This window comes from Alistipes intestinihominis (assembly GCF_040095975.1).
In the GTDB taxonomy this organism is placed as follows: domain Bacteria; phylum Bacteroidota; class Bacteroidia; order Bacteroidales; family Rikenellaceae; genus Alistipes; species Alistipes senegalensis.
Genome location: NZ_JBBMFL010000001.1, coordinates 346,030 through 427,446, shown reverse-complemented (window position 1 = coordinate 427,446; position 81,417 = coordinate 346,030). Strand labels below are relative to the sequence as shown.

The following is an 81,417-nucleotide window of genomic DNA, read 5'->3' as shown; positions in this document are numbered from 1 at the left end:
CCCGCTGCCCCTCGACTTGCATGTGTTAGGCCTGCCGCTAGCGTTCATCCTGAGCCAGGATCAAACTCTCCATTGTATGAAAATTAATGTATTGTTAGAGTCCTGACTATTCGTTTATCCTTAAAAGGAAATCGACAGATAAATACTACAATTTTTCTCTCAAAATAAAATCAGTAATTCAAAGAACCTTTTGGAAAAAGTCTCGCATTTTGTAGTGCGAAAGGACTGCAAAGATAAGTCATCTTTTTTAATCCTGCAAATCTTTTTTCAAGAACTTTTGCATCTTTTGAAATTTCCTGATTCTACGCGGCTTTCAGCTCCTTTATTGTAAACTTTCAACCTTTGTAAGAACCGTTATTTCTCAAACGCGGATGCAAAGGTAGCGACTTTTTTCGAACCTGCAAATAAATCCGCATATTTTTTTGAAAAATCGTTCATTTTATCCGAAAATGCCCTCTATACCTATATATTAATAAACAAAAACGGCAGGCCCCGAAAGACCCGCCGCAAGTATGCCGCACGTGCGCCCCTTCTCAGAGCCAACCGCCGTTCCCAGCCAAGTTGGGCCGCGAAACGATGGCGAACTCCCGCTCGATCGTCGTATCGCCGGCTTTGGCGGTGATCGTAAGCAGCGAAGTTCCCGTCTTGGAGCACTCGAACGTGATCTTCGTTCCGTTGAAAACGGCCGACGAGGAGTCGATCCCCAGGTTGGAGGGCGATGCGAATTTCGCCGACTCCAGCGCCACGACACTCTTGCCGCCGCCGAAATAGCGGGCAAAATCGACCGTAGCAGCCTCGCCCGTCTTCACATAAATGGCCGGCGTGCCTTTGATCGCAAGCAGCAGCTTCAGAGCGTCGATACAGCCGCCGCCCATCTTGTTTTTATAAACGGAAAGATCGGAAACAATCACACCGTCCCCCCTTTTTGAACCCGTAAAATAGTCGTCGATACCGTAAACGGAACTCAGCAGCAGCGCTTTGAACTCGGAAGGCGTATATTTCTTACCGTTCTGGGCCGCATAGGCAAGCCCCAGCGCCGCCACGCCCGAGACATGCGGGCAAGCCATCGAGGTGCCCTGCATAAAGCCGTATCCATACCAATAATCGTCGTCTTTGCGGCCATCCTGATAATCCATCGTATCGTCGCAAAGAATGGTGCTCATCACCATCCCGTTCGTATAATATTTCTTGTCGATAACGCTTTGGGCTGTATAGGCATCCCCTCCGGGAGCCGTGATATCGACCCACGAACCGTAATCGGTATAGTAAGCGGGCCGGAAGCCCCAATCCATCGAACCGACGGCAATGACCGGACCGTAAGCCGCCGGATAGACCGCAGCGTCCCCGTAAACATCGCCGTCGTTGCCGGCCGCAAAGATCACCAGTCCGCCCTGCAACGGGGAATCCGGATTCTTGGCCGCCGCGCCCCGGATAAACGTGTCGATCGCATCGCGCATCGACCCGAAGCCCTGATTCCACTCCTTTTCGAATTGCTCCGGAGGTATCGGATTGCCGTCGCTGTCTTCCAGCAGATACCCCCAGCTGTTCTGGGCGATAACCGCACCGTTGGTCCAGGCATATTCGAACGCCTTGACGTTCTTGTTGGAGGTTTTGGCCCCCTCGCTGTTCCCCATAATCTGACAGGACATGATCTTCACGCCGCCCTGATTGCTCCGGCCGCCGGCAATGCCGCAGACGCCGCGTCCGTTGTTGTTCACGGCGGCGATCACACCGGCCACATGCGTCCCGTGATCGGCATAGCTCTCCGTGCCGTCCTCCTCCTTGGCGGGCGTCTTCCAGTCGAGCACCGAGGAGTTGTCCCAGAAATTGAAGCCGTGTTCCTGCGAATTTTTCGGATTGCTCCAGATGTTGGCCTTCAAGTCGGGGTGGTCGGTCTGCACGGGCTCGTCGATCACCGCCACGATAATATCCTCACTGCCGGTGCAGAGCTGCCAGGCATCGAGCAGATTGATGTCGGCACCCGCCTTCGGCTGATCGAAATGCCGATTCGGGCCCGGATTGTCGTAATGCCACTGATACTCCAGCAAAGGATCGTTCATCGCCGCTGCGGCACGTGTTCCGCCCATTTTGCAGAGATTGTCCCCGGAAGCCGGAATGGCCGGGCCGACGCTCATCGGGCGAATGTATCTCGGATTGATCTGGTACTCCACGACAGCGACGCCGGACAGCGCGGCAAAACGGCTGCCGATTTGTCCGAGATCGACGCTTTCGTCGAACGAAACGCTGTACCAACGGTTCATGCCGGTTTCGTCGTAAATCTCCTCCCAATCGGGATTGTAGGCGACGATGCGCTCGAAACGCCCGGCGCCGATCTCATTCAGCAACTCGTCGATCGTGCCGACGCCCGATCGCGTCACGGCTCCGCTGCGGGTGGCGGGCAGCTGCGCCTGCGCAACCGCGACAGCCTGCGCCATTTCGGGCGTGAGCTTTATGGAGATCTCCCCTTTCAGGGCCAGTTCGGAGGTAGGGGTCCCGACGATCCGGGGAGGGTTCGGGCCGGAGCCGCCGGAGAGTTCCGCCGGTTCTTTCGTACATGCAAACGCCGCAAACAGACATCCGATGAGTAGCAATCTCTTCATGATCCATCAAAATATTTAGATTTCAAAGGTATAATTTTTCTGCCAAAAACGAGTCCCACGGATGATAAAATCGAGCCGGAGCCGTTAAAAATAAGATTTTTTACTACTTTTGTCCACGACAAACCCCGGCTCCGGAAGGCGGTTCCCGGCAAAACCCGGTCAGCGTTCGGTCACGGAGGCGGCATAAACGATCCATACGGCGCGGAATACCACGTAATTATGAATTTCAAGAAAATATCGCTGTTCATCCTGTTGCTGCTCGTCGCAGACCAGGCTCTCAAAATCTGGGTCAAGACCCACATGCACCTCGACGAATCGATCATGGTCGTGCCCGACTGGTTCCAGCTGCGGTTCATCGAAAACAACGGCGCGGCCTTCGGCATGCACATCGCCTCGCGCGGCGGCTTCGACTGGGGCAAGCTGCTGCTGGGCATCTTCCGGATCGTGATGGTCGGATTCATCGGCTGGCTGATGTACCACCTCGCCTGCAAGCGCAAGGATACGCCCAAGGGGGTGATCGCGGGTCTCGCGCTGATCTTCGCCGGAGCCATGGGCAACATCCTCGACAGCGCCTTCTACGGAGTGATCTTCTCCGAATCGACGCCCTACACCGTGGCGCAGTTCGGGGGCCATTACGCCGGATTCATGATGGGCAAGGTGGTTGACATGTTCTATTTTCCGCTGTTCCAGTGGAATGGCGTGCCGCGCCTGCTGCGCTTCCTGGTAGACAGCAACAACTACTTTTTCGGCGCCATCTTCAATCTGGCCGACGCCTACATCTCCGTAGCCGTAATCTATCTGCTTCTGTTTCAGTACAAATTTTTCAGCAAGTAGATTTTTTTCGAAAAAAGAGTTGTCGATTCAGAAAAAAGTATTACTTTTGCACACCGCAATTCCAGAAATGCCCAGGTGGCGGAATAGGTAGACGCGCACGTTTCAGGTGCGTGTGCCGCAAGGCGTGCAGGTTCGATTCCTGTCCTGGGCACTGGTTAATCCTCGTGATCGGTTGATTACGGGGATTTTTTTCTTTTTCAGACATGGAACGCATGTGGGCATTGATTACCGGAGCCAGTTCCGGCATCGGATACTGCTACGCCGAAGAACTGGCTTCGCGCGGCTATCCGCTGGTCATCGTCAGCAACGAAGAAGCGGCGCTGTGCAAAGCCGCCGACAGACTGGCCCGGCAATACGACGTGGAAATATGTCCGATTCCGATGGATCTGGCAACGGCAGATGCCGCCGACAGGCTTTATGAGGCATGCCGTGAACGGAACATCCGGATCGACGTGCTGGTCAACAACGCCGGCATGTATCGTTTCGGCGAAACGCTCGACATCGACAACGGCTTCACGACGAAGATGCTCGCCCTGCACGTCCTCACTCCGACGCGTCTTTGCCTCCTTTTCGGGCAGGATATGCGCCGGCAGCGGCACGGATATATCCTGAACATGTCCTCCGTAACGGCATGGCTGGCCTATCCGGGAATCAATGTCTACGGGGCGACGAAACGCTATCTGAAAAATTTCTCGCGGGGCCTGCACACGGAACTGCGCGACTACGGTGTGTACGTGACGGCGGTCTGTCCGGGTGCGGTGGATACCGACCTCTACAATCTGAACGAAAAACTGCGGCGGCGCCTGGTGCGGTCGGGCATTATGCTGCCGCCCGGGAAACTCGCCCGCAAGGCGGTGCGTGCGTTGTTCCGCGGCAAAGCCGTGCTGGTTCCCGGTCTGCTGAACCGCCTGGCATTGCCGCTCATCGGGCTGATCCCGCACGGCCTGATCCGCCGTGCGGCACGCCGGTCGGGCATCCTGCCGCTGCAATCGTAACATCCGGATTCATCGTTCGGTAAAGGTTCCGTAACAGAGGGTTTTTATCTTCGCACTTTGCAAAATGATTTTTTTCATGCGGATAAAAATTATATCTTTGGATAATCATACCTCTCCATGAACCGCCCGAACGGACATATCTCCCGCGAATCTTTCGACGCCTTGTACGCCGATTACAAGCCGCGTTTCGTCCGGATCGCACAGTCGTACGTCCGCAACGGCATGGTCGCCGAGGACATCGTGACCGACAGTTTCCTCTACCTCTGGGAGCACCGCGCGGAGCTGACGATCACCGCGAGCCTCCCCGCCTACGTGCTGGGCGCCGTGAAACACGGCTGTCTGGAATGGCTGCGCAACGAGAAGAACCGGCTGAATATCCGGCAGCAAATCCACACCACGGCCTATCACAGCATTCAGGCCCGCATCACGGCGTTGGAAGCCTGCGACCCCGGCCAGCTCTTCGCCTCGGAGGTCGCCGCGATCGTGCAGGAGGAGATCGCCCGCATGCCCGAGCCGATGCGGAGCATATTCGTCGCCAGCCGCTTCGACGGCAAGACCTATCAGGAGATCGCCGACACGACGGGCATCAGCGTCCGCAACGTGAAAGCCGCCATCCAGCGGGCGCTGGGCATCATGCGCGAAGCGCTGAAAGACTATCTTCCGGCCTGGCTGATTTCGCTGCTGCTCAGCGAGATGCGTTTTTAATAAAATTTATTTAGCCCGATCCGCCCTTTTTCCGTGTCCATCCGCCGCGCCCACGCACCTTATGGATGTATGGAAAAAGAATTGTTGTACAAATACATCGACGGCCGGACCTCGGAAGCGGAGGAACAGGCCGTCGTGGATTGGCTGCGGGCCGATCCCGAACACCAGCAGGAGCTGAACGCCCTGTGGTTCGTCCACAATACCACCCTCGTCAACGCACCCCGTCCCGCCGGCCGGCCGATGCCCGCCGCACGTCCGCAATGGCTCCGCCTGCCAGCCGTGCGCCGCTGCATGCAGGCCGCTGCCGCCCTGCTGCTGCTCGCGGGAACGTGGTACGCCTCCCGGAGCGTCGTCATCGAGAAGACGGCCAATCAGTATCTCTCGATTGCCGCCCCCGCGGGACAGCGCGTGGACATCACGTTGCAGGACGGCACGACCGTCTGCCTGAACGCCGGGGCACGGCTGGAATACCCGCTGCGGTTCGGCAAGACCCGGCGGGTGAAGCTCTCCGGCGAAGCGATGTTCGACGTGGACCACGACGCGGCGCGCCCGTTCGTCGTGGAGACCTTCGCCTGCAACGTCGAGGTGCTGGGAACGAAATTCAACGTCGCGGCCGACGAAGCTGCCCGCGAATTCTCCACGGCCCTGCTGCGGGGCCGGCTCCGCGTAACGAACAAGCTCACCCGGGACGACGAAATCGTGATGAACACGAACGATTTCGTCAGCCTCAGCGGCGACCGCCTCGCCCTGCGGAGCATCGAAAACACCGACGACTACCTCTGGCCGGAGGGCATATTCAACCTGGCGGGGCATAACTTCGGAGAGATCATCGCGCGGCTCGAAAGCCTCTACGGCGTGACGATCGCCATCGAAAAGACGGCGAGTCCCGAGCTGAACATCATCCGCGGCAAGATTCCCGTCGCCATGGGGCTGGACTACGCCCTGCGGGCGCTCCAAAAGATCACTCCGTTCGAATACGAATCGGCGGACAACGGCACGATCACCATCCGGTGAACCGAAACGATCCCGAACAAAACCTTAAAACAAGATAGCCCATGAACGACAGCTGACCCACGGTATGCCGCATAAAAAAGCCCGCAGGCGTTGCAACCACCCGCAGGCACCGCGGCCAATAGAATTCGAACCAATCCTAACAACCACTAACTGACAAATTTATGAATAAAAATTTTATTCAGCAAATTAAATGCCTGTTTATAATTTTATTCATAAGCTGCTTCTGTCTTTCCACCTGGGGGGGGGAACTGCACGCCCAGAACCCCAAGCTGACGCTGAAGTTCCGCGATGCCGGCATGGAGCAGATTATGAATGAGATCGAGAAACAGATCAATTACTATTTCATCGTAGACAAAGGGGTCGATATCAAACGCACCCTCACGATCGATGTCACCGACAAACCGCTGACCGCGGTGCTGGACCAGCTGGTCGCCGGGACGGACACCCGTTACAGGGTCTATCAGCAGAACATCTACCTTTCGGTCGTCAAGCGCGACGCCTCCAAACCGGTGCGGATCAGCGGCAAGGTGATCGACGCGCGGGGCGAACCCGTCGTCGGGGCCTCGGTGGTCGTCCGGGGCACGACGCTCGGCACCAGCACGGGCATCGACGGCGCCTTCTCGCTGCAAATCCCCGCGCCCGCCGAGACGGACGAACTGCTCGTCAACTTCATCGGCTACGAACCGGCCTCCGTCAAGATCGGTTCGCGGACGACCTTCGACATCACGCTCCGCGAATCCGCCGAGCAGATCGACGAGGTTGTCGTCACGGCCCTCGGCCTCACCCGCAAGGAAAAGTCGCTGGGCTACGCCGTCACCAAGCTCGGCAGCGACGCCCTGAACAACACCGTTTCGAGCAACTGGCTCAACGGCATGGCGGGCAAGGTCGCCGGACTGAATTTCGACCAGGCGGGACAGGGTCCCGGCGGTTCGATCCGCGTGACGCTGCGCGGCGAGTCGTCGCTCACGCACGACAACAACACGGCGCTGTTCGTCATCGACGGCGTGCCCATTTCGAGCGACATGGAGTCGTCGAACTCGGGTTCGCAAGCCTTCAACACCACGGCCCCGATCGACTACGGCAACGGCGCCAGCGACCTCAACCCCGAGGACATCGAGTCGGTCTCGGTGCTCAAAGGCCCCGCGGCGACGGCCCTCTACGGCTCGCGCGCGGCCAACGGCGCCATCGTCATCACCACCAAGTCGGGACGCCAGACCCCGGGACTGGGCATCTCGTTCAACTCGTCGGTGACCTTCGAAAAGGCCGGCTTCTGGCCCGACTTCCAGAGCGAATACGGCGCCGGCAACGGCAACAGCTCGAACCTCGACCAGCAGCGCAACTACAACTACTGGAGCGTTCCGGCGGCCAATGCCGAGGACGGCATTGCCAGCACCGGGCGCATCTATTCGCGCGTGGCCTTCGGCGCCAAATTCGACGGACAGCAGTTCTACCAGTACGAGTCGCGCAACTGGGACACCGACATGTACCGGCGCCTGCCGTGGGTCTACCGCGACTGGTACAAAGGCTTCTTCGACACGGGCGTGACCTGGAACAACAGCATCGCCTTCTCCTACAACAACGGCAAAGGCACCTCGGCGCGCTTCTCGGTGAAGGATTCGCGCAACGACTGGATCGTCCCCAACACGGGCTACGACAGCCAGAATTTCAACATGTCGATCACCAGCCAGCTCAACAAGTGGCTGCGCATGACGGGCAAGGTGACCTACTACCGCAAGAATTCGGACAACATGCCCATGTCGGGTTACAGCGCCGCATCGCCGCTCTACACCCTGATCTGGAACCCCAACGTGGTGGATGTCTCGTCCTACTACCGCGAATACGCCTACGGCCGCATCGACCGGATGTACGAGGAGGGCACGCCCCAGCTGCTCATCAACTCGACCTATGCGGACAACGTCTACATGCAGGTCTACGAGCAGCTCAACACCCTCGACCGCGACCGCGTGTTCGGCAACATGGCCCTGAACATCAACCTTGCGAAGGGGCTGACGCTCGACCTGCGGACCGGCATGGACTTCAACAACGAGTTCCGCACGCAGCGCAAGCCGTGGTATTCGAACGGCTACCCCTACGGCTACTACAAGGAGCAGACGGTCACGTCGCTCGAAGTCAACAGCGATTTCCTGCTCTCCTACACGCGCAAAATGGGCGACTTCGACATGCGGGCCTCGTTCGGCGGCAACAACATGCTCTGGAAACGCCGCAACATCTACTCCCAGACGGCCGACGGACTGCTGGAAAAGAACGTCTACAAGATGGCCAACTCGATCAGCTCGCCCGTCTACCGCTCCTACCGCTACACCAAGTCGATCAACTCGTTCTACGGCTTCCTGTCGCTGGGGTGGCGCGACATGGTCTACCTCGACATCACGGGCCGCAACGACTGGTCATCGACGCTCGCCCCGGGCAACAACTCCTATTTCTACCCCTCGGTCTCGGCCAGCGTGCTGCTCGACCAGGTGTTCAATTTCAAAGAACACGCTCCGTGGGTCGATCTGCTGAAAGTCCGCGGCTCGTGGGCCAACGTGGGTAACGACACCTCGCCCAACAAACTGGTGTCGGTCTACTCCAACGGCGGTTTCCCCAGCTCGTACTACCTGAGCAGCGAGATCCAGAACTACTACCTCAAACCCGAGAACGTCGAGAGCTGGGAGGTGGGCCTCGAAGGCAAGCTCTTCAAGAGCCGCCTCAATTTCGACGTGGCCTATTACCACAGCGAAACCACCGACCAGATCATCACCGTGCCGATCGACCAGGCCGTCGGCGCCACGTCGGTCGTCGTCAACGCCGGCTGCGTGCGCAACCGCGGCGTCGAGATCTCGGCGCGCTTCCAGCCCGTCAAGACCAAGGAGTTCGAATGGACGATCAGCGCCAACTGGTCCAAAAACTGGAACAAGCTGGTCGAGCTGGCCGACGGCGTGGCGATGTGGAACCTCAACCCCAACATCACCGTCGGCGGCAACATCTACATCCGCGCCTACCCCGGCACCGAGCTGGGACGCCTCTACGGCCGCGGCTACGAACGGGCTCCCGAAGGGGCGTTCTACGTCGATGCCGACGGCTCCTACGTCGATTGCTCGAACCAGATCGTCGTGGACGCCGAGACCGGCAGCGCCCGGCTCACCTCGACCGAAGACGAACTGCTCGACCTGGGGAGCATCTACCCCGACTGGACGGCCGGCATGAGCCACTCGCTGTCGTACAAGGGGTTCCGGCTGGGGCTGTCGTTCAGCGCCCAGTGGGGCGGCAAGACCTATTCGATGACCCACTTCGCGCTGGCCTATCAGGGCAAGCTGAAGAACTCGCTCAAAGGGCGTTACGCCGGCATGATCGTCCCGGGCGTGAACCTCAACGAGAACGGCACCTACTCGAAGAACACCACCATCACGACCGACATCGTCGATCACTACACCAACTACGTCTACGCCCGCGAGAACGCCGAAGAGAACGTCTTCGACACCTCGTTCCTCAAGCTCAAGGAGCTGCGTCTGGAATATTCGCTGCCGCGGCACCTCTGCTCCAAAACGCGGGTTTTCCAGGGCATCACCGTCGGCGTCTACGCCACCAACCTCTTCTGCTGGACGAACTTCCCGCTCTACGACCCCGAGGCGGGCTACGCCGTGGGATCGTCCATTTCGCGCGGTATCGAAGCCGGTGCCTACCCGATGACCCGGACCTACGGCATAAACCTGAAACTGGACTTCTAAAAACCGACTCCGCACTATGAAAAACATACTACGATACACGCTGGCGATCTGCACGGCGGGCCTTCTCCCGGTCGCCTGCACCTCGAATTTCGACGAGTACAACACCAACCAGAACCAGATGGAGATGGGCGACGTACACCCGCTGAACCTGCTGGAGCACATTCTCTTCACGGGAGCCGACGGCATGGTCTACCGCACGTGGCTGCTCAACAACGAGCTGATCCAGTACACCGTGCAGATGTACACCGAGAACGTCCACCGCTACATGATCCGCGACAGCTACAACAGCGGCACGTGGAACCACCTCGCCCGCTGGGCGGCCAACTCCGACCACATGATCGAACAGGCCGTGAAGAACGGGGATGCCAACTCGGAGGCCATCGCCCTGACGATGCGGGCGCTGTTCGTCTCGAACTGGACGGACATCTACGGCGACATCCCCTTCAGCGAGGCTTTCCAGGGGCGCAACAACGTCCTCAAACCCAAGTTCGACACCCAGAAGGAGGTCTACACGCAGCTTTTCGCCGACCTCGAACGCGCCAACTCGCTCTACGATCCGTCGCGGGCGCTGCGCTACCCGAACAAGGACCTGATGTACAAGGGCGACATCGCCAAATGGCGCAAGTTCACCAACTCGCTCCACATGCGGCTGCTGATGCGGTTGCAGAACCGCGACGCGGAGATGGGCGTGAGCGAGAAGCTCCGCGAGATCGTCTCGAACCCCTCGCGCTACCCGGTCATGGCGTCGAACGCCGACAACGCGGCGCTCTTCTACACCAACGTCGATCCCTTCATCGGGCATTTCGGCACCACGACGCTGCAAAGTTTCACCTCGAACTCGCACCGCATGGCCGAACACCTGGTCAACCTGATGAACAACACCAACGACCCGCGGCTGGGCATCTACGCCGTGCAGCAGAACAACGAATGGACGGGGCTGGTCAGCGGCTACCCCACCACGGAGACCAACGCCACCAACTGCGCCTACTTGAACAAGGACGTGCTGGGCGACTACACCTCGCCCTATACGTTCATGCGCTACGACGAGGTGCTGTTCATCCTCTCCGAGGCGGCGTTCCGCGGCATGATCCCGGGAGGCAGCGCCGCGGCGCAGCAGTATTACGAGCAGGCGGTGCTGGCGTCGATCGACTACTGGGACGAGATCAACCCCTCGCCCACCTACGAGATCACGCAGGCGCAGAAGAACGCCTTCATGCAGATCGTCGCCTTCGACAACACGCTGGAACAGATTCTCAACCAAAAGTACATCGCCCTTTTCTGGGAGGGCTACGAGGCGTGGCACGAGTACCGCCGGACGGGTTATCCCAACTTCAAGATCGGCAAGGGCACGGCCAACGACGGCGTGCTTCCCACGCGCTTCATCTACCCGGTGACCACGGTGGACACCAACCACGAAAACTACCTCAAGGCGATTGCCAACCAGGGTCCCGACAACATGAAGACCCGACTCTGGTGGGCACGCAAGCAGTAATCCCGAAAAACACCGAACAATGAATACCGAACGAATCATATCGCATACGAAATACCGTCTCGCCGGGCTTCTGGCGTCCGTTGCGCTGCTGGCCGCGGGATGCACCGCGGACGAGGACACCGACGCCCCGTACCTCTACTTCGGCGAGGAGATCGAATCGCTCTCCTACACGGTCAATGGAGGTTCGCTGACCGTCGAGATGTATTCGAACATGGGCCCGTGGGTCATCGAACCCGCCTACACGGGCGACGAGGAGTGGATCGACATCTGGCCCGACGAAGGCGACGACAGCGGCCGCTTCACGGTCACCGTCGCGGCCAACGACGGAGCCTACACACGTTACAGCACGGTCAACGTCGTCATCGGCGGCCGGGTCGTCAAGTCCTTCGAGGTCATGCAGTCGGGCGTCGATCCGTCGATCGCCCTCGACATGGGCTCCGACCATATCATGACCGCCTCGAAAGGCGGCACGATCACCGTTCCGCTGAAAACCAACGTCGGCTGGAAACCCGTGGCGCTGGAGAGCGCCGCCGGATGGATCTCCTTCGGCGAATCGGCCGATGCCGCCCAGGAGCTGATCGTCGCTCCGAACACGGGCGGCGAACGCACGGGCGTCGTGCGCTTCCAGGCCATCGGCACCAACATGGAGAAGCTCTACGCCGACCTGACGATCGTGCAGTTCGACACGGCGCAGGACCCCAACAACGGCGAGAAGCTGACCGTCGCCGAGGCCGTGGCCCGCTACGCCGACGCAGGCAAGATCACCGACAACGTATGGGTCGAGGGCTATGTGACGAGCGACCGCGAGAAACGCAACTTCGACCTCAACGTCATGACGCTTCAGGACGACAGCCGCCGCGGCCTGCTCTTCGAGTTCGCCTCGACGAACGACAACACGTTCCGCATGAACGAGCGTCTGAAAGTTCATCTGCTGGGCCAGCAGCTGGTCACCGACGCAACGACCCGTTCATTGAAGGTGGCGGCCTTCACCTCGAATTCGGTCTTCGAACGCGACGAGGCGGGAACGGGCATCGCCCCCGTCGAACTGGAGAGCATCGCCGAGCTTCCGAACTACGAGAACACGCTCGTGACGCTCAAAAAGGTCGAGTTCGTCCAGCCCGCCGGCACCTACTGCAACATCGACGAACGCTACACGCAATCGACGCCCTCCTACGCGACGATCGCCTACAACGCCACGGCGATGCCCTTCTGCGACGGCAACGACTTCTACGGCCACCTGCTGCGCGACGAGGAGGGCAACACCTGCAAGCTCTACACGACGACGTGGTTCCTCGACCGTTTCGCCGCGCTCGTTCCCGAGGGCTCGGGACCGCTGACGGGCATCGTCACCAAGTATTACAAGCAATCGACGGGCGAGGTCTACATCATCCGCCTGCGCCGGCACGAAGACAACCGGGTGTCGTCCGACGCTTCGACGCGCATGTCGAAGACGCTGATCCAGTTCGGGCCCTTCGACGACACGAACACCTACGACAAACTGACGCCGCGCGTGGGCAGCGGCCAGCTCACGACGACCATGTGGTCGGCCGTGCAGGCCGGCGCCGGCGGCATCTCGATGGACTGGGGCTGGAGCTACGCCCGCATGGCCCCGGCCACGGTGACGGTCAAGAGCGACGGTTCGCAGAGCATCTCCCCGGCGCTGTCGAACAGCTACACGAACTTCAACGTCCTCGCCTGCGTCTCGTGCCAGTATTTCTGGGACTGCACCGCCTCGACGATGAACCGCACCGACGCCCCCGAGGGCTACAAGGGCGAGTGCTGGGTCTTCCACGTGAACGACTTCACGCCCAACGCGTCGAAAGACCTCTACCTCACCTTCGCCCTGGCCAGCTCGCAGACCGGCCCGATGTATTTCGACATCGAGTGGGGCGAGGAGGAGAACGGCCCGCTGTCGGCGTACACCAAGATCGGCGAAATCATCTCACCCGACTGGTACTCGTGCCACCAGTTGCAGCAGTTCATCCTCAAACTCCCCGACGAGATGAAGAGCAAGCAGAAGTTCACGATCCGCTTCCGCGTCACCCGCAACTGGAACGCCGGCAACGGCATGGTGAACGGCAGTTCGACGGAGAGCACGACCGTCGCCAAGGGCGGCGCCCCGCGCATCAGCTTCTGGCAGATCGCCGAGATATAAGAACCTCAAAAAACGCAATGAACCATGAACAACCGTAAATTCAGATACCGGATCGCAACGCTCCTCTCCGTGCTGGCGCTCCTGACCGCCGGATGCAGCGACGACACGACGGAGAACACCGCCCAAAGGGACCGGCTCGTCACCGATCTGCTGGTCCCCGGATCGACCTTCTACACCTCGACCACCAAGGAGCTGACCATTCAGGGCAAGGGCTTCGCCGAAGGGGATGCGCTCGCGCTGGCCGACGTTGCCACGGGAACGGAGATTCCGCTCACGCTCAAAGCGATCGACCACGCCTACGTCACCTTCGCCGTACCGCAGGAGATCCCGACGGGCTCCTACCGCCTCGTCGTGCACCGCGGGCGGGAGAGCCAGGTGCTGGGCATCCTCAAATTCCGCCGCAGCCTCGACATCGAAATCCCCGACAAGGAGGGCATGAACGTCAAGGGCGTGGTCTTCTGCGGCTCGCTGCCCGTCGCGGGCGTGGTCGTCTCCGACGGCGAGGTCGTCACCACGACCGACGACGCGGGCTGCTACTACCTCGCCTCGAAGAAGCACCACGGCTACGTCTTCATGAGCGTGCCTTCGGGCTACGAACCCCAGTCGGAAAACTCCGTGCCCCTGATCTGGGGTCCGGTGACCCCCGGCGAGGAGGCGTGCGAACAGGTCGATTTCGAGCTGGTCGAGGCCCCGGGACAAGATGATTTCGACCTGCTGGTGCTGGCCGACATCCACCTGGCCAACCGTTTGGGCGACATCGCCCAGTACAAGGAGCTGATGCTTCCCGAGGTGAAGAACTACATCGCCGCTTCGCCGAGAAAGGTCTACATCATGAACGTCGGCGACATGACCTTCGACCTCTACTGGAATTCGAACAAGTACAACCTGGGCGACTACACCAACACGCTCAAGGACTCGGCCATCCCGGCCCTGATCTACCACGTCCCGGGCAACCACGACAACGACGAATACGCCAACGACGACTACACGGCCGAACAGCCCTACAAGGACAATCTCGGGCCGACCTACTATTCGTTCAACATCGGCAAGGCGCACTTCATCATGCTCGACAACACGGTCTACCTCAACGCCGGGGCCGACGCCTCGACCCGGACTCCGGGCGACCACTCCTACAACTCCGCCTTCACGGAGATGGAGCTCGCGTGGCTGAAAGCCGACCTGGCGACCGTCAAGGACAAGAACGCCCCGCTGGTGATCGGCACCCACTGCCAGGTGTTCTACTACAACTCGTCGCTCGACATCACCCCGTCGATGGCCTACGGACACTCGACGGTGCTCGACCAGCTGCTCGCCGACTTCACGGACGTGCACATCATCTCGGGACACACCCACAACAACACGACGATGAAGATCCGCAACGGCCTGATGGAGCACAACACGGGCGGTTCGTGCGCGACGTGGTGGTGGACGGGCTATTACAGCAACGGCCACATCTGCAAGGACGGCGCGCCGGGCGGCATGGGGGTCTACGAGTTCCGGGACACCGACCTCGAATGGTACTACAAGGGCTACGGCGAACCGCGCGATTTCCAGCTGCGGACCTACGACATGAACAACGTCAAGACCTTCTTCGCCAACAACTCGGTCATCCGCAACATGATCCGCTACTACCCCGACCGCAACGACTACGCCAACGTGGGCAACAACGTGGTCTACATCAACGTCTGGGGCTGGGACCCCGAATGGAAGGTCTCGGTGAAGGAGAACGGCGTGGAACTCAACCCCACGCGCGTCTACATGAAAGACCCGCTGCACACCTACGCCTACGACGCCACGCGCGTCTACAAAAACTCGAACAACACCTACACCGAGGTGCTGACTTCGAGCAACAATTATCACCTCTTCGCAGCGAACGCTTCGAGCGCCACCTCGACGCTCACGATCGAGGTGACCGACCGTTTCGGCAACAAGTACACCGAGACGATGTCGCGTCCCAAGGAGTTCGCCGCACAGATCGAGAACCTGTAAAAGCGAGTAAACGATGAAAAAACTGCAAACATACCTGTCGGGCATCGCCGCCGTGCTGCTGGCGGCACTCGGCGCCTGCACCGACGACGACAAGACGCTCAACGATGTCTATCTGGAAACCGACGCCTCCTATTACAGCGCCAACGCGCGCGGTCTGACCTACAACGGCGAGGAGGTGGTCATCCGCATCAAGTCGAACACCTACTGGATGGTCACCTACGACAAGGGAACCGGGCTCGAAGAGCCCTGGTTCACCCTTGCTCGGGAAGGCGGCAACGGCAGCGCGGACCTCACGGTGACGGTGCAGCGCAACGACGGCAACGCCCGCTCGGCCGAACTGAAACTCGTCACCAACCGCAACGTCACGACGACCGTGACGCTCTCGCAGGCCGGCATCGGCGAACGGGTCTACTTCTACGGCGACGACTTCGGCGACGGGGGCGCAGGCTCTTCCGTCACGGAGTTCGGGGGCTGGAACCTGCGCGGCATGGGCATCGACGAGACCTACTACGACGGTCAGAACGCCACCCTCGACGCCGGATCGCCCTCGGCGACCTACGACGGGGCGTCGGGCGGCAACAACGTCCTCTTCGGCGAAGGCGGCTGGCTCACGCTGGGCGGCATCGCCACCAAGGGCGACTACAACTTCATCTTCTCGTTCGGCGTAAGCAACGACACGAAAGCGCCTTCCGCCGGCGATCTCAAACTCTGCATCAGCCAGGACCGCGTACAATGGACCCCCGTGGAATACACGCTGCCCGCCTCGGCGGAGGCCGGCAAATGGAGCACGGTGCGCATCCCGTTCTTCATCAAGGAGGGGTGCCTGGCGGTCTTCTTCCGCTTCGAAAGCGCCTCGGCAGGCTACCGCATCGACGATCCCGCGCTCGAAGAGGGCGACGGAACGGGCGAGACGATCACGTTCCTCGAAGATGTCGTCAACTACATCAAGACGGTGCTCTGGGAGGACGACTTCTCGTGGGCCAATAACGCCGCCTATGTGAAGAGCGACGCCTGGACGGGCTCCGACGGCACGCGCATCGACAAATGGAGCAACTATCCCTCCTCGACCAACGGCTGGACGATCGAATCGGGCCGTGCGACCTCCTATCCGCGTTCGGCGGGTTCGGCCAGCGGCACCGGATGCCTCAAGAGCGGCTGGGCCAACGGCGGCGCGGGGCTCTTCTCGCCCAAACTCGAAGCCATCGGCAGCGAAGCCAAGGACATCACCGTCGAACTGACGCTGGCCGGCTGGACGCTGAACAACAAACCCGACAACGACCAACTGTGCATCCGCGTCGTCGGAGGCGGCACCATCGGCAACGCATCGAACACCGAACAGGTCTTCAGCATCGGCAGCTGGAACGAATGGACCGTCCACGAATTCGAGATTTTCGGGGCCACCGCCGCAACGCAGATCTACATCGGTTCGACGATCGAGGCCAACAACCGCTGGTTCATCGACCGCTTCCGGCTGATCCACGTCACCGAGAAGCCCGGCGACTTCGAACCCGAGCTCACGACCGACCCCGAATCGCTCGAATTCATCACCGCAGGCGAAGACAAGCCGGTGAAAGTGACGGCCAACGCCGCATGGAGCGTCCGCAGCGAAGCCGGCTGGCTATCGTTCGCGCCCGAAGGCGGCGATGCGGGGACCTCGACGGTGACGATCACCGCCGAACGCAACCAGACCGGAGCCGAACGCCCCGCGACGGTCGAATTCCTCATCGACGGCGAGGTGATCGCAACGCTCGGCGTGACGCAGAGCGGCGAGGAGATCCAATACGCCCCGTCGCCCGTCGGCCTCACGCTGATCGACGCATCGGCCACGGTGCTGACCTTCGGGTGGGACGAACCCGCCGAAGCGACGCACAAATACCGGACGGCGCTGTTTACCGACAAGGAGGGCGAACCCGTCCAGCAGTCGCCGGAATTCACGCTGGATGCGAAATTCCCGACCCCGATCTTCACTTTCGGCGGCCTCGAACCCTCGACGACCTACCAGCTGGCCGTGCAGACGATCAGCACGACCGACGGTGTGGAGGATTCGCCCTACGTCTTCCTCGAAAGCCGCACGACCGCCACGCAGACCGCCACGCCGGGCGCACTGGTTTCGATGCGTTTCGACCGGCTGAAATGGTGCGGCGACCATATGTTCAAGGCTTACGGCCTGCGCCCGGCGAGCGTCGGCGGCACGGTCGCTCCCGATGCCGCAGCGAACACCCTGACCAATGCCAACACGGGCGGTTCGTCCGATGTCTTCAACACCCACAGCGATGCCTTCCGGGCCGACCGCGGGGTGAGCGGCTGGTACGGACTTCGCGCCTACGAATATCCGGGCTACATCAAACTGGGGAGTGCTAAACAAGCAGGGTTCCTCGTGACGCCGAAGCTGAGCGGACTGAGCGAAGCCGCTGCCGTGCGCATCTCGTTCCGCCTCGGCAACTGGAACGAACCCAATGCCGACGGCTCCGTCTTCACGATCGACAAGGCGGTCGTCCGGGTCGGCATCGTCCCGGAGGAAGTCACCGACGCCGACCTGAAAAGCTATGCGAACGCCTATACGCTGACGCAGAATCTCGTTTTCACGGCCGACGAAGTTCCCGTATCGGCGACTCCGCAGACATGGACCGAAGTATCGCTCGAAGTGCCTGACGTGAAACCGACCGACCGCCTGATCATCTACGCCACGGTTGACGGCACGGAAAAAGAGGGCAAGGCCCGCTACGAGGTGGACGACATCGAGGTCGTCCCGAGCAGCGTGAAACCCGTCACGGTCGTCTTCGAGGATACGTTCTCGTGGGTCAACACTTCGGTAGACTGGGCCAACAAACTGGAAGCCTACAAGGACAACTGGGCCGTATTCGATGGCCGCGTCTATGCCAAGTACTTCTGCCTCCAATTCGGCACGGGCTCCTACGAGGCAGGCATCACGACGCATGCTTTGACGGAGCTGGGCGCAACGCCGACCGACATCACCATCGAGGCTCAACTCACGGGCAACGCCGCCAACAAGCAAAGCGCCTATTTCAAAATCACGGGTGCCGGTTCCTTCTCAGCGACAGAAAGCGTAACGGAAGCCACCGTCCAGCTCGACGGGTTCATACCCAACGCCAGTTCGGGAGCGACCGGCGAAGGATTCGACGGCTGGGAGACCAAGACATTGACGGTCTACGGCGCCGATCAGACCACACAGATCCGCCTGGCCTGCGTGAAGGTCGGCAGCGTGACTCAGCAGTTCTGGCTCAACAGCTTCCGCATAACCAAATAGCGGACGCATATTTACAAAAGGGGAGGGTAGGTTTTCAACCTACCCTCCCCTTTTTGAAGTTACATTTTAAGGTCAATCCTCCAGAGAGGTCGTTTCAAGAGGCGTATCGCGGATGCAACGGATGCTGTACGCATTGGTACGCTGGTAAGGATTCACGATCACCTGTCCGCTCATGAAAAGCAAACGGTTCGCATTATTGTAGTTATCGCCCTTTTTCGCAGCGGAGGAATTCGTCCAATAAACACCTCGTGAATTTCCATTTTCCGTATTTGCCGACGATGACGAGTAAAGCATATCGCCGGATGAAGGCAAGTGCAAATCGGATTCTGCGAATACGGTGTTCGGATCGCTGATCGAATATTTCTTATTATAACTCAACGTCGTATTCAGAATCGCTCCGGCCATGGACAAGAATTCGTTGACAGTCGGCACCCGATAACCCTCCGGACAGGGATTGTTAATGTTCGTTTCATCGGTCAAAGGCGCATGCCATTCATAGTCGGTGTATTTTCCGCCCCAAAGACCCGTTTCCTGCGTCGAAGACTGCGAAGCCCAGTCATTGGGTTCTGCATTCGTCGGAATAAATTTATCGTGCCCGGCATTCGCCCGATCGGGGACACGTTCATTAATCGAAGCAATGCCATTCACCAATGCCCCCGCAGCAGCATCAGACCATGAGGTTTTTTCATGTCCGTCAGCCTTGCGCGACCATTGAAACAGCGAACCGTAAGCCTCGTAATCACCTTTCGATTCGGCGACCTTTCTGGCTCCCAGATTGCGGTCAAGCCAGGTCTGCGTCGCTTTCGTACCGTCGGAAAGCGTCACTTCGATATTCACAGGGTAATAGATCAGCTTATAATACTCGTCCGCACCGTCATAATTACGGTCCTTGACTCCGGATACCGTCACCTTGCATTCGGCCTTCTGCTTGCTGCCGTCATTGGCCTTGGCCGTAATGGTGGCGCGGCCGTGTCCGACAGGCGTAATGACACCCTCCTGCGATACGCGGGCCACTCCTTCATCGGACGAAAGCCACTCCAACGTAGGGATCGACGGATTCTCGGGTGTGACGGCCGCAGTCAAAGCAATCGGATCGTCGGTCACGAAGAAATCGTGAAAGGTCGAACTGAGCGTGATCGAAGTGATCGGCACATCGGCGATGAACGGCGTAACCGTCACCTCCACCTCCGCCGTGCGGCGCATGTCGCTGGTCTGAATGCCGATGGTGGTCACACCTTCGGCCTTGGCCGTGATGAGACCTTCGGAGCTGACCGTCGCAACTTCAGGATTGGTGTTGTACCAAGTGATTTTCTTGTTGCCGCAGTCTTCGGGAGTGAAGATAATCTGCAAACTGTACGTTTTGGTTTCGGGGAGACTGAGCGTCGGAACGTCGAAACTTACGCTCTCCACATGCACGAAATGCGGGGGCGTATCCTCTTTCTCCATGCAGGATGAGAGCGACAAGACCGCCGTCAATGCCGTGAATAGACAGAAAAATCTTTTCATATCGGTTGGTTTAGGTTAATATTCCGAATCGGAAGGCCCTGAAAGAGCCTTGCAGAAACAAATATATTCGGAATAAACCTTTTTCGGGGACCGACGGCGGCAATAAATCAGCGGGAACGGTTTCGGGAACGGTTTAATCTTTCGGAATCGTTCCCGAAAAAGGAGCGTCCGAAGGAGGAAGGAAAGGACGGAACTACTCGGCATCGAGCATTTTGGGGTCGCTCGAACCACGAACGTTGAGCAGTCCTTCGAGCACGACGGTTCGGTTTTCCGAAGCAGGGTTCTGAATCTTCTCCAGCAAAAGCCGTGCTGCGGTCTCCCCCATCCGGTCCAGCGGCTGCGCCACGGAACTCAGCATAGGTTCGGTGACCAGCGCCGACTGCGATTCGGTGAAACCCATCACCGAAACCTGCTGCGGGACATGGAATCCTTTGCGTTTGAGCGCTTTCATAGCACCGATGGCCAGTTGGTCGTTGAACCCGAACAGGGCGTCGGGGACCGTTCCCTGCACGATGCAGCGGTTCATCATCCGGAAGCCCTCTTCACGGGTAATGGATTCGCAGCGAATGACCAGCGACGAATCGACCGGGAGGCCGTGTTTGCGTAAGGCGTCGGCATAGCCCCGGTAACGCAACCCCGAGAGGTCGATCTCCGAAGGGCCCTGGAAATGCATGATGCGCGGCATCGGCTGGCCCATCTCGCGACGGACGTTTATCAGATGCTCCACAGCGAAAAACGCCCATTTATAGTCGTCGATGACAACGCGGCTGGCCGCAACGTCCGTGGCGGCACGGTTGAAAAAGACCAGCGGAATGCCGCTGCCGATCAATTCCTTATAATAATCGGTATTGCGTCCTTTCTCTGTAACCGAGATCAGGATGCCTTCGACCATGCTCTCTTCCAGCAGTTGCAGGTTGCGCCGTTCGGCCTCGGCGGATTCGTTGCACTGGGTGATGAGCACATGAAAGCCTTCGCGTTCGAAAACCGTCTGGATCTGGATGATGATCCGGGCAAAAAACGAATTGATGAACTCCGGAACTACGACACCGATAATCTTCGTGCGCCGCTTGATCAGGTTCTGGGCGAACGGATTGGGGCGGTAGTGCATTTTCTCCGCCATCTCCATCACCGCCTTCTTGGTCTCGGGTTTGACATCGAAACGGTCGGCAAGCGCACGCGACACGGTCGATTTGGAGATTCCGAGCGCCCGTGCGATGTCTTTTATCGTGGTGTTTTGTGCCATGAATACGAAAAAATTTGAAGCAAGATACGCAGTTTATGTCAAAAATCAAATTCCATGCCTGGGAATTTCCGCATTTCCCCGGAGCGCAAAAACGAACCGGAACGCCTATGGGAGCGGTTGCATAAAATGGGAGCGTTCCCGAAAACGTTCCCGACGATTTTATGAACTCCGCCTGGGGCGGAAACGGTCCGAATGGAATATATTTGTTCTGGGCTAATCCGAAAACGACCTAAATGAGAACCGATTCATGGGCACTTTAGATTACGTAACCATTCTGCTGTTTGCCGCGGGCGTGATGCTCGCCGGCGTCTCCTTTTCCTCTACGGGTAAGAATATGAAGAGTTTCTTCGCGGGGGGGGGTAACGTTCCCTGGTGGATCAGCGGCCTTTCGCTGTTCATGGGCTTCTTCTCGGCCGGCACGTTCGTCGTCTGGGGCTCGATCGCCTATTCCCACGGATGGGTGTCGGTGACCATCCAGCTCACGATGGCCGCCGCGGGCCTCGCCGTCGGATTCTTCATCGCCCCGCGCTGGAACCGCACCGGCTGTCTCACGGCCGCCGAATATATCACCCGCCGCTTCGGCGTATCGACGCAGAAGATGTACACCTATCTGTTCCTCTTCATCTCGCTCTTTACGACCGGTGCATTCCTCTACCCCATCGCCAAGATCATCGAAGTCACGGCCGACATTCCGCTCAACACGAGCATCCTGCTGCTGGGGGCTTTCAGCATCCTTTACGTCACGATCGGCGGCCTGCGCGCCGTCGTGGTGACCGACGTGTTGCAGTTTCTCATTCTGTTCGCCGCCGTCATCATCGTCATTCCGCTCTCGCTGATAAAAGTCGGCGGAGCCGAGGCTTTCCTCGCAAAGGTTCCGGAGGGATTTTTCCAGACCGTATCGGGCGACTACACCTGGGTGTTCATCATCGCCTTCATGTTCTACAACCTCTTTTTCCTGGGCGGCAACTGGGCCTACGTACAGCGCTACACCAGCGTCAGCACACCCCGCAACGCCCGCAAGGTGGGATGGCTGTTCGGCATTCTTTATCTCGTCAGCCCCATCCTCTGGATGCTGCCGCCGATGATCTACCGCGTCTACAACCCCGGTCTCGAAGGGCTGGAAGCCGAAAATGCCTACCTGCTGATGTGCAAGGAGGCGATGCCCTCGGGGCTGCTGGGCCTGATGCTCGGCGGCATGATCTTCGCCACGGCCAGCTCGCTCAACGCCACGCTCAATATCTCGGCGGGCGTCTTCACCAATGATATTTTCAAACGCCTCTCCCCCTCCACTTCGGAGAAAGGGCTGATGCGGATCGCACGCTGGTCCACCATCGGTTTCGGCGTGCTGGCCATCGTCGTGGCGCTGCTGATTCCCCTGATGGGCGGTATTGTGAACGTCGTCATCAGCGTAGCGGCCCTCACGGGCGTACCGCTCTACCTGCCGCTTATCTGGTCGCTTTTCTCGCGCAATCTCAACGGGCGGGTCATCCTCACGACGACCGTAGTGAGCCTTGCGATCAACGCGCTGTTCAAGTTCGTCACGCCGCTCATGGGCTTCTCGCTCGACCGCGCCGAAGAGATGCTCGTAGGCGTACTGGTCCCGGCTCTGCTGCTGACAGGCTACGAAATCTACCACCGCATATGCCGTCCCGGCGAACAGATCCCGATGATCGAAAAGGCCCCCGCCGCCGCAACCGCCGAAGAAGAGGGTGCCGACAACAACCGCTTCAGCGTGATGGTCATCGGCATCGGCGCCATCCTCGCCGGAGTGTTCATCGCCGCATTGGGAGCATTGGCCGACGAACACAAGATGATCCCGCTGGGCATGGGACTGCTGCTGCTGGCGATCGGCGTCTCGGCTTATTCATACAGCAAAAAGAAATCCTGATCCAACTATGTTTACCTGCAATTTCGAAAAACAAAGAGCATTCCGACGCATCTCGCTACGAGCCGACTACGTAATCGCCGGAGGGGGCATGACGGGCGTATGCAGCGCCATCACCGCGGCGAGGGCCGGCGTCAAGGTCATCCTGGTCCAGGACCGGCCCGTGCTCGGAGGCAATGCTTCGAGCGAGGTGCGCCTGTGGGTGCTGGGCGCCACCTCCCATATGGGCAACAACAACCGCTGGTCGCGCGAAGGCGGCGTACTGGACGAGATCCTCGTCGAAAACACCTTCCGCAACAAGGAGGGCAACCCCGTGCTGTTCGATATGGTGCTGATGGACAAAGTGCTCGCCGAGCCCAATATCACGCTGCTACTCAACACAGTGGTCTACAAAGTCGAAAAGGACGACGACCGCACGATCGGCCGTCTCACGGCCATCAATCCGCAGAACGGCACGGAATACACGCTCGAAGGGCGTCTGTTCGCCGACTGCACAGGCGACGGCACGCTGGGCTACCTCGCCGGTGCTTCGTTCCGCATGGGCGCCGAGGAGAAAGAGGAATACGGCGAAGGGTTCGCCCCCGACAAGCGGGAATACGGCGAGCTGCTGGGCCACAGCATCCTCTTCTACATGAAGGACACGGGCCGCCCGGTGAAATACACGGCGCCGGACTTAGCCATCAAAGATGCGGAGCGCCACATCCCCAAATTGCAGAATCCCAACTATTTCAACCCCGCCCAGCACGGCTGCAAATACTGGTGGCTGGAATACGGCGGCCGTCTGGACACGGTGACCGACACCGAACGGATCAAATTCGAACTCTGGCGCGTGGTCTACGGCGTCTGGGACTATATCAAAAACTCGGGCAAATTCCCGCAGGCCGAGAACCTCACGCTGGAGTGGGCGGGACTCTTCCCCGGCAAGCGCGAAAGCCGCCGCTTCACGGGGCTCTACACCATCACCCAACAGGACATCATCGAACAGCATACCCACTACGACGCCGTGGCTTACGGCGGCTGGTCCATCGACCTGCACCCGTCGGACGGAGTATTCAGCCCCAGGAACGGCTGCAACCAATGGCACAGCAAAGGCGTCTATCAGATACCCTACCGCTGTTATGTGACCCCCGATCTGGACAACCTCTTCATCGGCGGCCGCATCATGTCGTCGAGCCACGTGGCCAACGGCTCGACCCGCGTCATGTGCACGGCGGCACTCGGCGGACAGGCTATCGGCATGGCCGCAGCGCTCTGTCTCGAAGAGAAATGCAAACCCGCCGATTATGCAGCCCCCGACAAGATCGTACGCCTGCAATCCGAGCTCGTCAAACTGGGACAGTTCATCCCCGGGCTCGACATCTCCGACAGCAAAAATCTGTTGGACAAGGCTTCGCTGCGCGTATCGAGCGAACTCCATCTGAATGAACTGCCGCACGACGGCACCTGGTTCCGGCTCGAATACCCGGCCGCTCAGCTGCTGCCCGTCAGCGGTCGCATGCCCCGTATCGAGATCGTCGCCGAAGCTGACGATGCCACCGAACTCCGCGTCGAACTGCGTAGCTCCCTGCGTCGGGAGAACTACACACCCGACCGCACCGACGCCGTCGAGGTCGTGCGGCTCGTCCAAGGAGAAAACCGCATCGCGCTGGACTTCGGCATCGAATACGACATGCCCCGCTATGTCTTCGTCTGCTTCATGGCCAACGACAAAGTGCGTCTGCCGCAGAGCGGACGTCTCGTGACGGGTCTCACGTCGGTCTTCAATCACATCAATCCCGCCGTCTCGAACTTCGGACGCCAGACGCCGCCCGAAAGCATCGGCGTCGAGGCATTCGAGTTCTGGTGTCCGAAACGCCGTCCCGAAGGGAAGAACTTCGCACTGCGTTTCACCCCGGCCATCGCCGCCTTCGGCGCGGAGCAGTTGCGGAACAGTTATTTCCGTCCCTACCTCGCTCCCAACGGCTGGGCCGCCGACATCGGCGACACCGCCCCCGAACTGGAAATCGCCTGGGAAGAGCCCCGGACTTTCTCGCAGATCCGGCTCTTCTTCGACACCGACGCCGATCACGCGATGGAAAACGTGCAGATGGGACACTACGACTCCGTGATGCCCTGCTGTATCCGCGGCTACATCCTTTCGGACGACACGGGGCGCGAGCTGGCACGCACCGAAAGCAACCACCAGACCGTCAACACGCTGACTTTCCCGGAGCCGGTAACGGCCCGGGGACTCCGACTCCGCCTCATGCGCCCGGAAGGCGATGTCTGCCCGGCGCTGATGGGCATTATCATCGAATCGAAAACAATGAAATAAACCAACCAACTTCAGAACCTATGAAAAAAGTCTACATGACCCTGGTAATGCTTTTCGCGATCGCGGCATCCATGGCACAGCCCAGGGAGATCAAGGGTGTAGTGCACGACGAGAACGACAAACCCATGTCGGGCGTCACCGTGTACGTGCAGGAAACGGGTGCTGGAACGATCACCGGCAGCAAAGGCACTTATTCGATCAAGATTCCGGGGCCCAAGAGCGAGATCACGTTCTCGTTCATGGGCTACAAAACGCTCAAACTGAAAGCCGACGATCCGAAGGCCAAATTCGACATCATCAAACTGATGCCCGACCAGCAGATGCTCGACGCCGTCGAGGTCGTACAGGTGGGTTACGGCACGCAAAAGAAAGTCAACCTGCTGGGATCGGCCGAGAACGTATCGGTCAAGGACCTCGAAAACCGCCCCATCACCCAAGCCTCGATGGCCCTGCAAGGCATGATCTCAGGTATCGACGTGGTCCAGAACTCGGGACAGCCGGGACAGGACCAGGGTTCGATCCGCATCCGCGGCGTGTCGTCCATCGCCAACAACAACGAGCCGCTGGTGCTGATCGACGGTGTCGAGGGCGACATCAACCAGATCAACCCCAAGGACATCGAGTCGATGTCGGTATTGAAAGACGCCTCGTCGGCAGCCATTTACGGCAACCGTGCGGCGGCCGGCGTCGTGCTCATCACGACCAAGTCGGGCGAAGGCTCGGGCGAGCTCAAAGTAAGTTACAACGGCAGCTTCTCGTTGCAGGAGACCACGGCGCTGCCCGAACCGGTGAAAGTGCTCGAATGGCTCGACCTGAAAGAGGAGATGTTCCTTTACAACGGTGAGATCAAGAATTACGACAGCGACCGTGAAAAATACATCTCGGGGGAGAAGGTGTCCGTGAACTACTACCTCCGCCATTTCCGTATCGCCCCAATGCACGACCACTACCTGAGCATGTCGATGGGCGGCAAAAACTACAACGGCAGCGTCTCGTTGGGCTACGGCAATCAGGAAGGCGTGCTGAAAGGCACCGACAACGAAAAGATCTCGTTCCGCTCGAACGTCAGCATGTACTCCACCAACCGCAAGTTCTTCACGACGCTCAACCTCTCGGGCTACCGCAAGGACATGACCTCGACGGCTATGGGAACCAACCAGACCATTCAGGACATCCACCGCGCAGGCCCCACCAGCATCTTCAAAGCCTATAACGGACTCTACGGCTTCTACGGACGCCACATGGGACAGCTCGAAGCCGGCGGCCGCACGAAGAACATTTCCAACCAACTGACCGCAAAGATCAGCGCCGGGGTCGAACCCGTCAAAGGACTGAAAATACAAGGTTCGTTCGCCACGGTCTACTTCAATTCGCGCAACGACCAGTTCGTCGCCCCGATCTACACCGTGGGCGACCTTTACGGCGACGTACAGAACAAGGTGGCCAGCTTCATCGAGATCAAGAACTCGACGACGCTTTCGACGACCACCGAACTTACGGCCAGCTACAAAAAACGTTTCGACCGGCATGACCTCTCGGTGCTCGTCGGCGCTTCGCAATACTGGTGGCGCAACGAATGGGAAATGGCGCGCCGCGACAACATGTCTTCGTTCACCCCGTCGCTGAACATGGGCGATCCCGCCACGCAGGTCAACGACAACGCCATCAACGAACGTGCAACCCGTTCGCTCTTCGGCCGCGTGAACTACTCCTACGACGACCGCTATCTTTTCGAGGTCAACGTCCGCTACGACGGTTCGTCGCGTTTCTACAACAAAAAGTGGGGCCTTTTCCCGTCGGTGGCCGCCGGCTGGCGCATCTCCCAGGAGAGTTTCTTCAAGAACTCCGGCGTGACCGAGTATATCAACAACCTCAAGCTGCGCGTGTCGTGGGGACGCCTCGGCAACGAGTACATCACCTCGAACTACACCGGATACCCGACCCTCTCGACCGACAGCTACTATGACTTCAACGGCACGCAGGTAGCCGGCGCGGCCATCACCGAACTCTCGAACAAGGACACCTCGTGGGAGACTTCCGAACAGACCAATATCGGTCTCGACATCGGCATCTGGAACCGCTTCTCGCTGACGGCCGACATCTTCTACAAGAAGACCACCGACATTCTGATGAAGCTGCCCATCCCGCCGTCGCTGATCGGCAACGTGAACGGCGGCCCCTACCAGAACGCCGGCAGCATGGAGAACAAAGGTCTCGAACTGACGCTCAACTACCGTCAGACCTACCGCAACAAAATGTACGTGGATGCCACGTTCACGACCACTTTCCTGCGCAACAAGATCCTCGACCTGAAAGGCGTCAGCCCCGTGATCCACGCCTCGCTGCCCATCGTCCAGATGGAGGGGCACCCCGTGGGAGCCTACTACGGCTACCGAATGGCCGGTGTCTATCAGTTCGACGACTTCACGTGGCAGAACGACAGCGACCCCTCGGTGCCCTTGCAGGACCGCGTCTACACGCTCAAAGAAGGACGCCCCGTGCCGAGCGAAGGCAGTCCGCGTCCCGGCGACCTGAAATTCGCCGACCTCTCGGGCCCCGACGGCAAACCCGACGGCAAGATCGACCTCGACTACGACCGGACCATCATCGGCGACCCGTTCCCCGACGTTTCGATGTCGCTGAACCTCAACTGGGGCTGGAAAGGTATCGACTTCAACATGTTCTGGCAGACGGTGCTGGGCCGCGACATGTACAATCAGGGACCGATGGTCGTGCCGTTCTTCAACGACAACGGCAACGTCTGGAAAGACATGGTTGACAAACGTTGGACCGCCGACAACCCGACCAACCGCCATCCGCGCATGAACTACGACTCGAAGACGGCCAACACCCGTTCGAGCTACTACATCTACGACGCCTCGTTCCTGCGTCTGAAAAACATCGAACTGGGCTATACGCTGCCCGTGCGCTGGACTGCCAAACTGCACATGTCGAAAGTGCGCATCTATGCCGGCATCCAGAATGCCTGGACGCTCACGAATTTCCCGGGATGGGACCCCGAACGCCCCTCGACCAACATCGCGTCGGAGGTCTATCCCCAGATACGCATCTACAATTTCGGCCTCAACATCGGTTTCTAACACATAATACGGACAAAGATGAAAACTTATCATAAAATAGTCGCACTCGTCGGTTCGGCGCTCATGCTGGGTTCCTGCGCGGATTACCTGGTACGCGAGCCGCAGGACGCACTCGATCCCGCCACCTTCTTCTCTTCGCAGGAGAATGCCGTCATCGCCGTCAACGGCATCTACAACGCCGCCCTCGAGCCGGTCAAGGGCCGCACCTACGCCATCGACTTCGACTGCATGTCGGACAACATGTACAACTACTCGCGCAACCAGAACACGCAGGAATTCGGACAGGGCACCCACGGCTCGTCGAGCGTCTATGCACTGAATTTCTGGAGCCGCGGCTACCGCGGGATCTCGCGCGCCAACACCCTGCTGGCCTGGCTCGACCACTGTTACGAAATAACCGTTCCGGCCACCAACATCAAGGACCGGCTGCGCAGCGAAGCGCTCTTCCTGCGCGCGTATTTCTACTCGGAGCTCATCGACTTTTTCGGAGACGTGCCGATGTACCTCGAACAGGTAGACCTGGCCGACAGCAAACCCCGCACACCCAAGGCGCAAGTCGTGGAGCAGATTCTCGGCGATCTGGAAGAAGCGGCCAAATATCTGCCCGTAACTTATGCCGCAGAGGATACCGGCCGCGCCACACGCGGCGCCGCACTGGCCCTCAAAGGCAAAATCGAACTCTACAACGGGATGTACGCCCAGGCGGCCGAGACCCTCAAAGAGGTGATCGACCTCAAAGATGAGAACGGCGCACTCCGTTACGATCTCTATCCCCTCTACCGGGAGCTGTTCCTGCCTCAGAACGAGAATAACTGCGAGGTGATCTTCGACATCCAGTATATGAAGAACGCCTATTCGCAGGGACTTACGCACCAGCTCTACACCTTCACCTACGAGTGGAACTCCTACTGTCCGACATCCGCACTCGCCGAGAGTTACTACACCAAGAACGGCTACCCCGTAAGCTGGAACGCCGAGACGCAACTCTACGAGAGTGCCGACCCGGCTTTCGACCCGACCTATCCCTACAAGGACCGCGACCCGCGTCTCGACCAGTCGATCATCATGCCGGGCACGGACAACGGCCGCGGAGCGATCTTCCTCCCGAGTTCTTCGAACCATACAGGCATGAAGATCCGCAAGTGGAACGACTATACCGAAACCGAGAAGAACAACTCGGAACACAACATCATCCTGATCCGTTTCGCCGACGTTCTGCTGATGCGCGCCGAAGCGCTCGTGGAATCGGGGACGTTCGACGAGGCCGAAGTCCGCGGGCTGATCGACCGCGTACGCCAGCGCCCCTCGGTGATGATGCCGAAGGTCGAGGACATCGAAGGCACGGAACTCGACGCCAATGCACTGCGGGCCATCATCCGCCATGAACGCCGCGTCGAATTCGCCTTCGAAGGCACCCGCATCTCGGACATCCGCCGTTGGCGGATCGGTCCCGAAGTGATGACCGACGCCTACGGCTACAAATATCAGGACGTGCGTCTCAACCCGCCGAAATACATTCCCTACAAGGTTGACACGCGATCGTTCAACCCCAACCGGGATTACCTGTGGCCTATTCCGCAGAACGAGATCAACACCAATCCCTTCATCAACGCCCCGGACCAGAACCCCGGCTACTAAACGCAGGTTCACCGAACGCGCAGACAAGCAGTCCCGACCCGGCTGCTTGTCTGCCATAAACCCGAACAGCCGCAACGATGAAAAAAGCACTCTGCATATTCGCTCTCCTCGGCCCGCTGACCGTTTTCGGAAGCGGTCCGCGAATCGGCGATTCCCGGATCAACATTTCGTGGCAGAAAAGCCGCGAAGGCTGGCAGCCCCGGAGAATAGAGCTCCGCGACGAAGGGCAGACGTTCGTCTGGGGCACTCCCGACGGCGGATACACCGTGCTCTACACACCGGAAACGCCGCCAACGGAGGGAGAAACCGTCGTCAACCGGGGCGGCGACACGCTGCGCTTCGACATCGACCGTTTCCACTGCATCGCCCCGAGCTACCGCAAAGCCACCTCCTCCGTGCCGCTGAACCGCGCGGGCGAAGCCTTCCGGCTCGTACCGCAGGAAATGCACCGAAGCGGCGACACCCTCCGTTTCGAAGCCTCGGGCGAACCCGGACAGCTCACCGCCGAATGGTGGGCCGACACGATCCATCCGGGCGATCTGTGCGTGCGGATGACCTTCACCGCAGCGCGTGCAGGCTACTATTCGCTTTCGACGCCGGCAACGGCCACGCTTCCCGAAAAGCAGCTGGCCTGGGGCTGCGTCCCGGGATTCTTTCAGGGCGCCGCCATCGAGCCCGATTTTCATCTGGCCTACATGTACGGTCAGGGACTGCCGCATCTGCCGGTGATCTGCAACGAAAACACCGTAACCACGATGGCTTCGCTCCTGACCGACACGCAGGGACTCACGCTGGCCGTCATTCCCGAACCGGGCTATGACCGAAAACCTTACGTGGGCGACCGGCGCACGCACGGCGAATGCTGGCGCACAGGACTTTCGCACATGACACGCGACGGACGGCTCTGCCCTACGGCCTGGCACCCGGTACTCGGCGAAGAGGGTTCATGGCTCGAAGCAGGCGGCCAAACCCGTTTTGCATTTCGTTACACGCTGCGCCGCACCAACTGGTACGAGGTTTTCAAACACGCCGTTTACGACATCTACGGGCTGAAAGAGGAACTCGCCCTGCGACGTTCCAGAATCTCGCTCACCGACCGGCTCGAAGCAATCTGCCGCTATGTCTGCGACGACTCGCTCTCGCTCTGGCGCACGGAATGCTGCGAAGGGATCGAAATCGGAGCACAGGCCTATCTGGGCAGTGTCGTCGGCTCGGAGAAAGACGCCATGAAGAACGCCGACGCCGGTGCGGTGTGGATGCTCGCGGCGATGACCGGCGACAGCCTGCTCCGGCACGGCCGCCTGCCCTATATCCGCAACTTCAAACTCATGCAGCAGGGCGGACACGGCGACCGCAACCGCGGCGCAGCGCTCGGACAATACTACCTTTCGAAAAAGGGAGCGTTCGTCGAGGAGTGGGGCAACCACATCGAACCGATCGGCATCACCTATTACACGCTGATCGACATCGGCAACATCCTGCTCTTCGAGCCTCAGGACACGCTGCTGCGCGAGAAACTGCGCGAAGGTGCCGATCTGCTGCTCTCGCTCCAGCATCCGGACGGCGGTTTCGACGTGGCCTATGACAAACTCACAGGCGAGGCGCTCTTCACCGACCTCGAGGACCTGCGCCCCACGTTTTACGGGCTGCTGGTCGCCCACCGTATCCTGGGCGAACGGAAATATCTCGACGCAGCACTCCGCGGCGCCGACTGGTATGTCGAACACGCCGTAGATCGGGGACGGTTCCTGGGCGTCTGCGGCGACGCCCGTTTCATCAACGACTTCGCCACCGTGCAAAGTGCCCAGGCACTGCTCGAAACATACGAAGCGAGCGGAAACGAACGTTATCTCGACGCAGCCGTCCGCGCGGCGCGGCTCTATGCCTGCTCCGTATACACCCACCCGCGGTCGGAAAATGCACCCGTCCGGCGGAAGGGCCGGGAAGTGCGCGACTGGCAGTTGAGCCAGACGGGGCTTTGCTTCGAACACGGCGGAAGCACGGGATCGGCGACCAAGAGCGGTCCCATCCTGCTGACGAGCCATTGCGGGCTCTACACCCGGCTGGCGGCAATGACCGGCGACAGCCTCTTCGTCGATCTGGCTCGCACGGCGGCCATCGCCCGGGAGGAGTTCCTTCATCCCGACACGAAGATCGCCACCTACTACTGGTCGCAGTTCGACCGCGGCCCGGGACCTTTCCCGCATCATGCCTGGTGGCAGCTGGGATGGATCGTCGATTACCTGCTTTGCGAAGCCGAATGCCGCAGCGACGGGCTGATCGCCTTCCCACGGGGCTTCGTGACGCCCAAGGTCGGACCGCAGCGCATCACGGGATTCGCGCCCGGACGTATCGGAGATGACGAAGCGAACCTGATCCTACGTCCGGGGCTCGTCCGGACGGGGTGTCCCGATCTCGACTGCCTGACGGCGCTCTCGACCGATGGCAGACGGCTTTACGTCGTTCTGCTGGGCAGTTCGGCGCACGAAAACCGGGGCCGGATCACGCTCAACGTCTCGAAACTCGGCTGGCAGGGCATCGGCCGGACCCGAGCCCTGACAGCGAAAACCGGACGGCTCCCGGGCACGGAAGCAACCGACTGCACGATCGACGGATTCGGACTTAAAATATGGGAAATAACACGTAAATAAGATGAAATACGGATTGATGGCAGCGGCACTCGCCGCAATCTTATCGCTCGCCGGCTGCGGCTCTTCGATACACCTTCCGTCGCCGGACGGCGATGTCAGCGTCGCACAGAACAGCACGATCACGTTCCGGACGGAGGGCGCGAAAAACAGCTATGCTCCGGTCTTCACGATCATCCGCACGCCCCGCGACCCGGAGCTGAAAATGCGCCCGGCAGGAATCGGGAACGTGCTTTACAACGCCGCCACCTGGCGTTCGGAGAACGGCGACGCCCGGCGCGTCGAGCGCACCGACGATCAGGTCGGCGACGGATTCGACGCGAGCATCCTCGAAGGAGCCGTCGAATCCCGGACCTTTTCGCTCTTCAATGTCGGCGAGAATATCGAAATGCGCCCTTCCGGAGCCGTCGCCGACGGAACGAAAATCCGCTTCACCTACCCCGAGCACGCACTTTTCGCTCTCGAAGCCGAATTGAGCATCGACTCCGATTCGGGCTGTCCGATGCTCTCCTGCACATTGCGGCCCAAGGCCGACGGCTGGTACTCGGTAGGCTTCACCGGCTACGAAGCGGCCGACACGGCGCATGTCACGGAGCTGTGGCAGCCGATGATCTGGCAGGAACGCCGCTTTCCCGACCGCAGCTATGCCACGCTGGCTTTCCGCTGCCCGGTACCCTCGACCTTCGTCACTACCGACGGCGTAAGCCGCGGCATCGTGGCCCATCCCGCAGAATTTCCCTTCGATCCGCTGCCCACGGCAGAGAACAGCCGCTTCTGCGTTGCACTCCGCACCGCCGACGGCAAAGCCGCACCGATGCTCTTCGCCCCCGTTCCGGGCGGTGCGGAGTCAAAGATGGCGGCAGGGGACACCTATCGTTTCAGCGCTCTGTTATTCGCCTGCAAGGGAAACACGACCGACGCCGTACAGCGTACCGCCGAGCGCATCTACGCCTTCCGCGACCTGCGCCGCAACGACATCTCGACGCTCAACAGCACCATCGCCAACATCATCGGCTACACGATGAGCCGTTACAGCTGGTTCATCGACGAACAAAAGGGATGCGCCTATTCGACCGACGTGCCGGGCGCCGTGAAAAACGTTTCGGCACTCAACCCACTGGAGATCGCCCTGCTGAACGACAACGAAGCCGTTTACGAAAAACGCGCCTACCCCATTCTGGAATACATGCTTTCACGCGAAAAATTCCTCTTTTCGGCCGACTCGACGCAGCGCATCCAGTACCCGTCGCGCAAGCTCGACGGCCCCTGCGCACCCATTTCGGAGCTGACGACACTTTACAACGTCTTCCAGCGCAAAGACCCGTTCCTCGTGCGCCTCGCCGGACTGGAATACAGCAGGAGCCGCGTCCGCAACCTCGATGTCCGGGAAGAGGGCCGCACCTGGAAAAACGCCCTGCATCTCTACCGGGCCACGCTCGACACAGTCTATCTGAATGAAGCCATGCGTGGCGCCGACGCCTATATCGCAGCGCGCATCGACACCCCGGCCTCCGACTTCTCGGACCCTGCGGCCGGAGGCTTCTTCTTCTGGACAGGTTTCGCCCCCAAGTGGATCGACCTGCTGGAACTCTACGAAACGACGGGCGAAAAGCGCTATCTCGAAGCGGCGCACCGCGGTGCACGGCTCTATACCCAATATATTTGGTATTGTCCGGAAGTTCCCGATGCGAACATCACCGTGAACCCCGACGGCAAAGCCCCGCATTACGCCTATTTGAAACAGAAAGGGCACGCCCGGATGGATGCCCCGCGGGAAGATGCTCCCGCCTGGCGGCTCTCCGAAATCGGGCTCACCCCCGAATCGTCGGGAACCTGCACCGGACACCGCGCCATCTTCATGGCCAATTACGCCGCATGGTTCGTAAGGCTGGCGCACTACACCGGAGACGATTTTCTGGCCGTGATCGCCAAGAACGCCATCGTCGGACGTTACCGCAATTTCCCGGGCTACCACATCAACACAGCCCGCACGACGGTCTACGAAAAGGAGAATTATCCGCTGCGCGGCCACAAGGAATTAGGGGTCAACTCGTTCCATTACAACCACATCATGCCGCATGTATCGCTGCTCTACGACTATCTCGTCACCGACGCACTGTACCGCAGCCGGGGCGCAATCCGGTTTCCCGGCGAATTCATCGAAGCCTACGCCTATCTGCAAAGCAAATTCTACGGGCACCGCCCGGGCGAGTTCTACGGCGAGCAAGCGTGGCTATGGATGCCCGACGGACTGGCCGAAAGTTCCGACATCGAACTCAATTACGTCGCCGCGCGCGGCGAAGATGCCCTCTACCTCGCCTTCTCGAACCAATGCGGCCGCGAGGTCGTCTCCACGGTCCGGCTCGACACCGAACGGCTGGGCATCGACCGGAACACGACCTGCAAAGTCCGCCTGCTGAGTCCCGAGGGGTCATGCCAGGACGTGCACGGAGGTGCATTCGAAGTCACCGTCAAACCCAACTCCCTGACTGCTGTGAAGATCGAAGGCGTCCGGCCGAAAGTCGCCGTCCAGCAGCGTCTGCTGGCAGTCCCCGAGGCATGGAGCAAGGATTATGCGGCCAGCAGCGACGACCGAGTGCGCTGCATGGTGCTCAACACGGGCAAAGGCGACTGCCACGCCTATGTCTATTTCAACATCAGCGACACGGAATACGCTTCGGCAACAGCAGAGGTCAACGGCAAACGCCTCGGTTCGGCGACTTATCCTTACGAATTCACTTTCCCGGCCGACGCCGGACATCTCGAAATCCGGACCTCGGCCCGGAAAAAGGACGGCACCGTGACCGAATGGGAAACCCTCACGCTCGAAAAATAGACGACCATGAAACCGATCCGCCTTCTCATTCTGGGCGTCCTGCTCTCCGCCGCCGCCAGCGTACAGGCTCAGAAACTCGCTCCGGCACCCTACCTCTGCGACAGCATGGTGCTCCAACGGGACATGCCGCTTCCGTTGGAAGGCACGGCAGCCCCCGGAAGCTCCGTCGAAATATCGTTCGCCGGCCATACCGTCACGGCGGAAACCGACGCACAGGGAGTATGGCAGGCCACGCTTCCGGCTCTGGAAGCCAGCAACCGGAACCGCACGATGGAAATCCGGTCCGGCGGCGAGGCCGTGACGATCCGCGATATTCTGGTGGGCGAGGTCTGGCTGGCCGGGGGACAGTCGAACATGGCCTTCAAAGTCCGCGGCATGGAGTTCGACGACCGCCTCGCCCTGATCCGCGATGCCGACTACTCCGACATCCGCTGCTACTACCGGGCCAACATCGTCAGCGGCGGCAAACTGCTCGACACCTCCGACCGTCCCTGGTCGGGAGCCTACGGACGAAGCATTTACGACTGGAGCGCCGTGGCCTACCTTTTCGCCCGGGAGCTGCACCGTGAACTGGGCATTCCGGTAGGCATCGTCAACTGTTCGCACGGCGGCTCGACGGCCGAAGCATGGATCAGTCCCGAAGCGTTCGCATCCGATCCGGCGCTGAAAGCCGCCGTCGGCAAGATCTACGACGGAATCGGAAGCCATTACAAGAATCCTTCGGTGCTCTTCGAAAAGATGCTCGCCCGTTTTCGCGGCCTGACCGTTCGCGGCGTCATCTGGTATCAGGGCGAGAGCAACGGCTATTTTCCGGAACAGTACGCCACCCTGTTTCCGGGGCTGATCGCCGACTGGCGCCGCTTTTTCGGCAACGACAACCTGCCCTTCATCTTCGCCCAGCTCCCTTCCTACCGGGTTCCGGACGACAAGAGCGGCGAACGCTGGGCCCGCCTCCGCCAGTCGCAGCTCAACACGGCCCGCACGGTCCCCCATACGGCCATGGTCGTAACGGCCGACTGCGGCGATGCGGAGAATATCCATCCCAAAAACAAATACCCTGTGGGCATACGGTTCGCCGCCGCAGCCAAAGAACTCGTCTACGGCGGCAAAGACCCCGGAACGCTGACGTTACCCGGCCCCGCCTCGGTCGAGGGCCGCAGGGTCGAAATTTCCGTCGGCGGCATCCGCAGCGGTCTTGCCCTGCGCGGCGGGGAGTCCGGATTCGAACTGCGCGATACGGAAGGAAACTGGCATAAAGCCGACCTGCACATCCGGGGCAACCTGCTGGAACTGTCCTCCGCGGAAGTACCGGTCCCGACCGGAGCGCGTTATGCCTGGGGCAACGTCAACACCCTCACGATCTACCACAAGAGCGGCCTTCCGCTGCCGCCCTTCACCTTCGATACGGAACTTAAAACCAAGAAACGATGAAAACCTTCACGATCACGGCTTTGCTGGCGTTGTTCTGCTCGCTCCCGCCGGTCCAGGCCCAGCAAACCGGGGAGATAGGCGGCGAAGCGCTGCAACTGCTCTCCCGGACCGACAACGGAAAATACGACCGTTATATCACCGAATACAAACGCATGTATGCGATGTACACCGGCGACGGCACGTTCGCCGACTATCTGACCGACGGCAAAAAATATACGGTGATCGTTCCCGACAACACCGGTATCGAGGTCTACTACCGTACCGAAGGCTCTGCCAACGGCAATCCTCCGCGTCTGCGCAACACGCTCAAATACAATATTATCAAAGGAAAATTAGTCCCCGGATCGTTCAAGGACGGGCAGACGCTCTACACCCTTTTCCCAAGCCACCCGCTGACCGTTACGGTCAAGAAAGGCAAAGTATACCTTATCGACAAACAGGGAAACCGGGTTCGTCTGGACAAATCTTTCAAATCGGGCGACATCATCTTCTATCCCGTAAAAACCCTGCTCAGATACTAAACGGCCATGAAACGACTGCTCATACCGCTTGCGCTCTGCTGCTGTGCCGCAGCCGCAGCCGCGGAAACGCCGCTCGGCGGAAAATGGAGTTTTCGCACCGACCCGCTGAACGCAGGTATTCGGGAGGCATGGTACGCACCCACGCACGACCGCAGCGGATGGGATGAAACGGAGGTCCCGGGATGCTGGAACACCCGCCTCGAATACGCCGACTATACGGGTGCGGCGTGGTACGCCACCTCTTTCGTCCTGCCGCAGAAACCCGCGGGATGCGACATTCTGCTCGACTTCGAGGCAGTTTACGCCGACGCAGACATTTGGCTGAACGGCGAACACCTGGGCAGTCACGATTTCGGATTCACCTCCTTCGGATTCGACATCACCGACCGCATCGCGCCGGGCGCCGTGAACCGGCTCGTCGTCCGCGCTGAAAACAGCTTCAAGCTGGGCGCTACCTGGAACTGGGGCGGCATCCGTCGTCCGGTCACCTTGCGCACGGTGCCCCGCGAACGCATCGAAAGCGTATTCATCAGCGCCGAACCCGACCTCGAAAAGGGCAGCGCCGAAATCGGCGTGAAGCTCCTCCTCAACGGCGCAAAACAAGGTACCGTCCGGGTTTCGATCTCAGACCCCGAGGGCCGCATCGTGGCCCGGAGCGAAGCCCGTGCCGCCGGACGCGGTGAGGTACTCATCCCGTTTCGCATCCGCAAGGCCCGGCTTTGGGACTTCGACCACCCGCATCTCTACACAGCCACGGCTGCCTACGGCAACGGAGAGCCTGTTACCGAACGCTTCGGCATCCGCAAAATCGAGATCGACGGCTACCGCTTGTTGCTCAACGGCGAGAGCGTGCGGCTGAACGGCGCGAACTGGGTTCCCTACGATCCGTTCCACGGCAATACGCTGCCTCCCGAAATCTACCGCCGCGACATCGACCGGATGAAGAGCTGCGGCGTCAACATGGCGCGCCTGAGCCACCTGGCCCTGCCCGAAGAGGTATTGGACTACCTCGACGAAAAGGGAATGCTCATCTTCGAGGAGATTCCGCTCTGGAACAAGAACCACTATGTCGAAGCCGACCACCCTGTGCCGATGCGCTGGCTCACAGAACTTATCACCCAGCGCTACAACCATCCCTGCATCATCGGCTGGAGCGCAGGCAACGAGATCGGCCGCCTGAGCGACAATCCCGGCATCGAAGGCTATCTCGCCTCGGCCTTCCGCCGCATCCGCGAGCTCGATTCCACGCGCCTGGCGGTTTATGTCACGCACACCGCGGCCAAGCAATACGACGAACCGGTGCTGTTGTCGGACATGATCCTTTTCAACCAATACGGCGCTCACGGCGAACGGGCCGACGAGGTGCACCGCCGCTACCCGGGTAAACCGATCTTTTACAGCGAATACGGCACCAAAGCCAACAGCGAAGACCCCAATAACACGCTCTCGGACTATGCCGCCATGCTCTCCTCGATGCGGGGACGCGAGCACCTGATCGGCGCTTCGGTCTGGACCTTCAACGACTACCGCACCAACTACCGCGACAGCGGTACGGCGGCCACAGGCAACCGCCCCTGGGGTGTCGTGGACGTATACGGCACGCCGAAACGGGGTTTCCGCGAACTTCAGCGCCAGAACTCCCCGCTCGCCGGATTCGGTCTGACGCTCACCGAAGACGGTGTCGAAATCGCCCTGACCCCGCGCGGGCGGCTCGACCTGCCGGCTTTCCGGATGGAGGGGTACACCGTGCGGCTCAGCGCACTCGGCGCAGACGGCGACACGCTGCGACGCACCGTGCTGACGCTACCCGTCATCCGACCCGGCGACAAGCCGTTCAGCCTGCAACTGTCCCTTCCGACCGTCGGGGCGGCAAAGGTCTGTGCCGAACTCATCACCCCGACGGGCTATGCCGTACATGACGCCGTGATGAGCCTCGCTGCGCCCGCCGTACCGATCATCACCCAAACCGAAAGCGGGCAGGAGATCATCCGCATCCGGTTCGACCGCGGATTCACGGCCGACGAATGGTATGTCCGCTACGGCACCGACCGGCTCGAAAACCGAAGCGCCCCGACCATCGACGGATTCATCGAACTGCCGAAACTGGAATACGGCCGGGAATATCAGATCCAGCTGGTCGCCGTGAACGACACCGGAGAGACTCCCTCCGCCGAGATCGTCCGGGTCCGGACCCGCGCCGCCGAACTGCCGCCCGTCATCCGTCATTTGGCTCAGGAGGGCGGGAATATCCAGGTCGGCTACACCTGCGATTTCGGGGACTTCTGCTATGAATTCGAATACGGGACAGCCCCCGACAAACTCGACCGGCACATCCTGACGACCGTGACGGGTGCCTGCAACCTGCCCGTCGTCGAACCGGGCGCACGACACTACCTGCGCATCCGCAAACGGCTTCGTTACGGCTACGCCAGCGACTGGAGCCCCGTATATCCCGTTAACACCCTGCAACGATGAAACGAATCACCCTTTTGACCGGCCTGATCGCCGGAGCGATGACCCTGCAAGCCGCACCCCGCGAGCCGCAGCAGATGACGGCCACCTTGCAAAAAGGCGCCGTCGTAGTCACGAACGGCAAAGCCCGGTTCACATTCCGCGCCGACTTCCGCCTGTTCCGGACTGACAAAGACCCGAAGATGGAACTCCGCACCCTGCCCGACTGCCGCTTTTTCGCCCCTTCGTGGATAGCCGACAACCTCGCACCGGAGAAAGCTATCGCGCAGATCAAACAGAGCAAAAGCATGGGCGGCGACGGCATCGACGACTCGGTGAACGGATCGGTCAAAGGCCGCACGTTCGACCTTTTCGCCGCGGCCCCGTTCACCGACCTCACCCCCTCGAAAGCGGAAATGGCGGGCGATACCATCCGTTTCAGCTACCCCGCCACGGCGTGGGGAACGCTCGAATGCCGCGTCTGGGCCATCGACGGCTCAGCGCCGGGCATGGAGTTCCGATTCACCCCGGCACGCGAAGGCTACTACTCGGTGGGATACCTCGGAGCCCCGTCCTTCGACCTGAGCCGGGTCGATGCGCTGTGGCAACCGATGGTCTGGCAGCGGCGGATCTTCCCTTCGCAGCCCTACATGTCGCTGGCCTTCACCTGCCCGATCCCGGCCACGCTCGTCCATGTCGGCGGCGCAACGGCGGGCGTTGCGGCCGACAGCCGTGAAATGCCCTTCCAACCCCTGCCTACACGCGATAACAACCGCTTCGGCGTGGCCCTGCACAACCCCGAAGGCAAGGTCCAACCGATGCTCTTCGCCCCGGTGCTGGGACACGCCGGTTCGAAGATGGAGCCCGGCAAAGCCTTCGCTTTCCGCATGCGGCTGTGGGTCGAGGAAAAACCGCTGAACATCGCCTTCCAGACCATGGCCCGCAACCTCTACGATTTCCACGACTACCGCAGCAACGCCATTTCGACGCTCAACAACACCATCGACAACATCATCGACTACACGCTGAGCCCTTACAGCAACTTCATCGACAGTCTGAAAGGCTGCTCCTACTCGACCGACGTGCCGGGTTCGACGAAGAACGTCAGCTCGCTCAACCCGCTTTCGGTAGCCCTCGTCGCCGACGACGGGGAGCTCTACCGCCGCCGTGCCTACCCGATCGTCGAGTATATGCTCTCGCGCAAGAACACGCTCTTCTGCCTCGACACGACGCAGAAGGTGCAGTCGCCCTCGCGCGAACTGGCAGGCCCCTGCGCGCCCGTCAGCGAACTGGCCGGGCTCTACCGCCTCTCGGGCGGCAAAAGTCCCGTGCTGCGTTATTTCGCCGAGGAGAAATACTACAAGCACAAACCCGTCGAAAAACGCATCCCAGGCGCTGGCGGCAGCTGGTACGATGCGCTGGAAATGTACCGCGCAACGGGAGAGACGGCCTACCTCGACCATGCGAAAAGACAGGCCGACATCTATATCGAAAAGTTCATCCGCACGCAGCCCGAAAAATTCCAGAACGCCTTTTTCTGGAACCGCTACGCCCCGTTCTACATCAACCTGCTGGAACTCTACGAAGAGACCGGCGAACGGCGTTACCTCGAAGCCGCCCACGAAGGGGCCCGCGAATATGCCATGTTCGTCTGGATGGTCCCCTCCATCCCGCAGGAGGATGTCACGGTCAACAAGGGAGGTCTGGCTCCGTGGTACTGGTATCTCAAAAGCCGCGGTATTCCCCGACAGCACTGCCCCGAGGAGAGCGTTCCCGCATGGCGGCTCTCGGAGATCGGTCTCGTGCCGGAGAGTTCCACCACCTGCATCGGCCACCGCGCGGTATTCATGGCGCACCACGCCCCCTACATGCTGCGCATCGCCGGCCTCACGGGCGACGAGTTTCTCCGTGACATCGCCCGCAGCGCCATCGTGGGACGCTACGCCAATTTCCCGGGTTACCACATCAACACCGAACGCACGACAGCTTACGAGAAACCCGACTTTCCGCTGCGTCCGCACGACAGCATCAGCGTCAACTCGTTCCACTACAACCACCAGTTCCCGCTGCTGTCCGTCCTGTACGACTATCTGGTGACCGACGCGACGAACAAGTCCCGAGGCGCCATCGCTTTCCGCGGCGACTACATCGAAGGCTACGGCTATTTGCAGGCCAAGTTCTACGGCAGCCGCCCGGGGCGCTTCTACGGCCGGGAGAATGTCTGGCTCTGGATGCCCCGCCGCCTGCTCGCCACCTCCGACGTGGAGCTGAACTACCTCGCGGCCCGCGGCGACGGGGAACTGCTGGTGGCTTTCACGAACCAGAGCGCCCGCACGGTCTCCTCCGTGGTCACGTTCAATCCGGAGCTGCTGCCGATGCTCACCGGAAAAAGTCTTACGGCCGAGGTATGGCGCGACAACCGCCGGACGGGCGAAGTGACCGTCACCGACGGCAAAACCGGCATCGAGGTATCGCCCGAAGGCATCACGGCCCTCATCATCCGCGGAGTCGATATTCGCCCCCGCTTCCAGCAACAACTGACCGACCGCGACACCGAAGGATGGCGCCACGACTACGGCGAACTGGAATTCGGACGCGCCCGGGCCATGCTCCTCAATCTGGGGCGGGAACTGAAAACCTGCTACATCTACCTGCAGGACGACGACAGCCGCTTCCGCAACGTGTCGATGACTTACAGCATCGACGGCGGACGGCCTCAGGCCCTGACCGACGCCTCCTATCCCTTCGAATTCACTGCTCCCGTTCCGGCCGGAGCCCGGCAGATCGTCATCGAGCTTTCGGGCATCACCACCGACGGACAGCTCGTGCGCAGCGGAACATTCAAACTATCGAAAGACTAAAACGACCGCCCTATGAAACTGAAAGCATTCCTGCTGATCGCAATGCTGCATTTCGCGGCGCTGGCCTCCTGTGCCGGAGAGACGCCGGAAACGCCCGTCCCGCCCCAATCGGGGGAAGAGGGTTACAAGACCATCGACCTGAGCGGCTACCGCCTGATCTTCTCGGACGAGTTCGACGGCAAAAAGATGAACTGGAACATCTGGGCCGCCGAAAATCCCGACAACATCAAACACGAGACCAGCCGCGGCCCCGAGGCCGTGGAGGTGCGCGACGGAGAGCTGCGTCTCAACGTCCGCAAGGTCAACCGCAGCGAGAAGGTCAAATGGATCGCAGGCTATGTCTATCTCAAAGAGCCGCTGGAACACAACGTCTACATCGAATGCCGGTTCCGTTCGGGTGCTTCGTCGGGCGTGAACAACGCCTTCTGGCTCGCCTGCAAGACACCGCCCAACAACACCTGGTGCAACAAATACGAGATCGACATCGTGGAGGCCCGCAAGAATGTCCGCACCGGAAAAGGCAGCGGCCATTTGGCCTATCACGACTGGAAAACCTATCCCTACGCCCTCGACAAGAACGGCAACAAGTGCGACATCGCCGCCGGAATCGCCGTCGAACACGATTTCGACGAATACCATGTCTGGGGACTGTGGTACGGCGAGAACGAGATGATCTATTACCTCGACGGCGAAGAACTCTGGCGCGGCACGACCAGCAAGACCTATCCCGACCAATACTACACGGGCGTCGGCAAAGCCCCCGTATGGAATCCGCTCGAAGAACAGCGCGCCTACGGCAAATACGGGCAAGAGGACTGGAACTACCTCGGCGGCTACAACGGCGACAGGATGCACATCATCCTGGCCAATATCCCGTGGGGTTCGGCCTGGTCGCCGCTCGTGGACGAAGAGGCCGACGGAACGTGGATGGCCGTGGATTACGTGCGCATCTACAAACCCGAGGCGCTGCTCGACCCGACGCCCGACACCGACCTCAAAGCCCCCTGTGCCGAAATCGCCCTCGATAAGACTTACAGCCTCGCCGAAGACGGCTGCATCTATTTCAGCACGGAGATCACCAAGAAACCGGGCGAAGAACTGACGCTGACCTTCACCGACACGGACAATGCCCCCGTGGGCAAGGTGATCGTCGATGCCGAAGGATCGCTGCTGACCGGCATCACACGCCTTACATCGAGCAAAGTGGCCGCCTCGGTCGTGCAGGGGAAAAAGTTGGTCCGGGACAACGAAAAGACGCTGCTCGTCTGCCGCATTACGGCCAAAGCCGCCCGCGGCAAATACGACAAGGACGCCATCAGCGTATGGTGCGCCCCGGCAGCCGATGCCTCCGAAGCGCCGGAGCCCTATTTTTACCCCAATCTGGATGAGAACGGCAGCACCTCCGCCACGCAAGGCTGGTACATCAACCAGAAAGGCTATTCGGACGAAATCATCCGCCGCGTCGCTTTCTCCTCGACAACCGGAGAACTCTCCTCTTTCGGACGCTTCCGCGCCGGACGCAATTTCCTTTGTGTAACCCGATAAGCACGACCGAAAAATGAAGCACTGGATACCGAGTTGCCTGCTGCTGGCAGGATGCTCCACAGGGATAATGACCGCCCCGGCGGGAAAACTCTCCGCCGAGGTTTTTACCGCACCGAACGGCTCCCTGGCCTATACCGTGTCGTACGACGGCAGAATCGTCTGCGACACTTCCTCCATGGGCGTCACGATCGACGGGACCGACACTTTCGAAGAGGTATCGCTCCGGCTCGCCGCAAGCCGCGAGCGCGACGAAAGTTATCCCGTACGCGGCGTGCACGACCTCGCCCGCGACCATGCACGCGAATACGTCTGGGAAGTGACGCACCGCCCCACAAGATACGTCTACACCCTCGAAACACGCCTCTACGACGATGGATTCGCCTATCGCTTCATCCTCCCGGGCCGGGGTGTCCGCCACGTCGGCGACGAAGCGGCCGAATGGCGCCTGCCTGCCGACAGCCGGGTCTGGTTCGCCGAACGGAACTCGGCGTGGAAACTGCTGACCTATGCCGGCGAGTGGACCTCGGCCCCGGCATCGGAACTGAGCACGGTATCCTCGCAAGGGCCCGTACAGACCATGCCGCTGCTCTATGAAACCGCGGACGGATTGCATCTGATGGTCACCGAAGCCGCACTTTACGAATACAGCGGCATGCGGCTGTGCGCCAGCAAAGACGGCAGCCTGCACGCCGATTTTACCGAAAAAGAGGGATTCGACCTCCGCGACACCGTCACGACACCGTGGCGCGTACTGATCATAACCGAAGACCTCGACCGGCTGGTCAATACGGACATCGTCACCGACCTCAACCCAGCACCCGATCCTGAGCTTTTCGGCGATACGTCGTGGATACGCCCCGGGCGGTCGCTCTGGAGCTGGTGGAGCGGCATCGACGGCCGTTACATGACCATCGAGGGCGAACGTGCCGTCATCGACCTCGCCGCTGAAATGGGATATGAATATTCGACGCTCGACGAAGGGTGGGAGAACCTTGCGGACAAATGGACGACGCTTCGGGAAATGGCGGATTACGCAGCCGGAAAGGGCGTCGGGCTCTTCGTATGGCGGCATTGGGAGAAGCTGAACGACCCGGCGGAAGATTATTTCCAGCTGCGTTCGTTCATGGACAGCGTCGCCGACTGCGGCGTAAAGGGTTTGAAGATCGACTTCATGAACGGCGAAGGACTCCGCCAGATACGCTTTACGACGGCCGTGCTCGAAAATGCCGCCCGCCGCCGTCTGCTGATCAATTTCCACGGATGTCAGAAGCCCTCGGGAGAGATCCGCACCTATCCCAACGAACTCACCCGCGAAGGGGTCCGGGGCATGGAACTCAACCGGATCACGGCCAATTACCTTGCACGCATGCGGGCCGCGGGAACACCCGTCGCCGATCGTCCCCATGTCCCGGGCGACGAGAACCAGAACATCCCGGCCTCTCACAATACCGCGCTGCCTTTCACCCGCTGCGTGGCGGGTCCCGCCGACTACACGCCCGCAGGCTTCTCGATGCCCGGCGATGTTCTTCCGGTCCAACAGCTGGCCTGCGCCTACCTGATCACCTCGCCGCTGATGACGCTGGCCGAAAATCCCTTCTACCTCTTCCGCGAGGAGCGCCTCCGCCCGGCATTGGAATTTTTGCGCGAACTCCCTGTCTGCTGGAACGAAACCGTCGTACTGCCGCAAAGCCGTATCGGCAGCCTGGCCGCGTTCGCCCGCCGCTGCGGAAAGACGTGGTATTTGGCCATCGCAACCGCAGAAGCCGTTCAGGAGACATTCAAGCTGGATTTTCTCGCCGAAGGGACTTATACGATGGTCCTGCTCGAAGAGGACGGCGAAGAGGGATTCCGCCGCACGGAACGCCCCGTCGCAGCCGGGGAATCGGTCCCGCTCGACCTGCCCCGAAACGGAGGGGCCGTCGCCCGCTTCATCCGCCGATAACGAAAAAACGCCTGCAATAAGCAGGCGTTTTTTCATATCGACCGATAATCCTATTCGGGATCGACCGCCGGAGTGTTCAACGGAAATTCGTGCGTGTGGGCGGCCTTGCCCTTGGGACCGATGATCCGTACCCGGATCAGACTGTCCGAAACGTCGCAACGAGCGTAACTCTTATTGTCGTTGATCACGATCGGGAACTGTGCGCCCCGCTCCCCAGCGGGATGGAACGAATAACGGTGTTCGTGGCCGCAAAGCATCAGGTCGATGCCCGCCTCGTTCAACACCGGCATGAAGAGCTCGTTGAGATGGAGGTTTCCGTGCCAGGTGCCCGTCGTCGGAGGCACATGCAACAGGACGATCCGCGCCGATGCCGAGAGGAACTCCTCCGACTGCACGGCTCTTTTCAGCCATTCGCACTCCTCGACGCGGTAGGCATCGTAATCGGCCAGCCCGTAGTACTCGACATCGCTGTCGGGCTTGTCCTCCCCGCAGTCGAGCACCAGCAAGCAGACATCGCCGTAACGGTAAATCCCGTAAAACTCCCCGCTGCGGGTCGGAAAACAGTTGATCAGACGGTCCGACCAGACGCCTCGCGTCTCGTGGTTGCCGCGGTTGAAGAGGATCGGCGTTCCGGAGGCAAACAACGCAGCCGAGGTATCGACATAGTCCGCAAAAAGCTGTTCTTCGCTCTCGACGCTGCTCGACATGTCGCCGTTGAAGACGACGAATCCCAATTCACTGAAATCTATCTTCTTACAAAGCTCCGCCATGTAGTCGGCACGGCCGTGGATGTCGTTGAAGACGATGAACGAACAGTCGGCGCCCGAATCGGGGAAAGTCCGGAACGGATAGGGTTTGCGGCGGAAAACGTCGCTCGCGGCGACACGCCCGTAGGAGGCTTTGCCGCGCTGCGGCCACGCCGTGACCTCCTGCGAAAAGATGCGGTAACAGTAATCCGTGCCGGGTTTCAGTCCCTTGATGCGCACGGCATGAAGGGTTCTGTCGGCCAGCTTGCGGCCCGCGACGGTCTGGTAGTAGCGCGTATGCTCCTGCGCGTAGAAACTCCGCCCGTCGTCGGGCGCGACCTCGACCCACGAAAGGGCCGGTTTGCTGGTGGTCCAGACGACCGTGACGCCGTCCCGGGTCATGTCGCAGAGATAGGGGCCGTGCGTGATCTTGAAATCCTGTGCCGCGGCAGCCAGCGAAAAGAGCAGCCCGGAAAGCGCAAAAAGGAGTTTTTTCATTATCGGAAAGTGTTGGTTGTTCCGGAATGCAAGATACGAAAAATTCCGCAGAATTCCGCCCCGGTCGTCCGATCTCCCGCAGCCGTCATGCAGCTGCGGCCCGCCGCCTTTGGAAGGCGGCATAACTACCTCCGGCCCGTTTTCTTTTTGCGGACCGACCAGCCGAAATGCCCCAGCGCCTCGCCCAGCGCAAAATACTCCCCGTGGGAATAGACGATCGGGTCGGCGCGTTCGAGGCAGAAACGCCCCGTCTGAGGGTCGATGTAGGCTTCGTCGGCCTGCACCCCGACCACCTCGGCCAGAAACATGTCGTGGGTCCCGAGCGGCAGCACCTGACGCACGCGGCACTCGATGTTCACGGGCGATTCGGCGACGACCGGCGCGGCGACCTTTTCGGACGCGACGGCCGTGAGACCCATCTCGCGGAACTTGTCGTAGTCGCGGCCCGAGCGCACGCCGCACCAGTCAGCGGCACGTGCCAGCCGGCGCGTCGTGAGGTTGATGACGAACTCGCCCGTGCGGCGGATGATGGCGTAGGAGTGGCGTTCGGGCCGCACCGAAATATAGCACATCGGCGGATCGGAGCAGACCGTGCCAGTCCACGCCACGGTCAGCAAGTTGTACTCGTCGGGCGTCGCGCCGCAGCTCACCAGCACCGCCGGCAGAGGATACAACACGGTTCCGGGTTTCCAGTTCTGTTTCATCTCGATTCGTTTTTCGGGACAAAGGTAACGGTTTTTGCGTATATTTGACATCGCAACGGCACGAATGCCCTCCGGTTTTGCAGCGCGTCCGGTTTTTATATACCTTTGTTTCATATGCTCGCCGATTTCATCCGATACCTCGAAGCGGAACGCCGCTACTCGCCGCTCACCGTGCGCAACTACCGCCACGACATCGAACTGTTCCTCGCATGGCTGGGGATCAACGACACGGATTCCGATCTGCGCCGGGTGACCACGGAGGACATCCGCGAGTGGATCATCTTCCGCACCGAGGAGGGACGCCTGAGCGCCGCCTCGATAAACCGCGAAATATCGTCGCTGCGGTCGCTGTTCCGCTGGCTGCTGCGCACGGGAGTCGTCAGCCGCGACGTGGCGGCACCCGTAGCGTCGCTGAAAACCTCGCGCCGACTGCCGGCCTTCGTCCCCGAGAGCCGCATGAGCGGCATCGTCAACGACTGCGAACAGGACAGCGACGATTTCACCCGCGAACGCAATTCGCTCATCGTGCTGCTTTTCTACGCCTGCGGCCTGCGGCTGGCCGAACTGGTCGGCATCGACCGCAGGGATTTTTCGGAGGACTACACCTCGCTGCGCATCCGGGGCAAAGGCGACAAGGAGCGCATCGTGCCGATCCTGGAGTTCGTCCGCGAAAAGATTTTGCACTACATCGGGTTAATTGAAAGGCAAAATATTTGCATTTCACCGGAAAAAGCGTTATTTTTAACACACAAAGGAAAACGCATATCCCGGACGGAGGTTTACCGGACGGTGCGGGACGAGCTGGAAAAGGCGGGCGTACAAGGAAAGAAAAGCCCTCACGTGCTGCGTCACACCTTCGCAACGCACCTGCTGAACGGCGGAGCCGATATGCGCGAAATACAGGAGCTCCTGGGGCACGCCTCGTTGCAGGCCACGCAGGTCTACACGCACAACAGCATTGCCAAGCTCCGGGAGATTTATACGAAAGCCCATCCCCGTGAAAAGGGTGGCGAGTGATTAACTTTTATAATATAAGGCTATGAACGTACAGATTCAATCCGTGAAATTCGACGCCGACAAGCGGCTGATCGAATTCGTGAATGCCAAGATGGCGAAGTTGGACCGCTTTGCGGAACGCTCGACCGGAGCCGAGGTCATTCTCAAACTCGATAAGGACCACGAAAAAGGAAACAAATTCGCAACCATCACGCTGCACATGCCGGGCGAGGACCTGGTGGCCTGCCACCAGTCGAAAGCCTTCGAAGAGTCGGTCGATGAAGCCATCGACGCCCTGAAACGTCAGCTGGAGAAATTCAAGGCGAAAACCGAAAAATAAACCCCACCAACCTTTAACCTTAACTAACTAACGCCGCGACGGCCGCCTTTTCGAAAAGGCGGCCGTCGCATTCGTAGTGGATAGGGGATTCGAACCCCTATGTCATGCGTGAGAGGCATGTATCCTAACCCTTAGATGAATCCACCGGTTTTGTGGTGCAAAGATAACGCCTTCTTTCGAATCTCCAAAATTTTCCGCCGAAAACTGTGATTTTTTTCGCAAAAAGCCCTCCAAACCCACTTTTTAATTATCTTTATAACAGCTAAAAGACTTTCAGCCATGAAAACCCGCATCTCCCTGCTTCTCGCCGCCGCGCTCCTTGCCGCCGGTTCCTGCACGAAACGCCCCGTACAACCCCGCTTCGGCATCGCGGCCACCGACACGCTCGTCAGCCGCAACGGAATCGCCTGCAAGATCGAATACCGATTCGCGTCGATCCTCAACGCCGGGAAATCCCCCGCCCTCACGGCGATCGAGCAGGCGAACATCGGCTATTTCTTCGATCTGGAAGCCTTCTCCGGCACGGTGCGGGAGGCCGTTGCCGCCGCCATCGGTCAGTTCGCCGACATCTACCTCGCCGACAGCCTGCCGACAGGCTCCGGCAATGCGGAATACGAGATCTCCGCCGAATCCGAAGGCGCCGTCGTGGACACCCTGGTCGTCTACACCATCACGCAGTCGAGTTACACCGGCGGTGCGCACGGCATGTACAGCCGCGAGAACTACGTCTACTCGCTCGACGGAGGCTACGAAATCACCCTGGTCGATCTCTTCACCGAAGCGCAGCTGGAGAGCCTCGGCCGGCTGATCCGCCGGAAACTCTACGAACAATACGACGTTCGGGACGACGAAGGGCTCGTTGCCGCCGGGTTCTGCCCCGAATACATCGCCCCGACGGAGAATTTCCTCGTCACGCCCGAAAGCATCGTTTTCTGTTACAATCCGTATGAAATCGGGTGCTATGCGCTCGGGAGCGTCGAGGTGGAGGTGACCCGCGAAGAGCTGGCCGGGCTCTGAAGGCGCCGGCCGGAAAAGAAAAAAGGTCCGAGTCTCACGACTAGGACCTTCTTTTTCGGCGGGGAACCACCCCCTCCGAAAATGAGGTTCAATCGGAGGTATTCGACCCATCGAACGAGTACCGTTCCCAGGTCTTAGCAACGGATCGTTCCGCTGCAACCTGCCGATTTCCTCAACCAACCTAAAACTACTAACCTAAATGAACCTTAAAACTTCACTGCAAAGATAAGGGGCATTTTTCAATTATGCAAATATTTTACGAATATCTTAAATATATTTAACAATTTGGTAACATAGCGTGCTCCCGAAAACCGCTTACCCGATTAAGGCGCTATTCCCGCAAGCAATTCAACATGAGCCACTTCACTTCGGGTAAACTTCGGGCAAAACTGAAAAACTCTGAAAAAGAAAACCGCACCGGACAAAACATGCGGACAACGAAAGGCAAAGACAAAAAAAAGGAAACCCGGAATCAGAACCGGAGTTCCTCTTCCACAGTTTCCTCACCAACCTAAAACTACTAACCTAAATGAACCTTAAAACTTCGCTGCAAAGATAAGCCGAAAAAAGATACCCTGCAAGTTTTTATTAAAAAATTTTTCGAATTTATTGATATTTTTTAATATCGCTACGCCTCGGCAAAACGCAAGTAACTGTCAATCAACACGAACAGCCGACCGAGCGACGATCCGTAAGATTTTCCGGCGGAAAGCGTGCAGTATTTCGGAAATACCGCATTTAGAGAATATAATTGTTATGTACTGCTCGTAACAGATAAAATTGCTATTTTTGCCGAATGATTCCGACAGCCTCTGTTGCATACACGATTTCCAGCAAAACCCCGGCAGAGATTTTGCACATTCGCTATTGCCTATCCTCGAACTCCTAACCTAACCAATAGTTTTACAGTACGATGACTGTTTCGTTGATCATTACCACTTACAACTGGCCGCGTGCGCTCTATCTGTGTCTCGACAGCGTGATGCAGCAGACCGTCATGCCCTCCGAGATATTGGTTGCGGACGACGGATCGGGTATCAGCACCCGCGATGTCGTGAGGCATTTTCAGAACATCTCGCCGGTTCCCGTGCACCACATCTGGCACGAGGACCGCGGATTCCGCGTCGCAGCCATCCGCAACAAGGCCATCGCCGCCAGCTCCGGCGACTATGTTATCCATGTCGATGGCGACCTGATCCTGCAACGCAATTTCATTCAGGACCATATCCTCTTCGCCCGGGAGGGGTGTTATGTTTCGGGCTCCCGCGGCATCATCACCGAAATGCTGACCCAAAAGGTCCTCAGCGGAGAGATCACCTCGCTGTCGGCGCTGACCAAAGGCGTGCGCAACAGCAACAACGTCATGCGCGTGCCCGTCATGGCCATCGTCTACCGCATGATCGCCCCCTCGCAGGCTCCCAGAAGCTGCAATCTGGGGTTGTGGCGCCGGGACCTGATCCGCGTCAACGGATTCGACGAGGCATTCGAGGGCTGGGGATACGAAGATACGGAACTGGGGCTGCGTCTGAACAACAGCGGCGTACAGCAGCGTCGCATGAAATTCCAGGGCGTCGTCTTCCACCTCCATCACGACAAAGCCTCGCGGGCAAACTGCGCCATCAACGAACTGCGCTATCTGGAAAGCATCCGCGAACACCGCACCCGCTGCGAAAAGGGCCTCGACCGGCACCTTACCCCGAAAATCTCCTATCTCGGGGGGGGGTCTGCCGCCGTCGTCGGAGGCTGATCGGCAGGCACTTCCTCTGCAAACTATTTTTCAAACGATGATTTTTCGAGAAACAGCTTCCCGAGGAATTGCCGTACCCGGAGGCGGTCTTCGTCCGTCATCCGGGCGTCGTCGTTCAGGCAGAACAGCGACGGATCGTATTTCTCCATCACAGCTTCCAAATCCGGCGTATAGGCGGGAATGCAGCGCGAGTCGCTCCCGCAGCCGACACCGAAGAGGGCGCGAAGCCGCTGCACGGCGTTCTCCGACTTGTTATACCGCGTGACCTCACGCAACGAAGCCTCCCCGCGGGCGAGAGCGTAATAGAGCACCAGCGAACGCTGCCAGTCGTCGCGCGAACGGAAGCGGTGGCGTTCCGTAGGGGCCAATTCGTCGCGGAACGCTTCAAGGGCGGCGAAAAAATCGCTTTGGCAGTAGGCATCGACGTTATGATGGGGCGCCAGCCCGGAACAACGGCCGCAGCGGGCCCGCACCAACTCCTGCATACGCAGGATCGTGTGGCAGTAAATATCGTCGTCGTGGCGTTTCAGCGACTGCTTCTTGAGCCGCACGACCGAACGGCCCGCGGCATCGAAGAAGAAACCGGAATCGACAGGACGACTGAAAAACATATCGTCGTTGGCATAGAGGAAATGCTCGGCCAAACCGGGAATCCGGGGCAGAAACAGTTCGATCGCGCAGGAGTTGAAGACGGGAAGAATCTCCGCAGGCATGATCTCGCGGTGAGAAACCACCCGCACACGCGGATTCGACGTGTCGAGCCACGCAGGCGTTTGATCGTCGGTCAGGATGTAGACGCGGCGAATCCACGGCGCATAACGCTCGGCCGAACGCAGCGAATAGCGCAGTTCGTCGTTCTCGACGAAACGGCACTCCCCCGCCGCCTCGGGGTCCACCCGCTTGTCGGCAGGCAGATAAGCGTTTTTCTTCGCCAGCCACGCGGGGTCATTACCATCGACCCAGAGGTACACCAGATCAATTTCCATAGTCGTACTCATTTGTCGGCGGCGCGGCGGCGCCAGACCGGGATCAGGTCGAACAGCCGGAAGGTCTGCCGGTCGCCGCACTCCTTGATTTTCAGCCACGTGATGCCCCAACGGTCGTACGTGCGGCGGGTGATGCGCCGGAAGCGTGCGTCGAGATGCAGTCCGTGCGCCGCCACATAGCCGGCGAACGCTTTGTGGGCCAAATATTTATCCTGCTGTTTCTTCGGCGTCTGGCGGCTCTTGGTGATCGAAGTCGCATTCACCACGTAGCGGTAAACCACGTCGGGCACCGTCACCGCGTCACCGCCCTCGCACAGCACTCGCATCGTGTATTCGACATCCTCGTAGCAGACCCTTTCGCGGAAGCGCAGCCCCAGCCGCAGCAGCATTTCCCGGCGCAGGAGCTTGTTCATCACGTAGAAGTCGGGCGGACAGCGGCAAACGCGGAACTTCTCCTGCACGTCGGCCACCACCTGCCGTTCGGTATAGCGGATCGTCCATTTCGAATACGAGGGGCGTATCTTCAGCATCGAGGCGCACGCCACGTCGGCCCCCGTCTCCCGGGCCGCCTCGTAGAGCCGTTCGCAGTAGGCCGGGTCGATCCAGTCGTCGGAATCGACATAGAGGACGAACTCCCCCGTCGCGGCATCGAAACCGCGGTTGCGGGCGCCGCCCAACCCGCGGTTCTCCTGCGAGATCACGCGGATGCGCGCATCTTCGGCCGCATAGCGGTTCAGAATGTCGATCGAGCGGTCGGGACTTCCGTCATCGACACAGATGATCTCGATGTCGCGCAGGGTCTGTCCCACCACGCTGTCCAAGCATCGGGCCAGGAACGGCTCGACGTTGTAGACCGGAATGATAACGCTTACTTTCGGTTCCATCGGTTATCGGATATAATTTTTCACCGCTTCGGCGATTCGTTCGCCGTCGAGCGCCGCGGAGATGATGCCGCCGGCATACCCCGCCCCTTCGCCTGCGGGGAACAACCCCTCCGTCTCGGGGTGCATCAGCGTCCCGGGGTCGCGCGGCACGCGCACGGGAGTCGAGGTCCGCGACTCCACGCCCACGACCAGCGCCTCGGCAGTCACATAGCCCCGCATCCGGCGGCCGAAGGTCGTGAGCCCCTGCCGCAGTCCCTGCGCGATGAAGCCGGGCATCCAGCGGTCGAGCCGCGAGGGGGTGACACCGGGAATGTAGGAGGTCGCGGGCAGCGATCCGCTCGCACGTCCCGCCACGAAGTCGGTAACCCGCTGTGCCGGAGCGATCTGGTGCTCCCCGCCCTCGCGGCGGGCCAACTCCTCGAACTGCTGCTGGAACCGCAGCCCCGCCAACTCGCCCCACTCGCTCCGCAGGTGTTCGAAATCCGCCAGACGCACCTCGGTCACCAGTCCGGAATTGGCATAGGGCGACGTGCGGCCGCTGGGCGACATGCCGTTGACCACCGACTGCGCGGCATCGGTCATGGCCGGGACGATGAATCCCCCGGGACACATGCAGAACGAGTAAACCCCGCGGCCGTTCTCCTGGCTCACCAGCGAATAGGAGGCCGCCGGGAGGTATTCGCCGCGCGCCTCGCAATGATACTGGATCGAGTCGATCAACGCCTGCGGATGCTCGATGCGCACCCCCATAGCGAAAGGTTTGGCCTCGACGCGCACGCCGCGGCGGTGGAGCAGTTCGTAAATATCGCGCGCCGAATGGCCTGTGGCGAGCACCACGGCGGCGCCTTCGATCAGGCTGTCGCCGCACCACACGCCGCGGATGCGGCCCTTTTCGATCTTCAGGTCCGTGACGCGGCTTTCGAAGCGGAACACGCCGCCCGCATCGACGATCGTCTGCCGGATGTTCTGCATGATGCGCGGCAGACGGTCGGTGCCGATATGCGGATGCGCCTCGTAGAGTATTTCGGGCGTCGCGCCGTGGAACACGAGCGTTTGCAGCGCCTTGTTGTAGTCGCCGCGCTTCTTGCTGCGCGTGAAGAGCTTGCCGTCGGAGAAGGTCCCGGCCCCGCCCTCACCGAAAGCGTAGTTCGAATCGGGATCGACAGCACCGTTGCGGTTGATCTGCGCGATGTCGCACTTGCGGGCCGAGACATCGCGGCCGCGCTCCAGAATCACGGGCCGCAGCCCCAGTTCGATCAGCCGCAGGGCGGCGAACAACCCCGCGGGCCCCGAGCCCACGATCACCACCTCCGTACGACCCTCGACCGAGGGATAGTCGAAATGCACCGGTCTGGGCTGCGGCTCGCGGTCGGCATAGATCTCCAGCGTGAGATTCACCTTCACCTGCCGCTGACGGGCGTCGATCGACCGTTTCACGACCCTCGCCAGCGCGATGTCCGCCTCGCGGATGCCCATGCGACGGGCTGCCTGCGCGGTGTAGAACTTCGCATCGGCGGCCTGCCGGGGTGTGAGCGTGAGGGTTATCTGCTGCGGCATATTACGGAATTTTGTCTACAAAAATAACCAAAAAACCCGGATAATCCCCTTCACCGATTGCTATTTGTGAATTTTTGCCTACCTTTGTCTTACCGATGCGGATATGGTGTAATTGGTAGCCACGTCAGACTTAGGATCTGATGCCTTACGGCGTGGGGGTTCGAGTCCCTTTATCCGCACAAAACGACTTTCGGGGACGGATTTTCGAATCCGTCCTCTTTTTCGTCCGTATATTAAGAATGAAATCCGCTCCTGCTGCAATATGCGGCAGGAGCGGATTCTTTTTTCCGGCAGTCGGCGGTTATTCGACCGTAAGCGTGATCGGATAGTGATCCGAAAGATAAGTTACACCGTAATTCGGCGAAGTGACCGTCTGAAAACGGACCGGCTTAACGCCTTTGTAAAATATATGGTCGAGGTTCCAGCGTGCCGACGGCGTTCCGCCGCCGAAATTGTTATAACTGTAAGCGCTGTCGCGGTCGGGAGCCTTCTCCCGGCCCGACTGCATCCACGCATAGTAAGGCGCCAGCGCCGACCGGCGTGTATCGTCGGCAGCGTAGGAGCAATTCATGTCGCCCACGATAAAGACGGGCAGGCTCCCGGCGATCTCCTTCATTTTATTCACATTGAGCTGCGCACACTTCAAGCGCGCCTCGTTGTCCGCAGCCGAGGTGTTCGATTCGGGGAAGTGCGTCGAAAGGAAGACGAACTCCCGCCCCGAAGCATTGTCTTTCAGATGCACCCACACGGAGGAGCGGCGAGCCGAATTGGTCGCATCCCACGGTGCGGAGGGCGTCTCGGGAGTCTCGCTCAGGTAGAAATACCCCCAATCGACACGCGTGAAGAGATCGGTACGGTAAAGCACCGTCGAATTTCCGCCGGAGCCCGTTCCGGTGTTCGGCACTTCGAGCAGTTCGTATTTCGTGAGCATCGTTTTCAGGTAATTGCGCTGCTCGGTGCGCGACTCCTGCATGCCGATCACTCCGGGATTCACATCCTTGATCATATCGACACAAGGCTTCCGGCGCTGCGACCAGGACTTTTCGCCCTGATCCGTCGTATTGCTGTAACGGATGTTGAAAGACATCACTTTCAGGGAAAACACTTCGGAAGAGGGTCCTTCGGGAGCCGGAGCCGGCTCCTCGCCTTCCGATTTGCCCGAGGAACATCCCAGGGCGAAAAATGCCGCAGCATAAAACAGATATTGCAATTTTTTCATTTTCGTTCGTATTTAACAATTCGTATTCGTTCGACCGTCCATTCACAACTGACTGTAATGGAAGCGTATCTCCTGCGGCGCCTTGTGCTCGCGCACGGCCGTCGCAGCCACCCGTCCGGCCGACTGGCCCAGTATGACGGAATTGGAATTGACCCGGTAGCTGGAATGGGCGATGAAATCGCCGCTGATGCAACGGCCCACCATCATCAGCCCCTTGACATCCCGGGCGATCAGGGCCCGCAGCGGAATGTCGTAGGGCTTCGACTTGATGCCGCGCGTATAGGAGCCTCCCTTGCCCTCGCTTTCGAGATGCACCGAATGGACATCGACTCCGTAACGCACCTCGCAGACAGCGTCTTCGTGGCGGCGTCCTTCGACCAAATCCTGCTCCGTAACCGTGTAAAGCCCGTGAATGCGCCGGCCTTCGCGGCATCCGATCTGCGACGCCGTGGCCACGAGCTTCAGCCCCTCCCAGCGGCCGCCCAGCGAGCGGAGCGAATCGACGATCCGGTGCACCTCGCGGCGGCCTTCGATGCTCGCCCTCGTCAGGTCGTCACGGCTGATGCTCTTAGCGCCGTACTGGTGCGTCGCCATCAGCGCATAGAGATCGTCGTGGAGCAGGAACAGACACGGCATCTTGTAGCTCGCCTCGAAACCGCCCCGGCGGATTTCGGCAATCAGATTCCGCTTGGACGCCCTCCGGGTCTTCCGGCCGTTCCACAGCACGCAGTCCTCGATCTCCTCGAAACGGGCTCCCGTCACCAGCCCCAGCATCGACATCGGTTGCACATGCCCGTCGGCATCGCCCCAGTCGAATCCGCAGCCGCTCAACGCAGCAACGTCGCCGTCGCCCGTCGCGTCGATGAAGATCTCCCCGGCGATCGCCTCGCGGCCCGACTTGGATTCGGTGACGACATGCGTGATGCGCCCCCGGTCCACGACGGCCGCCACGACCGACGTATAAAGCAGCACTTCGATCTTATGCTCGGCGCACAGTTCGTCGAGCAGCAGTTTCATCCGCTCGACATCGAACGTAAAAAGTTCGTCGGTCCAGACCTTCGTATTGCGCCACTTGCGTTCGGTGAGCGTCTGCTTCAGTTCCTGCATTAGACCCGTCTTGTTCTCGTGGTCGAGCATGACGCCCAGCAGCCCGGCCGTCCAGGTGCCGCCCAGAAACCCGGCATGCTCGACAAGCACGACCCGGGCCCCCGAACGGGCCGCCTCGACGGCGGCGCCGATACCGGCAGGACCTCCGCCGCAAACCACGACATCGGCCGTACGGCTTACCGGCACGCGGCGTTTCTTCTCCGCAACGTTCCCGTCCGGAGTCACGGAGTCCTCCACCGTTTCCGCGGCGGAAAGCACCTTTCCCGCAGAGAGCAGCAAAGTCGCGGCTCCCGCCTTTTTCAAAAAATCCCGTCTGTCCATAGCCTGCCGGTTATTTGGTTACGACAATGTCATCCAGGAACCATTGTCCCGTGTTGCTGAACGCCAGTCTGGTCGAAGCCGTCGCTCCGGTCACGCGCACCGTGAAGGTACGCCACGTGAAACAGTCGTCGCGCTTCGTGAACTCTCCGGTCATATCGGGCTGCGCCTCGACCGTACCGTCGCCCTCGGCCACCTGCACCGTGATCTCCTTCTTATCAATGGCATCCGTGGAGCTGCACCGGACCACGGCCTTGAACGAAACGACGACATCGGTCGGCGTCGAACCGAGCGATGCGAGCGCCGGCGTGGTCAGCACGCCCTTGGCCGTCAAGCGGACATATCCGATGGAGGCGGTCACGGTTCCCGAAACGCTCCAGCCCTCCGGAGCGTCATAGGCCGCCCCGGTCACATAGGCCAGGTGGCCGATGTCCGACATGTAATCCAGTCCCGAAAGGCATTCGTCGAATCCCTGAGCCAGTACTACCTGCTCGCCTACGGGCATCGTCGTCGTGTGGTAGGCTTTCTTTTCGAACTGGGAGATGCAGCACCCGAACGTGAAACGGACGATGTGCGACGGGTCGATCGCAGTGCCCTTGACAGGCGTGTCGCCGGCCTTGGCCACACGCACGTAGAGCGTGCTTCCCTTGGCCAGAGGAGCGGAAGTCGGAATGGTGAAGACCGCCTGCCGGTGGTTGTAGGCATCCGCGTTGATGTTGGGCAGCAGCGCGAACGACACCGATTTGTCCTCATTGACGGAACTTTCCGTCGGGCAGGCGCTCTTGCCGTTCCAGGCATAGAACGCGTCGATATCGTGCCAGGTCGCATTGTCGCCGCTCCACTCCACTTTCCAATCGCGGGGAACGGCGCAGAGCGAAGAGGAGTTGGTCAGCATGCCGAAGCCGAACGAAAGCGTCCCCGACAATTCGCTGGTCACGGGAACCGCCACGGTCCACGCGGCATTTTCCGCATCCCAGCCCGAAGCCCTCAGCACACCGGTGTAATAACGGTCCGCGGTCAGGCCGGCCGCCGTCATATCGCCGGCTCCGGTCAGCGTGATGCTCGCCCCGTCATTGAACAGGAAAGCGTTCTTCGCCTCGTTGACCTTGCCGCTGACACAGTTGTCGATGTCGCCCTTGACGAATTCGATCAGGTGTACGAAAGGCTGGAATCCGGTCAGATAGGAGGCGGCTCCCTGCACGACGGGCAGCTGCACGCTCTTCGACTCGTCCCGCAGCTGCACGCACACCTGCCCCGACCGCGAAACGCTGTTGCTGGGATTCTTGGCGAACGAAAGGGTCACGCTCCCGTTGCCGATACCTTGCGCGGGCTCGACCGAGATCCAGGGAGCCGTATCGCCATCGGTCCCCGTGGCAATCACCGACCAGTAGCCGTCGCTCTCGACATCGAACGTGCGGATGTCGCCGTCCCCGGCGATGTCGTCCAGCACCACCTGCGAGGGAACCGAGACATTCGCCTTGCCCCCGGTCACATTGTTTTCATTTTCACATCCGGGCAGCAGCACAGCGGCGACCATCGCTGCTGCCGGAAAGATACCTATAAAATAACGTTTCATGAGAATCTGTTTTTTAATTAATAAGTTGCGCGGAGCGGCCGTCAGCCGGAGCGCCGTTGCAGCCAAAAGCTCCGTTCCGTTTCAAACTTTCGGATCACAATACACAACCAACACCGAAAGACAACGAAACACACCTGTTTCGACCGCGGACACCCATCCGACAGGGAGCCGATCCCCGTTGTGAACCGCGATGCCCGTTACCGAAGAATCCGGCCGGAACCGGAAATCGTCGAGCGAGGCACACTGAAATACAAAAGATGAAATCTGCAAAAAACGCGGCTATTTCTTTGTTTTTACAAAATATCCACGTATATTCGCATTGTCTACCACACGGTTTTCAGCCTTCCAACTCTGTTCCGTGTGGGCAGGTAGGCATCACAAATATACTACTAATTTAATTATTATGAAAAAACTTCCGACATTTTTTTCTAATGCGGGGGGGGGAATTTAGGTAATTTCATTTTAGCATCTCTTTTATTTCTCATCGAAACCCTCTTTTTCTCCACTTCCGCCTTCTCCCAGGAAAGAACAATTCAAGGGACCGTGCAAACAGAGCAAGGTAAACCCATCTACGGAGCCACCGTCATCGTTCAGAACACCACGCTCGGCACCACGACCGACGCAGACGGAAAATTCTCCATCAAACTCGACGCAGGCACCCAGCCCGTCCTGCAAATCTCATTTATCGGTTACGAAACCCAGACAGTCCCCGCCGCCGGCAAAACGCAGGTGGAGGTAATTCTGCGCGAAGCCGTCAACGAGATGGACGACGTGGTGGTGGTCGGCTACGGCACGATGCGCAAAAAGGATCTTACGGGCGCCATCGCCAGCGTTGACGGCACGGCACTCACCGCCCGCAAAACCAGCCAGATTTCGAACGCCCTTCAAGGGGCTTTGCCCGGAGTCACCGTGACGAGGACCAATTCGGCCCCCGGCGCCAACGCCACCATCCGCATCCGCGGCATCACCTCGATGAAGGACAGCTCGCCGCTGGTCATCATCGACGGCGCTCCCGGAGCGATCGGCGATGTCAATCCGGCCGATGTGGAGAATATCTCCGTGCTGAAAGACGCCGCCTCGGCCGCCATCTACGGAGCCCGCGCCGCCGCCGGCGTGATCCTCATCACCACCAAACGCGCCAAGAGCGGCGAACCGACCTCGGTGGACTACACCTATTCGATCTCGCTCGACTATCCGACCCGCATGCCCGAATACGAAGACGCCGTGGGCTACATGAAGGCCCAGAACGAACAGATGTACAACGACACGCCGTCGGGCGGTCTGTACAGCGTCTACACGCAGGAGGAGATCGCCGACTACCGGAAATTCCATGCGCAGAATCCCGATCTCTATCCGGACACCGACTGGCTCGGCATGATCCTCAAAAAGAACGCCCTGCGCCAGTCGCACGCCCTGAGCATCACCTCCGCCGGCAAGACCACGCGCACGAAAATCAGCCTGGGCTACGACGATGTGGACGGTCTTTTCCGGAAGAACCTTTCGTGGAAACGCTTCACCGTGCGGGCCAACAACGACATCCGGCTGGCCAAATGGCTCAACGTGTCGCTCGACCTGAACATGCGCAAAACCAAGTCGGTGAATCCCTATTACAGCCCGTCGAGTACGATGCGCTACATGCCGCCGACGTTCGCCGCCGAGTGGAGCGACGGCCGTACCGCCTCGGGAAAAGAGGGCATCAACCCCTACGGCAAGATGATGGAGGGCGGTACGAAGCGCAACGAGACGTGGCTCGGGGGCGGCAAGTTCCAGGTCGAGATCACGCCCGTCAAAGGACTGAAAATCACGGGTGCGTTCGTACCCAAATACGTGTTCGAAAAGGACAAGGATTTCAACATCGCCGTGCCCTACACGCCCTGGAACGATCCCACGGTCACGCCCTCGTACCTCTCCGGCGCCACGACCACAGACCTCAAGGAGAGCCGCACGGACACCTATACGCACACCACCCAGCTCTTCGCCAACTACGACATCGATCTGGGACGCAACGGCGACCATCACCTGAGCGTCATGGCCGGCGTCGAGGACTATTACAAACACTACGAGGACATCTACGCCTCCCGCAACCAGTTCAAGATCAGCTACTACCCCTATCTGTCGATGGGCTCCACCGAGCTGATGGGGGCCGGCGTGAACAACTCGCCCTACGAAAACGCCTACGTCTCGGTGTTCGGCCGCGTGAACTACAACTACAAATCGAAATATTACGCCCAGGCGAACTTCCGCTACGACGGCTCGGGACGCTTCAAGAAAGGCAACCGCTGGGGATTCTTCCCCTCGGTGTCGGCCGGCTGGGTCCTCACGCAGGAGAAATTCATGGAGGGGGCGCGCAACGTACTCTCGTTCCTCAAGCTGCGCGCATCTTACGGACAGCTGGGCAACGACCGCATCGGCAACTACCCCTACCAATCGACCCTTTCGTCGAACGACCCGGTGGGTTTCGTCGGCTCCTCAAGTCTGGTACAGGCCCTGCAAGGGTTCTCGGCCTATCAGATGGTTCTCGACGACATCACCTGGGAGACCACCGAGACCTATGACGTGGGCATCGACGTCAATTTCCTCAACGACCGCCTGCGGATCACGGCCGACTACTATAAAAAGACCACGCGCGACATGCTCATCCTGGTGGACATCCCCTCCTATCTGGGCTACACGGCCCCCTATAAGAACTCGGGCGACATGAACACCAAAGGCTGGGACCTCTCCGTCGCGTGGAGCGACCATATCGGCGACGATTTCAGCTACTCGGTCGCCGTGAATCTCTCGGATTACAAGTCGATGATGGGCTACATCGGCAACGACTACCAGCTCAGCGGCGGCACAATCATCCAGTCGAACACGGAATATAAAGCCTGGTACGGCTACCGGAGCAACGGACTGTTCCAGACCGCCGAAGAGGTGGCCGGCAATCCGACGGTCTCGTCGTCGAACCAGCCGGGCGACGTGCGCTACGTCGATCTGAGCGGCAAGGACGGCGTTCCCGACGGCACGATCTCGGCGACGTACGACCGCACGGTGATCGGCAGCTCGATGCCGCGCTACAACTTCGGCGGCAGCATCAACCTCGCCTACAAGGGCTTCGACCTGGGGTGCACGTTCCAGGGCGTAGCCAAACGCGACGCGCTGCTGACCGACGAAATGGTCCAGCCGCTGCGCACGGGCTGGTACAACGTGCCGAAATTCGTGGTCAACGACCATTGGAGCGTCTTCAACACCATCGAACAGAACCGCCGCGTGCGCTATCCCCGCTACTCGCAGAACAGCGGCACCACGACGGCCAACTACGCCGTGTCGGACTACTGGCTCATCGACGGCTCCTATTTCCGCATCAAGGACATCACGCTGGGCTACACCCTGCCGCAAAGATGGCTGCGGAAAATCTTCGTCAAGGACCTGCGCCTCTCGGCCACTCTGTCCGACTTCTTCACGTTCAGCCACTTCCCCAAGGGCTGGGACCCGGAGGTCAGCTCGACGGGCTACCCCATCACCAAATCCGTCATCTTCACGGCTTCCATCAAATTCTAATCTCCCGCGTTCATGAAAACATCAACGAAATACATCGCGCTCTGTACGGCCGCCGCACTGCTCGGCACGGCCTGCACGAATCTGGATCTCAACCCGCTCGACAATCCCTCGGCCGAAACGTGGTACGACGACGGCCCGAAGATCGAGATGTCGCTCAACACCCTGCTGCTCCAGCAGTTCTGGCCCCAGGAACGCTACGAGTTCACCGGATCGGGAGTCATGGACATGGACGAGATCACCGACGACCTGATGCGGCGCAACGCGCTGGTCGCCTTCAAGGCCGGAACCCTCACCGCCACCCATGCCGCCACGACAAACATGTGGAGCCTGACCTACAAGGGAATCACGCGCTGCAACGCCATCCTCGAAAACATGCCCAAAGCCAAGGCCAGCCTCGATCCCGAACTGTACGAACGCTACGAAGGCTGCGCGCGCTTCTACCGGGCCTGCTTCTACTCGCGGATCATGATGCTCTTCGGCGATCCGGTCTATTTCACCCGCGATATTCCGCTCGAAGAAGCCTACGACATCGGACGCACCCCCTGCGAGGAGGTTCTCGAACACGTCTACGACGATTTCAACTATGCCGCCGCCCACTGCCCGGAGACCTATCAGGGAGCCGTGGTGCGTGCGACCCAAGGCGCAGCCTACGCCATGAAGGCCCGCGTGGCGCTCTACTTCGCCTCGCTCTACACCTATGACGCCGCCATGCGCGACGCCGACAAAGCCGCCTATCATTACGGCATCGCCCGCGACGCCGCCAAGGCGTGCATGGACCTGAACGTCTACCAGCTCCACGCCGACTTCGGCGAACTGTTCCTGAACAAGACGCACAACGCCGAAGAGTCGGTCTTCTGCATCCCCCGTTCGCTGGCCTACGCCGCCGACAACAAACGGCAGTACCTCCAGGGGACGAGCATCACGGCCAACATCCCCATCGGACTGGGCGGCACCATTTCGGAGTTCCCGACCTGGGACCTCTTCTGCGCGTTCCTCTGCACCGACGGCAAGCCCATCGACGAATCGCCGCTCTACGACCCGGCCGATCCGTTCAAGAACCGCGACCCGCGCCTGGCGGAGAGCATCGTGGAGTTCGGCACGGATTTCTGCGGCGTGGTCTACGACCCGCGCTTCGATGTCGAACAGGTCTGGGACTCGAACGTCGGACGCAACATCACCAACCCCGACAACATCGTGACGGCCAGCGAATCGCGTCTTCCGTCGCGCACCGGGCTGGTGCAGCGCAAAGGCATCGACAAGGACTGGACGGACGACTATCAGGCCGACCCCGACAAGATCATCATGCGCTACGCCGACGTGCTGCTCATGTATGCCGAGGCGAAGATCGAGCTGAACGAGATCGACGATGCGACCCTCGAAGCCATGAACCGGGTCCGCGCCCGCGCCTACGGGGTCCAGCACACCGAAACGGACAAGTATCCGGCGATCGTCACCCGCAGCCAAAGCGAGCTGCGCACCATTCTGCGCACCGAACGCCGGATGGAGTTCGCGTTCGAGCGGCTGCGCATCTATGACCTCCTGCGCTGGCGGATCGCCGAGAAGGTGCTCAATTACAGCGACTGGACGATCAAGTACAACGCAGGCGCCAACGTACTGAAAAAGGTGATGACCGACGGACAGTGGTTCATCCCCACGCCCGCGATCGACGAGAGCGGATGTCCGGAGATGGACGCCACTTTCAGCCGGGAAAACCGTCCCCACATCACCGCGCTTTACAACCGGGTATTCAATCCGGAGATACACTATCTCTGGCCGCTGCCCGCAACCGACGTGCTCGTGAACAAGAACCTCAAACAAAATTACGGCTATTGACCGGAACCATACGCCGCGGCGGGAGTCCGACACCCGCCGCGGCGTATAAAAAAACGCATGAACGACCATCCAACCATCCGAATATGAAAAAAACGATCCGCTATCTTCTGTCCGGCCTCGCGCTGCTCTCCCTCGGAGCCTGCACCTCCTCCGACAACGAAGACGGGAGCGGCGGCAACGACGGCGGCCTGACTTTCGTTACGGTCGTATCGTTCAACATCCGTGTAGACAACACCGCCGACGGAGACAACGCCTGGAACAACCGCAAACCGGCATCCGCCGCCATGATAAGACAGGAACGGCCTACGGTCATGGGGCTTCAAGAGGCGCAGCCCCATCAAATCACCTATCTGGCCAAAAACTGCCCGGACTACGCCTGGTACGGGCTAGGACGCGACACGGGCGCTATTCCGCCCGAAACCGAAAGCTACGCGGCAGAGGAGTGCATGGCCGTTTTTTACCTTACGACCGAAGTCGAACTGCTCGACAAGGGGACCTTCTGGCTCTCCCAGACTCCCGACATCCCCTCCAAAGGCTGGGATGCCGCCTATAACCGGACATGCACGTGGGGACTTTTCGAGCACAAAGCCTCCGGCAAGCGATTCTACCACCTAAACACGCACCTCGATCATCAGGGCGCCACAGCACGCGAGGAGTCCATCAAGCTCATCGCCTCGAAAATCAAACAATTCAACACGGAGTCATACCCGGTATTCCTCACGGCGGATTTCAATTCGGACACGACGGACAACATTTTCGCTCCGTTGTTCCGCACCATGCGCGACGCGCGCAGAACGGCATCCGACACGGACAGCGAAGCCACGTATAACGGCTATAAAACCACCTCCGCCTACAAGCTCGACCACATTTTCCATTCGGGCTGCACGGCCTCCCTGTTCAAAACCCTGACCGGGAATTACGGTGCGCCCTACATCTCGGACCACTACCCCGTAAAGGCCCGGTTCATTCTCCCCTAAACAGTTCATCTATGAAAAGAGCGACAATTCTTCTTACGGCCCTGTGGCTGACGCTGGGCGCAACGGCCGGGAATCCCGAAGCCGACCCGCGGGCCGTCGTCGAGGCGGGCAACGCACGCTTCACGGTGCTCACCCCGCAGCTGATCCGCATGGAGTGGAGCGAGGACGGCCGGTTCGAGGACCGCGCCACGCTGACCTTCGTCAACCGCCGGACGCCCGTGCCGGACTTCAAGGTCCGCGACACGAAATCCCGGCTGACCATCACCACCCCGGCCCTGACGCTGACCTACACCAAAGGCGGCAGGTTTTCGGACAAAAACCTGAAAGCCGTCTTCCGGCTCAACGGCCGCGAGGTCGTATGGACACCCGGCACGGAGGACCCGCAGAACCTCATGGGCACGACCCGCACGCTCGACAGATGCGACGGCAAGAAGCTGGGGCGCGAACCGATGGAGCAAGGGCTCCTTTCGCGTTCGGGATGGGCCGTCGTGGACGACAGCCCGCGCCACGTGCTGACGCCCGACGGCTCCGTGTGGAAGGAGTGGGTCGAAGCGCGCCCCGCAGGCGACCGGCAGGACCTGTATCTCTTCGCCTACGGGCACGACTACAAACAGGCGCTGGCCGATTTCCAGCTCGTCGCAGGCCGGGCGCCGCTGCCCCCGAAGTACACCTTCGGCTACTGGTGGAGCCGCTACTGGCAGTATTCGGACAACGAGTTCGTAGATCTGGGCAGAAACTCAAGTCGATGGACGTGCCGCTCGACGTGCTGATCATCGACATGGACTGGCACGAGACCTGGGGGCTGCGCAAGAAGAACCCGCCCAGGGACGAATACGGACAGCGCATCGGCTGGACCGGCTACACCTGGCAAAAAGAGCTCTTCCCCTCGCCCGCGAATTTCCTCCGATGGACCGAAAACGAGCAACTGAAGGTCGCGCTCAACCTCCATCCCGCCTCGGGCATCCAGCCCTGCGAGGATGTCTACGACGCTTTCACCCGGGAATACGGGTGGACCGAAAAGGGCAAGAGCGTGCCGTTCCGCATCGACGAGCGGAAGTGGGCCGACGCCTATTTCAAGACCGTGCTGAGCCCGATGGAGCGTGACGGCGTGGATTTCTGGTGGCTCGACTGGCAGCAGTGGACCGAATCGAAGTTCACCCCCGGGCTGTCGAACACCTTCTGGCTCAACCACACCTTCTTCCGCCATGCCGAGCGGCAGAATCCCGAACTGCGGCCCTTCATCTACCACCGCTGGGGCGGACTCGGATCGCACCGCTATCCGCTGGCATTCTCGGGCGACACCTACGCCACGTGGGGCACGCTGGCCTACCTGCCGCAATTCACCGCCACCTCCTCGAACGTAAACTACGGCTACTGGGGACACGACATCGGCGGCCACTTGTTCCGCGCGGAGCAGACGCACACCGATCCGGAGCTCTACACCCGCTGGCTCCAGTACGGCGTCTTCACCCCGATCTTCAAAACCCACTCCACGAAGGACCCGCGCATCGAACGTTACATCTGGTGTTTCCCCGACCAGCTCTTCATCCTGCGTGACGCCATCCGCCTGCGCTACACCCTGGCGCCCTACATCTACGCCGCCGCCCGCGAAAACTACGACACCGGCGTCGGAATGTGCCGCCCGATGTACTACGACCACCCCGAGCAGGACGCGGCCTACGAAGTCCCCGAGCAGTTCATGTTCGGCAACGACATCCTCGCCACGGCCGTCGCGGAACCCGCCGACAGCGTCACGGGGCTGGCCGCGCGCCGCATCTGGTTCCCTGAGGGACAATGGTACGACTGCGCCACGGGAGCCATGTACGAGGGCAGCCGCACCGAAGAGCTGCACTACACCCTCGCCGAAAATCCCTGGTACGCCCGGGCCGGAGCCATCCTCCCGATGAATCCCCCGACGGTCAAAAACCTCCAGCAGCCCTGCGACACCCTCGTGCTGACCTTCATCCCGGGGGCCGACGGAGAGTTGAACCACTACGAGGACGACGGCATCAGCCAGCACTACACGACCGACTATGCGGTCACGCGGGTCACGAAGAAGCAGGAGGGCAACACCGTCCGCGCCGTCATCGCACCCCGCGAAGGCTCCTATGCAGGAGCTCCCGAGAGCCGCAGCTACGAACTGCGATTCCCCGCGACCTTCCCGCCCCGGACGGTGAAGATCGACGGCCGCGAAATTCCCTACGCCCGCTTCCCGAAGGCCGGCCAATGGACCTACGACGCCTACACGCTCGCCCCGGTCGTCTACACGGGCGCCGCGCCCTGCGACAAGCCCCTCGCTGTGGAGCTCATCCTCGACGACGACGCGGCGGCCCGTCAACCGGAGCTATACGGCAAAAGCGGCATTTTCAAACGCTGCACGGAACTCACCGTCGAATTCAAACTCGAACAGGGTCGCTTCGGGGAGACCTACCTGATGCTGCCCAAGGAGTATCTCGGCGTTTCGCAATGCCCCAACTTCATTCAGGAGGAGCCCTTCCGCATCCGCGAATTCATCGACGCTTTCGACGGCAACCGGGCGGCGCTGTTCCGGACAACCGACAAACTGGAAATCATCGGAGAAAACTTCAAAAAACGACTGCGAGAACAGATCGGAACATTGTAATTCATCCTTCCCGTAAAACAAGAGAACATGAAAAAGATCATCGGGCTGTTCCTGGCCCTTGCGATCTGCCTGCCCGTTTCGGCCCGGCAGAAGCCGAAAACGAACCGGAAAGCGCTCGTACGTACGGTCGCGGCCCTGACTGCAAAAATCGACAGTCTGAGAGGCGTCGTCGATGCCCTGGAACGGCAATGCGTGCCGGTCCGCAAAGAGATCGACCCCGCCTGGGAAAAATGGCAGGACGTGCGCTACAACTACGGCTTCGACCCCGAAGAACAACCCGTCTACAATACGGTGGAAGGTGTTCTGGAATCCACCTCGATGCTCTCGGTGCGTGGCGGCCGGGGCCGCTGGCACAGCAATGCGGCCAAGCCCCGAACCTCGTTCATCGACGGAGGCCACCTCTTCGAAGGGTGGAACGGCTCGGAAACCTGCCGTCTGACCATGCTGATCGGCAAACAGGCCCCCGACATCGCCTGCATCCAGGTCTACTCCCCGAAAGGACTCTACCGCCCGATCCGGCATTTCGGATGGGTCAAACTCGGTTCCGACGACCGGAACGAAGGCGTGGATTTCGGCCGCCGCTGGGCCGTGTCGTTCGTACCGTTCTCTTTGGCCGCGCTGGACGACGCCCCGACCGACATGTGGTATGAAAATGCACAGTTAGGCGGCAAGTCGATCCCGGTCGGAACGCTCTACTACGACCGGAGCGTTGACAAGGTGCGCTGCTTCACCGAAAACGGCTGGAAATACCTCGCATTCGAATAACGTACGTCAAAAATGCCCCGCAGGGAAATATTTCTTGCGGGGCATTGAAGCGGACATCGCTCTTTACAAGCAGAACCTTACAGCACCGTCACATTCTCCGCCGGAGAATACATGTCGGGCAGATCCCCGCAAAAGAAAGAGTTCTCCTGATTATACATCTTCACGAAATCACGTTCCGACGGATGCCCGGGGAACACCGAAAAATAGTGTGTCCCGCTCTCCATCGGATCGTATTTGTTACGCCATGTCACCACCATGCTCACACGGCGTCCCGTCAGCGGAGCATGGATATTCGTCGTCCAGTAATCCGCAGCGGAAAAACCCTCCACACCCGTTTCGGTTACGCCGCACGGTTTACGCTTCGCCAGCGAAACTTTCGAAATAGCTTTCAGATTCGTCACGAAAACCGCATTGTTGATACCCTGGTAACAGTCCATGCCCACGAAATCGACCCACTCGTCACCCGGCCAGCGGAAATAGAAATCGTCCACGGTCTTCGCGCTGTCCATCTGCGGAGAGATGGCATAAATGAAATTATGTACGCCCTTCGTGTCGCGCAAATACTTCACCGTAAATTTCCACAGATTGACGAACTCTTCGGTCGTCGTGCACGACGCGCCCCACCAGGACCATGTCTGCGTATGTTCATGAAACGGGCGGAAAATCACGGGAATCAGTTTGCCGTCGCTGCCCCGGAGATTGAGCGCGAGGTCCGCCAGCCGGTCGAGCCACTCCTTGAACATTTTATTCGTGACGCTACCCTCCGTCAGAATCTCTGCAACCACCCGATTGCTGGAATTGTCCCACGAATCGCCGCCGGTGAGCGGATTATCGATATGAATGCAGGAGGTGAGCACCATGCCGCGATCATACGCCTCCTTACAGCAACGCAGCCGCAACGCCTGAGCATCCGGGTCGGCGGCGTACCGGTCGTCGATATGCTCGGCCAAATCAAAACTGTACACCGCGGGATAATCGCCGCAGACCGCTTTCGTATCCGAGCCGCCTGCGGTGCCGTACCACGTGCGGCCGTACATCAGGTCATCGTGGTGGCCGAACATAAACCCTTTGCTTTGAATCGCCCAGAGGTTCGAATAAAGAGCTTTCGTCTCTTCGGTGGCATTCGGATCGGAAAGCGTAAGGGTCACGGGATCGCTCTCACCCTCCTTTTTCGGCCCCTCGCCGTCATCACTGCACGCCACGACGGAAAACAGCAGCGAAACCAACAGCATAAATGGAATTCTTTTCATAGTTTCAGGTATTTGGATTATTCGATATTCGTCAGCAGGACAAAACTTTCGGCAGGAAGTGTCGTACGGAAACTTCGCCCCTCAATACCGCATTCGCACGGCACGGGCAGCCCGCGGTCGTCGCACGCCCGGTCGCTCTCCGTATAACGGTACAACACGCCTCCGGTGAAATCGCCCGGCAGAGCGATCCCGATGTCGCACGGTTTCTGCGAAAAGTTGACCGCCGCCACGCTGTACGATCCGTCTTTGCGGGCGGCCGCCACACGCACACCTTCACGCTGCGGAACCTCGCACGCGAGGATGTCGCACCTGGCAGGAAAACAGCGGCACATCAGCGACCAGGTATAGTACCAGGGCCGCAGCTCCTCCTGCGAAGCGTCACCGAAAACCTCCTCGCCGAGGATGTTCCACATGCCCCAGATCTTCACGTCCTCCGTGCGACCCGAATCGCCGTTCGAATGCATGGCGTCGTCGAGCATCCACGCCGCCACCCCCGAAAGGCCATTGTTCATCACCTCCATCGCCAACAGCGGCATATCCAACCCGTAGAAATAGTCGTAGCAGAGCATGTTGCAGTCCGAGCCTTTGGTGAAGGGATGCCCGACGACGCGACGGTCGTACTCGGCTTTCAGCAGCGAATCCTCCGGTGCCGAATACTTGTATCCGGCCTCGCCGAGAATCAGTTTTTTTCCGGCCGGGACCTCGGCACGGATGCGGCGCAGTTTCTCGGCGTAAGCCCCGCTGCGCACTTCATGCTGACCGGGATAGGCATGCACGTCGTAGACGCCGATCTGCGCACCGAGGTCCTGTGCGCTCCGGGCCACCCATCCCGCCGCATCGTACTCCGACGCCGGATTCTTATAACTCATCACCACGTCGGGCGCCGCGAGCGACACCTTTCGCTTCAATTCCGGATACCGGGCCATTTCAGCATCGAAACGCTGCGCCATCGAACGCCACAGGTCGTAATCGCCGTCGGTCGAAGCCCAGCTCCCGTCGGGCTCGTTGAAGATAATGAAATGGCGGATACAGTCGAACCCGAGGTCACAGACCAGAAAATGCAGATAATCGACCGACATCTCCACCCACCGCTGCGAATCCTTCATCGCCCACGTCGGCGGATTATACTCCCCGTAAGCCACCGTAATGCCTCTGTCCTGACAGTATTGCAGCAAACGACGAAGCGACGCGAGGTTGCGCATCCGGTCGTAACGGCCCGTCGCGGCGTCGTAATAGCGGTACGGGCTGTTTATCATGCAGCGCACATAGCCCGGGCGCATGAAGTCGAGGCGTTCGAACAGTTTGCCCCAATCGGCGTCGCTCACCTCAGCGCCCCAGGCTCCGGCCTCATCGTAAGGGTCCCACTCGACGCCGTTACCGATGTAATCCGCACTTACGACCCGGTCCGTCACTTCGATACGAAGCGCCCGCCCGGAGTTGCAGGCGGCGAACAAAGTCGCCGCGCCGACCAGCGAAATCAGCAATCTTTTCATAATCAGTCATTTTGTTCGGTCAGTAAAATCATCGACTCTCCGGGCAGTTCATACTCAGCGCCAACCGCCAGGTCGATCCCCAGGTCCGCGGCGTCGGGCAGCAGCACGTGGTCGCCCTCGGTACGCATCAACCCCTCGCCGTAACGGTAGCGGACCACACCCTCCAGCCGGCCCCAGCCCGAAGACTCGATCCGCACATGGCGCGGTTCACGCGACACGTTCACGACGGCGACGGTGCGCTGTCCGTCTTTCACGGCGGCGACAGCCTTGACCCCGGCGGCTCCCCGCACATCGACGGCACAGAAATCGCTTCCCGGCCGCAGCGTGCGGCACAACAGCGACCAGGCATAATACCACGGCCGCACGCACTCCTCACCGGCTCCGAAAATCTCGGAGCCGAAGATGTTCCAGAAACCCCAGATCTTGAGTTTGTCGGGCGCCTCCTTGCAATGCATCGCATCGTCGAGCATCCACGCGATACACCCCGAATAACCCGCCCCGATGGTCTGGAACAGGGCGTCGGCCATGTCCGTACCATACATCCAGTCGTAGACGAACATCTGCGAATCGTCCGTCGAGGCATTCGGATGCGCTGCGGCCCGGCGCAGGTTCTCAGCCTGCAAGAGCGAATCGGCCGGCTCGACAAATTTGAAGCCGATCTCCCCCATCACGATCTTCCGACCGGCAGGCACCTCCTTCCGGTAAGCCTGCAAGATACGGGCGTACTCTCCCGAGTTGACCGTACATTTCGACGGATAGGTATGAATGTCGTACAGCCCGATACAGCAGCCCAACTCATCGCGGCTGCGGCTCACCCACCACGCCTCTTCGGGTCCCCAGATCGCGGCGTCGGGACCGACCAGCTCCACCTTCCCAGCCAACCCCTCGGCGTCGAGCCGCCCGCGGAAATAGCCCACGGCCTTCGCCCACAGGTCGAAATCGCCATCAGCCGCCGACCAGAAGCCGTTGGGTTCGTTGACGAGGTTGTAGTAACGGATGCAGTCATAGCCTTTTTCATGCACCAGCCAGGCGACATAGGCCGCGGCGTGGTCCAGCAGCGGGTAGTTGACCGTCCCGGCCCGGGCGTCCATGAGCGATCCGCCCCAGTCGCCGAACATCACCGTCACACCGCGCGAACGGCAATAATCGAGAATGTGCGAGAGGTGTTCGAATCCGCGCCCGGGATCGAGCCGCCCGTCGCGTACGACCGAGGTCGTGTTGGTCATCACGCGGATAAAGGCCGGCCGCATGAAATCGAGGCGGTCATAGAGCTTCTCCCAGTCGGCATCGCTGATCTCGACGCGCCCCTTTCCATAGTCGAGCGCATAAGGGTCCCACTGAACCCCGTTGCCGATGTAACCGCTATTGACGACGCTGTCGGCTTCGATATGCACCACGACATCGCATTTCCCGGCGGAATCTCCAGCACAGGCCCCCAGCAACGCCGCTACGCATGCGAACAGGACATTTCTGAAGTTTTTCATAGGCATCGGTCATAAATCCGCATGCAGGCCGAACCCGCATGCGGATGTTATCGGATCACTCGCCGGCTTCCGCCTGCTTGTTAAAGAGCATCACATAATTGCGCGGCCCGACGGCGAATCGGTCGAAATCGGTCCAGGGATAATCTCCCTGCGTCGTCTGCCCGGGCAGTACGAAGTCGAAAGCGATACCGGGAACGCTGAGCGTCGAGGAGCCGTAGGTATAATCCCCTTCCCGCAGGAGCTTCGCCGCAATGGAGACAATTCCCGAAGTGAACACCACGGTTCCGGCTTCGGCATCATACACGTAGGCGCTTTTGCCGTGGGGCAGCAGGCCGTAATATTTGGTCAGGTCGAGGGCCCCCGTTCCATCCTTGTTATAGTCGGCTTTGAGGATGTAATTCCAGTATCCGCCGTCCTCACCGGGCAGGTATTCGCACTCTCCCGTCTCCCGGCCGGCGGCGTCGGTGCCCGTGGCGGTCATCACCAGGACGTTGTCGGACTCCTTCCAGATCGAATCGTCCCACACCCAGCTCTTGTCCACCGGATTGACGAACGCGGGATCGGCCGAACCGCCGTACACCGTCAGACGGCCTACGGAGTAGGTTCCGGCGAGCGAGGTCTCCTCCGGATCGGGCTCCGGTTCCGGTTCGGGATCGACCGGCTCCTCGATCGTCTTCGACGCCTCGGGAACCTCGAAACCAGCCGGCTGTTTCACGATCTCGATGTAATACGTCACCGGATTGCGGGCGAAGACGCCGTAATCGTTGTAGGTATTGTTCCAGTCCTCCGTACCTTTCAGATTGAACTTGAAGGCCTCGGATTCGAGCGTCAGCGGAATCGGCGGCACATTGGGCATCTGATAGGTGCCCTTCGGCACGAGCGTGCAGGAGGTCTTGTGTCCGTCGGCATCGGTGAAGGTGATCGTCCCGTCGGCATAGTTACGCAGCCAGGTGCTTTCGCCTTTGGGAATCTGACGGTAAAACTGCGTCAGGTCCACCGGCTTTCCGGTGTCGGGGTTCGACGCCCCGGCAAAGATGCAGTCCCAGTTTTTGGCGTCCTCGCCGGCCCAGTTCATGCAGGTTCCGGTCGTATTGCCGTCGGCAAGAATCTCTCCCAGCGTGAACACCAAGTAGTTGTCCATCTCGGCGGCAGGTCCCCGGCCTTCGCCGTTCCAGCACCCCGATTTGTCAGCGGGCTTGTAGAGCTTCGTACAGTCGTAGGCGGCGCCCGTACCTCCGTAGACCCAGAGGTTGCTGATCGTATACGTACCGGTCAGCGTCTCCGTGAACTCGGTCATTTCGAGCGTATAGGTGCGCGATTCGCCGTTGGGAGACGTCACGACGATCTGCGGATCGCCCTTCGTGAAGTCGATCGTTCCGCCCGAGGCGACATTGGCCGTGGCCTTATAGGAAAGCGTCAGCGATTCGACCCGAACCTTCGACATGTCCGCAACCATGTCCGAAGCCAGTTGCAGTTCGACGACACCCGTTTCGGAATCGGTCTCCGTAATGGCCGGCGTTCCGGCCTGCCCCTCGAACTTAACGTCGATGATCGACCGCTCGTGGTTCCAGCCGCCGTCGGCGACATCTTCCCACGGATCGTCCTTGCAGGATGCGAAACCAAGCAGGACGAAAGCGCTCAGCAAATATTTCAGTTTGTTCATAATTCTGCGTTTTCTTAAAAGGTTAAAGATTCGGGTTCAAATCGGACTCGACGGACGGAATCGGATAGAACACCATCTGCTCGGCGCTCAGGCCCTGACCCTTGGCCTCAGCGATGTCCGTGTGCAGAAGGTTCCAGCGGCGCAGGTCATAGCAGCGGTTCCCCTCGAAAGCCAGTTCGAAACGGCGCTCATCCATCACCCGTTCCCGGAACGTCAGCTTGTCCAGCCCCGGCTCCAGATCGCCCAGACCGGCACGGTTGCGGATGAAGTTCACCAGTTCATACGCCTTGGCCGTCGGTCCGGCGGCTTCGGCATAGGTCAATGCGACATCCGAATAGCGAAGCAGATAGGGACGTGTGGAGGTCTTGTCTCCAGAGAAATTCGGATCGATGAACTTGCGGCAGAACGGATAGCTCAGCTTGCCGTCGGCCGTCGAAGCCACCGCATTGCCCGCAGCGTCGTACACCTCGTCCACGATCAGCCAGTCGTGACGGCGGTCGCCCGAAGCGAACGCATCATAGAACGACAGCGCGGTCCGGTACTCGCCCCAACCGTCGTGGGTCGGAACCATCTCGTCGGAATCACCCTGTTTGAGATAGATCGTAGCCCCCGAAACATACGGCAGATACATCTTCGATATCTTCGAATACTGCCCTTCCGAATCTCCCGTGCGATCCATCGACATGATAAAAAGATGTTCCGGCCCCGTCGGCTTCTCAACGTCATAGATATCGAGCAGGTTCTCGTCGAAACGGAAGACCGTCTGCTCGGGATTATCGACCACCAGCCCGGCGTATTTCACCGCCTCGGCATAGTATTCATCCACGTCGTGCGACATGGCGGCGTACTGGGGCACACCGTGCTCCTTGGCCGATGCGATGTAGAGATAAGCCTTGGCCAGCATTCCGTAGGCCGCGGCACGGTCCGCACGGCCCGTTTCAGGCGCCGCGAAGAACGGCAGCAACGAGCCGGCGGTCTTGAAGTCTTCGATGACGAGCTTCCACATGGCGTCGAGCGACTCTGCGGCGGGAACAGCCGTATCTTCGAGCGTTTCGACAGGCGTCGTATGGACGGGTACGCAGCCGAAGTTGCGCGCAAGGTTGAAATACGAATAGGCACGCATGAAATAAGCCTCGCCGAGGAAGCGGTTCCTGCGGCTCTCGTCGATGTTCATCCCCGGCACCTTCTTGATCACGGCGTTGGCCCGGTTGATCGTGATGTAGGAGTACTTGTAGAAATTGCCGAGCGTGGTGTTGGTTCTGAAATTGTTGATCTTCCATCCGTCCAGCTCCTTGTTGGCGGCCGCAGCGTCGCCTTTCGGTTCCATGTCGTCGGTGTTCATGTCGCCCAGAAAGACGATCGAACGCGAATACTCGATGTAATTGATTGCGTCGTAAATATAGTTCACGGCCGACTCGGCATCCGCTTCCGTCTTGTAGAAGTTATCCTCGGAGTAGAAGCCGTAGGGATACTCGTCCAGGTTGCAGGCCGCGAGGAGAGAGATTACCCCGAACGCAAGTATAAGGTGTTTGATTTTCATGGTTGGCAATATTTAGAAGGTGAAATCGGCTCCGAACGTCCATTTGCGCAGGCGCGGATAGCCGCCCGAATAGATACCCGTCATCCCCACTTCGGGATCGTAGCCCTCGAAACCGGTGAAGGTATAGAGATTGTCGGCGCTGACGTAAAGGCGTACCTTGCGTGCCGCATCTTTCTTCGAGAAGGGGATCGAATAGCCCAGCGTCACGGTCTGGATGCGTACGAACGAACCGTCCTCGATCCACCAGTCGGAGAACTTGGTCTGCCGGTTGGCATTCAGCCTCGGGTAAGAATTGGTCGGGTTGTCGGCCGTCCAGCGCATCGGCATATTGCTCGGCTGGTCGAAACGTTTGGTGTTCAACACGTCGTTGCCGAAAACGCCGTTGAAGAAGATGCTGAAATCGAAACGGCGCCACGAAACGTCGATGCCCAGCGAAGCCATCCAGTCGGGATTCGGGTCGCCGATGATACACATGTCGTTCTCATCAACGGTCTCCATTCCGTCTCCGTCGTAAATATCCACATACTTGAACTCGCCCGGCTGAGCGTCGTCGCCCGAAAGTCCGGCGCTCAGGCCCTCGGCCAGCGACTGCACGATGCCGTCGGTCCTGTATCCGTAAAAGACGTACATCGGCTGCCCTACGGCGAGGATATTCGTATAGGCGCGGAACTGTTCGCTCTGGTTGCCGTAATATTCATACTGCATGCCGGTGCGCAGGTCGGTTTTCAGACCGGTCTGCACGGCGTTTCCGAGGCTGAGCACCTTGTTGCGGTTGCGCGAGAAGACGAAGGTGCCGCCCACGCGCCAGTCGCGGTTCTGGAACGCCACGCCGTCGATCGTCAGTTCGATACCGCGGTTGCGAATCTCGCCGTCGTTGACCCACATCTTGTCGTAACCCGACGAAGGCGCGATGTTGCGCTCGCGCAGCAGGTCCGAAGTGCGCTTGTCGTACCAGTCGAAGGTCACGTTCAGACGGTTGCCGAAGAACGACATGTCCAGTCCGAGATCCGCCTGCGCGGTGGTCTCCCATTTCAAGCCTTTGTTCGGAATACCGCTCCAGAGCGCATAGATGCCATCCTGCCCCGTGTAACCCGACTGATAGCCGGGTCCGATGGCCGTCACCCACTTGCCTCCGTTGAAATACTTGTGCTGTCCGTAGCGGCTCAGCGTCTGATAGGCCGAAATGCCCTGGTTGCCCGAAATACCGTAGGAGGCGCGGATCTTCAGCACGTCGAAAACGTTCAAGTTCCTGATGAAGCGCTCCTCGTGCATCTTCCAGCTGAATGCTCCCGAGGGGAAGAAAGCCCACTTATTATTGGAGCCGAATTTCGAAGAACCGTCGGCACGGGCCGTGAAGGTGAAGAGAAACCGATTGTCGAACGTGTAGTTGATACGTGTGAGAGCCGACACCAGCTCGGTCTTATAGGAGCTGTTGCCGATCGAATAGGTCTCCGAATCGCCCGCAGCGAGGTTCTCGTTGCCCAGCGATTCGTTGATGAAGCCCTTGGCCGCCAGCGACGAACTGCGCGACTGGTAGTTCTCGTAAGAGTAACCGCCCATCACCGTCAGCCGGTGCTTTTCAGCGAAAGTCCGATCGAACGTGGCGTAGGCTTCGAAAACGATGTTGTCGTCCTTCCAGTTGTCGATCGACCCGTAACCGTCGTTGAACACGCCCGTCTGGGAATATTTTTTCGGAAAATATTTGTCGGTAATCTGCTCGCCGTGCTTGTAATTAAACTGCGCCATGACATTCAGGCAGGGAAGCACGTCCCAGTTCACCGAAGCGAACGAAATGATGTCGAGCCCCTTCGAATCGTTCTTCTGCAAATCGGTCAGGGCCAGCGGATGCGAATAGTCCTGGGCGCTATAAAGCCAGTAATCGCCCTCGTCGTCGTAAACCGGGAAGATCGGGTTGCGCCAGTAGGCCAGTCCGCCGTTGTTGTGGCGCTTGTTGCTGGTGATGTTGGCGCTGGCCTTCATGCGCAGATTATCCAGCAATTTGTGCTCGACCGAGAAATTTCCTCCGTATTTACGGTAGGTGTCCTCGATGTACATACCGTTGTCGAGATAATAGTTGGCGCTGGCCTGAAACATCGTGCGGTCATTGCTGCTCTGCACCTGCACGGTCGTGTTGTTCGACACGGGGGTCGAGCGGAACACCAGGTCGTCCCAGCGCGTGTTGGTCGTCCAGGTCGTCTGCAACTCCGCAATCGAGGGATAATAGACGCCGTTGGCATTGGTCGCGCCGATGTAAGTCGGTGTCAGGCCGGCGTTGATGTTGCTTTCGTTCGATAGCATCGCCATCAGCACCGGATCACGCCAAAGATTCAGTTCGGAGCTGAATCCCGAAACGGTCGTCTGCTGGCGCAGCGTGATGCGCGTCACATTTTCCTGCGCCTTGCGCGTGGTGATGAGGATCACGCCGTTGGCTCCGCGCGAGCCGTAGATGGCCGACGCCGAAGCATCTTTGAGCACTTCCATCGAAACGATGTCCTGCGGATTGATCTGCTTCAAATCGCCGGCGTCACCCCAGGGGAATCCGTCGATGACCACCAGCGGGGCGTTTGAACCGTTGAGCGACGAGTTGCCGCGGATACGGACCGTTGACGAGGCTCCGGGGTCCTGCGAGGAGTTGATCACCTGCACGCCGGCCACGCGGCCCTGCAACAGTCCGTCGATCGAGTTGGCGGGAATGTCGGTGAGTTTCTCGGCCTTGACCGACGCCACGGAGCCCGTCAGGTCGCTCTTCTTGACCTGTCCGTAACCCACGACCACGACTTCGTCCACGGCCGTAGCCTCTTCGGCCAACACGATATTAAAAGAGGTGCGGCCGCCGACCTCCACCGTCTGCGTTTTATAACCGATGAAATTAACGGTCAGACGAGCGTCCGCCGCCACTCCAGTCAGCGAGAAAGCCCCGCCGGCACCGGTCGTGGTGCCCTTCGTCGTACCGGCTACGACGACCGACGCGCCCGTCACGGCAGCGCCGTTCTGATCCACGACCTTGCCCGTCACGGTCATACTCCGTGATGCGGACTGGGCGCGGACGGCTCCCGTTCCCCACAGGCAGGACGCCAGCAAGGAGAGAACGATCAGGTAAAGTTTCATTTTCATACGTTTTAGATTAGAGTAGTTTATTGATACGGTCCGAGCGGTTCCGGAAACTGCACCGGACACTGCAAAGTAACATTCCGCAGCGGAAGAACTGTTTTAGAAAATCGCTGATTGATTATACTTTTATGAAAACAAAGTTCCGGGAAGCTATTCGCAGCGACATTTCTCCGTCAAATAATTTAATAATTCCTCCAACCGACAAGTCGCAACACCCACATATTTATCCGCTCCGCCGTAATAGACGTACAGCACGCCGCCGACGACCACATTGCCGGTCGGGAAGACGCAATGGCTGTAAAAACCTTCGGTTTCATAGAAAAACTCGGGTTCGAGGATCGGTTCCGGCGTCCGGGCCAACACCCGCAGCGGATTCTCCCGGTCGAGCAGCAGCGCCCCGACGCGGTATTCGGCCGTACCGCCGTCGGCGACCCCGTGGTAGAGCGTCAACCATCCCGCCTCGGTCAGAATCGGCGGCGTGCTGCCGCCGATCTTCTCCTCCCAGGTCCCCTCGCGGCCGGCGATGAGCAGCTCGCTGGGCTTGTCCTCCCAGGCCAGCAGGTCGTCAGAGAACTTCAGCCAAATCGAAGGATATTTCACCCCGTAGCGCTCGCCCACGAACTGTTTGGGACGGTGCATCATGACGAACCGGCCGCCCACTTTCTCCGGGAAAAGGATCACATCCCGATCGTCGAGCACAGGCGACGTAAGCCGCCCCAGCCGGCGAAAATTCCGAAA

General features: G+C 59.9%; 49 protein-coding genes, 3 tRNA genes and 1 rRNA gene (1 of these 53 only partly in view). 33 read left to right on the top strand and 20 right to left on the bottom strand.

Annotated elements, in window-relative coordinates:
• Together WMO46_RS01630 and WMO46_RS01625 are read right to left on the bottom strand one after the other, a co-directional pair.
• Positions 1–76: ribosomal RNA gene (locus WMO46_RS01630) — 16S ribosomal RNA — on the bottom strand; the annotation flags it as partial.
• A 457-nt stretch (positions 77–533) separates the two neighbouring features.
• Positions 534–2,600: a S8 family serine peptidase gene (locus WMO46_RS01625; RefSeq protein ID WP_278963208.1), complete on the bottom strand. Its 2,067-nt coding sequence runs from the start codon at positions 2,598–2,600 to the stop codon at positions 534–536.
• A gap of 219 nt (positions 2,601–2,819) precedes the next feature.
• On the opposite strand from WMO46_RS01625, the gene WMO46_RS01620 reads away from it, so the two are divergent.
• The 10 genes from WMO46_RS01620 (at position 2,820) to WMO46_RS01575 (ending at position 18,780) form a co-directional block, all read left to right on the top strand.
• The gene (locus tag WMO46_RS01620; RefSeq protein ID WP_278963210.1) at positions 2,820–3,434 is read left to right on the top strand and encodes a lipoprotein signal peptidase; all 615 of its coding nucleotides are present in this window, start codon (positions 2,820–2,822) and stop codon (positions 3,432–3,434) included.
• Between the two features lie 69 nt (positions 3,435–3,503).
• Positions 3,504–3,585, top strand: a tRNA-Leu gene (locus WMO46_RS01615).
• 61 nt (positions 3,586–3,646) lie between these two features.
• Complete coding sequence (locus WMO46_RS01610; protein WP_302588005.1) at positions 3,647–4,429, top strand: SDR family NAD(P)-dependent oxidoreductase; 783 nt, start codon at positions 3,647–3,649, stop codon at positions 4,427–4,429.
• A gap of 117 nt (positions 4,430–4,546) precedes the next feature.
• Entirely contained in the window at positions 4,547–5,134 is a 588-nt protein-coding gene (locus WMO46_RS01605; protein WP_195498105.1) for an RNA polymerase sigma-70 factor, read from the top strand.
• 69 nt (positions 5,135–5,203) lie between these two features.
• A complete protein-coding gene (locus tag WMO46_RS01600; RefSeq protein WP_302588008.1) occupies positions 5,204–6,148 on the top strand; it encodes a FecR family protein in 945 nt (314 codons plus the stop codon).
• Positions 6,149–6,309: 161 nt separating this feature from the next.
• Positions 6,310–9,876, top strand: a complete 3,567-nt coding sequence (locus WMO46_RS01595) for a SusC/RagA family TonB-linked outer membrane protein (RefSeq protein WP_349093638.1) — start codon at positions 6,310–6,312, stop codon at positions 9,874–9,876.
• 16 nt (positions 9,877–9,892) lie between these two features.
• A complete protein-coding gene (locus WMO46_RS01590; RefSeq protein WP_278817632.1) occupies positions 9,893–11,368 on the top strand; it encodes a SusD/RagB family nutrient-binding outer membrane lipoprotein in 1,476 nt (491 codons plus the stop codon).
• A gap of 19 nt (positions 11,369–11,387) precedes the next feature.
• Positions 11,388–13,523, top strand: coding sequence for a DUF5689 domain-containing protein (locus tag WMO46_RS01585; protein ID WP_278963286.1), 2,136 nt, complete (start codon positions 11,388–11,390; stop codon positions 13,521–13,523).
• A gap of 24 nt (positions 13,524–13,547) precedes the next feature.
• Positions 13,548–15,512 (top strand): calcineurin-like phosphoesterase family protein, encoded by a 1,965-nt coding sequence (locus WMO46_RS01580; protein WP_278963287.1) that lies wholly within the window; start codon positions 13,548–13,550, stop codon positions 15,510–15,512.
• A gap of 13 nt (positions 15,513–15,525) precedes the next feature.
• Positions 15,526–18,780, top strand: coding sequence for a BACON domain-containing protein (locus tag WMO46_RS01575; protein ID WP_302588013.1), 3,255 nt, complete (start codon positions 15,526–15,528; stop codon positions 18,778–18,780).
• Positions 18,781–18,852: 72 nt separating this feature from the next.
• Here the strand turns inward: WMO46_RS01575 and WMO46_RS01570 are convergent, their stop codons facing one another.
• Together WMO46_RS01570 and WMO46_RS01565 are read right to left on the bottom strand one after the other, a co-directional pair.
• Positions 18,853–20,286 carry an Ig-like domain-containing protein gene (locus tag WMO46_RS01570; RefSeq protein ID WP_278963289.1) on the bottom strand — a complete coding sequence of 478 codons (1,434 nt, stop codon included), beginning with the start codon at positions 20,284–20,286 and terminating at the stop codon, positions 18,853–18,855.
• Between the two features lie 193 nt (positions 20,287–20,479).
• On the bottom strand, positions 20,480–21,529 hold the full coding sequence (locus tag WMO46_RS01565; protein WP_129650763.1) for a LacI family DNA-binding transcriptional regulator: 1,050 nt from the start codon (positions 21,527–21,529) through the stop codon (positions 20,480–20,482).
• A gap of 247 nt (positions 21,530–21,776) precedes the next feature.
• Between WMO46_RS01565 and WMO46_RS01560 the strand changes: the two genes are divergently transcribed.
• From WMO46_RS01560 to WMO46_RS01505, 12 genes are all read left to right on the top strand, one after another.
• Positions 21,777–23,417: a sodium:solute symporter family protein gene (locus tag WMO46_RS01560; RefSeq protein ID WP_129650764.1), complete on the top strand. Its 1,641-nt coding sequence runs from the start codon at positions 21,777–21,779 to the stop codon at positions 23,415–23,417.
• A gap of 7 nt (positions 23,418–23,424) precedes the next feature.
• Positions 23,425–25,728, top strand: a complete 2,304-nt coding sequence (locus tag WMO46_RS01555; protein WP_349093637.1) for an FAD-dependent oxidoreductase — start codon at positions 23,425–23,427, stop codon at positions 25,726–25,728.
• 20 nt (positions 25,729–25,748) lie between these two features.
• On the top strand, positions 25,749–28,829 hold the full coding sequence (locus WMO46_RS01550; protein WP_278963295.1) for a SusC/RagA family TonB-linked outer membrane protein: 3,081 nt from the start codon (positions 25,749–25,751) through the stop codon (positions 28,827–28,829).
• Positions 28,830–28,847: 18 nt separating this feature from the next.
• Positions 28,848–30,467, top strand: coding sequence for a RagB/SusD family nutrient uptake outer membrane protein (locus WMO46_RS01545; RefSeq protein WP_129650767.1), 1,620 nt, complete (start codon positions 28,848–28,850; stop codon positions 30,465–30,467).
• Positions 30,468–30,544: 77 nt separating this feature from the next.
• On the top strand, positions 30,545–33,118 hold the full coding sequence (locus WMO46_RS01540) for a glycoside hydrolase family protein (protein WP_276715831.1): 2,574 nt from the start codon (positions 30,545–30,547) through the stop codon (positions 33,116–33,118).
• Position 33,119: 1 nt separating this feature from the next.
• The gene (locus tag WMO46_RS01535) at positions 33,120–35,951 is read left to right on the top strand and encodes a glycoside hydrolase family protein (RefSeq protein ID WP_278963298.1); all 2,832 of its coding nucleotides are present in this window, start codon (positions 33,120–33,122) and stop codon (positions 35,949–35,951) included.
• Positions 35,952–35,957: 6 nt separating this feature from the next.
• Positions 35,958–37,382, top strand: coding sequence for a sialate O-acetylesterase (locus tag WMO46_RS01530; RefSeq protein WP_278963300.1), 1,425 nt, complete (start codon positions 35,958–35,960; stop codon positions 37,380–37,382).
• Positions 37,379–37,903 (top strand): fasciclin domain-containing protein, encoded by a 525-nt coding sequence (locus tag WMO46_RS01525; protein WP_278963302.1) that lies wholly within the window; start codon positions 37,379–37,381, stop codon positions 37,901–37,903. Before WMO46_RS01530 ends, WMO46_RS01525 begins: the two co-directional genes overlap by 4 nt.
• Before the next feature lie 6 nt (positions 37,904–37,909).
• Positions 37,910–40,378: a glycoside hydrolase family 2 protein gene (locus tag WMO46_RS01520; RefSeq protein ID WP_278963304.1), complete on the top strand. Its 2,469-nt coding sequence runs from the start codon at positions 37,910–37,912 to the stop codon at positions 40,376–40,378.
• Positions 40,375–43,215 (top strand): glycoside hydrolase family protein, encoded by a 2,841-nt coding sequence (locus WMO46_RS01515; protein ID WP_278963306.1) that lies wholly within the window; start codon positions 40,375–40,377, stop codon positions 43,213–43,215. The genes WMO46_RS01520 and WMO46_RS01515 overlap by 4 nt, the downstream gene beginning before the upstream one ends.
• A gap of 12 nt (positions 43,216–43,227) precedes the next feature.
• Positions 43,228–44,760, top strand: coding sequence for a glycoside hydrolase family 16 protein (locus tag WMO46_RS01510; RefSeq protein ID WP_278963308.1), 1,533 nt, complete (start codon positions 43,228–43,230; stop codon positions 44,758–44,760).
• Positions 44,761–44,773: 13 nt separating this feature from the next.
• Positions 44,774–46,702 (top strand): glycoside hydrolase family 97 protein, encoded by a 1,929-nt coding sequence (locus WMO46_RS01505; protein ID WP_278963309.1) that lies wholly within the window; start codon positions 44,774–44,776, stop codon positions 46,700–46,702.
• Positions 46,703–46,752: 50 nt separating this feature from the next.
• Here the strand turns inward: WMO46_RS01505 and WMO46_RS01500 are convergent, their stop codons facing one another.
• Together WMO46_RS01500 and WMO46_RS01495 are read right to left on the bottom strand one after the other, a co-directional pair.
• Positions 46,753–47,946 (bottom strand): FN3 domain-containing metallophosphoesterase family protein, encoded by a 1,194-nt coding sequence (locus WMO46_RS01500; protein WP_302588043.1) that lies wholly within the window; start codon positions 47,944–47,946, stop codon positions 46,753–46,755.
• 125 nt (positions 47,947–48,071) lie between these two features.
• Positions 48,072–48,650 (bottom strand): flavin reductase family protein, encoded by a 579-nt coding sequence (locus tag WMO46_RS01495; protein ID WP_276759274.1) that lies wholly within the window; start codon positions 48,648–48,650, stop codon positions 48,072–48,074.
• Positions 48,651–48,764: 114 nt separating this feature from the next.
• Between WMO46_RS01495 and WMO46_RS01490 the strand changes: the two genes are divergently transcribed.
• Positions 48,765–49,667 (top strand): tyrosine-type recombinase/integrase, encoded by a 903-nt coding sequence (locus WMO46_RS01490; RefSeq protein ID WP_302588044.1) that lies wholly within the window; start codon positions 48,765–48,767, stop codon positions 49,665–49,667.
• A 22-nt stretch (positions 49,668–49,689) separates the two neighbouring features.
• Positions 49,690–49,986 carry a ribosome hibernation-promoting factor, HPF/YfiA family gene (hpf, locus tag WMO46_RS01485; protein ID WP_010262683.1) on the top strand — a complete coding sequence of 99 codons (297 nt, stop codon included), beginning with the start codon at positions 49,690–49,692 and terminating at the stop codon, positions 49,984–49,986.
• Between the two features lie 74 nt (positions 49,987–50,060).
• Here the strand turns inward: hpf and WMO46_RS01480 are convergent.
• Positions 50,061–50,132, bottom strand: a tRNA-Glu gene (locus WMO46_RS01480).
• Positions 50,133–50,265: 133 nt separating this feature from the next.
• Between WMO46_RS01480 and WMO46_RS01475 the strand changes: the two genes are divergently transcribed.
• Together WMO46_RS01475 and WMO46_RS01470 are read left to right on the top strand one after the other, a co-directional pair.
• Complete coding sequence (locus WMO46_RS01475) at positions 50,266–51,003, top strand: RsiV family protein (RefSeq protein ID WP_129650778.1); 738 nt, start codon at positions 50,266–50,268, stop codon at positions 51,001–51,003.
• Positions 51,004–51,916: 913 nt separating this feature from the next.
• A complete protein-coding gene (locus tag WMO46_RS01470) occupies positions 51,917–52,750 on the top strand; it encodes a glycosyltransferase family 2 protein (RefSeq protein ID WP_019152248.1) in 834 nt (277 codons plus the stop codon).
• Between the two features lie 23 nt (positions 52,751–52,773).
• Here WMO46_RS01470 and WMO46_RS01465 read toward each other — a convergent pair whose 3' ends face one another.
• From WMO46_RS01465 to WMO46_RS01455, 3 genes are read right to left on the bottom strand one after another with little or no spacing between them, the layout of a single operon-like run.
• A complete protein-coding gene (locus tag WMO46_RS01465; protein WP_349093636.1) occupies positions 52,774–53,736 on the bottom strand; it encodes a stealth family protein in 963 nt (320 codons plus the stop codon).
• An 8-nt stretch (positions 53,737–53,744) separates the two neighbouring features.
• The gene (locus WMO46_RS01460; RefSeq protein WP_302588050.1) at positions 53,745–54,620 is read right to left on the bottom strand and encodes a glycosyltransferase family 2 protein; all 876 of its coding nucleotides are present in this window, start codon (positions 54,618–54,620) and stop codon (positions 53,745–53,747) included.
• A gap of 3 nt (positions 54,621–54,623) precedes the next feature.
• Positions 54,624–56,177, bottom strand: a complete 1,554-nt coding sequence (locus tag WMO46_RS01455; protein WP_302588052.1) for an NAD(P)/FAD-dependent oxidoreductase — start codon at positions 56,175–56,177, stop codon at positions 54,624–54,626.
• Positions 56,178–56,274: 97 nt separating this feature from the next.
• Here WMO46_RS01455 and WMO46_RS01450 point away from each other — a divergent pair.
• A tRNA-Leu gene (locus WMO46_RS01450) sits at positions 56,275–56,356 on the top strand.
• Positions 56,357–56,478: 122 nt separating this feature from the next.
• Here the strand turns inward: WMO46_RS01450 and WMO46_RS01445 are convergent.
• Genes WMO46_RS01445 through WMO46_RS01435 form a run of 3 tightly spaced genes read right to left on the bottom strand, consistent with a single transcriptional unit; the run spans position 56,479 to position 60,397 of the window.
• A complete protein-coding gene (locus tag WMO46_RS01445) occupies positions 56,479–57,396 on the bottom strand; it encodes an endonuclease/exonuclease/phosphatase family protein (protein ID WP_129650783.1) in 918 nt (305 codons plus the stop codon).
• A gap of 42 nt (positions 57,397–57,438) precedes the next feature.
• Positions 57,439–58,824, bottom strand: coding sequence for an FAD-dependent oxidoreductase (locus WMO46_RS01440; protein ID WP_129650784.1), 1,386 nt, complete (start codon positions 58,822–58,824; stop codon positions 57,439–57,441).
• Between the two features lie 10 nt (positions 58,825–58,834).
• Positions 58,835–60,397 carry a BACON domain-containing protein gene (locus WMO46_RS01435; protein WP_302588055.1) on the bottom strand — a complete coding sequence of 521 codons (1,563 nt, stop codon included), beginning with the start codon at positions 60,395–60,397 and terminating at the stop codon, positions 58,835–58,837.
• Between the two features lie 459 nt (positions 60,398–60,856).
• On the opposite strand from WMO46_RS01435, the gene WMO46_RS01430 reads away from it, so the two are divergent.
• The 6 genes from WMO46_RS01430 (at position 60,857) to WMO46_RS01405 (ending at position 70,138) form a co-directional block, all read left to right on the top strand.
• A complete protein-coding gene (locus WMO46_RS01430) occupies positions 60,857–63,940 on the top strand; it encodes a SusC/RagA family TonB-linked outer membrane protein (RefSeq protein ID WP_349093642.1) in 3,084 nt (1,027 codons plus the stop codon).
• A 12-nt stretch (positions 63,941–63,952) separates the two neighbouring features.
• Positions 63,953–65,773 (top strand): RagB/SusD family nutrient uptake outer membrane protein, encoded by a 1,821-nt coding sequence (locus tag WMO46_RS01425; RefSeq protein ID WP_278817547.1) that lies wholly within the window; start codon positions 63,953–63,955, stop codon positions 65,771–65,773.
• An 83-nt stretch (positions 65,774–65,856) separates the two neighbouring features.
• Positions 65,857–66,750: an endonuclease/exonuclease/phosphatase family protein gene (locus tag WMO46_RS01420; RefSeq protein ID WP_349093635.1), complete on the top strand. Its 894-nt coding sequence runs from the start codon at positions 65,857–65,859 to the stop codon at positions 66,748–66,750.
• An 11-nt stretch (positions 66,751–66,761) separates the two neighbouring features.
• Positions 66,762–67,520, top strand: coding sequence for a hypothetical protein (locus tag WMO46_RS01415; RefSeq protein ID WP_349093634.1), 759 nt, complete (start codon positions 66,762–66,764; stop codon positions 67,518–67,520).
• Positions 67,496–69,373 (top strand): TIM-barrel domain-containing protein, encoded by a 1,878-nt coding sequence (locus WMO46_RS01410; protein ID WP_349093633.1) that lies wholly within the window; start codon positions 67,496–67,498, stop codon positions 69,371–69,373. Before WMO46_RS01415 ends, WMO46_RS01410 begins: the two co-directional genes overlap by 25 nt.
• Before the next feature lie 27 nt (positions 69,374–69,400).
• Positions 69,401–70,138 (top strand): hypothetical protein, encoded by a 738-nt coding sequence (locus WMO46_RS01405; protein WP_278817550.1) that lies wholly within the window; start codon positions 69,401–69,403, stop codon positions 70,136–70,138.
• A 77-nt stretch (positions 70,139–70,215) separates the two neighbouring features.
• Here WMO46_RS01405 and WMO46_RS01400 read toward each other — a convergent pair whose 3' ends face one another.
• From WMO46_RS01400 to WMO46_RS01370, 7 genes are all read right to left on the bottom strand, one after another.
• Positions 70,216–71,388: a glycoside hydrolase family 26 protein gene (locus tag WMO46_RS01400; protein ID WP_207209334.1), complete on the bottom strand. Its 1,173-nt coding sequence runs from the start codon at positions 71,386–71,388 to the stop codon at positions 70,216–70,218.
• 17 nt (positions 71,389–71,405) lie between these two features.
• Entirely contained in the window at positions 71,406–72,881 is a 1,476-nt protein-coding gene (locus WMO46_RS01395) for a hypothetical protein (RefSeq protein ID WP_349093632.1), read from the bottom strand.
• Between the two features lie 2 nt (positions 72,882–72,883).
• Entirely contained in the window at positions 72,884–74,365 is a 1,482-nt protein-coding gene (locus tag WMO46_RS01390; RefSeq protein ID WP_349093631.1) for a hypothetical protein, read from the bottom strand.
• Positions 74,366–74,420: 55 nt separating this feature from the next.
• On the bottom strand, positions 74,421–76,028 hold the full coding sequence (locus WMO46_RS01385) for a hypothetical protein (RefSeq protein WP_349093630.1): 1,608 nt from the start codon (positions 76,026–76,028) through the stop codon (positions 74,421–74,423).
• A 22-nt stretch (positions 76,029–76,050) separates the two neighbouring features.
• Positions 76,051–77,568, bottom strand: coding sequence for a RagB/SusD family nutrient uptake outer membrane protein (locus tag WMO46_RS01380; RefSeq protein ID WP_349093629.1), 1,518 nt, complete (start codon positions 77,566–77,568; stop codon positions 76,051–76,053).
• Positions 77,569–77,580: 12 nt separating this feature from the next.
• Positions 77,581–80,682, bottom strand: a complete 3,102-nt coding sequence (locus WMO46_RS01375; protein WP_349093628.1) for a SusC/RagA family TonB-linked outer membrane protein — start codon at positions 80,680–80,682, stop codon at positions 77,581–77,583.
• A gap of 147 nt (positions 80,683–80,829) precedes the next feature.
• Positions 80,830–81,417: the 3' portion of a glycoside hydrolase family 130 protein gene (locus WMO46_RS01370; protein ID WP_349093627.1), read on the bottom strand. It continues 441 nt past the right edge of the window; 588 of the gene's 1,029 nt are visible here — the last part of the coding sequence; its start codon lies beyond the right edge, outside the window; it ends in the stop codon at positions 80,830–80,832.

Excerpts from the sequence above, each read along its gene's own strand:
- WMO46_RS01625 (WP_278963208.1), bottom strand. The coding sequence starts at position 2,600 with ATGAAGAGATTGCTACTCATCGGATGTCTGTTTGCGGCGTTTGCATGT.
- WMO46_RS01620 (WP_278963210.1), top strand. The coding sequence starts at position 2,820 with ATGAATTTCAAGAAAATATCGCTGTTCATCCTGTTGCTGCTCGTCGCA.
- WMO46_RS01610 (WP_302588005.1), top strand. The coding sequence starts at position 3,647 with ATGTGGGCATTGATTACCGGAGCCAGTTCCGGCATCGGATACTGCTAC.
- WMO46_RS01605 (WP_195498105.1), top strand. The coding sequence starts at position 4,547 with ATGAACCGCCCGAACGGACATATCTCCCGCGAATCTTTCGACGCCTTG.
- WMO46_RS01600 (WP_302588008.1), top strand. The coding sequence starts at position 5,204 with ATGGAAAAAGAATTGTTGTACAAATACATCGACGGCCGGACCTCGGAA.
- WMO46_RS01595 (WP_349093638.1), top strand. The coding sequence starts at position 6,310 with ATGAATAAAAATTTTATTCAGCAAATTAAATGCCTGTTTATAATTTTA.
- WMO46_RS01590 (WP_278817632.1), top strand. The coding sequence starts at position 9,893 with ATGAAAAACATACTACGATACACGCTGGCGATCTGCACGGCGGGCCTT.
- WMO46_RS01585 (WP_278963286.1), top strand. The coding sequence starts at position 11,388 with ATGAATACCGAACGAATCATATCGCATACGAAATACCGTCTCGCCGGG.
- WMO46_RS01580 (WP_278963287.1), top strand. The coding sequence starts at position 13,548 with ATGAACAACCGTAAATTCAGATACCGGATCGCAACGCTCCTCTCCGTG.
- WMO46_RS01575 (WP_302588013.1), top strand. The coding sequence starts at position 15,526 with ATGAAAAAACTGCAAACATACCTGTCGGGCATCGCCGCCGTGCTGCTG.
- WMO46_RS01570 (WP_278963289.1), bottom strand. The coding sequence starts at position 20,286 with ATGAAAAGATTTTTCTGTCTATTCACGGCATTGACGGCGGTCTTGTCG.
- WMO46_RS01565 (WP_129650763.1), bottom strand. The coding sequence starts at position 21,529 with ATGGCACAAAACACCACGATAAAAGACATCGCACGGGCGCTCGGAATC.
- WMO46_RS01560 (WP_129650764.1), top strand. The coding sequence starts at position 21,777 with ATGGGCACTTTAGATTACGTAACCATTCTGCTGTTTGCCGCGGGCGTG.
- WMO46_RS01555 (WP_349093637.1), top strand. The coding sequence starts at position 23,425 with ATGTTTACCTGCAATTTCGAAAAACAAAGAGCATTCCGACGCATCTCG.
- WMO46_RS01550 (WP_278963295.1), top strand. The coding sequence starts at position 25,749 with ATGAAAAAAGTCTACATGACCCTGGTAATGCTTTTCGCGATCGCGGCA.
- WMO46_RS01545 (WP_129650767.1), top strand. The coding sequence starts at position 28,848 with ATGAAAACTTATCATAAAATAGTCGCACTCGTCGGTTCGGCGCTCATG.
- WMO46_RS01540 (WP_276715831.1), top strand. The coding sequence starts at position 30,545 with ATGAAAAAAGCACTCTGCATATTCGCTCTCCTCGGCCCGCTGACCGTT.
- WMO46_RS01535 (WP_278963298.1), top strand. The coding sequence starts at position 33,120 with ATGAAATACGGATTGATGGCAGCGGCACTCGCCGCAATCTTATCGCTC.
- WMO46_RS01530 (WP_278963300.1), top strand. The coding sequence starts at position 35,958 with ATGAAACCGATCCGCCTTCTCATTCTGGGCGTCCTGCTCTCCGCCGCC.
- WMO46_RS01525 (WP_278963302.1), top strand. The coding sequence starts at position 37,379 with ATGAAAACCTTCACGATCACGGCTTTGCTGGCGTTGTTCTGCTCGCTC.
- WMO46_RS01520 (WP_278963304.1), top strand. The coding sequence starts at position 37,910 with ATGAAACGACTGCTCATACCGCTTGCGCTCTGCTGCTGTGCCGCAGCC.
- WMO46_RS01515 (WP_278963306.1), top strand. The coding sequence starts at position 40,375 with ATGAAACGAATCACCCTTTTGACCGGCCTGATCGCCGGAGCGATGACC.
- WMO46_RS01510 (WP_278963308.1), top strand. The coding sequence starts at position 43,228 with ATGAAACTGAAAGCATTCCTGCTGATCGCAATGCTGCATTTCGCGGCG.
- WMO46_RS01505 (WP_278963309.1), top strand. The coding sequence starts at position 44,774 with ATGAAGCACTGGATACCGAGTTGCCTGCTGCTGGCAGGATGCTCCACA.
- WMO46_RS01500 (WP_302588043.1), bottom strand. The coding sequence starts at position 47,946 with ATGAAAAAACTCCTTTTTGCGCTTTCCGGGCTGCTCTTTTCGCTGGCT.
- WMO46_RS01495 (WP_276759274.1), bottom strand. The coding sequence starts at position 48,650 with ATGAAACAGAACTGGAAACCCGGAACCGTGTTGTATCCTCTGCCGGCG.
- WMO46_RS01490 (WP_302588044.1), top strand. The coding sequence starts at position 48,765 with ATGCTCGCCGATTTCATCCGATACCTCGAAGCGGAACGCCGCTACTCG.
- hpf (WP_010262683.1), top strand. The coding sequence starts at position 49,690 with ATGAACGTACAGATTCAATCCGTGAAATTCGACGCCGACAAGCGGCTG.
- WMO46_RS01475 (WP_129650778.1), top strand. The coding sequence starts at position 50,266 with ATGAAAACCCGCATCTCCCTGCTTCTCGCCGCCGCGCTCCTTGCCGCC.
- WMO46_RS01470 (WP_019152248.1), top strand. The coding sequence starts at position 51,917 with ATGACTGTTTCGTTGATCATTACCACTTACAACTGGCCGCGTGCGCTC.
- WMO46_RS01465 (WP_349093636.1), bottom strand. The coding sequence starts at position 53,736 with ATGGAAATTGATCTGGTGTACCTCTGGGTCGATGGTAATGACCCCGCG.
- WMO46_RS01460 (WP_302588050.1), bottom strand. The coding sequence starts at position 54,620 with ATGGAACCGAAAGTAAGCGTTATCATTCCGGTCTACAACGTCGAGCCG.
- WMO46_RS01455 (WP_302588052.1), bottom strand. The coding sequence starts at position 56,177 with ATGCCGCAGCAGATAACCCTCACGCTCACACCCCGGCAGGCCGCCGAT.
- WMO46_RS01445 (WP_129650783.1), bottom strand. The coding sequence starts at position 57,396 with ATGAAAAAATTGCAATATCTGTTTTATGCTGCGGCATTTTTCGCCCTG.
- WMO46_RS01440 (WP_129650784.1), bottom strand. The coding sequence starts at position 58,824 with ATGGACAGACGGGATTTTTTGAAAAAGGCGGGAGCCGCGACTTTGCTG.
- WMO46_RS01435 (WP_302588055.1), bottom strand. The coding sequence starts at position 60,397 with ATGAAACGTTATTTTATAGGTATCTTTCCGGCAGCAGCGATGGTCGCC.
- WMO46_RS01425 (WP_278817547.1), top strand. The coding sequence starts at position 63,953 with ATGAAAACATCAACGAAATACATCGCGCTCTGTACGGCCGCCGCACTG.
- WMO46_RS01420 (WP_349093635.1), top strand. The coding sequence starts at position 65,857 with ATGAAAAAAACGATCCGCTATCTTCTGTCCGGCCTCGCGCTGCTCTCC.
- WMO46_RS01415 (WP_349093634.1), top strand. The coding sequence starts at position 66,762 with ATGAAAAGAGCGACAATTCTTCTTACGGCCCTGTGGCTGACGCTGGGC.
- WMO46_RS01410 (WP_349093633.1), top strand. The coding sequence starts at position 67,496 with ATGGACGTGCCGCTCGACGTGCTGATCATCGACATGGACTGGCACGAG.
- WMO46_RS01405 (WP_278817550.1), top strand. The coding sequence starts at position 69,401 with ATGAAAAAGATCATCGGGCTGTTCCTGGCCCTTGCGATCTGCCTGCCC.
- WMO46_RS01400 (WP_207209334.1), bottom strand. The coding sequence starts at position 71,388 with ATGAAAAGAATTCCATTTATGCTGTTGGTTTCGCTGCTGTTTTCCGTC.
- WMO46_RS01395 (WP_349093632.1), bottom strand. The coding sequence starts at position 72,881 with ATGAAAAGATTGCTGATTTCGCTGGTCGGCGCGGCGACTTTGTTCGCC.
- WMO46_RS01390 (WP_349093631.1), bottom strand. The coding sequence starts at position 74,365 with ATGAAAAACTTCAGAAATGTCCTGTTCGCATGCGTAGCGGCGTTGCTG.
- WMO46_RS01385 (WP_349093630.1), bottom strand. The coding sequence starts at position 76,028 with ATGAACAAACTGAAATATTTGCTGAGCGCTTTCGTCCTGCTTGGTTTC.
- WMO46_RS01380 (WP_349093629.1), bottom strand. The coding sequence starts at position 77,568 with ATGAAAATCAAACACCTTATACTTGCGTTCGGGGTAATCTCTCTCCTC.
- WMO46_RS01375 (WP_349093628.1), bottom strand. The coding sequence starts at position 80,682 with ATGAAAATGAAACTTTACCTGATCGTTCTCTCCTTGCTGGCGTCCTGC.